Source organism: Selenomonas sp. CM52, assembly GCF_000292955.1.
In the GTDB taxonomy this organism is placed as follows: Bacteria; Bacillota; Negativicutes; order Selenomonadales; family Selenomonadaceae; genus Selenomonas.
Genome location: NZ_ALNM01000030.1, coordinates 1 through 115,343 on the forward strand (window position 1 = coordinate 1; position 115,343 = coordinate 115,343).

At 57.5% G+C, this 115,343-nt stretch carries 101 protein-coding genes, 1 tRNA gene, 2 pseudogenes, 2 riboswitches and 1 other annotated feature (1 of these 107 running past the window's edge); of the genes and pseudogenes, 94 read left to right on the top strand and 10 right to left on the bottom strand.

The window, feature by feature from the left end:
• The first annotated feature begins 45 nt into the window (after positions 1-45).
• From HMPREF1153_RS12925 to HMPREF1153_RS07690, 21 genes are all read left to right on the top strand, one after another.
• Complete coding sequence (locus HMPREF1153_RS12925) at positions 46-8,589, top strand: autotransporter outer membrane beta-barrel domain-containing protein (protein WP_232208246.1); 8,544 nt, start codon at positions 46-48, stop codon at positions 8,587-8,589.
• Between the two features lie 151 nt (positions 8,590-8,740).
• Positions 8,741-9,745 (top strand): phosphatase domain-containing putative toxin, encoded by a 1,005-nt coding sequence (locus HMPREF1153_RS07595; RefSeq protein ID WP_037370251.1) that lies wholly within the window; start codon positions 8,741-8,743, stop codon positions 9,743-9,745.
• A 172-nt stretch (positions 9,746-9,917) separates the two neighbouring features.
• On the top strand, positions 9,918-10,943 hold the full coding sequence (locus HMPREF1153_RS07600) for a branched-chain amino acid aminotransferase (RefSeq protein WP_037370333.1): 1,026 nt from the start codon (positions 9,918-9,920) through the stop codon (positions 10,941-10,943).
• Positions 10,944-11,021: 78 nt separating this feature from the next.
• Positions 11,022-11,957 carry a DUF1848 domain-containing protein gene (locus HMPREF1153_RS07605; protein WP_009646378.1) on the top strand — a complete coding sequence of 312 codons (936 nt, stop codon included), beginning with the start codon at positions 11,022-11,024 and terminating at the stop codon, positions 11,955-11,957.
• Positions 11,958-12,013: 56 nt separating this feature from the next.
• Complete coding sequence (locus HMPREF1153_RS07610) at positions 12,014-12,337, top strand: type II toxin-antitoxin system Phd/YefM family antitoxin (RefSeq protein ID WP_009646512.1); 324 nt, start codon at positions 12,014-12,016, stop codon at positions 12,335-12,337.
• Positions 12,338-12,412: 75 nt separating this feature from the next.
• Positions 12,413-12,679 (top strand): DUF4160 domain-containing protein, encoded by a 267-nt coding sequence (locus tag HMPREF1153_RS07615; RefSeq protein WP_037370255.1) that lies wholly within the window; start codon positions 12,413-12,415, stop codon positions 12,677-12,679.
• A gap of 10 nt (positions 12,680-12,689) precedes the next feature.
• Complete coding sequence (locus HMPREF1153_RS07620) at positions 12,690-12,983, top strand: DUF2442 domain-containing protein (RefSeq protein WP_009646409.1); 294 nt, start codon at positions 12,690-12,692, stop codon at positions 12,981-12,983.
• An 87-nt stretch (positions 12,984-13,070) separates the two neighbouring features.
• A complete protein-coding gene (locus HMPREF1153_RS07625; protein ID WP_009646477.1) occupies positions 13,071-13,793 on the top strand; it encodes an MBL fold metallo-hydrolase in 723 nt (240 codons plus the stop codon).
• Complete coding sequence (locus HMPREF1153_RS07630) at positions 13,790-14,368, top strand: peptidylprolyl isomerase (protein WP_009646385.1); 579 nt, start codon at positions 13,790-13,792, stop codon at positions 14,366-14,368. The genes HMPREF1153_RS07625 and HMPREF1153_RS07630 overlap by 4 nt, the downstream gene beginning before the upstream one ends.
• Positions 14,352-14,678: a GIY-YIG nuclease family protein gene (locus HMPREF1153_RS07635; RefSeq protein WP_037370260.1), complete on the top strand. Its 327-nt coding sequence runs from the start codon at positions 14,352-14,354 to the stop codon at positions 14,676-14,678. The genes HMPREF1153_RS07630 and HMPREF1153_RS07635 overlap by 17 nt, the downstream gene beginning before the upstream one ends.
• Positions 14,679-14,823: 145 nt before the next feature.
• The gene (greA, locus tag HMPREF1153_RS07640; RefSeq protein ID WP_006191814.1) at positions 14,824-15,294 is read left to right on the top strand and encodes a transcription elongation factor GreA; all 471 of its coding nucleotides are present in this window, start codon (positions 14,824-14,826) and stop codon (positions 15,292-15,294) included.
• 85 nt (positions 15,295-15,379) lie between these two features.
• Positions 15,380-16,861: a lysine--tRNA ligase gene (lysS, locus tag HMPREF1153_RS07645; protein WP_369791802.1), complete on the top strand. Its 1,482-nt coding sequence runs from the start codon at positions 15,380-15,382 to the stop codon at positions 16,859-16,861.
• 45 nt (positions 16,862-16,906) lie between these two features.
• Positions 16,907-17,146, top strand: coding sequence for a hypothetical protein (locus HMPREF1153_RS07650; protein WP_006191821.1), 240 nt, complete (start codon positions 16,907-16,909; stop codon positions 17,144-17,146).
• Between the two features lie 195 nt (positions 17,147-17,341).
• Complete coding sequence (gene ftsE, locus HMPREF1153_RS07655; RefSeq protein WP_009646406.1) at positions 17,342-18,028, top strand: cell division ATP-binding protein FtsE; 687 nt, start codon at positions 17,342-17,344, stop codon at positions 18,026-18,028.
• Positions 18,018-18,905 (top strand): permease-like cell division protein FtsX, encoded by an 888-nt coding sequence (gene ftsX / locus HMPREF1153_RS07660; protein ID WP_009646532.1) that lies wholly within the window; start codon positions 18,018-18,020, stop codon positions 18,903-18,905. The genes ftsE and ftsX overlap by 11 nt, the downstream gene beginning before the upstream one ends.
• A 12-nt stretch (positions 18,906-18,917) precedes the next feature.
• Positions 18,918-20,063: a murein hydrolase activator EnvC family protein gene (locus tag HMPREF1153_RS07665; protein WP_009646360.1), complete on the top strand. Its 1,146-nt coding sequence runs from the start codon at positions 18,918-18,920 to the stop codon at positions 20,061-20,063.
• 15 nt (positions 20,064-20,078) lie between these two features.
• A complete protein-coding gene (locus tag HMPREF1153_RS07670; RefSeq protein WP_369791801.1) occupies positions 20,079-21,248 on the top strand; it encodes a S41 family peptidase in 1,170 nt (389 codons plus the stop codon).
• Between the two features lie 23 nt (positions 21,249-21,271).
• A complete protein-coding gene (locus tag HMPREF1153_RS07675; protein WP_009646431.1) occupies positions 21,272-21,523 on the top strand; it encodes a type II toxin-antitoxin system RelB/DinJ family antitoxin in 252 nt (83 codons plus the stop codon).
• 2 nt (positions 21,524-21,525) lie between these two features.
• A complete protein-coding gene (locus tag HMPREF1153_RS07680; RefSeq protein ID WP_009646454.1) occupies positions 21,526-21,789 on the top strand; it encodes a Txe/YoeB family addiction module toxin in 264 nt (87 codons plus the stop codon).
• 209 nt (positions 21,790-21,998) lie between these two features.
• A complete protein-coding gene (locus HMPREF1153_RS07685; RefSeq protein ID WP_009646449.1) occupies positions 21,999-24,017 on the top strand; it encodes an OPT family oligopeptide transporter in 2,019 nt (672 codons plus the stop codon).
• Between the two features lie 152 nt (positions 24,018-24,169).
• Positions 24,170-24,388 (top strand): hypothetical protein, encoded by a 219-nt coding sequence (locus HMPREF1153_RS07690; protein ID WP_006192315.1) that lies wholly within the window; start codon positions 24,170-24,172, stop codon positions 24,386-24,388.
• A gap of 80 nt (positions 24,389-24,468) precedes the next feature.
• Here the strand turns inward: HMPREF1153_RS07690 and HMPREF1153_RS07695 are convergent, their stop codons facing one another.
• Positions 24,469-25,644: an aminotransferase class I/II-fold pyridoxal phosphate-dependent enzyme gene (locus HMPREF1153_RS07695; RefSeq protein WP_006191462.1), complete on the bottom strand. Its 1,176-nt coding sequence runs from the start codon at positions 25,642-25,644 to the stop codon at positions 24,469-24,471.
• A complete protein-coding gene (locus HMPREF1153_RS07700; RefSeq protein WP_009646370.1) occupies positions 25,641-26,120 on the bottom strand; it encodes an Lrp/AsnC family transcriptional regulator in 480 nt (159 codons plus the stop codon). Before HMPREF1153_RS07700 ends, HMPREF1153_RS07695 begins: the two co-directional genes overlap by 4 nt.
• 174 nt (positions 26,121-26,294) lie before the next feature.
• On the opposite strand from HMPREF1153_RS07700, the gene HMPREF1153_RS07705 reads away from it, so the two are divergent.
• From HMPREF1153_RS07705 to HMPREF1153_RS07770, 14 genes are all read left to right on the top strand, one after another.
• Entirely contained in the window at positions 26,295-26,777 is a 483-nt protein-coding gene (locus HMPREF1153_RS07705) for a YhcH/YjgK/YiaL family protein (RefSeq protein ID WP_009646435.1), read from the top strand.
• Positions 26,778-26,828: 51 nt separating this feature from the next.
• Positions 26,829-30,614, top strand: coding sequence for a phosphoribosylformylglycinamidine synthase (locus tag HMPREF1153_RS07710; RefSeq protein ID WP_037370265.1), 3,786 nt, complete (start codon positions 26,829-26,831; stop codon positions 30,612-30,614).
• 88 nt (positions 30,615-30,702) lie between these two features.
• Positions 30,703-31,236, top strand: coding sequence for an acyl-CoA thioesterase (locus HMPREF1153_RS07715; protein ID WP_009646479.1), 534 nt, complete (start codon positions 30,703-30,705; stop codon positions 31,234-31,236).
• 378 nt (positions 31,237-31,614) lie between these two features.
• Positions 31,615-32,520 carry a DUF2156 domain-containing protein gene (locus HMPREF1153_RS07720; RefSeq protein ID WP_009646363.1) on the top strand — a complete coding sequence of 302 codons (906 nt, stop codon included), beginning with the start codon at positions 31,615-31,617 and terminating at the stop codon, positions 32,518-32,520.
• Between the two features lie 40 nt (positions 32,521-32,560).
• Entirely contained in the window at positions 32,561-33,481 is a 921-nt protein-coding gene (locus HMPREF1153_RS07725; protein ID WP_009646483.1) for a DMT family transporter, read from the top strand.
• A gap of 110 nt (positions 33,482-33,591) precedes the next feature.
• On the top strand, positions 33,592-34,731 hold the full coding sequence (gene ftsZ / locus HMPREF1153_RS07730) for a cell division protein FtsZ (protein WP_009646421.1): 1,140 nt from the start codon (positions 33,592-33,594) through the stop codon (positions 34,729-34,731).
• Between the two features lie 69 nt (positions 34,732-34,800).
• Positions 34,801-35,541 (top strand): tRNA threonylcarbamoyladenosine dehydratase, encoded by a 741-nt coding sequence (locus HMPREF1153_RS07735; protein WP_009646487.1) that lies wholly within the window; start codon positions 34,801-34,803, stop codon positions 35,539-35,541.
• Between the two features lie 136 nt (positions 35,542-35,677).
• Positions 35,678-36,637 (top strand): TAXI family TRAP transporter solute-binding subunit, encoded by a 960-nt coding sequence (locus HMPREF1153_RS07740; RefSeq protein WP_009646419.1) that lies wholly within the window; start codon positions 35,678-35,680, stop codon positions 36,635-36,637.
• Positions 36,638-37,171, top strand: coding sequence for a DUF1850 domain-containing protein (locus HMPREF1153_RS07745; RefSeq protein ID WP_009646478.1), 534 nt, complete (start codon positions 36,638-36,640; stop codon positions 37,169-37,171).
• The gene (locus HMPREF1153_RS07750; protein WP_037370269.1) at positions 37,168-39,114 is read left to right on the top strand and encodes a TRAP transporter permease; all 1,947 of its coding nucleotides are present in this window, start codon (positions 37,168-37,170) and stop codon (positions 39,112-39,114) included. Before HMPREF1153_RS07745 ends, HMPREF1153_RS07750 begins: the two co-directional genes overlap by 4 nt.
• A 226-nt stretch (positions 39,115-39,340) precedes the next feature.
• Entirely contained in the window at positions 39,341-41,083 is a 1,743-nt protein-coding gene (locus HMPREF1153_RS07755) for a bifunctional diguanylate cyclase/phosphodiesterase (protein WP_009646356.1), read from the top strand.
• Positions 41,059-41,556, top strand: coding sequence for a preQ(1) synthase (gene queF / locus HMPREF1153_RS07760; RefSeq protein ID WP_009646470.1), 498 nt, complete (start codon positions 41,059-41,061; stop codon positions 41,554-41,556). The genes HMPREF1153_RS07755 and queF overlap by 25 nt, the downstream gene beginning before the upstream one ends.
• On the top strand, positions 41,553-42,125 hold the full coding sequence (locus HMPREF1153_RS07765; RefSeq protein WP_009646430.1) for a cob(I)yrinic acid a,c-diamide adenosyltransferase: 573 nt from the start codon (positions 41,553-41,555) through the stop codon (positions 42,123-42,125). The genes queF and HMPREF1153_RS07765 overlap by 4 nt, the downstream gene beginning before the upstream one ends.
• Positions 42,126-42,239: 114 nt before the next feature.
• Complete coding sequence (locus HMPREF1153_RS07770; RefSeq protein WP_232208247.1) at positions 42,240-44,285, top strand: ATP-binding protein; 2,046 nt, start codon at positions 42,240-42,242, stop codon at positions 44,283-44,285.
• A gap of 64 nt (positions 44,286-44,349) precedes the next feature.
• Here the strand turns inward: HMPREF1153_RS07770 and HMPREF1153_RS07775 are convergent, their stop codons facing one another.
• Positions 44,350-44,685, bottom strand: a complete 336-nt coding sequence (locus tag HMPREF1153_RS07775; protein WP_037370272.1) for a hypothetical protein — start codon at positions 44,683-44,685, stop codon at positions 44,350-44,352.
• Between the two features lie 184 nt (positions 44,686-44,869).
• On the opposite strand from HMPREF1153_RS07775, the gene HMPREF1153_RS07780 reads away from it, so the two are divergent.
• From HMPREF1153_RS07780 to HMPREF1153_RS07815, 8 genes are read left to right on the top strand one after another with little or no spacing between them, the layout of a single operon-like run.
• Positions 44,870-46,783 (top strand): sigma 54-interacting transcriptional regulator, encoded by a 1,914-nt coding sequence (locus HMPREF1153_RS07780; RefSeq protein ID WP_009646446.1) that lies wholly within the window; start codon positions 44,870-44,872, stop codon positions 46,781-46,783.
• A gap of 12 nt (positions 46,784-46,795) precedes the next feature.
• Positions 46,796-47,446 carry a tRNA (guanosine(46)-N7)-methyltransferase TrmB gene (gene trmB / locus HMPREF1153_RS07785; protein WP_009646401.1) on the top strand — a complete coding sequence of 217 codons (651 nt, stop codon included), beginning with the start codon at positions 46,796-46,798 and terminating at the stop codon, positions 47,444-47,446.
• A gap of 11 nt (positions 47,447-47,457) precedes the next feature.
• Positions 47,458-48,675: an FtsW/RodA/SpoVE family cell cycle protein gene (locus tag HMPREF1153_RS07790; RefSeq protein ID WP_009646368.1), complete on the top strand. Its 1,218-nt coding sequence runs from the start codon at positions 47,458-47,460 to the stop codon at positions 48,673-48,675.
• Between the two features lie 16 nt (positions 48,676-48,691).
• On the top strand, positions 48,692-49,327 hold the full coding sequence (locus HMPREF1153_RS07795) for a GTP pyrophosphokinase (RefSeq protein WP_009646526.1): 636 nt from the start codon (positions 48,692-48,694) through the stop codon (positions 49,325-49,327).
• A complete protein-coding gene (locus tag HMPREF1153_RS07800; protein WP_006191507.1) occupies positions 49,324-49,992 on the top strand; it encodes a response regulator transcription factor in 669 nt (222 codons plus the stop codon). The genes HMPREF1153_RS07795 and HMPREF1153_RS07800 overlap by 4 nt, the downstream gene beginning before the upstream one ends.
• A complete protein-coding gene (locus HMPREF1153_RS07805) occupies positions 49,993-51,231 on the top strand; it encodes a sensor histidine kinase (RefSeq protein ID WP_009646420.1) in 1,239 nt (412 codons plus the stop codon).
• Positions 51,232-51,243: 12 nt separating this feature from the next.
• The gene (locus HMPREF1153_RS07810; protein ID WP_009646530.1) at positions 51,244-52,266 is read left to right on the top strand and encodes a glycosyltransferase family 2 protein; all 1,023 of its coding nucleotides are present in this window, start codon (positions 51,244-51,246) and stop codon (positions 52,264-52,266) included.
• Entirely contained in the window at positions 52,235-53,173 is a 939-nt protein-coding gene (locus HMPREF1153_RS07815; RefSeq protein WP_009646413.1) for a YitT family protein, read from the top strand. The genes HMPREF1153_RS07810 and HMPREF1153_RS07815 overlap by 32 nt, the downstream gene beginning before the upstream one ends.
• A 409-nt stretch (positions 53,174-53,582) precedes the next feature.
• Here HMPREF1153_RS07815 and HMPREF1153_RS07820 read toward each other — a convergent pair whose 3' ends face one another.
• Both HMPREF1153_RS07820 and bioB read right to left on the bottom strand, forming a co-directional pair.
• Complete coding sequence (locus HMPREF1153_RS07820; protein WP_009646460.1) at positions 53,583-54,812, bottom strand: NAD(P)-dependent oxidoreductase; 1,230 nt, start codon at positions 54,810-54,812, stop codon at positions 53,583-53,585.
• 111 nt (positions 54,813-54,923) lie between these two features.
• The gene (gene bioB / locus HMPREF1153_RS07825) at positions 54,924-55,937 is read right to left on the bottom strand and encodes a biotin synthase BioB (protein WP_009646387.1); all 1,014 of its coding nucleotides are present in this window, start codon (positions 55,935-55,937) and stop codon (positions 54,924-54,926) included.
• Positions 55,938-56,069: 132 nt separating this feature from the next.
• Here bioB and HMPREF1153_RS07830 point away from each other — a divergent pair, with 132 nt between their 5' ends.
• From HMPREF1153_RS07830 to HMPREF1153_RS07870, 9 genes and pseudogenes are all read left to right on the top strand, one after another.
• Positions 56,070-57,164, top strand: a complete 1,095-nt coding sequence (locus tag HMPREF1153_RS07830; RefSeq protein ID WP_009646428.1) for a PhoH family protein — start codon at positions 56,070-56,072, stop codon at positions 57,162-57,164.
• Positions 57,161-57,619: pseudogene (ybeY, locus tag HMPREF1153_RS07835) on the top strand (rRNA maturation RNase YbeY); the annotation flags it as partial. The gene HMPREF1153_RS07830 and the pseudogene ybeY, both read left to right, overlap by 4 nt.
• Positions 57,620-57,680: 61 nt before the next feature.
• Positions 57,681-58,574 carry a GTPase Era gene (era, locus tag HMPREF1153_RS07840; RefSeq protein ID WP_009646396.1) on the top strand — a complete coding sequence of 298 codons (894 nt, stop codon included), beginning with the start codon at positions 57,681-57,683 and terminating at the stop codon, positions 58,572-58,574.
• Positions 58,575-58,602: 28 nt separating this feature from the next.
• Positions 58,603-59,304, top strand: a complete 702-nt coding sequence (locus tag HMPREF1153_RS07845) for a DUF502 domain-containing protein (protein ID WP_009646411.1) — start codon at positions 58,603-58,605, stop codon at positions 59,302-59,304.
• Positions 59,285-60,058, top strand: a complete 774-nt coding sequence (gene recO, locus HMPREF1153_RS07850; protein WP_009646384.1) for a DNA repair protein RecO — start codon at positions 59,285-59,287, stop codon at positions 60,056-60,058. The genes HMPREF1153_RS07845 and recO overlap by 20 nt, the downstream gene beginning before the upstream one ends.
• Before the next feature lie 138 nt (positions 60,059-60,196).
• Positions 60,197-60,442 (top strand): annotated as a pseudogene (locus HMPREF1153_RS07855) (UDP-glucose 4-epimerase); the annotation flags it as partial.
• Positions 60,443-60,528: 86 nt separating this feature from the next.
• Complete coding sequence (locus HMPREF1153_RS07860; RefSeq protein ID WP_009646371.1) at positions 60,529-61,545, top strand: nuclease; 1,017 nt, start codon at positions 60,529-60,531, stop codon at positions 61,543-61,545.
• Positions 61,546-61,791: 246 nt separating this feature from the next.
• A complete protein-coding gene (locus HMPREF1153_RS07865) occupies positions 61,792-62,349 on the top strand; it encodes a gamma carbonic anhydrase family protein (protein WP_006191537.1) in 558 nt (185 codons plus the stop codon).
• Positions 62,350-62,447: 98 nt separating this feature from the next.
• Complete coding sequence (locus HMPREF1153_RS07870; RefSeq protein ID WP_009646517.1) at positions 62,448-63,803, top strand: sodium-dependent transporter; 1,356 nt, start codon at positions 62,448-62,450, stop codon at positions 63,801-63,803.
• Between the two features lie 103 nt (positions 63,804-63,906).
• On the opposite strand, the gene uraA is transcribed toward HMPREF1153_RS07870, so the two are convergent.
• The gene (gene uraA / locus HMPREF1153_RS07875) at positions 63,907-65,166 is read right to left on the bottom strand and encodes a uracil permease (RefSeq protein ID WP_009646377.1); all 1,260 of its coding nucleotides are present in this window, start codon (positions 65,164-65,166) and stop codon (positions 63,907-63,909) included.
• Between the two features lie 189 nt (positions 65,167-65,355).
• Between uraA and HMPREF1153_RS07880 the strand changes: the two genes are divergently transcribed.
• The 3 genes from HMPREF1153_RS07880 (at position 65,356) to HMPREF1153_RS07890 (ending at position 68,771) form a co-directional block, all read left to right on the top strand.
• Positions 65,356-67,014: a DUF4153 domain-containing protein gene (locus HMPREF1153_RS07880; protein WP_009646461.1), complete on the top strand. Its 1,659-nt coding sequence runs from the start codon at positions 65,356-65,358 to the stop codon at positions 67,012-67,014.
• A gap of 55 nt (positions 67,015-67,069) precedes the next feature.
• Complete coding sequence (locus HMPREF1153_RS07885) at positions 67,070-67,282, top strand: type II toxin-antitoxin system RelB/DinJ family antitoxin (protein ID WP_009646361.1); 213 nt, start codon at positions 67,070-67,072, stop codon at positions 67,280-67,282.
• A 160-nt stretch (positions 67,283-67,442) separates the two neighbouring features.
• Positions 67,443-68,771 (top strand): MATE family efflux transporter, encoded by a 1,329-nt coding sequence (locus HMPREF1153_RS07890; RefSeq protein ID WP_037370281.1) that lies wholly within the window; start codon positions 67,443-67,445, stop codon positions 68,769-68,771.
• A gap of 93 nt (positions 68,772-68,864) precedes the next feature.
• Here HMPREF1153_RS07890 and HMPREF1153_RS07895 read toward each other — a convergent pair whose 3' ends face one another.
• A complete protein-coding gene (locus HMPREF1153_RS07895; protein WP_009646443.1) occupies positions 68,865-70,817 on the bottom strand; it encodes a methyl-accepting chemotaxis protein in 1,953 nt (650 codons plus the stop codon).
• Between the two features lie 503 nt (positions 70,818-71,320).
• Here HMPREF1153_RS07895 and ileS point away from each other — a divergent pair.
• From ileS to thiC, 5 genes are all read left to right on the top strand, one after another.
• Positions 71,321-74,437, top strand: a complete 3,117-nt coding sequence (gene ileS / locus HMPREF1153_RS07900) for an isoleucine--tRNA ligase (RefSeq protein ID WP_037370347.1) — start codon at positions 71,321-71,323, stop codon at positions 74,435-74,437.
• Between the two features lie 19 nt (positions 74,438-74,456).
• Positions 74,457-74,873, top strand: coding sequence for a tRNA (N6-threonylcarbamoyladenosine(37)-N6)-methyltransferase TrmO (tsaA, locus tag HMPREF1153_RS07905; RefSeq protein ID WP_009646389.1), 417 nt, complete (start codon positions 74,457-74,459; stop codon positions 74,871-74,873).
• 52 nt (positions 74,874-74,925) lie between these two features.
• Positions 74,926-75,276 carry a histidine kinase gene (locus tag HMPREF1153_RS07910; RefSeq protein WP_009646441.1) on the top strand — a complete coding sequence of 117 codons (351 nt, stop codon included), beginning with the start codon at positions 74,926-74,928 and terminating at the stop codon, positions 75,274-75,276.
• A 331-nt stretch (positions 75,277-75,607) separates the two neighbouring features.
• On the top strand, positions 75,608-76,669 hold the full coding sequence (locus HMPREF1153_RS07915) for an HD-GYP domain-containing protein (RefSeq protein WP_009646510.1): 1,062 nt from the start codon (positions 75,608-75,610) through the stop codon (positions 76,667-76,669).
• Between the two features lie 17 nt (positions 76,670-76,686).
• Positions 76,687-76,790, top strand: a riboswitch (TPP riboswitch).
• 107 nt (positions 76,791-76,897) lie between these two features.
• On the top strand, positions 76,898-78,205 hold the full coding sequence (thiC, locus tag HMPREF1153_RS07920) for a phosphomethylpyrimidine synthase ThiC (RefSeq protein WP_009646418.1): 1,308 nt from the start codon (positions 76,898-76,900) through the stop codon (positions 78,203-78,205).
• Positions 78,206-78,261: 56 nt separating this feature from the next.
• On the opposite strand, the gene HMPREF1153_RS07925 is transcribed toward thiC, so the two are convergent.
• A complete protein-coding gene (locus tag HMPREF1153_RS07925; protein WP_009646525.1) occupies positions 78,262-79,293 on the bottom strand; it encodes an AI-2E family transporter in 1,032 nt (343 codons plus the stop codon).
• A gap of 244 nt (positions 79,294-79,537) precedes the next feature.
• Between HMPREF1153_RS07925 and rny the strand changes: the two genes are divergently transcribed.
• The 6 genes from rny (at position 79,538) to HMPREF1153_RS07955 (ending at position 84,856) form a co-directional block, all read left to right on the top strand.
• Entirely contained in the window at positions 79,538-81,082 is a 1,545-nt protein-coding gene (rny, locus tag HMPREF1153_RS07930; protein ID WP_037370285.1) for a ribonuclease Y, read from the top strand.
• Positions 81,083-81,208: 126 nt separating this feature from the next.
• Entirely contained in the window at positions 81,209-81,718 is a 510-nt protein-coding gene (locus HMPREF1153_RS07935; protein ID WP_006191972.1) for a hypothetical protein, read from the top strand.
• Between the two features lie 139 nt (positions 81,719-81,857).
• Complete coding sequence (locus HMPREF1153_RS07940) at positions 81,858-82,634, top strand: TIGR00282 family metallophosphoesterase (protein WP_198003332.1); 777 nt, start codon at positions 81,858-81,860, stop codon at positions 82,632-82,634.
• A 178-nt stretch (positions 82,635-82,812) separates the two neighbouring features.
• A complete protein-coding gene (locus HMPREF1153_RS07945; RefSeq protein WP_009646475.1) occupies positions 82,813-83,073 on the top strand; it encodes a stage V sporulation protein S in 261 nt (86 codons plus the stop codon).
• A 37-nt stretch (positions 83,074-83,110) separates the two neighbouring features.
• Positions 83,111-83,941, top strand: a complete 831-nt coding sequence (locus tag HMPREF1153_RS07950) for a PHP domain-containing protein (RefSeq protein WP_009646380.1) — start codon at positions 83,111-83,113, stop codon at positions 83,939-83,941.
• Positions 83,942-84,022: 81 nt separating this feature from the next.
• Positions 84,023-84,856 carry an Asp23/Gls24 family envelope stress response protein gene (locus HMPREF1153_RS07955; protein WP_009646453.1) on the top strand — a complete coding sequence of 278 codons (834 nt, stop codon included), beginning with the start codon at positions 84,023-84,025 and terminating at the stop codon, positions 84,854-84,856.
• 77 nt (positions 84,857-84,933) lie between these two features.
• Here the strand turns inward: HMPREF1153_RS07955 and HMPREF1153_RS07960 are convergent, their stop codons facing one another.
• Positions 84,934-85,449, bottom strand: coding sequence for a DNA-deoxyinosine glycosylase (locus HMPREF1153_RS07960; protein ID WP_009646375.1), 516 nt, complete (start codon positions 85,447-85,449; stop codon positions 84,934-84,936).
• A gap of 653 nt (positions 85,450-86,102) precedes the next feature.
• A riboswitch (cobalamin riboswitch) is annotated at positions 86,103-86,280 on the top strand.
• Between the two features lie 181 nt (positions 86,281-86,461).
• Here HMPREF1153_RS07960 and HMPREF1153_RS07975 point away from each other — a divergent pair.
• The 23 genes from HMPREF1153_RS07975 (at position 86,462) to HMPREF1153_RS08085 (ending at position 110,658) form a co-directional block, all read left to right on the top strand.
• Positions 86,462-87,445 (top strand): ABC transporter substrate-binding protein, encoded by a 984-nt coding sequence (locus HMPREF1153_RS07975; protein ID WP_009646358.1) that lies wholly within the window; start codon positions 86,462-86,464, stop codon positions 87,443-87,445.
• 35 nt (positions 87,446-87,480) lie between these two features.
• Complete coding sequence (locus HMPREF1153_RS07980) at positions 87,481-89,418, top strand: TonB-dependent receptor plug domain-containing protein (RefSeq protein ID WP_071530769.1); 1,938 nt, start codon at positions 87,481-87,483, stop codon at positions 89,416-89,418.
• Positions 89,419-89,531: 113 nt separating this feature from the next.
• Entirely contained in the window at positions 89,532-90,170 is a 639-nt protein-coding gene (locus tag HMPREF1153_RS07985; RefSeq protein WP_009646522.1) for a MotA/TolQ/ExbB proton channel family protein, read from the top strand.
• Positions 90,167-90,580 carry an ExbD/TolR family protein gene (locus HMPREF1153_RS07990; RefSeq protein ID WP_009646437.1) on the top strand — a complete coding sequence of 138 codons (414 nt, stop codon included), beginning with the start codon at positions 90,167-90,169 and terminating at the stop codon, positions 90,578-90,580. Before HMPREF1153_RS07985 ends, HMPREF1153_RS07990 begins: the two co-directional genes overlap by 4 nt.
• Before the next feature lie 3 nt (positions 90,581-90,583).
• A complete protein-coding gene (locus HMPREF1153_RS07995) occupies positions 90,584-91,318 on the top strand; it encodes a TonB family protein (protein ID WP_009646520.1) in 735 nt (244 codons plus the stop codon).
• 4 nt (positions 91,319-91,322) lie between these two features.
• Positions 91,323-93,365: a TonB-dependent receptor plug domain-containing protein gene (locus HMPREF1153_RS08000; protein ID WP_009646485.1), complete on the top strand. Its 2,043-nt coding sequence runs from the start codon at positions 91,323-91,325 to the stop codon at positions 93,363-93,365.
• 69 nt (positions 93,366-93,434) lie between these two features.
• The gene (locus tag HMPREF1153_RS08005) at positions 93,435-94,415 is read left to right on the top strand and encodes a sugar phosphate isomerase/epimerase family protein (RefSeq protein WP_009646497.1); all 981 of its coding nucleotides are present in this window, start codon (positions 93,435-93,437) and stop codon (positions 94,413-94,415) included.
• A 47-nt stretch (positions 94,416-94,462) separates the two neighbouring features.
• Positions 94,463-94,969 carry a hypothetical protein gene (locus tag HMPREF1153_RS08010; protein ID WP_009646426.1) on the top strand — a complete coding sequence of 169 codons (507 nt, stop codon included), beginning with the start codon at positions 94,463-94,465 and terminating at the stop codon, positions 94,967-94,969.
• A 3-nt stretch (positions 94,970-94,972) separates the two neighbouring features.
• Positions 94,973-95,731 carry an ABC transporter ATP-binding protein gene (locus HMPREF1153_RS08015; protein ID WP_009646365.1) on the top strand — a complete coding sequence of 253 codons (759 nt, stop codon included), beginning with the start codon at positions 94,973-94,975 and terminating at the stop codon, positions 95,729-95,731.
• A gap of 49 nt (positions 95,732-95,780) precedes the next feature.
• Entirely contained in the window at positions 95,781-96,083 is a 303-nt protein-coding gene (locus tag HMPREF1153_RS08020) for a hypothetical protein (RefSeq protein WP_009646452.1), read from the top strand.
• Between the two features lies 1 nt (position 96,084).
• The gene (locus HMPREF1153_RS08025) at positions 96,085-96,888 is read left to right on the top strand and encodes a HesA/MoeB/ThiF family protein (protein WP_009646458.1); all 804 of its coding nucleotides are present in this window, start codon (positions 96,085-96,087) and stop codon (positions 96,886-96,888) included.
• Positions 96,889-96,940: 52 nt separating this feature from the next.
• Positions 96,941-99,184, top strand: coding sequence for a TonB-dependent receptor plug domain-containing protein (locus HMPREF1153_RS08030; protein WP_009646374.1), 2,244 nt, complete (start codon positions 96,941-96,943; stop codon positions 99,182-99,184).
• A gap of 125 nt (positions 99,185-99,309) precedes the next feature.
• Complete coding sequence (locus HMPREF1153_RS08035) at positions 99,310-100,191, top strand: ABC transporter substrate-binding protein (RefSeq protein WP_198003333.1); 882 nt, start codon at positions 99,310-99,312, stop codon at positions 100,189-100,191.
• Positions 100,188-101,237, top strand: a complete 1,050-nt coding sequence (locus tag HMPREF1153_RS08040; protein ID WP_009646509.1) for a FecCD family ABC transporter permease — start codon at positions 100,188-100,190, stop codon at positions 101,235-101,237. The genes HMPREF1153_RS08035 and HMPREF1153_RS08040 overlap by 4 nt, the downstream gene beginning before the upstream one ends.
• Positions 101,238-101,430: 193 nt before the next feature.
• Positions 101,431-102,522, top strand: a complete 1,092-nt coding sequence (gene trpS, locus HMPREF1153_RS08045) for a tryptophan--tRNA ligase (protein WP_009646442.1) — start codon at positions 101,431-101,433, stop codon at positions 102,520-102,522.
• A gap of 10 nt (positions 102,523-102,532) precedes the next feature.
• Positions 102,533-102,922 (top strand): PBECR2 nuclease fold domain-containing protein, encoded by a 390-nt coding sequence (locus HMPREF1153_RS08050; protein WP_009646366.1) that lies wholly within the window; start codon positions 102,533-102,535, stop codon positions 102,920-102,922.
• A 219-nt stretch (positions 102,923-103,141) separates the two neighbouring features.
• Positions 103,142-103,379, top strand: a binding site (T-box leader).
• Between the two features lie 47 nt (positions 103,380-103,426).
• A complete protein-coding gene (locus HMPREF1153_RS08055) occupies positions 103,427-105,097 on the top strand; it encodes a 2-isopropylmalate synthase (RefSeq protein WP_009646393.1) in 1,671 nt (556 codons plus the stop codon).
• A complete protein-coding gene (locus tag HMPREF1153_RS08060) occupies positions 105,094-106,050 on the top strand; it encodes an alpha/beta hydrolase (protein ID WP_009646448.1) in 957 nt (318 codons plus the stop codon). Before HMPREF1153_RS08055 ends, HMPREF1153_RS08060 begins: the two co-directional genes overlap by 4 nt.
• A gap of 86 nt (positions 106,051-106,136) precedes the next feature.
• A complete protein-coding gene (gene dtd, locus HMPREF1153_RS08065) occupies positions 106,137-106,574 on the top strand; it encodes a D-aminoacyl-tRNA deacylase (protein ID WP_009646503.1) in 438 nt (145 codons plus the stop codon).
• 260 nt (positions 106,575-106,834) lie between these two features.
• Positions 106,835-107,599, top strand: coding sequence for a dihydroorotate dehydrogenase electron transfer subunit (locus HMPREF1153_RS08070; protein ID WP_009646481.1), 765 nt, complete (start codon positions 106,835-106,837; stop codon positions 107,597-107,599).
• Positions 107,596-108,510, top strand: a complete 915-nt coding sequence (locus HMPREF1153_RS08075) for a dihydroorotate dehydrogenase (RefSeq protein WP_009646527.1) — start codon at positions 107,596-107,598, stop codon at positions 108,508-108,510. Before HMPREF1153_RS08070 ends, HMPREF1153_RS08075 begins: the two co-directional genes overlap by 4 nt.
• 20 nt (positions 108,511-108,530) lie before the next feature.
• Positions 108,531-109,325, top strand: a complete 795-nt coding sequence (locus HMPREF1153_RS08080) for a hypothetical protein (protein ID WP_009646472.1) — start codon at positions 108,531-108,533, stop codon at positions 109,323-109,325.
• 76 nt (positions 109,326-109,401) lie between these two features.
• A complete protein-coding gene (locus HMPREF1153_RS08085; protein WP_009646519.1) occupies positions 109,402-110,658 on the top strand; it encodes an aminopeptidase in 1,257 nt (418 codons plus the stop codon).
• A gap of 71 nt (positions 110,659-110,729) precedes the next feature.
• Here the strand turns inward: HMPREF1153_RS08085 and HMPREF1153_RS08090 are convergent.
• A tRNA-Leu gene (locus HMPREF1153_RS08090) sits at positions 110,730-110,814 on the bottom strand.
• A 184-nt stretch (positions 110,815-110,998) separates the two neighbouring features.
• Between HMPREF1153_RS08090 and HMPREF1153_RS08095 the strand changes: the two genes are divergently transcribed.
• From HMPREF1153_RS08095 to HMPREF1153_RS08115, 5 genes are all read left to right on the top strand, one after another.
• Positions 110,999-111,583, top strand: a complete 585-nt coding sequence (locus tag HMPREF1153_RS08095) for a ComEA family DNA-binding protein (protein ID WP_009646465.1) — start codon at positions 110,999-111,001, stop codon at positions 111,581-111,583.
• Positions 111,584-111,648: 65 nt separating this feature from the next.
• Positions 111,649-114,045, top strand: coding sequence for a DNA internalization-related competence protein ComEC/Rec2 (locus HMPREF1153_RS08100; protein ID WP_009646373.1), 2,397 nt, complete (start codon positions 111,649-111,651; stop codon positions 114,043-114,045).
• Between the two features lie 89 nt (positions 114,046-114,134).
• Positions 114,135-114,383 (top strand): type II toxin-antitoxin system Phd/YefM family antitoxin, encoded by a 249-nt coding sequence (locus HMPREF1153_RS08105; RefSeq protein ID WP_009646508.1) that lies wholly within the window; start codon positions 114,135-114,137, stop codon positions 114,381-114,383.
• A complete protein-coding gene (locus HMPREF1153_RS08110) occupies positions 114,380-114,646 on the top strand; it encodes a Txe/YoeB family addiction module toxin (protein ID WP_037370298.1) in 267 nt (88 codons plus the stop codon). The genes HMPREF1153_RS08105 and HMPREF1153_RS08110 overlap by 4 nt, the downstream gene beginning before the upstream one ends.
• Positions 114,647-114,817: 171 nt before the next feature.
• Positions 114,818-115,343: the 5' portion of a 5-bromo-4-chloroindolyl phosphate hydrolysis family protein gene (locus HMPREF1153_RS08115; RefSeq protein ID WP_009646504.1), read on the top strand. It continues 458 nt past the right edge of the window; the window shows 526 of its 984 coding nt (coding positions 1-526); the start codon lies at positions 114,818-114,820; the stop codon falls past the right edge of the window.

Genomic DNA, 115,343 nt, shown 5'->3' on the forward strand with positions numbered 1-115,343 from the left:
GGCGGATGGTCGGAAAAGAACAATGCGACGGGCAATACGGTCACGTTGACCGGAGCGGCTGGTGGAAATACGAACTATTATCTGAGCGTTTACGGAGGCGGCGGAACTGGCAGCGGCAAGGATCATGTGACGGGAAACCTCCTGCAGGTGAAGGGCAAGGGGAACGAGGTCTATAATGTCGGAAACTTTGAAAAGATGAAGTTCGTCCTTGATACTACCGTTGCAGCAGGAAATACGATGCTTCGCGGTATCAATACCGTCCAAGCATTTGATTGGGACAAGGTCAGCGTGGGCAATGCCTCGACATGGGGAACCGGCAGTGCGGGATCAAAACGCATCGTTCTTTATACGGGTTCCACACTCACTTTGAATAATTATGGAACGTCTTCCTCCAATGGAGTGAGCGGTAACTTCGAATACGGCATCACGACGAATACAAGTACGCCGGGAGCAGTGGGAACCGTCAATGCTACAGAGATTTATTTTGACCGAAATCAGTTTCAAAATGCAAAAGTGACGTATGATACGAAGCCGTCTTCGCCTGCATTGCCAGCGCCTAGCGTTTTGTATGGGGCTGGTATTTACGCGGGAACATCCACGCTTGGCAATACGACGAAAAATAACATCCTCACGGTGGATGGACGCAATATCAATGGGCGCACGTTGTATGGCGGTTATACACAGTCGACGAGCGGCGATTCGACAGGCAACGAAGTCATCCTGAAGGACACGATGGCGAACGGGTCTCATGCGACTATTTACGGCGGATGGTCGGAAAAGAACAATGCGACAGGCAATACGGTCACGTTGGCGGGAGCGGCTGGTGGAAGCGCGAACTATTTTCTGAGCGTTTACGGAGGCGGTGGAAACGGCAGCGGCAAGGATCATGTGACGGGGAATCTCCTGCAGGTGAAGGGCAAGGGGAACGAGGTCTATAATGTCAGGAACTTTGAAAAGATGAAGTTCGTCCTTGATTCTAATATTGCATCGGGAGATACGATGCTTCGCGGTATCAATACTACTCAGAATTTTGATTGGAACAAGATTGCTGTCAAAGGCATCACGTCGTGGGCGCCGGCTCTATCTGCTCATGGAGTCAACATTCCGACACTCACGCTCTATACGGGGGCAGGTTTCACACTGACCAACTATGCTCCGACCCTTGTCGGTACCGCAGGTGACTACGAATTTGGCAAGAAGGCGAATGTGACGGGTACGGGTACGGTGTCTGCTTCCGTCCTCACACTCGACGGCAACCGTTTCCAAAATGCCACGGAAACGCCGACAACGAGCAGTGCCACTGACATCCATGCGGGTATCTCTATCTATGGCAATACGACGAACCACAATACGCTGAACCTCAAAAAGAATGGTTCGACGCCTCTTTCTTTCACCACGGTGCGTGCCGGCTATACGAAGGCATTGAATGGCGGATCGGATTTCAATACGCTCAATCTCCTTGACGGCGCTTCTGTAACGACGGGCTATGCAGGCTATACCGAAGGTCGGAATCTGCTTCTTCATCCGACGGATGAAAATGATCCGACAGCTGTCGACACCACCAAGAACGCCGATGCAAAGAATAACACCGTCAATATCCAGGGCGGCACGCTCAATGCGGGCGGCAAGCTCTATGGCGGATACATTGCGACGAATGCCGCACTCACGCCGCCGAACAATGTGTCGGCGGGCAACGCTTCGGGCAATACGATCAACATCGAGAGCGGCACGTTCGGCGGCAGCAACGAAATCTACGGCGGCTACACGAACGGCACGGGCAAGGCGACGGGCAACACCATCAACCTCGGCAAGAGCGACGGATCTCTGACGTCGACCACCCTGAACAATGCCTTCCTCTACGGCGGCGCATCGAGCGGCTCGGCAAGCGACGTCATGACGGACAACACGCTCAATGTCAACACACAGAACATCACGGTGCGCGGCGTTCAGAACTTCGGCAAGACCAAGTTCAACCTCAACAGCACGACGACCGTTGGAAACACTTTGCTCACGGTGGGCGGCGGCGCAACGACCGGCTTGGACTGGGCGGGCGCCGAAGTCAACCCCGGCAGCTTCACCTTTACGCCGAGCACCTACAATGCGCGGCTCTTTACAGCGATGCACAATGCGGCGGGCATCAGCTTCAGTAACTACGCCCCTTATGGCGCAAAGGAGAAGATCGTCGGCGATCTCGAATACAGCCTCGACACAGACAACCATACAGGCAATGCCGCACAGGACGTCTTTATCAACGGCTTCCGGTTCCGCAATCATACGGCGACGTACAACGAAACACCCGCACACGATGAAGCATGGGCGGGACGTACGGCGAGCGGCCAGACCGTCACGGACAACAAGCTCATCGTCGCAGGCGGCACGCTCAATACGGCGGCTTACGGCGGCCTCGTCGAGAACAAGAAGCATAAGACCGACGGCACGTTCCAGGATGCGGGCGATGCCAAGAAGAACAAGCTTGAAGTCGCGGGCGGCATGGTTGCTAATGCCTATGGCGCAAAAGTCATGACGGCTGCCGGCGAGGCCGAGGAAAATAGTGTCAAGATCACGGGTGGCACGGTCAACAATGCCTATGGCGTCGATCTCGCCCAAGCGACGAATACGAAAAATGCGAGTAAGAACAAGGCCGAAGTCGCGAACGGCAGCTTGAGCGGCTCTCTTTATGGTGCCCATACGGCGGGAAGTGGCTCTCTTTCGGGCAGCGAAGTCAAGGTCTCGGGCGGTACGATTGCAGGCTCTGTCTACGGCAGCGATGTCGCGGCGGGTGCGGGAAGCGCCACGGGCAGCAAGATCACGCTGACGGGCGGCACGATTACAGGCTCCGTCTACGGCGGCAAGACTGCCGGCACGGGCGCGGCGACGGGTCATACGCTGAGCCTCAACGGCGGCACCGTTGGCGGCAATGTCTATGGCGGCTTCACGGCGTCGGGCGCTACGACGGACAACACCGTCAACCTCGGCAGCGGCACGACGAACGCTGTCACCACCATCACCGGCACAATCTATGGCGGCAGCGGGGCGACGGATACGGACAACGTCCTCAACGTCAATACCAATGCACAGGCGGGTAACATCGCCAATTTCAGCATGGTCAACTTCAACTTCAACGCGACCTTTAACCAGGCGAACCCCATGCTGAACCTTGTCGGCGGTTCGGTGACGAACTTCGACTGGAGCAAGTTCAAGCATACGGGCAACGCGCCGAGCGGGCAGTCCGTCCTCCTGCAGAACATGACGGGCATTAGCGTCGGCCACTACACGGGTGCGAAAGAAATCTCCTCGACCGGCACGCACGAATACACCATCGATACCGACACCAACACGGCGACGGCGAAGCAGATCCTCTACGGCGGCTACCAGTTCAAGGACGCCAATACGACGCCGACGACAGGAAATGCTCTGGCAGACATCTGGGCAGGCCGCTCCGTCATCGGCAACACGACGACGAATAACGTGCTGACGATCAACGGCACGACGCATCGCGACGCCTACGGCGGCTGGACGGCGGGCCGAGGCACGACGGCTGCGGCGAAGAACGACAGTACGAACAACACCGTCAACCTCAAGGCAGGCACGGTGCGCACCATCTACGGCGGCTTCACCTCCGTGCTGACGGGCAGCGCCACGGGCAACGAAGTCAACATCTCGGGCGGCTCTGTCACGGGCGCAGGCTACGGCAAGGTCTATGGCGGCTATCTTTCCCATACCTCGGCGACGGGCAATGCCACGAGCAACACCGTGACGATTACGGGCGGCTCGATGACCGACGTTTACGGCGGCTTCACGGCAGGCACAGGCGCGACCACGGGCAACACCGTCAAACTCGGCGACGGCGAGCACAGCCTCGCCGCAGGCACGAACATCACCGGCACGATCCATGGTGGCAACAAGGCGGATGCGACGGATAACACCCTGAACATCAACACCAACGCACAGGCTGGCAACATCAAGAACTTTGATCATCTGAACTTCAACCTTAACAGCCATGCGCTCACGCAGAGTATGCCCGTACTGCGTCTCAATTCGGGTGCGACAGGGAACCTCGACTGGAGGAAGCTCGACGTCAACGCCGAGAAGTTCAACGCGCCGATCAAGACATACGAAGCATACAATCTCGTCCTCATGGAGAATGCGAACGGCATCAGCTTCCAGCAGGGTGCGACGAACACCTATACGGCGGCGGGTGGTGTCAAGAGCACGACGAGCGGCGATTTCGAGTTCACGATCGACACGGCGAACCATACGGCATCGTCGACGCAGGTCACGGCCGCGGGCTTCAAGTTCAAGAACCATGCGGCGACGTACAACGAAATTTCCGCGCACAATGAAGCCTGGGCGGGACGCACGAACATTGGCAACAAGGTCGAGAAGAACACGCTCACCGTCTCGGGCGGCACGATCACGACGGCAGCCTACGGCGGCCTCGTCATCAACAATAAGCCCGCCGCTACGACGGGAGACGCCGAGAAGAACGCCGTCAACATCACGGGCGGCACCGTCGCCAACGCCTACGGCGCCCAGGTGCGCACGAAGGCAGGAAGCGCCTCGGAGAACAGCGCCAAGATTTCGGGCGGCACGGTCAGCCATGTCTACGGTGCGTCGCTTACGGTTGCAGGTGCGACGGGAAGCGTCACAAAGAACCGGGTCGATGTCACGGGCGGCGCGGTCACGGGAGACGTCTACGGCGGTCAGATCGTCGACACAGGCGCGACGGGAAGCGTCACGGAAAGCCGGGTCGACATCACGGGCGGCAGCGTGGGCGGCAGCGTCTACGGCGGCCGCACGAACGGCAGCGGCTTCGCCAAGGACAACACCGTCAACATCACGGGCGGCACGCTCCATGACGTCTACGGCAGCTTCGCGCAGGCAGGAAAGGCCACGGGCAACACCGTCAACCTCGGCACGGCGACGAACGCCGTCGCCGCAGGCACGAGCGTCGGCACGATCTGGGGCAGTAACAGCGGCTCTGCAGGCAACACCCTGAACGTCAACAGCCGCCAGGCAAATGCCGCAGACGTCAAGAATTTCGAGAACGTCAATTTCGATGCCGCGCACAACGTCAGCCACGGCGATACCCTGCTGAGGCTGACGAATGGAGCGAACACATCGATCGACTGGTCGAAGATGAAGCTCAAGAACATCGACGCCGTCACGGCAAGCCCCACGACGAACCATATCCTGACGCTCGCCGACAGTGTGAACGATATCACATTCACGAACTATGATGCAGCGCGTGCCAGGGAGACCAAGAGGGACGGCGATTACGAATACGTCCTCAACACCGACAATGAGACGGCGACGGCGAAAAAGGTCGAAGTCATCGGCTACCGCTTCGCCAACAACCATCCCGTTTACAGCACGGGTGCGAATACGGAAGCATGGGGCGGCCGCACGAAGGTCGGCAACAAAGTCGAGAAGAACTCGCTCAAGGTCATGGGCGGCAGCCTTACGACGGCAGCCTACGGCGGCCTCGTGCAGAACCTTGAAGCCGGAAGCGGCGCAGGCGGCTACAAGACCAACGGCGATGCAGCAGAAAACACGCTCGAACTTCATGCCGGCGCGACCATAGCTGACGGCTACGGTGCAGATGTCCGCACACAGGCGGGCAACGCTACGGGCAACACCGTCGACCTCAAGGGCGCGGCCGTCACAGGAAACCTCTACGCAGGTGCACTCACGCACGCCTCGGCAAGCGGTGCTGCCACGGGCAACAAGGTCAACCTCTACAGCGGCACGGTCGCAGGCGACGTCTATGCAGGATTCGCCGCTGGCTCCGGCACGACCACGGGCAACACCGTCACCATTGGTGACGGCACGCACGATGCTCTCGTCCACGTTACGGGCAAGCTCTACGGCGGCAATAAGTCGGCGGCGGACAACGCCCTCGACATCAAGAGCAAGGGCGCCGCAGTTGGCAGCCTCGCCGGCTTCTCCAAGATTAAGTTCAACCTTGGTTCGAGCGTTGCCGACGGCGATACCGTGTTGACGCTCAACGAGAATACGACGCTTGACTACAGCACCGTTGAGAAGCCGACCGGCGGCAGTGTATCCGCATGGCTCGGCAACGTCATGCAGAAGAAGGCACACCTCTTCCAGATGGCAGCAGGCAAGACGCTCACCCTGAACGGCTATGCGCCGGCTACGGGCAGCGAGCGTGCAGGCGATGTCGAATACAGCCTCGTCACCGACAACAACGCTGCGGCCACCACGAGCGGCAGCCTTGACCTCTCGGCCTACAAATGGCAGAATGCCGACGTGAAGATCACGAGTGCCGTCCCCGATGCCTTCGGCGGAAAGACCGTCTATGGCACGAGCGGCGAGACCAAGAACAACAAGCTCACCCTCAAAACAGGAGCCGCCGTCACGAACGCCATCGCGGGCGACACGCAGACAGCGAACGGCACGGCGGAAGGGAACAGCCTAACCGTCGAAGCCGGGACCGCGACGAACGCCCTCGGCGCGAAGACGAAGGCAGGCAAGGCCGTCAAGAACAAGGCCGTCCTCCAGGGCGGTTCCGTCACGAACCTCAAGGGTGCTGAGAGCACGAACGGAGAAGCGGAAGAGAATACCGCCATCCTCCAGGGCGGCACAGCAGCCGATATCGTCGGCGCACAAGCCGCAGGCGACGCGACGATGAACAAGGCCGTCATCAAGGCGGGCACCGTCACAGGCAGCCTCAAGGGCGCGAAGAGCTCCGCCAAGGCGAACAAGAATACCGTCGAGATTGAGGGTGGCAACGTCAGCGGCGTCAAGATCATGGGCGCAGAAGCCAAGGGCGCGGCCGAAGAGAACGTCGTCACCATCAAGGCGGCGGCCTCCTCGAATGCCTCGACCGAGATCACGGGCGCACATTCCACGCACGGCAATGCCGCGAAGAATATTGTCAACGTGAATGCAGCCGTCTCCGGATCGCTCGTCGGTGGTTCTGCCGGAGTGGGCGACGCTACGGACAACGTCCTCAACATCAACGCGAACGTCACCGGTGACGTCTACGGTGCGCGTGCACATCACGCTTCTCTCAGGAATACCGTCAACATTAAGGACGGCGTCACCGTCACAGGAAACGTCACGGGAGGCGCTTGCCTCAACGCCAATGAGAACACCATCAACATTGGCAGGGGTTCGACCGTCACCGGCAACGTCATCGGCGGAAACGGCTCCGTCGAAAATAAGAACAACATCATCAACCTCAAGGGAGGCACCGTCACCGGCGACATCATCGGCGGCGCAGGAGCATCCGCCGATAACAATACGCTCGCCGTCTATCACGACGAAGCGAACACCAGCCAGGCGCATGACTTCGACAAGATCAAGAACCTCCACTTCTACCTCGGTGAGAGCATCGCCAACGAGAACCCGACGCTCCTGCAGCTCGGCGTTGCAAACAAAGACATCCGCGGCGTTGATGTCGGTGTCGGTGTGATGGGACTTGCGCATGGCCTCAAGGTCAACGACGTCATCAGCCTCATGAAGGTCAACGGCGGAACGCTTACGACCGATGCGGACGGCGTCGTGCCGCCTGCGCCTGCGACGCTCATCAATCACGTCGAAGCCATGCATGGCGTATCGCTCCTCTACGGCTTCGACCTCATGAAGCGCGGCTCGGGCGAACTCATCGCCACCGTCACCAAGGCGGCCATCAGCGATCAGGCGAAATCCTTCGTCGAGACGAGGGCCGGCATGACCGACTTCATCAATCGCGGTGCGGATCTTTTGACCACGAGCGGCATGAGCGCCATCCGGCAAGGAGCTGAAAGCGACAAGGAAAAGGGCAAGTACGACCTCTGGGCCGTCATGAGCCGCAGCAGCATGAGCGTCGAAAGCGGCTCGCAGATCGATACCACGGGCTGGAACCTCAGCCTCGGCTGGGCGAAGGAACTCCGAAAGAAGGACGCGGCGATCGTCGTCAGCCCCTTCATCGAATACGGCAAGGGCAGCTACGACTCCCATCTCGACGACGGCACGCACGGCAGCGGCAAACTCAGCTACCTCGGTGCGGGAGTCCTCGCAAGGATGGAGAAGGAAGACGGCCTCTGGCTGCAGGGAGCGCTCCATGCAGGACGCGCGAAGAGCGACTACACGGGTAGCATCTCCGCCGGCACCGTATCGAACTACGACAGCTCCGATACCTACGTTGCAGCCGAGCTGAGCGTCGGCAAGACGATGAAGCTCAAGGGAGGCGACAAGCTCGACACCTCGCTGCGCTATCTGTGGTCGTACCAGAGCGGCGGTGATGTCGCCATCAAGACGGGCAAGTACAACGACGTCTATGACTTCGCGGCGGTCAACTCGCACCGCCTGCGCCTCGGCACGAGGTACAGCCACAAGGAAAGCGAGGGCAACGAACTCTACGCCGGACTCTACTGGGAGTACGAATTCAGCGGCAAGGCGTGCGCGAGCTTCATGGGCTACGAAGCGCCCAGTCCGAGCCTCAGGGGCGGTAGCGCCCTTCTGGAACTCGGCTGGAGGTTCCAGCCAAAGGATTCGCGCGTCAGCTACGATCTGAACCTTTCCGGTTGGCAGGGCAAGCGCGAAGGCGTCACGGGGAGCGCCCATGTGAACTGGGCGTTCTGAGGAATGGGAATAGAATAGAAGAATGAGGCGGGGCGGCTGCAAGGCCGCTCTGCTTTTTCATGCGGGCATTGTGCGCCGCACTTCGGTGACGGGGAGAGGGTTTGCACGTATGGTATAATAGGAACATGGAAAAGAAGGGAGATATGAAGAAATGCAGAGGAAAATGTGGATGAGTCTTTGCGCCGCAGCGCTTCTTGTCTTGGGAGCAATGCTTGGCGCGGCAAATGTTGTTTCAGCGGCGGATGCGCCGCCGCGTATGCGCAATCTTGGCTATATCTGGCGCATCGACGCCGATGATGTGCGAGGGCTGCCGCGCAACTTCCGTACGATGGAGGATGAGTTCCATGCTCCTTACAAGAAGGACATGGACGATTCCTATGTGCCGACGCGCGAGGGGCTTGAGCGCCTTCATGCATCGGGCAGCGGGGAGTTTTCTGCGAGCGGCTTGCAGTCCTTGCTGGAAGCGCTTGCCGAGAAGACGCAGATGCCGATCTGCATCGTCGACCTGCGTGAGGAGTCGCACGGCTTCTTCGACGGAATAGCGGTCAGCTGGTACGGCGAGCACGATTGGGGCAATGTGGGCTTGACGCAGGAAGAGGCGCTCGCCGATGAGGCGGAGCGCATCCATGGTGCGGCAGGGCAGATGACGGCGGTTGCGCACCTCGGTGGGGAGAAGAATCCCCTCGATGAGCACGAGATCTTCGTGGAAGAGGCGCAGACGGAGAAGGAGCTTGTCGAGGCCGCAGGGCTTCGCTACAAGCGCATTGCGGCGACCGATCATATATGGCCATCGCCTGCTGCTGTCGATGAGTTTGTACAGTTTTACAAGAGCTTGCCCGAGAACATTTGGCTGCATTTTCATTGCCAGGCGGGCGAGGGACGCACGACGGAATTTCTCGCGATGTACGATATCTTGAAGAATCCTGCGGTGCCCTTGCAGGACATCCTTTATCGTCAATGTCTGCTCGGCGGTAGCTATGTCGCGCATGTAGAGCCTGAGGATTCAACGTATTGGAAAGTGCCGTATTATGCGGAAAAGGCGAAGCACATCGCACTTTTTTATCGCTATGTGCAGGAGAATGAGTCGGCGGGCTTCGCTGTTTCATGGTCGGATTGGCTTGCGGCGCACGAGTCGGATGACGATGCCGATGAATAACTTTTGAAAAAGGGATTGACGGCGCAAAGAGTTCGATGTAGTATATATTTCACAGGATTACAGAAGGATGGCTGTGACAGTGGATGGAGATTCCTCCCGAGGAAACAGATGTCTTTTTGCTGATTCGGAAATGTATGCCTTTTCTTGTGGCATGAACTTGGGAGGAATCATCATGGAGAAGAAGAATATCGATTGGAGCAGCTTGGACTTTTCCTATCATGTGACGGAACAGCGCTACGTTGCCAATTATAAGAATGGCGCTTGGGATGAGGGCGGACTCACGGGCGACGACAAGATCGTATTGAGCGAGGATGCGGGCGTCCTGCAGTATTCGCAGTCGGTTTTCGAGGGACTCAAGGCGTACACGACGGAGGACGGCAGGACGGTCTGCTTCCGTCCCGATCTCAACGCGCACCGTATGTACGAGTCCGCGCAGTATCTTGAGATGCCGCCGTTCCCCGAGGACAGATTCCTCGATGCCGTGCGTCAGGTCGTCAAGGCGAACGAGGCTTGGGTGCCGCCCTACGGCAGCGGCGCGACGCTCTACATCCGTCCCTACATGTTCGGCTCAAGCCCCGTCATCGGCGTTGCGCCGGCAGACGAGTACCAGTTCCGCATTTTTGTCACGCCCGTCGGCCCGTACTTCAAGGGCGGAGCGAAACCCATTACGGTCAAGGTCAGTGACTTCGACCGCGCTGCGCCGCACGGCACGGGCCACATCAAGGCGGGACTCAACTATGCGATGAGCCTGCACGCTATCATGACGGCGCACCGCGAGGGCTTTGCCGAGAACATCTACCTCGATGCGGCGACGCGCACGAAGGTCGAGGAGACGGGCGGCGCGAACATCATCTTCGTCGATGCGGATGGCAATCTCGTCGTGCCGAAGTCGCCGAGCATCCTGCCGTCGATTACGCGCCGTTCCATTACCTATGTCGCCGAGCATTATCTCGGTCTCAAGGTGGATGAACGCGAAGTGCTGTTTTCCGAGGTGCCGAACTTCAAGGAATGCGGCCTCTGCGGTACGGCGGCCGTCATCTCGCCCGTTGGCAAGATCAACGACCACGGCAAGGAGATCTGCTTCGCAAGTGGCATGGAGAAGATGGGGCCCATCACTCAGAAGCTTTATGATACCTTGACGGGCATTCAGATGGGTCATATCGAAGCGCCCGAGGGTTGGATTTACGAGATCAAATAAGCCTTGCGCGAGGGGCGTATACGAGAAGCCGGGCGGGAGTTTTCCCCGTCCGGCTTCTTTGCGGGAAGGGGGAGAGCCATGATCTTGAATACGGGAAGCCGCACGGACATCCCTGCCTTTTATGCCGAGTGGTTCGTGCGGCGCCTGCACGAAGGATTCGTCATGGCGCGAAGCCCCTATGATCCGCAGCGCATCACGCGCTATGTTCTCGATCCCGCCGTCGTCGATCTCATCGTTTTCTGCACGAAGAATCCCGCGCCGCTTCTCGCGTACAGGGACGCACTCGCATCCTTTCGCCAATTCTGGGGCGTGACGATCACGCCCTACGGAAAGGATGTCGAGCCGGAGACGCCGCCCGTCGAGGCGGCGATCGCGAGCCTTGCCGCCTTGTCGCGCATTGTCGGCAGACGCGCCGTGCATTGGCGCTATGATCCCGTATTCATCACAGAGAAGTACACGCTCGACTTTCACAGACAGGCGTTTCGCCGCATGGCGGAGAAACTGTCGGGAGCGACAGAGAACTGCGTCGTGAGTTTCGTTGACCTCTACAAGAAGACGCAGCGCAATTTTCCCGCTTTGCGCGAGGTCAGCGCAGAAGAGCGTCTCGCGCTCGGCAAGACGTTCGCGGCAGTTGGGCGGGAGTTCGGCATCAAGGTGCGCACCTGCCTCGAAGGAGACGATCTCGCGCCCTTCGGCATCGACACACAGGGCTGCATGACGCAGGCTGTCCTCGAAGAAGCCGTCGGCTGCCGCTTCCATATTCCGCGTACCTCGGCAGCTAGAAAAGGCTGTGCGTGCCTTCTTGGCAACGACATCGGCGTTTACAATACCTGCGCCCACTTCTGCCGCTACTGTTACGCAAATGCGAGCGTCGCCGCCGTCAGAAAGAACCGCACCCGCCACGACCCCGCCTCGCCGCTCCTCATCGGTCATGTGGAGCCGGGCGACATCGTGCAGGATGCAAGGCAGGTTTCGTATGTGGCGAAGAATGAGCAGCTGGGATTATTCGAGTGAGACGTGCGTTGCATGGGCGAAAATATGGTATAATCATGGGGGAAGGAAGTGAGTGTATGCCGAAGATTGTTCCAATTCATGATCTCAAAGATACCAACGCGATTTCAAAAATGTGTGCGGAATCAAGCGAACCGATTTATGTTACAAAAAATGGCTATGGTGATATGGTCATTATGAGTATGAAAACTTATGATGAATATATGCTCAGGCAGGAGATTTACCAAAAACTTTCTGTTGCGGAAGAAGATTTTCATAGTGGAAATGTGATGGATGCAGAGGAGTCTTTGCAAAAACTGAGGCAGAAGTATCCTCATGCTAATACCAATCTCTCGAAGCCTTTAACGGCAAAGAAGAGATCGCACCGCTCAAGCTTTTCTTGAAAGCGGAGTTTGTCAAGACATGGGATCGTCCGCGATTTTTGCGCCATGCGTGGGAAGCAAAGGGGGACAAGTGATATGCCTGAACTAAGTCGGTTTGGCGGCATGGTTATTTACATGTTGTTTCGAGACATCGGACAACACCATAAACCGCATGTACATGTGTATTTCGGAGAGCATGAAGCCGTCGTTGGTATTGATGGTGAATTGTTGGCAGGATCTCTGCCGCGGAAGCAATTGAAGATTATTGCAGGCTGGCTTGCTTTTTATGAAGAAGAGGCCTATAAGGCATGGAATCTGGCTGTTCGGGGCGAACATTTTGAGAAGATTCCACCGATGAATTGAGGTGAGTACCGTGTATATAAAGGACGACATTTGTTATGCCGGGGAATTACAGGAAAATATCAAGGTAACGGAAGCAAAACCGTTGCGCGGCGGTATGATGCTTATTACCTTTTCTACGGGAGAAAAGAGATTGTTCGATACAACGATGCTCATCGGTGAGGCATTCAAGCCGCTTGCGGAGGAGAAAATATTTCGCAGTCCCGTGTTGACTCACGGTGTGATCACATGGAATCAGGGAGAGATTGATATCGCACCGGAATTTGTTTATAAGAACAGCTATGCCTATGACAGCATGGCGATATAAGATGGGCATCTCCGGAAGAGTAAAAATTTGTCTTTTCCCGTATTCTTCTGCTATAATGATACAGGCACTTCTGGAAGGAGGCAGCTTTTGGAGATTGCATATTTATTGAACAGCGGCTTTGCCGTGCGGCTTTCGCGCACTTTGCTCGTCTTTGACGACTACCTCGACCCCGCGCAGGCGGTTGAGAGTCTCTTAGCGGGGGCGGAGCGCGTGTATTTCTTTGTGTCGCACGCGCATTTTGATCACTTCGACGCGCATATTCTCGACTATGCGCCCTCGGTCACGCGCTACGTCATGGCGGCGGAGATTCGGCGCACGAAGCGCGGCAAGCGGTTTCCCGCAGAAAAGACGGTCTATCTTGAAAACTACAGCCACTATGAGGAAGCGGGTCTTCGCGTCGATACGTTTGACTCGACGGACACGGGCACGTCGTTTCTCGTGGAGGTCGAGGGCGTGCGCATCTTCCATGCGGGGGACTTCAACTGGTGGCATTGGAAGGGCGATACGGAGGAGAACAACAAGTTTGCGCGAAACGGCTTCATGAAACAGATGAAGAAGCTTGACGGGCTGACTGCCGATGTCGCATTTTTCCCTGTCGATGGGCGGCTTGAAGAATTCGCCGACATCGGCGCGAAGGAGTTCTGTGCGCGCACGAACATCAAGGCTCTCGTGACGATGCACAGCGTCGGCTATCCGGCATGGCGGCCGGCGGCGGACTTCTTCGCTGAAGGGCGTGCCGTGCCGTATTGGACGCCGCTCGAAGCGGGGGAGAGGCGGCGCTGGACGGCGGAAGGAGGATTCACACGATGAAGAAGGCTCTCGTTTTTTTGCTGGCGACGTTCGTCCTCTTTACGACGGGCTGCTCGGCGGCAGGTATGAATGACAAGGATAAAGGAGCGAAAAAAATGGCAAATCCCATTGCAGTTTTTGAGACGAATCATGGCACGTTTGAAATCGAGCTTTTCGAGGACAAGGCGCCGATCACCGTGAAGAATTTCATCGACCTTGCAGAGAAGGGCTTCTACGACGGCTTGATTTTCCACCGTGTGATCGATGGGTTCATGATCCAAGGCGGCGATCCGAACGGTACGGGCACGGGCGGTCCTGGCTACGTGATTCCCGATGAGTTCCATAAGGATCTGAAGCATGACAGCGAGGGCGTGCTGTCGATGGCGAACGCAGGGCCGAACACGGGTGGCTCGCAGTTCTTCATTACGCTCGCGGCGACGCCGTGGCTCGACGGGCATCATTCGGTCTTTGGCAAGGTCGTCAAGGGCATGGATGTCGTGCGCGAGATCGGCAAGGTTGACACGGATTTCCAAGACAAGCCGCTCGCGAAGGTCGTCATGGAAAAGGTCACGATTCGCCGTGAGGGAAAAGAGTGAGGTGAAGGCGTTCACTTACATCCTCGTCTGTGCAGACGGTACGCTCTACACGGGATGGACGAACGACTTGGAGAAGCGCCTTGCCGCGCACAATGCGGGCAGGGGCGCGAAGTATACGAGGAGCCGCCGTCCCGTGCGGCTCTTTTACTATGAGGAGTTCGCGGAAAAGTGCGAGGCGCAGCGCCGCGAGTGCGAGATCAAGCGACTGCCGCGTGAAAAGAAGATCGCGCTTGCCGCACATTTGACGCAGGCGGGGCTTGGCGTCGCGCTTTCGGCTGAAGCGGGGATTTTTAGCCGCAGCCTTCATTGACAAGGCGCGGCTTGCTACCTATAATGATAGGATATACGGGGCAGTATCAGACGGCGCTTCTTCCTGCGGGGCGGCCGGGCGCAGAGCGTGCCTGGCGAGGTTGCTTGCGGGAGGAGCGTCAAGTGCCGGGAAAAGGGGAATTTTGATGGCAGAAAAGCGTGTAATGCTGACGGAAGAGGGCTACAAGAAGCTGCAGGAGAAGCTCGACTATTTGAAGAGCGTGCGGCGCATCGAGGTATCGGAGCGACTCAAGGCGGCGATCGCGCTCGGCGATCTCTCGGAAAACTCGGAGTACGACGACGCGAAGAACGAGCAGGCGTTCCTTGAGGGCGAGATCCTCGATCTTGAGGCGAAGATAAGAAACAGCGACATCATCCAGGGCGGCGCATCTTCCGACACCGTGCAGATGGGAAGCACCGTCGTCGTCAAGGATGTCGAGTTCGATGAGCAGGAGACGTATACGCTCGTCGGCTCGGCAGAGGCAGATCCGACGGAGTTTAAGATCTCGAACGAGTCGCCCGTGGGCGCAGCAATCATCGGCAAGAAGGTCGGCGACCGCGTTGACGTTCATGCGCCGGCCGGAATCATTCAGTACGAGGTCGTAGAAATCAAGTAAGCAAGCGATATATGAGTGAGGAGAGGAAATATTGGCTGAGAACAAGCAGCAGAATGCGGTGCAGAAGGAAGATCTGAACGATCTTATGCGCGTGCGCCGCGAGAAGATGGAGAAGTTCCGCGAGATGGGCGTTGCGCCCTTTGGGCATCGCTACGAGGTCACGCGCCATGCGGACGAACTGCTCGCGGAATTCGCCTCGCTCGGCGAGGAGGCGGAGAGCGAGACGGAGGTCAGCATCGCCGGGCGTCTGATGGCGATCCGCGGTCATGGCAAGGCGAGTTTCGCCGTGCTCATGGATCTTTCGGGCAAGATTCAGATCTATTTCAAGCTCGACGTTCTGGGCGAGGAAAAGTACAAGGAGTTCAAGCTCTTGGACATCGGCGACATCATCGGCGTCCGAGGCGTCGTCTTCCGCACGCGGCGCGGCGAGCTCACGGTGCGCGTCGACGACTTCACGCTGCTTTCGAAGTCGCTGCGCCCGCTTCCCGAAAAGTTTCACGGGCTGAAGGATGTGGAAATGCGCTACCGCCAGCGCTATGTCGACCTCATCATGAATCCCGAGGTCAAGGACACGTTCATCGCGCGCACGAAGATCATCCAGTCGATCCGCCGCTACCTCGACGAGCGCGGCTTCCTTGAAGTGGAGACGCCCGTGATGTCGACGATTGCGGGCGGCGCGGCGGCGCGTCCCTTTGTGACGTATCACAACGCGCTCGACATGAAGCTCTACCTGCGCATTGCGACGGAGCTGAATCTCAAAAGGCTCATCGTCGGCGGTTTGGAACGCGTCTACGAAATCGGGCGCATCTTCCGCAACGAGGGCATCGATGTGCGCCACAACCCTGAGTTCACATCCATTGAGATTTATCAGGCGTATGCCGACTATAACGATCTCATGGACGTGACGGAGGGGATATGCTGCCAGGCCGCGAAGGACGTGCTCGGTACGACGGCGCTGACCTACGAGGGTACGGAGATCGACCTCTCGAAGATTCGCCGCGTCAGCATGAACGACGCAGTGAAAGAGGCGACGGGCAAGGACTTCATGAGCGCCAAAACCGTCGAAGAGGCGCGTGCCATGGCGGATGCAATCGGCGTCGCCTACGAGGAGAAGCACGGCATCGGCGGCATCTTGAACGAGGCGTTCGAGGCGAAGGTCGAAGAGTCCTTGATTCAGCCGACGTTCATCACGGGTCATCCGACGGAAATCTCGCCATTGGCGAAGCGCAATCCTGAAGATCCGCGCATCACTGACCGCTTCGAGTTCTACGTCTATGGGCGCGAGCTTGCGAACGGCTTCACGGAGCTCAACGATCCGATCGATCAGAAGGAGCGCTTCCTTGAGCAGGCGAAGCAGCGCGAAGCCGGCGACGACGAGGCGCATCCGATGGACAGCGACTACATCACGGCGATGGAGTACGGCCTGCCGCCGACGGGCGGACTTGGCATCGGCATCGACCGTCTCGTGATGCTCCTGACGGACAGCTCGTCGATCCGCGACGTGCTCTTCTTCCCGCATATGCGTCCTGAGGCCGCATCGCGTGCGCAGGAGAGTGCGGCGGAGTAACAGAGCGAAGTGCAGACGTTTTCACAAAGAAAGAAGGCTGATTGCATGAATATGAACGGAGTGCCGGAAGTCTCTTCGCGTCCGCTGAAGATGCGTTCGCAGGCGGAGGTCAAGGCGCAGTACGAGGTGAAGATCAAGAAGTACAACGAGCTGATGCAGGCACAGGGCGACCACCGCGAGCAGCGCATGGAGCTGTATGCGGAGATCAAGCTGCTCGGCTGGGTTCTCGGCAAGAAGGAAAAAGCGGTCATCGACGACCTCGGTTCGCATCACATCAATCGCTAGATAAGGGTGAAAGAACATAGGGAACTGCTGTACGAAGGCGTGCGGCAGTTCTTTTTGTGTGCAGTTGATATGAAAAAATGATTGGGAAATCGCCTTGTTTTCTGTGATATAATTAAGGGAGTGAAATTAGGAGAAGTGTGCTATAATAAGTAGGAATGCCAAAAATAGGCACTTGGTATGGGGGAATTCATTGCAATGATTTATATGAAGGATGTTTCCAAGGTTTACGACAACGGCACGGTGGCACTCGACCATGTGAATGTCAGAATCGAGAAGGGGGACTTCGTCTTTCTCGTGGGGGCGAGCGGCGCGGGAAAGTCGACCTTCGTGCGCATGCTGCTCCGGGAGATCCTGCCGACGAGCGGCAGCCTGCGCGTCAACGGGCACGATATGATGAAACTTCGCCCGAAGGATGTGCCATACATGCGACGCGGTCTCGGTGTGATCTTCCAGGACTATCGCCTTTTGCCTGACAAGACGGTCTATGAGAACGTCGCCTTTGCCATGGAGGTCATCGAAGCGCCGCGCCGCCTCATGCAGCGCAGCGTGAACGCTGTCCTCGACATCGTGGGGTTGCGCGAGAAGTGGAAGAATTTTCCGTCGCAGCTTTCGGGCGGCGAACAGCAGCGCGTGGCCATTGCGCGTGCCATCGTCAACGATCCCGCACTCATCATCGCCGATGAGCCGACGGGCAACCTCGATCCCGAGACGTCGTGGGAGATCATGGACATCTTCCGCCGTATCAACGATGCAGGCGCGACGATCGTCATGGCGACGCATGACAAGAATATCGTGGATACGATGAAGAAGCGCGTCATCGCGATCGAGGGCGGGCGCATCGTGCGCGATGAGGCGAAGGGGGGGTACGGCTATGAAGCTTAGGACGACGGAGTATTTCGTGCGCGAGGTCTGCATATCGATCAAGCGTAACAACTGGATGTCGTTCGCCTCCATCAGCACGGTCGCCGTATCGCTCTTCGTGCTCGGCATGTTCCTCATCATCGTGCTCAACATGAACCGCATGGCGTCGATGCTTGAATCACAGGTGCAGATCAACGTCTACTTGGACGACAAGCTCAAGGGATCGGAAATCGACGATCTCGAAGACGACTTGAAGAAGATGCAGGGCATTGAGAGCGTGCAGTATGTGAGCCGCGAGGATGCCATCGTGCGCCTGAGGGAAAGGCTCGGCGACCAGAAGTATTTGCTCGATGCGCTCGGCGACAAGAATCCGCTGCCGAATGCCTTCGAGGTCACGGTCAAGCAGCCGACGATGGTGGAGACGGCAGCGAAGGCAATCGAGAAGTTCGGCGGCGTCGAATCGGTGAAGTATGGGCAGGACGTCGTCGAGCACCTCTTCGACATGACGCGCCTCGTGCGTATCTTCGGCTTCACGCTCATGCTGCTCCTGGCGGGCGCGACGCTCTTCATCATCTCGAACACGATCCGCCTGACAGTCTTTGCGCGCCGCAAAGAAATCGCCATCATGAAATACGTCGGCGCGACGGATTGGTTCATCCGCTGGCCGTTCCTCTTGGAGGGCGTCGTGCTTGGCTTCTTCGGTGGCGTTCTCGCTTCCATCGCGCTTCGAAGCATTTACGGGCTGATCACGGCGAAGGTTTACAGCACGCTGGCGTTTCTGCCGCTCATACCGCAGTACCCGTTTGTCAACTTCATCAGCCTCGTGATGGTCTTGAGCGGCATGGGAATCGGCGCGTTGGGCAGCACGATTTCCTTGAAGCGATTCCTCAAGGTATAGGAGGCTTTTCTCATGGTTTTTTATCCCGTAGGAGGGAAAAAGGGGAAGAAAGCGGCGGCAGCGCTTCTTTCTGCCGTCTACTTGATGACGCTTGCGCCGCTCGCGCAGGCCGAGACCTTGGAGGAGCAGCGCGACGCGCATATCGAAAAGGCGGAGCAGGCGCAGAAGAAGAAGAACGAGATCGAGTCCAGGATCGAGGGGCTTTCCGAAGAGAAGCGTGTTGTCGATGAGGCGGCAGACGAGGCGACGAAAGCCTACAAGGACGTGAAGAAGGAACTTGACGCGACCGAGTCACGCATCGATGAGAATGAAGACAAGCTCAAGGTATTGAATAAGGACTTTGCCGTGAAGCGCGACCAGCTCGCCAAGCGCGTGCGCGACATCTACATCAACGGTCAGATCAACTATCTCGACGTCCTTTTCGGCGCGAAGGATTTTCAGGACTTCTTTACGCGCATGGATCTCTTGAAGCGCGTCATTCAGCAGGACTACGACCTCGTGCAGGTCGTGTTTGCGGAAAAGACTGCGATCGAGACGTCGCAGAAGGAATTGGAAAAGGACAAGGCGGCGAAAGAAAAGCTCGTCGTCTCCGCTGCTGGCCGTAAGAAAGAGGCGGAGAAGAAGCAGGCGGCAAAGCAGGCGATCATTGACAAGATGGAAACGGATCGCGCGACGCAGGAACGCATCATCAACGAGAATCTTGCGGCATCCAAGGAAGTCGAGCAGATGATCCGAAACAGCCGCTATCAGCCGGCGTCTCCCGCCCTTTCGGGCGGCGGAGCGCTCAACTGGCCGCTTGGCGGGCCGATCACCTCGCCCTTCGGCTGGCGCGTCCATCCGATCACGGGCGCGAGCCGCTTCCATTCGGGCATCGACATCGGCGGCGACTACGGCGATACGATTCATGCGGCCGGCGCGGGCATCGTCTCTTATGCCGGTTGGATTTCGGGCTATGGCTATGCCGTCATCATCGACCACGGCGGCGGCATATCGACGCTTTATGGGCACAACCAAGCGCTCCTCGTCAGCGAAGGGCAAAGCGTCTCGCAAGGACAGGCGATCGCCGAATGCGGCTCGACGGGGAATTCCACAGGGCCGCACTGCCACTTCGAGGTTCGTGTTGACGGCGAACCTGTCGACCCCATGGGGTATCTTTGATAGGTGGAGGATATTTTGAAAAAGAAAACGGTTTTCCTGCTCGTCGTCGCGACGGCTGTCGTGACGCTCAACGCGACGATCTTCGGATTCTACGCCTTGATGGGGTTCAATAATCAGAAGACGAAGGATATACTGCGCTTCTTCGGCGCTCTGCGCTTCATCGAGACGCAGTATGTGCGTGACGTCGACTATACGAAGCTCATCGACGGCGCCATCTCGGGCATGGTCAAGACGCTTGACGATCCCCATTCCATCTATCTCGATCCCAAGATGTACGAACTCATGCGCTCGCATACGGAGGGAAGCTTCGGCGGCGTCGGCATCGTCATGGGCTTCAAGGACAACAAGATCACGGTCATTTCCGTCATGGAGGGGACGCCGAGCGAGGCGGCGGGCATCAAGACGGGCGATGAGATCATCGCCGTCGACGGTGTGCCGACGAGCGAGATTGAGCCGGAAGAGGTCGTGCTGCACATTCGCGGCGAGATCGGCAGTGAAGTGACGCTCAGGGTTCGCCGCGCAGGCGAAGAGGACAAGGACTACGTCGTGCGTCGTGCGACGATCCAGGTGCATACGGTCGCAGGGCAAATGCTGCCCGACACGGACGGCATCGGCTACATCCGCATCGCTTCGTTCTCCGAGCATACGGCAGATGAGTTCAAAGATGCCTATCATGCGCTGGAAAATGAAGGCGTCAAGGGCATGATCATCGACTTGCGCGAGAACCCCGGCGGACTTGTGACGAGCTGTGTGGCGATCGCCAATATGGTTGTACCGAAGGGACCGGTCGTCTCCGTCGTGCAGAAGGACGGAAGACGCGAAGAATATGAATCGGAGCTCTCGGAAGAGAAATATCCGCTCGTCGTGCTCATCGATGGCAACAGCGCCTCGGCGAGCGAAATCCTCGCGGGCGCACTGCAGGATACGGGCGCGGCGACGATCGTCGGCCAGACGTCGTATGGCAAAGGCTCCGTGCAGGTCATCTTACCGCTCTACGATGATGATGCACTGAAGCTCACGATTGCCAAGTATTACACTCCGTCGGGCAGAAGCATCGACGGCACGGGCATTGAGCCAGACGTTCGCGTCGAGCCGCAGGCGGACGGTGCACAGGACGTGCAGCTCTTGAAGGCAATCGACGTCATGAAGGACAAGCTTGCCGGCATTGGTGCAAATGTAATATAATCAAGAAGAAGGGGGATGAGATTATGGCACAGATTTGTCTGAGCATTGATGATGATGTGAAGCGGGAGGCAGAACAGGTGTGTGAAGACATGGGGATGTCCATGTCTACTGCAGTCAACATCTACCTGAAAAGGCTCAGCAGAGAAAGGCGCATCCCTTTCGAAGTCATGGCAGAGCCGTTTTGGTCTTCAGAAAATGCGGCGATTCTGGATCGGAGGATTGCAGACATAAGAGCGGGAAGAAATGTGTCTGAGCATGAACTCATTGAGGTGTAGCGGTGCGAAAAATATGGCATGATGAGGCGTGGGCTGAATATATCGAATGGCAAACCAAGGATAAGAAAACACTGAAAAAGATCAATAATCTCATCAAGGACATCGATCGAAACGGGTATGACGGTATAGGAAAACCGGAGCCTTTGCGCGGCAACTGGAGCGGCTTTTACAGCGTGCGCATCGATGAGAAGAATCGGCTTGTCTTTCAAATATCCGATGGCGTGTTGGAGATTGCTCAATGCGGTTCTCACTATGGAGACAAATAAGAGCGGCATGTATGAGATACAGATGGATATTATGATGAATCGCTGCGCCAAATTGCGCAGCGATTTCTTATTTGGTACAAATGAGGAAAATGGATTCATTTTTACGATTTTTATATAAATTTTGCCATATGTTCTATAAATATGTGCTATAATAGACAGGCATCCATTCGCCTGCTTCATGGGCGCAAATTACTATAGGGAGCGATACTATGAAAAATGAACACAATGAGTTCATGCAGCATGAGCTGCGATTACCTGAGCTTACCGTGCGCGGCATGCTCTTGGGTGCCGTATTGACAGTGATCTTTACGGCATCGAACGTCTACCTGGGGCTGAAGGTCGGCCTGACGTTCTCGTCCGCCATTCCGGCAGCTGTCATTTCGATGGCCGTCCTCAAGATGGCGAAGGATTCCAATATCCTGGAAAACAACATGGTGCAGACGCAGGCCTCGGCGGCCGGCACCCTGTCCGCGATCATCTTCATCATTCCGGGCATGCTCATGATCGGCTACTGGCACGGCTTCGAGTTCACGCAGACGCTTCTCGTCGCGGCTTGCGGCGGCTGCTTGGGCGTGCTCTTTACGATCCCCTTGCGCCGCGCCATGGTCGTGCACAGTGATCTCGCTTATCCCGAGGGCGTTGCGGCGGCGGAGATCCTGAAGGTCAATGCGCATGATGAAGATGGCAAGGGCAAAGGCACAGGGCTCAAGGAAATTCTGTCGGGCAGTTTCGTCGCGGGTGTCATCGCGCTCTGCACGAGCGGCTTTCAAGTGCTGTCGGGTGCGCTTTCTGTCTGGATTCCCGTCGGGCGCGGTATGACGCAGTTCCCTATCGGCTATTCGTCGGCTCTCGTCGGTGCAGGCTACCTCATCGGCATAGCGAGCGGTCTTGCAATGCTCGTCGGCATCCTCATCGCTTGGGCGGGTTTCGTTCCCTTCTACACGATCACGAGTACGCCGCCCGACGGCGTGACGATGCAGAAGTTCGCTGCCGCCGTCTATCAGGAGCGCGTGCGCCTCATCGGCGCGGGCGCCATGGGCGTCGCCGCCATCTGGACGCTGATTACGCTCGCGCGTCCCGTCATCGACGGCATGAAGGAATCGCTTGCCGCCATGCGCATGCCCGAGACGATCAAGGACAGGCATCGCATGGACATCGACATGTCGATGAAGAGCATCGGATTCGTATTCCTGCTGACAGTCGTCGGCCTGCTCGCTGTATTCTACGCCTTTGTCAGTCCGGAGGGACTGCCAAGTGGTCAGGTGCTCGCCTTCACGCTCGTCGGCGTCGGCGTTGCCGTATTCATGGGCTTCTTCGTCGCCGCTGCCTGCGCCTACATGGCAGGCCTCGTCGGCACGTCGTCGAGTCCGATCTCGGGTATCGGCATCCTCGGCATCATCGTCGCCTCGCTCGTCATGTACGCGCTCTGCTCTTCGTTCGGCATCTTCGATTTGCCGGGCGGTGAGAAGTTCGCGACGGCGACGGCTATTTTCACGACGTCGATCATCCTCGCCATCGCCTGCATCTCGAACGACAATATGCAGGACCTCAAGACGGGTTGGCTCGTCGGTGCGACGCCGTGGCGTCAGCAGGTCGCGCTTCTTCTTGGCTGCGTCGTCGGCGCACTCGTCATTGCGCCCGTCCTGAACCTCCTCTATGAGGCGTACGGCTTCGTCGGCGCCTTGCCGCGTGAGGGCATGGATCCTTCGCAGGCGCTTGCCGCGCCGCAGGCGGTGCTCATGAAGACGATCGCCGAGGGAATCTTCTCGAACAACCTCGCATGGGAGTACATCTACATCGGTCTCGGACTCGGCGTCGTCATCGTGCTCGTCGATCTCTTCCTGCGCCGCACGACGAGGAATCTCATGCTGCCGCCTTTGGCCGTTGGCATGGGCATCTACCTGCCGCCGAGCATCCAGACTCCGCTCGTCATTGGCGCTGTCCTTGGCTATGTGCTCGACAAGGTGCTGAAAGATCGCGGGGCGGAAGAGGGCAAAGCGGCACGCCGCCGCGGTACGCTCTTCGCCTCGGGACTCATCGTCGGCGAATCCATCGTCGGCGTCGCGCTCGCCGGACTCATCGCCATATCCGTATCGAGCGGCGGCAGCGAAAGCCCGCTGGCGCTCGTCGGTGCCGATTTCGCCGACACGGCGGAAATGCTCGGCCTCGCCGTCTTCGCGCTCGTGGTCGTCATCCTGAGCCGCGTCGTGCTCGCGAAGGGAAAATAAAAGCAAACGAAAAAGCATAGAAAAGCTGCCACATTTCGTCGATGTGGCAGCTCTTCGTCTTTTCATCGGATGGCGTCTGTGATATAATGCAAGTAGAAAGAGGATTCAGAACCTTCGTTCATTCAGAACTTTCATGGAAGGAGGTTTTCCGAATGGATGTCCAGGTGGAACGGCTGCACCGTGTGAAGCCGCTTGCGCCGATTTCCTTTTTTGAAGAGACGGCGCGGCGCGAGAAGAAGCAGGAGACGCATGAGGCGAGGAAACCTCTGCGCGGTACGGAGTCGGACGCTTACAGCGTGGAGATTTCGGCAGCGGGCAGGCGTGCAGCAGCGCGCAGCGAGGCAGGGGGTATGATGGTGGAGGGTTTTTGATGATTTTGCGGGATAATGGGCAAAGCCCCGCTTGAGCGTCTCTCGAAAGAGAAGGCGCACAAGCGGGGCTTTTTTGTCTCCTATTTCCGATGATTCTTGAGGAAGTTGCCGATCCTTGCGAGAGCCTCGGAAATCTTGTCGATGGAGGTCGCGTAGGAACAGCGGATGTGTCCCTTGCCGCTTTCGCCGAAGGCGCTGCCGGGGACGAGGGCGACGTGCTCCTTGATGAGCAGGTTTTCGGCAAATTCTTCGTCCGTATAGCCGCTCGACGTGATGTTCGGGAAGATATAGAAGGCGCCTTTCGGCTCGAAGCACGAAAGACCGAGTTTCTGGAAACCGTCGTAGATGAGGCGGCGGCGGCGGTCGTATTCTGCGACCATCTTTTTCATGTACTTCTCGCCGCGGCGCAGAGCTTCGACGGCGGCGATTTGCGCCGTGATGGGGGCGCAGAGCATCGTGTACTGATGGATCTTCGTCATAGCGGCGATGAAGTCGGGGTTGCCGAGCGCATAGCCGATGCGCCAGCCCGTCATGGCGTAGGCCTTGGAGAAGCCGTTCAAGAGAATCGTGCGCTCCTTCATGCCGGGCAGCGAGGAGAACGCCGTGTGTTCCATGCCGCCGTAGGTGAGGTCGCCGTAGATTTCGTCGGAGACGACGATGAGATCGTGCTTTTCGGCGAAGGCGGCGATCTTCTGAAGGTCGTCCTTCGCCATGACGGCGCCCGTCGGGTTGTTTGGGTAGCCGATCAGAAGCGCCTTCGTTCGCTTCGTCACGTGCGGCTCAAGTTCTTCGGGTGTGATGCGGAAGTCGTTTTCGAGCTTTGCGGCGACGGGCACGGGCTTGCCGCCCGCAAAGGTCACGCAGGCTTGGTAGGAAACGTAGCAGGGCTCGGGAATCAAGACTTCATCGCCGGGCGAGAGTATGGCGCGCATGGCGATGTCGAGCGCCTCGCTGACGCCGACGGTGATGAGGATGTCTTTTGCCGGTTCATAGGAAATGCCGTAGCGGCTCGCGTAGTGCGCGGCAATTTCTTCACGCAGTTCGAGCATGCCGCGGTTTGCCGTGTAGGAGGTGTAGCCCTGCTCAAGCCCGTGGACACAGCTTTCGCGGATCGACCACGGCGTGATGAAGTCCGGTTCGCCGACGCCCAAGGATACGACGTCCTCCATCTCGGCGGCGATGTCGAAGTATTTTCTTATGCCTGAGGGCGGCACGGCATGGACGGCGGGTGAGATGCGCTCCTTCCAGTTCGTCATGGCGACACCACCAGTCGGCGATCCTTCTCCTTGTCGTCGATGATCGTGCCGTCCTTCTTGTACGCCTTGAGCATGAAGTGACTGCGCGTCTGCGTGACGCCATCGATCGTCGAGAGGCGCGTCGCGACGAAGTTGGCGACGTCCTGCAGCGATTTTCCCTCGATGATGACGAGGAGATCGAAGCTGCCGCTCATGAGGTAGACGGTGCGCACCTCTTCAAAGCGATAGATGCGCTCGGCGATGGCGTCGAAGCCGACTTCGCGCTCGGGCGTGAGGTTGACCTCGATGATCGCCGTGACCGTGTCGTCGCCAAATTTCTGCCAGTTGATCAAGGTGTTGTAGCTGAGGATGATCTTGTCCTGCTCCAGTCCCCGGATGTCCTTTTCCACCTCGTACTCGCTTTTCTTGAGCACGGCAGCGATTTCGCCGATGGGACGGCGGGCGTCGTGCTCCAAGAGTTCCAAGAGTTCGCGCATAGTCATTTCTCCTTCTCTGCCCCAATTCGCGCACTTGCGGATATTGGTCTTTCATCATATAATATAAAAGAAACGCTATAAAGGATAATAGCATAGAATAAATGGGGAAATCAATCGCTTTTTTGGGGAAGCGCTGAATTTGTCTGTGCTTCCTATAGCGAAGGAGGATTGCTTATGATGACGGGCATCATCGGGGTATCGAAGGATGAGCAGAAGGGATATTCGGCGGCTCTGATGAAAGCGCTTGCCTTCTTGCGCGCACAGGACTTCCGCAATATGCCAGAAGGGCGTCACGAGATTGACGGCGACAAGATCTTCGCGCTGCTTTCGCGCTATACGACGCGGCCGCAGGCAGAGTGCGCTCCCGAGGCGCATCGAAAATTCGTGGATGTTCAGTATGTCGCAGACGGCGAGGAGTTTCTCGGCTGGTGTCCGATGAGTCCCGACCTCGTGGAGATGGAGCCTTACGATGAGGCGCGGGACATCATCTTTTATCGCGCCCTGATTCCCGAGAGCAGCATCCTGCTCAAGGCGGGAAGCTATGCCGTGCTCTATCCGGAGGACGTGCATCGCCCGGGCGTTTCGGTGCTCGACGAGTATCCAGCGGACGTGACGAAGGTCGTCGTGAAGATTGATTTGGAGTTGATGAAGAACTGACAAGATGCAAGAAGAGATCAGGGAACTGACCAGAGAGGATGGTTTGTGGGCATGAGTGTAAGAAGACTTTTTGTAGAGAAGAGGCAGGGATATTTCGACATTCCCGCGCAGCAGCTTTGTGACGACCTGACGGAGACGTTCCGTTTGGCGACGGAGCTCAAGGCAGTGCGCATCTTCATTCGCTACGACATCGAGGGACTTTCAGACGAAGAATACAAGGCGGTGCGCGACATCGTCTTCGTTGAGCCGCCCGTCGATACGGTCTATGAGGAAAAACTGCCCGACTTTCCCGAGTCGAAGGCGTTCGCTGTTGAGTATCTGCCGGGGCAGTACGACCAGCGTGCTGATTCGGCGGCGCAGTGCGTGCAGCTTGTGACGCAGAAGGAGCGTCCGACAATTCGCACGGCGATCGTTTATGTGCTCGTCGGCACGATTTCGGCAGATCTTTTGGCAAAGATTAAGGCGTACTGCATCAACAAGGTCGAAAGCCGCGAGGCCGCTTTGCAGAAGCCGGCGACGCTCGCGGAGAAGATCGAAGAGCCTGCCGATGTGGAGACGCTTGCGGGATTCTGCCGCATGGATGTGGCGGCGCTCGGAAATTTGTTGAAAGAGCGCGGCTTTGCCATGAGTCTGGAGGATCTGCAGTTCTGCCAGAAGTATTTTGCCTCGGCGGAGAAGCGTGAGCCGACGATCACGGAGCTTCGCGTCATCGACACGTATTGGTCTGATCACTGCCGCCATACGACGTTTACGACGGTCATCGACAAGGTGGACTTCGGCAACGGCAAATACGCACCGATGCTTGCGCAGGCAGTGAAGCTCTACATGCTCGACCGCGAGAAGATTCATGCGGGAAAGCAGGCGGACGTATCCTTGATGGATCTTGCGTGCATCGGCATGAAGGCGCTGCGTCAGCAGGGGCTTTTGGAAGATCTCGATGCTTCCGATGAGGTCAACGCGTGCAGCATCGTCGTGCCTGTGGAGATTGACGGCAAGGAAGAAAATTGGCTCGTGATGTTCAAGAATGAGACGCACAACCATCCGACGGAAATTGAGCCGTTTGGCGGTGCGGCGACGTGCCTTGGCGGTGCGATCCGTGATCCCCTGTCGGGGCGTTCCTACGTCTATCAGGCGATGCGTGTGACTGGCGCCGCCGACCCGCGCGGCAAGATCGCCGATACATTGCCGGGCAAGCTGCCGCAAAAGAAGATTACGCAGGGGGCGGCGGCAGGCTTCAGCTCCTACGGCAACCAGATCGGTCTTGCGACGGGCGAGGTGCATGAGTTCTACCATGAAGGCTACATGGCGAAGCGCATGGAGATCGGCGCCGTCATCGGCGCTGTGCCGCAGGCGGACGTCGTGCGCCAGACGCCGGAGCCGGGCGACGTCGTCGTCTTGGTCGGCGGCCGCACGGGACGCGACGGCTGCGGCGGCGCGACCGGCTCGTCGAAGGTACACACGGAGGCTTCTTTGACAACGGCGGGCGCCGAGGTGCAGAAGGGAAATGCGCCGACGGAGCGCAAGCTTCAGCGCCTCTTCCGCCATCCCGAGGTCAGCCGTTTCATCAAGCGCTGCAACGACTTCGGTGCGGGCGGCGTCGCCGTCGCCGTCGGCGAACTTGCGCCGTCCTTGGCGATCGATCTCGATGCCGTGAAGAAAAAGTACGAGGGACTCGACGGCACGGAGCTTGCCATTTCGGAGTCGCAGGAGCGCATGGCTCTCGTCATGCGTCCCGAGGCTCTACCCGTTCTCACGGCGTTCGCTGATCGCGAAAATCTCGAGGCGACGCCGATCGCTCAGGTCACGGATACAGGCAGGCTTGAGATGGTCTGGCGCGGGCAGAAGATTGTGAGCCTTGCGCGTGTATTCCTCGATACGAACGGCGTCAAGCAGCATGCGCGCGTAACCTTGAAGTCACCCGACGTGGAGACAAACTATCTGCGCCAGCTGCCGCCTGCTGTCGTCAAGAACCAGCGCGACCTTACGGCGGCATGGCATGCAAACCTCGCCGATCTCAATGTTGCCAGTCAGAAGGGACTTGCTGAGCGCTTTGACTCTACGGTCGGCGCGGGCACGGTTCTGATGCCGTTTGGCGGTAAGGATCAGCTGTCGCCGCAGCAGGGCATGGTCGCGAAAATTCCCGTGAAGAAGGGCGAAACGGATACGGCGACGGCGATGACCTTCGGCTTCGACCCGTACTTGTCAGAGTGGAGTCCGTTCCACGGTGCGCTCTATGCCATCGTCGAGGCGGTTACGAAGATGGTGGCGCTCGGCGCGGATGCGGCGACGGTGCGCCTCTCCTTGCAGGAGTACTTCGAGAGCCTTGGCAAGGATCCTGAGAAGTGGGGCATGCCGTTTGCGGCGCTTTTGGGTGCACTATGGGCGCAGCATGAGCTTCGCGTGCCTGCCATCGGCGGCAAGGATTCGATGTCGGGCACGTTTGAAAACATCCATGTGCCGCCTACGGTCGTTGCCTTTGCCGTCAACGTCATGAAAGCGAGCGAGGCGATTTCCGCCGAATTCAAGTACGCGAACAGCAAGGTCTATGCTGTCGAAGTGCCGATTGATGCGAACGATCTGCCTGTTTTTGCCAACCTGCGCCGCAACTATGAGCGCGTGCACGCTCTGATGCAGAGCCGCCGCGTGTTCTCGGCATCGAGTGTCGGCAGGGGCGGCATCGCGGCTGCTCTGACGAAGATGTGCCTGGGCAACGGCCTCGGTTTCAAGGCGGCGCCCGGCGCGATCAAGTTCGAAGATCTCTTCCGTCCCGCCTACGGTACGATTCTCTTGGAGATGAGCGAGGCGGTCAACGTGACGGATGCGCTCGCCGGCGTCAAGTGGACGCTCCTCGGGCGCACGACGACGGTTGCGAGCATCGTTTGCAATGGTATGGTGCAGACGCTCGATGAGCTTCGCGAGTCTTATGTGGGAGCGCTTGACGGCATCTTCCCGGCGGCAGTCAGCAGCAAGGGCAGGACGGCCTCGGCAGCCGCGCCGTTCCGCCGCGGCGTGCGTCAGCGAGCCAGCGATCGCTATACGAAGCCACGCATCTTCATGCCTGTTTTCCCCGGCATCAACTGCGAGTACGAGACGCAGCGCGCCTTTGAGAAGGCGGGTGGCGAAGTCGATGCGCTCGTCATTCGCAATCTCACGCCGCAGACGGTCGAAGAATCGGTGCAGGCGATCACCTCGGGCATCAACAAGGCGCAGATCCTCATGCTGCCGGGCGGTTTCTCGGGTGGTGACGAGCCGGACGGCTCGGGCAAGTTCATCGCGGCGACGCTCAGAAATCCGCGCATCGCCGAGGCGATCATGGAACTTCTGCAGAAGCGAGAGGGGCTGATCCTCGGTATCTGCAACGGTTTCCAGGCGCTCGTCAAGCTCGGCCTCCTTCCTTACGGCAAGATCATGCCGCTTGATCCGGAGTCTCCGACGCTCACGCGCAATACGATCGGCAGACACGTCTCGTGCATGGTGCAGACACGCATCATGTCGAATCTATCGCCGTGGTTCAACAACGTCTCAGTCGGCGATATTCATACGATTCCTGTCTCGCACGGTGAAGGAAGGTTTGTCGCCGACAAGGAAGTCATCGCGAGGATGCGCATACGCGGGCAAATCGCGGCGCAGTATGTCGACGATGCAGGCGAGCCGACGATGGAATCGCCGTTCAATCCGAACGGTTCGATGGAAGCGATCGAGGCGATCACAAGCCCCAATGGCCGCATCCTCGGCAAGATGGGGCACTCCGAGCGCGTCGGCGACAACATCTCGAAGAACGTTCCGGGCAACAAGGATCAGGGACTCTTCGACGCGGGTGTGCGTTTCTTCCGCTGAGATGGTGTCGAAGCAAAGGTAATAAGGAAGATGAAACTGCCGCATGAGTTATTTTTGCTTGTGCGGCAGTTTTGATAGGAGGAAATACATGAAGCATTTCAGTATGCAGGAAAGCCGCATCGTCATCAGCGAGGTCATGATGCCGAGCCAGGCGAACCCCAACGGCAACGTCCACGGCGGCGAGATCATGAAGCTCATGGATTCGGCGGCTTACGCGGCGGCGCGGCGCTATGCGCGCTCGAACGTCGTGACGGCGCGCGTCGATGAACTGGAATTCCATCTGCCGATCCGCATCGGCGATCTCGTCGTTGTGACGGCGGACGTCGTCTACGTCGGGCACAGCTCTATGGAGATCGCCGTCAATGTTATCGTCGAAGATCTCGATGACGGCAGCGAGCCGCAGCTCGGCCTGTCGGCGTATTTCACAATGGTGGCGCTTGACCGCAACGCACGGCCGAAAGCCGTGCCGCCCCTGGAGCTTGATACCGAAGAGGCGCGCGTCGCTTTCGAGGAAGGAAAGCGACGCTATGAGGAGCACAAGGCGCGCAAGAAACGCAAAGTGGCAGTGCCGGCGGGAATTGTCAAGCGCGGTCAGGGGAAGTCTGAGGACAACGGGAAATAGACAAAAAAGAAGGGCAAGCCGCAAGGCGAGCCCTTCTTTTTCGGGATAGAGAAAGAATTAGATTTTCAAGCAGCAGGGAGGCACAGAAGTGTGGAAAGGGCCACCGTTGCCGCTGGCATCGAGCCGGCTGCTGGATTCCTGCTCGATACGGAAAGTATAGCATGGTAAGATTAAAGGAAAGGGGAAAGTGCAGTTAAAAAGCAATTAACAATTCCGACTGAAATAGAAGGGATTGTTAATTGCTTGACACAGTTGATATAATGATAGGACAACAGGGCAAGAAAATTGCTGAATCGTGAGGTTTTGCAGCGGGAGTTCATGCGAGAAAAAGGCGCACGCTTCTTGTTCGCAGAACCTTGGTGACTGAGCGAGAGAGGAATGAGCATCATAGATTTCAAGGTTTTGCAAAAAGAGGACAAGCCGCTGCTCGACTGTTTTTTTCGGGCGCGTTACTATGAGAATTCGCACTTCAATTTTACGAACCTCTACATGTGGCACGAACCGTACAAGATCATGTGGGTGAAGGAAGACGATGTGCTTTATATGAAGGCTGAGTGGGAGGGGCGAGAATTCGCCATGCAGCCTTTCGGCCCGGAGGAGAAGATGGCGGCTGCCGTCGGACGCTTCATCGACTACTTCAAGGCGCAGGGAAAGCCCGTGCGCTTTTCGGGCGTCGAGCGCTCCTTTGCGGACATCCTTGAAAATTACGAGGGCGCAGATTTCGCTGTCGAGTCTGACCGCAACAACTTTGACTATGTCTACCTCGCCGACGATCTGATAAAGCTGGCAGGGCGCAAGTTCCATTCGAAGAAGAACCATCTGAACAGCTTCCGCAAGAATTATCCCGAGGCCGAGTATCAGCCCATTACGGATGAGATCGTCACGCAATGCAAGCTGACGATCAACAGCTGGTACAAGCAGCATGCGCAGGAAGCTCCCGACGATCCGTTCATCGCGCTTGAGCGTCAGGCGATCATCGAGGTCTTGAACAACTTCGAGGATTTTCAGCTCAAGGGCGGTGCGATCCTCATCGGACAGCGCGTCGTCGCCTTCACCTTCGGCGAGCAGCTCAACGACGACACGGCGGTCATCCATGTGGAAAAGGCAGATCCCGAGGTGCGCGGCGCGTACCCCGCGATCAATCAGGCGTTCGTCGAGCACGCGTGGTCCGATATGACGTACATCAACCGCGAGGAGGACATGGGCATCGAGGGGCTTCGACAGGCGAAGGAGTCGTACAAGCCCGTTAAGCTCATTGAGAAGTTCAATGCTTGGATGAGATGAAGAAGCACTGAAATTGTCATGACTTCTCTAAGAAAGTGTGGTGAGATCTGTGCGTCTGCGCGGCAGTTTGGCACTCCTTGTCGCCGCCTTCATCTGGGGTACGACATTTGTCGCCCAGTCCGTCGGCATGGAGGGCATCGGCCCTTTCACATACGGTGCGGCACGCTATGTCGTCGCTGTCCCCGTCGTCTTTCTCCTGTGGCTCTTTTTCGCGCCCAAAAGACGCGCGGCGAAGGCGGCGGGTACGTATCGTCCGGGCTTTAAGGCGGGCGCTCTCGTGGGCGTGATCCTCTTCCTGGGGACGACATCGCAGCAGGTGGGCATGCAGTATACGACGGTGGGAAAGACGGCGTTCATCACATGCCTTTATCTCGTCCTCGTGCCGCTTGCCGCCGTATTTTTCGGCAGCCGCATCCGTCCGCTTCATTGGGGCGGCGCGGTTTTGGCGCTCAGCGGACTCTATCTGCTCTCGATGAAGGATGGCTTTTCCCTCTCTTACGGCGATGCGATCATGGTGGGAAGTTCGCTCCTCTGGACGATGCACATCCTCTGCGTCGGCCGCTTCGCGTCCTTCGTCGATGCGGTGGAGCTTTCCCTCGCGCAGCTCTTCGTCTGCGCCTGTGCGAGTCTGGCGCTCGCTTTTCTCTTCGAGCAGCCGACCGTCGCGGGCATCGAGGGCGCGGCGACGGCGATTCTCTATGCAGGGATCATGAGCTCGGGCGTCGCCTTTACGCTGCAGATCGTCGGACAGCAGTACGCTGAGCCTGCCTTGGCGGCCGTCATCATGAGCCTTGAGTCCGTGTTTGGCGCGCTTTCGGGCGCAATCCTCCTCGGCGAGTCGATGAGTGCCGCCGAGCTTTCAGGCTGCGCCTTGATGCTTGCGGGCATGCTCCTCGCGCAGCTTGCGGGAGTTTGGGGGATGAAACGTCCTCGAACGGAGGGGGAGAACGGGACGAATTAAGCATTTTCCCTCTTTTTGCAGGAATGGCGAGAAGAACGGCGAATAAAAGCAAGTGGATAATTGACAAAGAGGGATGGATCTGCGAGGCATAGAGAGGGGGAACCGCTTCCATGATAACGGATGATACGAAGATCAAGAGAGCGGTAGTCACGATAAAGATCATCGGCGTGGGCGGCGGTGGCAACAGCGTCATCGAGCGTATAGCCGAGGGAAACGAGCTTGATGTGGAGCTGATCGCGATCAATACGGATGCGAAGCAGCTTGCCTATATGGAAGAGGCGGGCATCAAGGCGCTCGCTATCGGACGAGAGCTGACGAAGGGGCTCGGCACGGGCGGCGTGGCGGATCTCGGGGAAGCAGCGGCGAAGGGCGACGAGGCGAAAATCAAGGAAGTTTTGAAGGGCGCCGACCTCGTATTCGTCACGGCGAGCATGGGCGGCGGCGCGGGCACGGGCGCGGCGCCCGTCGTCGCAAAAATTGCCAAGGACATGGGCATACTGACGGTCGGCGTCGTGACGGTGCCCTTTTCCTTTGAGGGCGCGCGCAAGAAGCGCGTCGCCAATGAGGGCATCGCGAAGATGCAGGGAAATCTTGACGCCTTGATCGTCGTACATAACGACAACCTCATGAAGCTTCCCGAGAACAAGCACATGACGCTCGTCAACGCGTTCAAGGCGGCGGACGACGTCCTCCGTCAGGCGATCAACTGCATCGCGGAATTGATTCTGACGACGGGCGAGATCAATGTCGATTTCGCCGATCTCACGTCGACCTTCCGGCAGAGCCAGAGCGGCGATGCGCTCCTCGGCATCGGCGAGAGCCAGAGGAGTGCGATCGAGGCCGTGCAGAAGGCGGTGGAAAGCCCGCTCGTCGAGAAATCCCTGACGGGTGCACGCGGCTTGATCCTGAACCTCAGTGGCAGCGAGCGCATGACGCTCGACGATGTGGGCGAGGCGACGAACTACATCCGGGAAAACACGCACCCCGATGTGAATATCATTCTTGGCACGATCATCGACTCTTCCATGGGACAGACGATCCGCGCGACGATCATCGCGACGGACTTCGTCGATGGCGTCGTCATGAAGGCGCAGCGCATGGAGGCGCCCGAAAGCAAGCTCAAGACGGAGAGCATCGCCTCCTTGGAACCGCCGTCTTTCATGAAGCAGCCGACGGAGAAGGTTCCGGCCTTCGCCTCGCGCAGCGATTTCGCTCTGCCGAAGTTCGATCCGTTCCATCCGAAGAAGTGAGCGGTGCGTCGATGCGTCATCATCCATGCAGCTGAGAAGCTACGTTTGCTTGGAGAGGAGCGAGTTTTTATGGAGGAACGCTTTTGCCGCACGGCGATGCTCATCGGTGAGGCAGGGCTTGTGCGACTCAAGGCGGCTCGTGTCGCTGTCTTTGGCATCGGCGGCGTTGGCTCGTTTGCGGCGGAGGCGCTCGCACGCGCGGGCGTAGGGCGTCTCGTGCTCATCGACAACGATGCGGTCGCCGCCTCGAATCTCAATCGTCAGCTTGCGGCGCTCTACAGCACGATCGGGCGCAGCAAGGCGGCGGTCATGAAGGCGCGCATCGAGGACATCAACCCTGCTGCTGAGGTCGAGATCGTTGAGGACTTCTTCCTGCCCGAGCGGGCAGGTCTTTTTTTTCACGGGTCTTATGATTACATCGTTGATGCCATCGACACCATCGCGGGTAAGATCGGGCTCGTCATGGAGGCGAAGAAACGGACGATCCCCATCGTGAGCAGCATGGGGGCGGGCAACAAGCTCGACCCGACGAAGTTCGAGGTCGCCGACATCTATGAAACGAGCGTGTGTCCTCTGGCGCGCGTCATGCGCCGCGAGCTGAAATCGCGCGGCGTGGAATCTCTGAAGGTCGTCTATTCCAAGGAAAAGCCGCGAAAGCCGCTCTTCGCGCTGCGAGAAGAAAGCGCAGAAAAAGGCGTGCAGGCTTTTTCCAAGCAGCCGCCGGGCAGCATCTCCTTCGTGCCATCCGTCGCCGGGCTCATACTCGCGAGCGTCGTCGTGCGCGAACTTGCGGGACTGGCATTGGAATGAGTGGTCATTTCGTGTGCGTGGTATCTGCAGGCAAGTAGATGCGTAATTTGTACGGAAAATTTGCATGGATATGCAAGATATGTTATAATAGCATACGTAGTATATAATAGAATTATATCTGTAGGAGGTATGAACCATGCATTTGGGCAAACTAGGGAGAATCCTCTCAGCGGCGGCGCTCCTGATTTTTGGCACATTGCTCCTCGTCGGCTGCGGTGGCTCAGGAAGCAACAAGTTCATCAACATCGCCACGGGCGGCACGGCGGGTACGTATTACCCGATCGGCGGCGCGATGGCGGAGATCCTGAACAAGGCGATTCCCGGCATGAATGCGAGTGCGCAGTCCACGGGTGCGACGGTCGCGAACATCAACATGCTGAAGGAAGGCTCGGTCGATCTCGCCATCGTGCAGAACGACATCACCTATTATGCCGTGAACGGCACGGAGATGTTCAAGGACAAGAAGGTCGAGAACCTGCGCGGCATCGCGGCGCTCTACCCCGAGACATGCCAGATCGTCACGCTTGAGTCGACGGGCATCAAGAGCATTGCCGACCTCAAGGGCAAGCGCGTCGCCGTCGGTGCGGCGGGCAGTGGTGCGGAGGCCAATGCGCGTCAGATTCTTGAGGCGTACGGCATCACGTATGATGATATCGATGAGCAGTTCCTGTCCTTCGGCGAGGCGGCAAGCGCCCTGAAGGACGGCAACGTCGACGCGGCTTTCGTCACGGCGGGATTCCCGACGGCGGCGGTGCAGGACATCACGTCGCAGAACAAGGTGCGTCTCCTGCCGATCGAGGCGGACAAGGCGGACGCCTTGATCGCAAAGTACCCGTTCTACACGAAGACGAAGATTCCGGCGGGCACCTATGCGGGCTTCGATGAAGAAGTCCCGGGAATTTCCGTCATGGCGATGCTCGTTGCGACAGACAAGGTGGACGAGAAGCTCGGCTACGACATCACGAAGGCGCTTTTCGACAATATTGAGAAGCTGCAGGCGGCGCATTCGGCGGCGAAGCAGATTACGAAGGAGAGCGCGAAGGACGGCATGTCCATTGAGTTGAATGCCGGCGCAGAGCGCTACTACAAGGAATAAATGAAGAAGCGGCTGGGTGTGAGGCTCTTCCTTGCGGCTCTCGTGCTCGCGGCGCTTGCAGATTTCTTGGCACGCCCCCTGCTCGTCGTGGAAAGCGAGCAGGGGGCGCTCCTTTATGCGGAAAAAGCGTACGCGGGGATGCCTGTCGTGATTCGCTTCATCCATTCGGTGCAGAAGACGCCCGTGGAGGAAGACCTGCGCGTGGATGACGAAGTTTCGGGCTTCGTGCTCGACAGGACGCGCTACCAATCGTTCGGCGTGGGGCTGCCGTTCCTCGCGAGCGAGGGCGAGTTCCGCGCGGAAGGCGACTTTTTCGTCATGGACGGCATGGAGCGCCGCTTCCCGCGTCTTTCTCTGCGCACGGGGGTGGGAACGGAATTGACGCTCGTGCTCGACGGCACGGAGGAGAAGCTTTTTGAAAAGCTTCCGGCAGGAAGCCGCGTCGACCTCACAGTCATCGCCCCGTGGCGCTGGGGCATGGAGAAGCTCTTCGGCAAGGAGCTTGGAGCCGCTGCTGCGGCAGGAAAGGAATGATGTTCATCATGCCGGACAAGAAGCATGAGGAACTTGCAAAAGAAGTTCTGAAAAAATACGATAAGGAATCCGACGTCATCGAGCACAAGGGCTTCATGGCGAAGGTCGTGGCGGTTCTCGCCATCGCGTTCTCCCTCTTTCAAATCTATACGGCGGTCTTCGGCGTGCTCGATGCACAGCTGCAGCGTGCCGTTCATCTGGGCTTCGGCCTGACGCTCGTCTATCTGCTCTTCCCCATGCGGCAGGCCTGGTCGCGCGAGAAGGTGCATGTCGTCGACGTCGTCCTCGCCATCTTGGGTGCGGGCGCTCCCGCCTACATCATCTTCGCCTATCGAAGCCTCGTGATGCGTGCGGGAACGGTCAATTCGCTTGATCTCGTCGTAGGTCTCATCGGCATCGTGCTCGTCATCGAGGCGACGCGCCGCGTCGTCGGCATGCCGATGGTCTGCGTCGTGCTCTTTTTCCTCGCCTATGCATTCGCAGGGCCGTACCTTCCGGGCGTTCTCGCACATCGCGGACTGAATCTCGACCAGCTCGTCTCGCATCTCTTCTTCACGACGGAGGGCGTGTTCGGCATACCGCTCGGCGTGTCCTCGACCTTCATTTTCCTTTTCATCCTTTTCGGTGCCTACCTGGAGTCGACGGGACTCGGCAAGTTCTTCATCGACCTTGCGAATGCCGTGGCGGGCTGGGCGCGCGGCGGCCCGGCGAAGGTCGCCGTGCTTTCGAGCGGCCTCATGGGTACAGTCTCGGGCAGCTCGGTCGCCAACGTCGCGGGTACGGGAGCCTTCACGATTCCCATGATGAAGAAGCTTGGCTATGAGCGCAACTTCGCGGGCGCGGTCGAAGCGGCGGCTTCGACGGGCGGACAGCTCATGCCGCCTGTCATGGGAGCGGCGGCGTTCCTCATGGCGGAGTTCGTCGGCGTGCCGTACTTCGACGTCGTCAAAGCGGCGACGATTCCTGCACTCCTCTACTTCCTCGGCATCTGGCTCGGCGTCCACTTTGAGGCGCGCCGCAGCAATCTCAAGGGCGTGCCGCGAAGCGAACTGCCCAAGCCGTGGGAGATTCTGAAGGAGCGTGGCCATCTCGCGATTCCTCTCATCGTCATCATCTATCTGCTCGTCTCGGGCTTCACGCCGATGCGTGCGGCTCTGTGGGCGATCGTGCTCGCCATCGCGGCCTCGTCTTTGCGCAAGTCGACGCGCATGAAGCCCGTAGAGATCGTGCGCGGTCTTGAAAACGGTGCGCGAAACGTCCTCGGCGTCCTCGTCGCCTGCGCTTCAGCGGGCATCATCATCGGCGTCGTGACGAAGACAGGCGTGGGCCTAAAGCTCGCGTCGGCTCTGCTCGATCTTTCGGGCGGCATGCTTTTGCCGACGATGTTCTTCACGATGATTACGTCGATCATCCTCGGCATGGGCGTGCCGACGACGGCGAACTACGTCATCACCTCGACGATTGCCGCTCCCGCGCTCGTCCAGATGGGCGTGCCCGTGCTCGCGGCGCACATGTTCGTATTCTACTTTGGTATCATCGCCGACGTGACGCCTCCCGTGGCTCTCGCCGCCTTCGCTGGGTCTGCCATCAGCGGCGGCAAGCCGCTGAAGACGGGCATCAATGCCTCGAAGCTCGCGATCGCCGCCTTCATCATTCCGTACATCTTCGTGCTGTCGCCCGTCGTCCTCATGATCGATGCGACACCCATATCGCTCATCACCGTGCTCGTGACCTCGGTCATCGGCATGGTCGGCTTGAGCGCATCGATGATCGGCTGCCTCGTGAAGCCGTTGAACGGACTTGAGCGCGTTATGTTGTTCGTCGGCGGTCTTTTGATGATCCAACCGGGACTTGTGACCGATCTCGTGGGATTCCTTCTCCTGGCGTCCGTGCTCTTCTTCCAGCAGAGGCGCAGCAAAGCGGAGGCGAGCAGTCTTGGCTGAGGGAAGGAATCATGAATAAGACGAAAAAGCGTTGATAAATGAGGTATGCACCTCGCAAGGCCTTCGATTGCCGCTGCGGCGTCGAAGGCTTTTTCTTTGGTCGGAAGAGGAATTTCTTCCATAAAATTTTATGGAGGAAATCTTTGTCAAGTCTTGCATTTAGGAAATTTGTCGGCTATTATATATTCATAAGATCATCGGGTACACCCGACAACAGGAGGTCGCCATGCGCCGAATCCCACGAACTGCTTTGAGTCCCTTGCTGAAGCGTCTGAAGATTTATTTTGATGTGCTGAAGAGGACGACGTCCGGCTATCTTTATGTGGTGGATCTGCAAAACAAAGTGGCGATGACGTCGCCGAACATCGTGCGGGATTTCGGCATACCTGCGGAAACGATGGGATTTTCTGCTTTTCGCCAGGCGTGGCAGGAGATCATGCATCCGACGGAGCGCGAAAACGTCACGAAGGTCTTTGACGATGTGCTGCAGGGGCACACGAGAGAGGGCTGTGTTGAGTTTCGCGCGAAGACGCGCAAGGATGACTACGAGTGGATCGAGTGCCGCTGCGCCGCTGCGCTCGACCATGAAGGAAAGAGGACGCTCTATGCGGGAATCTTCCGGTTCATGGGACAGCGCATCCGTGCGGACGCCGTCACAGGACTTTTGAACAAGTACCAGCTGGAGCAGCGCATGAAGGCGGCGCTTGACGAGGCGCGCGAGACGGGCAGGGGCGGCGCGTTGATGATTCTTGGCATCGACAATTTTAAGATCGTCAACGAAGCCTACAACCGTGCCTTTGGCGATCAGGTTCTACGCGAGGTTGCAAAGCGCATCAAGAAGATCCTCTCGACGGATTTCCGGCTCTATAAGCTCGACGGTGACGAGTTCGGCATCGTTTATCCGGGGGCGGATGAGGCGGATGTTGAAACTCTCTACCGGAGTATACAGACGGCTCTCTTGAAGCCGCAGCAGATCAATGAGCACAAGTATTTCTGCACGGTGTCGGGCGGCACGGTGTTCTTTCCGCAGTTCGGCAAGGATTATCTCGTGCTGCACAAGTATGCGGAAGCGGCGCTGAGCTTGGCGAAGCAGGGGGGCAAGAACAAGAACTGCATCTTCTCGAAGGAGCTTTACAACCGCTGGCTGCGCTCTTTGACGGCGCGCGAGGACATACGCCGCTCGGTGGAGGACGGCTGCCGCGGCTTCAGCCTGTGCTTTCAGCCGCAGGTGGGAGCGGACAGCCGGCGCATCATCGGTGCGGAAGCCCTGCTGCGCTGGCAGAATTCCAAGGGGCGCATGGTCGCGCCGATGGAGTTCATCCCTCTGCTGGAAGAGTCGCAGCTGATGATTCCCGTCGGCAAGTGGATCGCCGATACGGCGGTGCGCATCTGTCGTGAGTGGCAGAAGATTGTTCCCGATTTCTGCATGAGCATCAACCTTTCCTATGTGCAGCTGCGCGACCCGTCCTTCAAGGAGGCTGTCAGGGAATGTATTGAGCGCTATGGCGTAGATCCGGCGAGCATCGTTTTGGAGCTTACGGAGCACACGGTCATCTCGGACTGGGATTTCATCAATCGTCAGTTTGCCTCTCTGCGCGAGTATGGTCTGAAGATTGCCATGGACGATTTCGGCACGGGCTGCTCTTCCTTGGCGATGTTCAAGAACCTCTCGTGTGACATCGTGAAGATCGACAGGGCCTTCGTCAAGCAGATCTTGTGGTCGGACTTCGATCGCCGCATCGTGGACTACACGGTGGAGCTTTGCCACAGCATGGGCATGAAGGTCTGTATCGAGGGTGTGGAAACGCAGGAGGAGTATGATCTTCTGGCGAAGACGTGCAAGGTCGATTCCATTCAGGGATATCTCTTCGGACGGCCGGAAACAAAGGAAGGATTCGAGGAAAAGTTTTTGATGCGCCAAGAAGCGCACGGAGAGGAGCAGCCATGTCACGCACGAGCGATGAGATGAAGGGCGTCACGCATCTCGGCGAAAAGAATACGCAGTATGCGGCGGACTATGCGCCTGAGCTTTTGGAAACCTTCGAGAACAAGCATCCCGACAAGGATTATTGGGTCAAGTTCAACTGCCCCGAGTTCACGAGCCTCTGTCCGATTACGGGGCAGCCGGATTTCGCGACGATCACGATCTCCTACGTGCCCGAGCGGCGCATGGTCGAGAGCAAATCGCTGAAGCTCTATCTCTTCAGCTTCCGCAATCACGGCGACTTCCACGAGGATGTCGTGAACATCATCCTCAAGGATCTCGTGCGCCTCATGGAGCCGCGCTACATCGAGGTCTGGGGCAAATTTCTGCCGCGCGGCGGCATCTCCATCGATCCGTACACGAATTACGGCAAGCCGGGTACGAAGTATGAAGCGCTTGCCGAAAAACGCTTCGCCGAGCACGACCTCTACGCGATGGACAAGGTGGACAACCGATGATCGAGGTCTATACGGGTGCAGGCAAGGGCAAGACGACGGCGGCGATCGGTCTCGCCGTGCGCGCTTTGGGTGCAGGGCTTCGCGTCTACATCATGCAGTTCATGAAGAGCCTCGCCTACAGCGAGCAGAAAGTTCTGCAGGGATTCGCACCGCAGCTTGCGCTCTATACGACGGGCAAACCGTTCTTTATCGCGAAGGAAGGCATGCTGACAGAAGAGGAGCGTGCGGCATGGGGAGAAGACGTCGTCGTATTCCCTGAGGGTGAGCCGCCCGCCGACTACCTGCAGCTGATGCAGGACGGCTTCGCCAAGGCTGCCGCAGCCGCACACTCGGGCGCTTGGGACGTCGTCATCCTCGACGAGCTGAACGTGGCTCTCTTCTTCGAACTCATCTCGCGCGAGGCGGTCGAATCCCTGCTCGATGATCTGCCGCCCGAGCGGGAGATTGTCCTGACGGGCAGGAATGCGCCTGATTGGCTGATCGCGCGAGCCGACCTCGTCACGGAGATGCGGGAAGTGCGCCACTATTATGCGAAGGGCGTGGCGGCACGCAAGGGCATAGAGAATTGAAACGAGATGAAGCATGATGAGAGGGGGGGCGAGAGCCGCTCTCTTTTTTTGGACTTTCCTTGGAAAAACTGTTATACTATAGCGTAGAAAACGGATGGCAGAGAGGTGCTGAATGTGCAGGAAGAAATGACGGGGGTTCGCGGCGATTTCGTGGAGCAGATCGTGGCGGAGAGCGGATCTTTTTTGAATACGGCCGTGGCTTTTGCGAACGGACGAGGCGGACGCATCATTTTCTACGGTGAAAGCGGCAGGGGATTTTCAGCAGAAGCGGAGCTCATTCCGTGCATAGATGAGATTACGCAGAAGATTTTCGACAGCTGCGAACCGCGCATTTTCCCGCGCGTCGGTGTGGAACTGCAAGACGGACGGCAGGTCGTCGTCGTGGAGATTTTCCCTGGTATGGAAAAGCCGTATTTCGTCAAGGAATTGGGCATGATGGACGGCACCTATGTGCGCGTCGGCGGCGCGACGCGCCTCGCTGAGCCGTATCAGGTGCAGGAGCTTCTTCTTTCGGGCACGAACAGCAGCGCCGATCAGCTCGCGGCCGAGAGCACGGTCAGTGATGTGGAAATCGAGGAATTCTGCCGCATGATGTACGGCGAGGCGGAGAAACGCCGCGCTGATGATGATGTCGTGCGCCTGCAGAAGGAGGATCTCCTGGCATGGAAGCTTCTGCGTGAGGAGGAGGGCGAGTGCCGTGCGACGGGCGGCTGGCATCTGCTCGCAGGAACGGCGGAGGAACTTTTTCCCGAGGGCTTTATCCAGTGCGCCGAGTATCTTGATGCGACGCGCCTTGATTTCGTCGGCGGCGAAGAGTTTGCCGGTTCTCTGACGGAGCAGGTGGACGGTGCGGCGGACTATGTGCAGGAGCGTCTTTTGGCGCGGGGTGTCAAGGCGCGCGGCTTGGAGGAGCTTCCGGAAGATCTCATGCGCCGTCTGCTTGCTCGCGCTGTCTGCCAGAGGAACTATGCGGCGCCGGGACGCATCGCCCTCGTGCTTTACGAGGATCGCTTGGAAATCACCGTGCCGGGATTGCTGGAAGAGGACATGACGATCTGGAAGCTCAAGACGGGCTTCTCCAAGATACGCAACCGAGCGATTGCGGCGGCGTTCCTCTACATGGGCATGATGACGGGCTTCCAGAGCATTCTGCCTGAGCTTTACCGTGCGGCAAAGCGGGCGCGCCTGCCCGAGCCTGCCGTCATCACGCTCGGCGATTCCGTGCGCATCAATCTCTATTGCCGTGCCGAGGAAGAAGCACAGCAGCACGAAGGTGTTGTTGAGGAAACTGAACTTGTGCAGACTGCTGAGACCGCTGAGGAAGCTGAGCCTGTCCAAGAGCAGGAACTTGTCGGGGAAGCTGAACTCGTGCAGGATGTTGAACCTGTTGAGATCGTGGAGCCTGTTCAAGAGCAGGAGCCTGCCGAGGAAACGGAGCTTGCAGAGGAAGCTGAATCTGTGCAGGAAGTTGAGCCTATAGAAGAAGCTGAACCTGTGCAGGAAGTTGAGCATATAGAAGAAACTGAACCTGCGCAGGAAGTTGAGCATATAGAAGAAACTGAACCTGTAGGAGAAGCTGAATCTATCCGGGAAGAAGAGCCTTTACCGGAGGAAATAGAGGAAGAGCAGGCGCCGTTGCAGGAAGAAAGCGGCGCAGGCGATGTTTTGGCATCCGGGACTTCGCTGGAAGATGGACAAGATGCGAGCCTTGTTCAAGAAGTGGAAGCCGATCATGAGCCGGATTTTGAGCCTGCGCCCGAGCTGAAGCTTGAACTTGAATCCCTTGCGGATCTCAAGGCGGATGATGTCGCCCTTGAGGAAGAGCCGGCAGAGCCGCGGGAAGAAAAGGTGAGCGCGGGGCAGCAGGAGCTTTCTTTCGATGTGGAAGAGTCTGCAGAAGCGATTGCGGAGGAATCTGCCAAAGAAATCGTGAAAGAAGCTTTGGAAAAGCCTGTGGAGATTTCTTCAGAAGAATCTATGGAGGAAAGGCTTCTCCATGTGATTCGTGAGAATCCCAAGGTCACGCAGAAGGCCTTGAAGGAGGCGCTCGGCGTATCGATCGCCACGGTCAAGCGCATGACGACGGCACTGCACAAGGCGGGCGTCATCGAGCGCACGGGAACGAACCGCAGCGGCGAGTGGCATATCCTCAAGGATTGAGAAAGCGGAAAGCAAAGAGAAGCAAAGAACCCACCACGCCGAGCGGGCATGGTGGGTTTCTGTATCAGGCAAAGTATTGGAAGTAGCAGATGGCCGCGAAGAGGGCGAAGGAGAGGGCGATGAAGAACATACTGGCGCGCGTCATCCAGAGTTTTTCCTTCTCGCCGAAATTTCCCTGCTTGTAGCCGTAAATGAGGAGGAGGGAGGCGGCGAGGGAGCCGTACATCGAGCGGTTCAGCCACGTCATTTCCGACCAGCCGATGAACGCGATGAAGAACGTGAGCGCAATCATGATCAGGAGGAAGGTGTCCTTACCCTTTTTTTCAGGGCGCTTCTCCGTGTTCGTGCCGCCCGCCTGCGGCTTCAGATTCCGGCGGATCTTCTTCAGTTGTTTCGCCATATCGAATCCCTGCTTTCTATGCAATAATTTCTTTTTTCATATCTTTTCTATTATACATGGGATATGAGAACTTGGCAATGTGCTTGTCGCTCTTAACATTTCGTAGTAGAATGAGATAGTATGATACGGAGGGAAACGAGATTGTTCATTCATAGAATACATTTGTTTGGGACGGGGGAGAGATATGATACGGGAGCAGCGCAGCAGGGAGAAGCTTGAGGCGTATTACCAGAGGTTTCGCGACGAAGGAGAGATCGACGTCAACGTGCATCCGTGGGTGGCTGAGGCGTGGCGTGAGAGCAGGCGGCTCGACGTGCCATCGATGGGGACGGAGCCGAAGCGCGTGCTTTCTGCGGAGGATTTTTGTGCACTGCAGAAAAAGCATGCTCCTGCCATCGACTGCCTTCTGCAGCTGACGGAGGGCGTGCAGGAGTTCTTTGCGCGTTACGGCTTGAGTCTCTTGCTGCTCGACGCCGAGGCGCTCGTCTTGAAGAGCTGCACGCTGCCCTTCATGCGTCTGCCTCCCGGCAAGGTCGAAGGCTCGCGCCTTGGTATCGAAGAGATCGGCGCTTCGAGCATCAGCATAGCGAAGGAGAAGCGTGTGCCGTTTTGGGTCTTTGGGCCGGAGATTTGGCGCGAGGCGTCTCACGAAAGCGATGCCTGTACAGCGCCCGTCCTCGTCGGCGGCGAACTGCACTATCTCGTGAACATCGTCGTGGACGATCCGAAGCTCGTGCCGCAGGATGCCGTCATCGCTCAGCTTCTGCTCATCGCGCGTTCGCTTGAGGCCGCCTTGGCGCGCGACCTCAGACTGCAGGCGCAGGAGGCAATCTTGGATGCCGCGCCGTTCGCCGTCTATCATATCCTGCCGAGCGGCGAGGTCGCTTACGCGAACCGCTTGGGATTGGAGCGTCTCACGCGCATCGGAGCGCGCGATCAGGCGACGAGCCGTCTGTCGAACCTTAACGACATCGTTTTGAATTATCGTCACACGCCGATCTATCAGGGATTCAGCGGCACGCCCTGCTACAACAAGGAGGTCACATGGATCACGGAGGCGAAGACGTATGAGGATGTCACGACCGTCGTGCCGATCGAAAGCCCTGTGACGCGCGAGGTCAATGGCGTCGTGACCGTTTCCATGCCCATTGAGGATCTTAGAATGCTCGTCGCGCACACGGCGGGCTATACGGCGAAGTACAGCCTCGCCACGATGGCAGGCAAGGGACAGGCGTTCCAAGCGCTGCGTGAAAAAGCGCTGCGCGTGGCGAGGGGAAAGAATCATGTGCTGCTGCAGGGCGAGGGCGGCACGGGCAAGCAGCGTCTGGCGCACGGCATACATCAGGCGTCGGCGCGCGCGGCGGGGCCTTTGATTTCCTTCCGCTGCGGCGATGTGCAGCCGGAACTTCTGGACGAAGAGCTTTTCGGCGCGGCGGTTTCCCCCGATGTCAGCCGTCCCGGCAAATTGGAGCTTGCCTTTGGCGGCACGCTCTTTCTCGATGAGATCGAGAAGCTGCCGAAGAAGACCGCGGCCGCTCTCGCGGCGGCTCTGCGCGAGGGCAAGGCGCATCGTCTCGGCGAGACGGTCGTGCGCCCCATCGACGTGCGGATCATCGCCGACTGTGACGGCGATCTCAAGCGCTTGACGGAGCGAGGCCTCTTCGACCGAAGTCTCTACGACATCGTTTCGCGCAGTGTCATACGCATGCCGGCGCTGCGCAACCGACGCGAGGATATTCCCCTGCTCGCCGAGCAGATTATATGCGAGCTAGCCGAGCAGCACCGCATGGAGAGGAAGCGGCTTCTGCCGGAGACGCTGACGCTTCTTGAAGCGTACGATTGGCCAGGCAACATTAAGCAGATGCAGAGCATCTTGGAGCAGGCGTTCTTCCATACGGAGGGCATGGCAATTTCGCCCGAGAACATCAATCTCATGGGCGACGTCAAGCCCGATGATGACTGGAAGACGGATCGGGAAATATTCCTGCGTGCATGGAAGGCGGCGGGCGGCAACGTCAGCCGCTTGGCAAATCTTCTCGATGTCAGCCGCGTCACGCTGTATCGCTATTTGAAGAAGTTTCAGTTGGAAAAAGTGTAAGGAGGAAGTTCTGTGCGACTGCGCAGGAAGCCGTGGGTGGATGAGGCCATTCACGCATACGATGATTTTGTCTATCCGAAGGATCGCCCGGCGGGCGAGGCGGAAAGAGGACGTTGGAAGGAGATCTTCGGACGCGAGGCGCCGCTCTTTGTCGAACTTGGCACGGGCAAAGGCGATTTCATCCGTCAGATGGCGGAGCGCTCCCCTGAGGTGAACTTCATCGGCATCGAGAAGCAGCAGGATGTGCTCATCGCGGCGGCGAAGAAGGTGCGCGAGAAGGAGCTGAAGAATGTGCGTCTGCTCGTATTCGACATCGCCCAGCTTGAGAAAATTTTTGCGCAGGGGGAAGTCGATCGTTTCTTTGTGAACTTCTGCGATCCGTGGCCCAAGGCGCGTCATGCGAAGCGCCGCCTCACGCACCGCAGTTTTCTCGCTCGCTACAAGGAACTCCTCGTGCCCGGCGGCAAGCTTGTCTTTAAGACGGACAACCGCGCACTCTTTGATTTTTCGTTGGAGGAGTTTCGCGAGATGGGGCTTTCGCTGCACGACGTTTCCTATGATCTGCACAGCGAGGCACGTCCCGACAACGTGATGACGGAGTATGAAAAGAAATTCAGCGGCAAGGGTGAGAAGATCAACCGCTGCGAGGTCACGTTCGCGTGAAGGAGGGGACTATGGAAAGACAGGAAGCCGCAGAAGAAAAGGGCAAGAAGAGCTTCTGGGTCAGCGATATGGAGGCGGTGCTCGCCATCTTCATCGTGCTCCTCGTCTTCGGCAGCATCAACGTGTTCAGCTCAAGCTTCATCTTGGCGGAAACGACGTTCGGCACGCCGTACTTCTTCTTGCAGCGTCAGCTTTTCAACCTCGCGGCGGGCTTCTTCTGCTTCTTTCTTGGCTGCCGCGTGAATTACCATCGCTGGCGTGCGTGGATCGTGCCCGTCGTCATAATCACGATCCTCTCGCTCATCGCAGTTCTGCTCGTGGGCGCGGAGGTCAACGGTTCGAAGCGTTGGCTCGGCACGGCAGGCTTCCAGATCCAGCCGGCGGAAATTGCGAAGCTCGTTTCCCTGATGCTCATTTCTGCTTATGCGGCATACCGTGTGCGAAATGACAAGCCCATCGACATTCTCTTCCCGAATCCGCAGTATCTGCTCGTCCTCTTCATGGGATTGTTGATCGAGCTGGAGCCGGACGGCGGCACGATGTTCATCGTCATCTTCGTGCCCTTCATGCTCCTTTGCATTGCAGGGCTTCAAAAGACGAAAGTGCTGACGACAGTCGCCATCTTTGCGGCGGCGGGCACGGCACTGTCCATCCTGCAGCCGTACCGCCTTGCACGCCTCAAGGTTCTGCTCGATCCGTGGGCAGATTCGCAGGGCATCGGCTATCAGACGGTGCAGTCTCTGTCCGCCATCGGCTCGGGCGGCCTCACGGGCATGGGGCTTGGCATGGGCGTGAGCAAGTACAGCTACCTGCCCGAGGCGCATACGGATTTCGCCTTCGCCATCTTCAGCCAGGAGACAGGCTTTCTGGGCGTCATTCTCGTGCTCGTGCTCTACTCGGCGTTCACCGTCTACGGCGCGCGCATCGCAAATGCCGCCTCTGACGCTTACGGGCAGTTCCTCGCTACGGGCATCCTGCTGCTCATCAGTGGTCAGGCGGTCATCAACCTTTTGATGGTCGGCGGCCTCCTGCCTGTCATCGGCGTGCCGCTGCCTTTCATCAGCTACGGCGGCACATCGCTGATGATCAGCATGGCGAGCGTCGGCATCCTCTTGAACATTGGACAGCACGGCACGGGCGCGTCGAATCGCAGCAAGCTCCGGGAAGCCTTGGAGCGCGATGTGGCGAAGAAGAAAGCGGAGCGTCATCTGCGCCTCGTGAAGAAGTAGCAGGGGAGGGGTTCTCTTGGAAAGCATCTATGGCAAGCAGGGAGAGGCGCTCCCTGAGATTCTTGGCGCGTTTCGCACGCGCATCGAGGAGATCAGCGCACGCGTCAAGGAGCGCACAGGATCGGCGCCCTACGAGCATCTGATCTGCCGCGTCAAGTCGGACGAGAGCATGCGTGAGAAGTGCCGCCGCAAAGGACTGCCCGAGACGTCGCAGTCGGCTCTCTGCAAGGTGCATGATGCCATCGGCGTCCGCGTCGTCTGCCGCTTCATCGATGACGTCTACGTCGTCGTGCGTGCACTCAAAAATCTTTCGGGCGTGACGGTCTTCGAGGAGAAGGACTACATTCGCGACGTGAAGCCGAACGGCTATCGCAGTTACCACATGATCGTTTCGATCGAAGCGCCGTTCGAGGATGTGGCAGGGAGGAATCCCGGACATTTCTTTGTGGAATTGCAGCTTCGCACGCTCGCCATGGATTCCTGGGCGAGTTTGGAGCACGAGATGATGTACAAGCACACGGTCAAGAATCGCAAACTGTTGGCGGCGGAGCTCAAACGCTGCGCCGATGAGCTTGCCTCGTGCGACCTTTCGATGCAGACGATCCGCAACTTGATTCGAGAGACTGATGTGATGGGCGAGGTGATGGCATGAAGCTCCTGCTGGCGGAAGATGAAAAGGATATGGCGGCGGCGCTCGTCGCAGTTCTGGAGCATTCGGGCTACGAGGTCGATGCCGTTCGCGACGGCAGGGCGGCTCTGGCGCTCGCGCACAAAGGCACTTACGCCTGCATGGTCTTCGATGTGATGATGCCCGTGATGGATGGCGTGACGGCCTTGAAAGAACTGCGTGCGGCGGGCGATACGACGCCTGTCCTGCTGCTGACGGCGAAGGCGGAAGTCGGCGATCGCATCGAAGGGCTTGACGCGGGGGCGGACGACTACCTGCCCAAGCCTTTCGCGATGGGGGAGCTGCTCGCACGTCTGCGTTCCTTGACGCGCCGCGCCGAAGTCTATGCGCCAGCCGAGCTGTCGCTCGGCTCGGTCACGCTCGACGTTGGAAAGCAGGAACTGGCGGCGAAGAGCGCCGTGCGCCTTGCGAGCAAGGAGACGCAGCTCATGCAGCTCTTGATGATGAATGCGGGAAAGTGCGTCACGACGTCGGAGATTTACGAGCGCGTGTGGCAGGGAGCGGAAGAAGGCGCGGACATCGTCTGGGTCTACATCTCCTACCTGCGACAGAAACTCAAAGCGATTCATGGCGACGTTGCGATTCGCGGTGAGCAGGGGGGAAGCTACACGATCTGCGAGGTGGGCTAGATGGAAATGGTATCGCGGCTGCGGCGCAAGTTCATCGCCCTAGGCACGGCTGCCGTCGTCCTCATCGTCTTCGTCGTGCTCGCCGCCTTGAACCTCGCGAGTTTCTACGACGAGGGAAGCCGCATCGAGGCGGTGCTCTCTTACATCACGCGCCACGACGGCAAGCTGCCCGAAAAGCGCATCGTTGACGAGGGATTCGACTATACGCCGGAGTTCGCCTTTCAGACGCGCTACTACTGGGCGAAATTCAGTGAGGATGGTGCACTCCTTGCGGCGGATGCGAGCCACATCGCCGCCGTCACCGACGAGGAAGCCGAGGTGCTGGCGGCGCGTCTCGCTCATGGCGCCAGCCTGCGCGGCAACTACGAAGCCGACGGCGCCTACTACGCCTATCTCATCACGAAGCTTGAGGGGGGCGGCTCCTTCGTCGTCGTCATGGACTGTACGCGCGAGATGCAGATGGTCTGGAACGGCGTGCGCTTTTCCGTCCTCGTCGGCCTCCTCTGCGTGCTGCTCTACATCGCGCTCGTCGCGTGCTTCTCACGCTGCCTCGTCGCGCCCTTCGTGCGCAACTTGAAGAGCCAGCGACAATTCGTCACGAACGCGAGTCATGAGCTGAAGACGCCAATCGCCATCATCTCGGCGAATACGGAGGTGCTTGAGATCACGATGGGCAAAAACCAGTGGACGGAGACGATCTTGAAGCAGGTAAAGCGACTCTCAGGTCTCGTCAACGACATGGTCGCGCTCGCGAAGCTCGAAGAGCGCGTCTCGGAGCATTTCCACCCGATCGACGTCAACTGCGCGGAGACAGCGCGTGAGGTTGCCGCCTCCTTTGAACTTCCAGCAAAGGAGCAGGGAAAGCGGATCGTGACGGAAATCGAAGACGGCGTTCATGTGCTCGCCGACCAGCGCATCATTTACACATTGATGAACGTCCTCGTCGACAATGCCGTCAAATATGCAGACGACGGCGGCGACGTGCAGATCGCTCTCGCGAGCGGCAGGCGCGGGCGCGGCATGGTCTTTTCCGTGACGAATCCCTATGCGGCGGGCGAGGGCATAGACTATTCGCGCTTCTTCGAGCGTTTCTACCGCGAGGATGCGTCACATAACAGCGAGAAGGCCGGCTACGGCATCGGTCTGACGATCGCTGCTGAAATCGTCAGCTATCTCAAGGGAAAGCTCGCGGTTCGTTACAAGGATGGTGCGATCACTTTCGAGGCCGCACTGAAGTGAGGAGAAAAAAGATTGAAGCTCATTTCCATCGTTGTCCCCGTATTCAACGAGGAGGACAATCTCGAACATTTTTATCAGGCGATTTCTGAAGTCATGGCTGCGACGAAGTACGACTTCGAACTGATTTTTGTCGATGACGGCTCGTGTGACAAGAGCCGCGAGATCCTGCGCCGCTTGGAGGAAAAGGATGCACGCGTGCAGCCCATTTTCCTCTCGCGCAACTTCGGGCATCAGCTTGCCTTGACGTGCGGCCTCGACCACGCGGACGGTGCGGCTGTCATCACGATGGACGGCGACATGCAGCATCCGCCCGCGCTGATCCCGACGCTTCTTGCCAAGTGGGAAGAGGGATTCGATGTCGTGCAGACGATCCGTGAGACGACGGAGGGCGTCGGCTTCTTGAAGCGGGCGACATCGTATTGGTACTACAAGGCGCTCAACAAGATTTCGCGCGTCCACATCCAGGAGGGCGGCTCAGATTTTCGACTCATGGATCGCAAGGTCGTGCTGGAATTTCGCTGTTACCGTGAGCGTGCGCGCTTCATTCGCGGCATGATCGGTGCCATGGGCTACCGTCAGGTGCAGATCCGCTTCGTTGCGCCCAAGCGCTTTGCGGGCGTTTCCAAATTCTCGCCGCGAAAGATGCTGCACTTCGCGCTCGACGGCATCCTCGCCTATTCGACGGTGCCCCTGCGGCTGGGTCTTTACTCGGGGTTCATCTGCGGCATATTGAGTATCTTGCTGCTCCTCCATGTGCTTTACATCAAGTTCATCGAGGGGAGTGCCGTGCCCGGCTGGGCGACGATCACGGCCTGCGTGCTGCTCTTCGGTGGCCTGCAGCTCGTCGCGCTCGGCATTCTCGGCGAGTACATCGGGCGTATCTTTGAGGAGGTCAAGCGGCGGCCTCTCTACCTCGTCGCACGCGGCAAGCCCAAGGAAATCGCACGCATGGCGAGCGAGGACGCTGGGAGAGAGAAGGGAAGTCGTGAGGAGAGGGAAGGACATGACGATGAAGAAAAAGGAAATCATCCATGAGGTGCGCCGCTACTTTGTAATCCTTTTCGGCTGCGCCGTCTGCGGCGTCGGCATCAACCTCTTCATACTGCCGGCAAACTTGCTGACGAGCGGCCTCGGAGGCATCGCCATCCTCCTGCACTACTTCGTCGGCTGGCCTGTCGGCGCGCAGCTCCTCGTCTACAATCTGCCGATTCTCTACCTCGCGCATCGCTTCGTGGGAAAGCGCTACGCCGTCGATACGATTCTGGGCACGGTGCTCTTCTCCCTCGGCATCGACGCTTTCAGTTCGCTTTCGGCGCTGCATCCCGTGCACGACACAATGCTCAATGCCATCTTCGGTGGCGTCGTCTCGGGCATCGGCTACGGCATCATCTTCCGCTTCGGCTCGAATACGGGCGGCGTCGACGTGCTCGGCGCCATCTTGAAGAAGTATTGGTCGATTGACGTCGGCACGGGCGTATTCCTGCTCAACATGCTTGTCATCGCAGCGTCGGCGGCGCTCTTCGATCTGGAGACGGCGCTCTTCACGCTCGTCTGCATCTATGCGACGGCGGAGCTTACGAACCGCTGGGCGGCGGGATTCAATCGCGAGAAGGCGATCTTCATCATCTCGGAGGAAAGCGAGAAGATCGGCGACGCCATCATGGAAAGCCTGCACCGCGGCGTCACCTACCTCGAAGGCCGGGGCGGCTTTCTGCAGGAAAAGAAAGCCGTCGTCTTTGTCGTCGTCTCCCTGACGCAGCTCGCACGCGTCAAGGCAATCTGCGATCGATTGGACAAGAATGCGTTCCTCATCATTGCGAACGCTTCCGAAGTGCGCGGCAGAGGGTTTTCGCGCGAGCGCATCCTCTATCAGTTCGCGCAGCGCAAGGAGCTGATCGAGGCGCGGGAGAGGGAGAAGGGCGGGACGCGATTCAAAGGATGATTTCAGCAACGACAACAGGCAGAGCCGCATGGGATGGCGGCTCTGCCTGTTGTCGTTTTTGCTTACGGAATCACTGATAAATTCAGCCACCCATCTTCACACATCTGCGCTGTCCTCTCGTCGTCGACAAATCCTCGACGTAGCACCGCTACGCCTATGGTTTGTCTCCTTGCTGAGCCGTCCAAGAGTCAAGTCCGAAGGACGCAGGCGATTGGGAAACGGCTCGTATGCGAAAACGTCCCAAGAATGCAAGCGCGAAGCGCGCCGCATGATTGGTTGACGTTGACCGCTATAGATACAGCGCATCTGTGCAAATCTGGGTGACCTCATTTTATCAGCGCTTCCTTATATTTTTTTGCGGCGACACCGGCTCGATTTGTCCCGCTTCGGTCGTCTTGTCAGCGAAGCCTCATTTCGCGCCGCGCTTTTCGCGCAGGTAAGCGTCCATCGCTTCCGCCACATGTTTGGCGTCGTTGACGACTTGGACGACGTTGCACGGGCCGAGGACGACGTCACCGCCCGAGAAGACGCCGGGGCGGGTGGTGGCACCGGTTTCATCGACCTCGACCAAGCCTTTTTCGTTCGTCTCTATGCCCGTGGTCGTGCGCACGATCTTGTCTTTCGGATCTTGGCTGACTGCGATGACGGTGCTGTCGGCAGGACACAGGACAGGATCTCCTTCGCCCGTCAGTTTGCCTTCTTCGTCGAAGTGGCGATCGCGCATCAAAGGTCCGTCCTTCGTGATGGAATCGACGCCCTTGCAGAACTCGAATTCCACGCCGTCTGCCTGCGCGTACTCGAATTCGCGCACGCTGGCGGCGACCTTGTTGCTGCGCGAATAGATCGTGACGTAGCGGCAGCCCTTGCGGATCGCGGTGCGCGCGACATCCATGGCGGAGTTGCCCGAGCCGATGACGGCGACGCGGTCGCCGAGAGCGAAGGAGTCGGGGTTTTGCAGATAGTCGACGGCGAAGTGGCAGTTGCCGAGGCTTTCGCCCTTGACGCCGAGGCTGCGCGGTCGCCAGACGCCCGAACCGATGAAGATGGCGTCGTACCCGTCGGCAAAGAGCGTGTCGAGCGTCAGAAGGCCGCCGATCGTGCGGTTGGGTCGGATGCAGATGCCGAACTCACGCAGCTTTTTCTCATAGCGGTCGAGAATGCTCAGTGGCAGACGGAAGTCGGGGATGCCGTAGCGCATCATGCCGCCGATCTTGTCCATGCGCTCGAAAATCGTCACGTCGTAGCCCTTCTGCGCAAGCTTGATGGCAACGGTGATGCCGGCAGGACCCGAGCCGATGACGGCGACGGTCTGCCCCGTAGAAGGCGCACGCTCCAAGGCAACGCGGTCGAAGTAGGTATTCGAGATGTAGTGCTCGATGCTGGAAATCTGTATGGCGGATCCTTTGCGCAGTTGGATGCAGTTGCCCTCGCACTGCTTCTCATGGTCGCAGACGAGCGAGCAGATGATGCTCAGGGGATTGTTCTCGAAGAGCATAGCGCCCGCCTCGTTGATGCTGCCTTCGAGAAAGAGGCGGATCATCTCGGGGACGTTCGTCTGCACAGGACAGCCCTTGATGCGGCACAGGGGCTTTTTGCACTGGAGGCAGCGCCGCGCCTCGTCAATGACATGGATTGCCATGAAGATCACCTATCCTTTGTTGAATTGAAATATATTCCACCCTTCAGTCTACTTCAACGCGGGGATATTGTCTGTTGCTATTATCACATTTTCCTTAGAAAAGATAAACCTTCACCCGTTGGCTGTATGTGCGGCGTCCTGCCTCGTGCCCGCCGTTTCGTTGGAGAGGCCGAGCCGCTGCAGAAGAGCCATGTCCTCGGCAATGGTCGTGCCCGAGGTCGTGAGCATGTTGCCCGTGATGGAGGCCGATGCGCCGTAGAGGAAGGCGGGCGTGCCGTTGTCCTTGATGAGCTTGCGTCCCGCGCCGAGGCGGATGTTTGCCGTCGGGTTGATGAAGCGGAAGAAGGTGATGGTACGCAGGATCTCATCGCTCGTCAAGGGCGTTCTGCCCTCAAGCGGCGTGCCGGGAATCGCCATGAGGGAGTTGATGGGAATGGATTCGATGTCGAGTTCGGCAAGGCTCACCGCCATGTCGAGACGGTCTTCCCACGTCTCGCCCATGCCGATGATGCCGCCCGAACAGACGTTAAGCCCTTCGCCCTGTGCAAGGCGGATCGTGCGGATGCGGTCGTCGTAAGTGTGCGAGGTGCAGATCTCGGGAAAGAAGCGGCGCGACGTCTCGATGTTGTGATGGTAGCTTGTGACGCCCGCGGCGCGAAGCGCACGGAACTGTTCACGCGTCAAAATGCCGTGCGAGGCGCAGAGATCGATATGGAGCTTCTTGCGCATGGCGCGGTAGCAGTCGAGCGCGGCGTCGAACTCCTTGCCCGCGAGCGCTCTGCCCGAGGTCACGATGGAGAAGCGGTTGACGCCCGCCTCCTCGTTGGCGCGTGCGTTGGCGATGATCTCTTCCTGTGCGAGAAATGCGTATTCCTCGACGCCCGTCCTGTGGTGCGCGGACTGGGCGCAGTACTTGCAGTCCTCGCTGCAGTGACCGCTGCGCGCGTTGATGATCGTACAGAGGTCGATGTGCTTGCCGCAGAACTGTCGCTGCAGCTCGTGTGCGCCCTCCTGCAGCGCTTCGAGCGGCGCATCAAGGAAGATGGAGAGGTCGTCCTCGCGCTTGATGCGGCGGCCGCAGAGAATTTCTTTCGTGAGTTTTTTGACGGCGTTTTCCTTTGTCATGGCAGAGCCTCATTTCTTTCAAGAAGTTTGCATTTCCTCTCATTATATTTCAGACGGCGCATATAGTCAACTGATATGGAAATCTGGGTTAACCTTGGACTACTATTGCTTCCTCGACGGCTGCAAGGTATAATGGGAACGATGAATTTAGAAGAGAGGAGTCTTTCTTTGCAAAAGGTTTTGGAGGAGAAGATCGCCTTTGCCGATCAGCGCGAGGCGACGGCGCTTCTCGGCGAGCACGACGAGTACCTGCAGGTGCTCATGGACAATTTCGACTGCCGCTTCATAAGCCGCGGCGAGGAGCTTGCGATCGACGGCGAGGCGCAGATTGTGCGGGCGGCGGCGCAGGTCGTGCGCGAGCTGCAGTACCTGCACCGGCAGGGCACGACACTCACGATGCACGAGGTGCGCTACAGTGTGGGACTCGTCAAGCGCGGCAAGGGTGAGGCGCTGCATAGCCTTTTCAGCGACACGATCCTCGTGACGAGCCGTGGCCGTCATGTGCGCCCGAAAACGCTCGGCCAGCGCATCTACCTCGACGCCATCCGCAAGAACTCCATCACGTTCGGCATTGGACCTGCAGGCACGGGAAAGACGTACCTCGCCGTCGTCATGGCGGTGGCGGCGCTTCGTGCGAGGCTGGTGGAAAAGATCGTGCTCACGCGCCCCGCTGTCGAGGCGGGCGAGCGGCTGGGCTTTCTGCCCGGCGATCTGCAGGAGAAGGTCGATCCGTACCTGCGCCCGCTCTACGATGCGCTGCACGACATCCTCGGCTTTGACACCTACCAGAAGCTTCTTGCCAAAGGCGTCATCGAGATTGCGCCGCTCGCCTACATGCGCGGACGCACGCTGGAGGACGCCTTTGTGATTCTCGACGAGGCGCAGAATACGACGCCGAGCCAGATGAAGATGTTCTTGACGCGCCTGGGCTTCGGCTCGCGCATGGTCGTGACGGGCGACTTGAGCCAGGTCGACTTGCCGCGCGGCGTGTTTTCGGGACTTTCTGAGGCGAGCCGCATCCTGAGCGATGTGCGCGGCGTGGGCGTCGTCCGTCTGGAAGCACTCGACGTCATCCGTCACGACGTCGTCGCACGCATCGTCGAGGCGTATGACCGCGCGGACAAGGCGCGTCGGGATTCTGAGAAAAAGTCGGCAGAGCTGCAGGAGAGAAAGACAGCAGCGCTGGAAAAGGCTGCGGCATCGGAGAGAGGGGAGGCGGACGCATGAACATCCTGCTCAGTCACGAGGTGGAAGACCTGCCTCTTGACGCGGTCATGGAGGCGGAGATTCGGCGCGCTGTGGAAAAAGTCGGCGAGATTTACGATGTGGCGGACGCCGAGGTCAGCATCACCTTGACGGACGATGCGCACATCCATGTGCTGAACCGCGAGTACCGCAGGGTCGATCGTCCGACGGACGTGATTTCCTTTGCGCTCAATGAGAGCGAGGAGCCGGCGATCGCGGGCGGGCCTGCCGTCAACGTCCTCGGCGACATCGTCCTATCGATTGAGCGCGCCGCGGCGCAGGCGGCGGACTACGGGCACAGCCTGCGCCGCGAAATCGTCTTCTTGACGGTGCACGGCATGCTGCATCTCCTCGGCTACGACCATGTAGAAGAGGCGGAGCGGCAGGAGATGGAGGAGGAGCAGCGCCATGTGATGGCGGCTCTCGGCGTGACGCGCGAGGAAGCGGCGGAAGGCTCTGCAGAATGCACGGAGCAAGTGACAGCGAAAGGGGAGAACGATGGAAAAGGCAAAGCATAGATCGGGCTTCATCGCTGTCGTCGGGCGGCCAAACGTCGGCAAGTCGACGCTCATCAACAGCCTCATCGGGCAGAAGATCGCCATCATGAGCGACAAGCCGCAGACGACGCGCACGCGCATCCTCTGTATCCTGACGGAGCCAGACGCGCAGATCGTCTTCCTCGACACGCCGGGCATCCACAAGCCGCGCCACAAGCTCGGTGAATACATGGTGCGCGCAGCGGAAAGCACCTTGAAGGAGGTCGACGCCGTCTTCTTCGTCGTCGATGCGACGGAGAAGATGGGACCAGGCGAGCGCTATATCGTAGAGCGCCTGCAGGCGACGAAGTGCCCGTGCATCCTCGTCGTCAACAAGCTCGACCTCATCGAGAAGCCCGCCGTGCTGCCGATCCTCGAAAGCTACATGAAGGTATATCCGTTTGCAGGCGCCGTGCCCATATCGGCGAAGGAAGAGGTGAACCTCGACTCGCTTCTTGCGGAAGTCAAGAAGTATCTGCCCGAAGGTCCTGCCTATTATCCGGAAGACATGGTGACGGATCAGCCCGAGAGACTCATTGTGGCGGAGCTCGTGCGCGAGAAGGCGCTTCTTGCGACGCGCGACGAACTGCCCCATGCCATCGCCGTCGATCTCGACGAGATGAAGGAGCGCCCCAAGGGGGGCTTCTACATCCGCGCGACGATCTACGTGGAGCGCGAGTCGCAGAAGGGCATCGTCATCGGCGCAAAGGGCGCTCTTCTGCGCGAGATCGGCGCACAGGCGAGAAAGGACATCGAGATGCTTCTCGGCGCGAAGGTCTTCCTCGACCTCTGGGTCAAGGTGAAGAAGGATTGGCGCAACCGCGAGGGCGTTCTGCACAACTTCGGTTTTGAATGAGAGGAAATAGGGAAAGGGCGGCAGCAGGATGAACAAGGTATCGAAGCGCTTTATTAACGGTCTTATCCTTCTCGTGCCGCTGGCCATCACGGTTTTCGTCGTGACAGAGGTGCTGAACTTCACGGAGATCGTGCTCGGCAAGCATTTTCCCGTCTATTATCCGGGCATGGGTATCGTGACGGTGCTGCTCGTCATTTATCTCGTGGGCTGGCTCTCGTCGTACTGGTTTATGAAGCGCGTGATTTCCTATGGCGAATGGCTGCTCGGCAAGATTCCCGTCGTGAAGTTCATTTACAACAGTGTCAAGCACCTTTCGACCGCCGTTTTTGAGTCGAACAACATGTTTGACCACGTCGTGCTCGTGCCGTTTCATCAGTCGCGGGCGCTCGGCTTCGTCATGGCAGAGGTGCCGGCAGTCTTGCGCGAAAAGCTCGGCGACGACTACGTCTGCGTCTTCGTGCCGTGGAGCCTCAACATGACCTCGGGTACGAACCTCTTCGTCAAGAAGAGTGATGTCATCTATCTCGACATCAGCAACGAGTCGGCGCTGCAGTACATGCTGACGGCGGGCGCCGTCATGCCGCAGCGGCAGATGTCGACGAAATCGCAGGAGGCGGGCAGTGCGACGAGGCTGGCGGACGAGGTCGTGGCGGCGTCGAAGACGCAGTCTGCGCGTGCAGCCGGGGAAGCGTGCGAGGAGGCCGAACCGCATGGCACGCCGCAGCGCTGAGGCGCTCGTGCTCGCCACGAGGAATTGGGGCGAGGCGGACAAGATGGCGTCGCTCTTGACGCGCGAGTGCGGGCGCGTCGAGGCGGCGGCATTCGGCTGCCGCCGCCCGAAGAGCGCACTCGCGGCAGGGATGCAGATGTTCAGCCACCTCGATGTGGAGCTTACGGAAGGTGGCAGGGTCTGGACGGTGCGGCAGTGTTCGCTCAAGGGGCGGTTTCGCCGCCTCTCGGAAGATCTCTCGGCCATGGCATACGGCTCCTTCGTGGCAGAACTGGCGCTTGAGCTTTTTCCCGAGCACGAGCCTGCGCCCGACACTTTCGACCGTCTGCTGCAGATTTTTTGCGCCTTTGAGGAGCGCAATCCGCGTCTCGTGGCGCTGGCAGCGGCGTATCAGCTCCTCGCGCTCGCAGGCCTTTCGCTTCATCTTGCAAGCTGCGTCCACTGTGGTGCGCCCTTCGAAGAGCCGATGTCCGTCGACATCGGCGAGGGCGGCGCATTGTGCGCGGATTGCCGCACGGAGGATATGCCACTCTTTTCTGCCGAATTGAAGGCGTTCATCGAGAAGCTGACCGCTCTCGATTGGCAGGCGTTTCTCTCGCCGCAGAAGGCGTCAGACGTGCGCTCTCCGGCGCCGTTTTCCGTCAGAAAGCAGGAACTTCTGGCAGCGGAAAGCCTGCTGCTCGCTTACCTGCGTGCGCTTTTCGGCAAACCGCTGCGCTCGCTCGCCTTCATCGCACAGATCGGCGGCGCTTGAAGCGTTTGCTGTGCGCTTGTGGCGAAGGCATGAGGTGCGTTCTGCGATAGTTTTTAGCAATATGTTTGGAGGGGGCCGTGGCAATTCTGGTTTGCGGCGGCGCCGGCTACATCGGCTCTCATGCCGTTCATCAGCTCATTCAACCTCGGCAATGGACAGGGCTTCTCGGTCAAGGAAATGATCGCTGCCACAGAGAAGGCGACGGGCAAGAAGATCGCGGCAGAAATCGGCGCACGCCGTGCAGGCGACCCTGCGCAGCTCATCGCTTCCAGCGACAAGGTACGCCGCATCCTCGACTGGCAGCCGCGCTTCACCGACGTGGAAGAAATCATCGCGACGGCATGGCGGTGGCACGAGAAGCATCCGAATGGGTATGGAGAGTAACTTTCTGGCTAAAGTGCGTAATCGGTGCTATAATGATAATAGAAGGTGGAAGAGAAACAGTTCTCATACAACAAGGAGAAATCTTAATGGCAGAGAGTGTAGGAGATTCCTATCAAGATCCGACATACGATCAACATGCCAAACGTTTGCTTTCACAAAGAGCGATCATGGCACGTCTCTTGAAGCGAACTGTGCCAGAGTTTAAGGATGTTGCAATCTCTGACATCGCAGAAAAATATATCGAGGGCACGCCACAGATCAGTGAGATTCCCGTGGATAGGGATAAGACGAATACCGTAAGAAACAGGAAAGATTCGCCGAAAGAATTCCTCGGTGATGCCACGGAAAATGTCGGCATCACGGAAGGCTGGGTTCGCTTCGATATACTTTTCCACGCGAGAGTTCCCCAATCGGGTGAACGCATTACCTTGATTATCAATGTTGAGGCACAGCGGACACAGAAAAGAGCGAAGCTGGGCTATGCACTCCTGCGGCGAGCCGTCTACTATGCGGGTCGCTTGATTTCTTCGCAGAAAGAAACTGAATTTACAGGATCATCCTACGATGAAATCAAGAAAGTCTACAGTATTTGGCTTTGCATGGACTCCCCAGACGGCAGGAGCGCCATCAATCGTTATGATCTTGCCGAACATCATATTCTGCACCATCATAAAGAAAAGCGTGCTGACTATGATTTGATGAGTATCATCACGATCTATCTTGGAAATGAACGACAGCAGGACGAGGATTGGCTCATTCGATTCCTGCAGATCTTGTTCAGAGACACGGAAATATCTCCGGCAGCGAAGAAGCAGCTTTTAAAAAATGAGTTCGATATGGATATAAGTGCAGATATAGAAGAGGAGATGAGGACAATGTGCAATCTGAGTACAGGCATCTATGAACAAGGCATGGAGCGCGGTATGGAGCGTGGCATGGAGCGTGGCATGGAGCGCGGCATGGAACGTGGGCGGGAGGAAGGAAAGGTTGATATTGTTCTGGAAATGCTGCGAAATAAGCTGCCGCTCGAAATGATCGCAAGCATGTCGAAGTTTTCCTTGGAAAAAGTGAAAGAGCTTGGCAAGATGCACAGCTTGCTTTAATTCATGGAATTTTCGTGTTCTGCTGAAATTGGTTTTGATACGTATAAAACCGCTCCTCTACTGCTCGGACGAGTAAGGAAAGGGGCGGTTTTATGTGTTTGATACAGAAGTATCTTTCGCCATTGTTCTCTTCTATGGGAGATCTTGCTGTGTCTGCATTTGGGTACGATATATTCCCTTTCCGCCTCAATCGTTGTATAATAGTACGCAGCAAGCAAATTCAATCGGAGAAAAGGAGAGAGTCTTATGTATACGCTTTCCAGCACGGAATTTCATGGCATCAAGCCGCAGATTGACGAGGAGGCATTCGTCGCACCGCAGGTGTTCCTTTCGGGCGATGTGCGCGTCGCGAAGTATGCGAGCCTTTGGCCGGGCGTCGTTGCGCGCGGCGATGTGAATTACATCTCTGTTGGCGAGTGCTCGAATGTACAGGATCTCGTCTGCCTTCATGTGGCGGACGATAATCCGTGCATCATCGGCGATTATGTGACGATCGGCCACAGCGCCGTCGTGCACGGCGCGGAGATTGGCAACCATGTCCTCATCGGCATGAACGCGACGGTTCTGACGGGCGCAAAGGTCGGCGAAGGCTCGATTATTGCTGCAGGGGCACTCGTGCGCGAGAACGAGGTCATTCCGCCGAATTCCCTCGTCGTCGGCATGCCAGGCAAGGTCGTGCGCACGATTGACCGCATCAAGACGATTCATGCGCAGGCGATCAAGTACAAGTGCGAGTGGGCGATTGAGTACGGCGTATATCCCGAGATCGGCGGCGAGAAGTACCACGGCGAGCACATTATCTGACGTTTGCCGCTTTACAGCTTTGCACCTTATGATATAATGAAAGGCACAGCCTTCGTTTTGGCTGTGCCTTTCATTATATTTTTCAGGAGGTTTGATTCATGGCGCGAGAAACGCTGAAGAGCCGCTTCGGCTTCATTCTCCTCAGTGCCGGCTGTGCGATCGGCATCGGCAATGTCTGGAAGTTCCCTTATCTTGTCGGGCAGAACGGAGGCGGGGCGTTCGTTCTTATCTATCTTTTCTTCCTCATCGTGCTCGGTATCCCTGTCATGACGATGGAATTTTCCCTTGGCCGCGCGGCAAGGCGCAGTCCCGTGCGCATGTACCAGAGACTGACGCCCGAAAAGTGGGGCTGGCATTGGCATGGCTACGCATGCTGGTTCGGCTGCATCATGCTCATGATGTTCTATACGACGGTCGCGGGCTGGATGCTGCTTTACTTCTATCAGACAGCATGCGGCGCGTTTGCGGGACTTTCTCCGAAGGAGATCGGTGCGGCCTTTGGCTCGATGCTCGGCGATCCTATCTTGCAGGTCGTGCCGATGGTGATCGTCGTCATCAGCGGTTTCCTTATCTGCTCGCACGGCTTGCAGTCGGGGTTGGAGCGTGTGACGAAGGGAATGATGGTGCTCCTGCTCCTCATCATGGTCGTGCTCGCCGTGAACAGCGTTTTTCTTGACGGCGCGTCTGAGGGCATTTCCTTCTACCTGCGCCCTGACATCGCGAAGATGGAGGAGATCGGCTTTACGAACGTCATTGTCGCGGCGATGAATCAGGCGTTCTTCACGCTGAGCCTCGGCATCGGCGCGATGGCGATCTTCGGCAGTTACATCCCGAAGGATCACGCACTTCTCGGTGAGTCGGTCAACGTCGCCATCCTTGATACGCTCGTTGCCATCACGTCGGGACTCATCGTCATCCCCGCGTGCTTCGCTTACGGTGTTGAGCCGGACAGCGGGCCGGGACTTATCTTCATCACATTGCCGAACATCTTCAACCACATGGCGGGTGGCATCCTCTGGGGCAGTCTCTTTTTCCTCTTCATGACGTTTGCGGCTTTTTCGACGGTGCTCGCTGTCTTTGAAAACATCATGGCCTGCACGATGGATCTGACAGGGTGGAGCCGCAAGAAGACGGGACTCGTGAACTGCGCGGCAATCCTCGTGCTTTCTTTGCCCTGCGCCTTGGGATTCAACCTCCTCGCGGGCATTCACCCGATGGGCGGCGAGAGCAGTTTCCTCGATATCGAGGATTTCATCGTGAGCAACATCCTCTTGCCCGGCGGGTCGCTCATCTTTGTGCTCTACACGATGCATCGTTTCGGCTGGGGCTGGCAGAAGTTCTATGAAGAGGCGAATACGGGAAGCGGCTGGAAACTTCCTCGATGGGCGCGCGGCTATTTCGCCTACGTCCTGCCCCTTGTCGTCGGCGCGATTCTCGTGCTGGGATTGATGTGAGCTGCATGCACAAATTTCTGTGAATGCTTATGCCACTCTTGTGAAAGCGAAAGAAAAGAACCCGACGCACGGCAAACGTCGGGTTCTTTTCTTTCAATATTGCCTATTCGCTTGCTACGCTCTTTTCGCGGCGCAGCCGAAAGATGAGGCGGAAGGACAGCGAGAGGATGATGGCGATGACGGTCGCGAGCGACATGCCCCTGAGCGTCACCGTGCCGAGCGTGAGGCTTGCCGTCGATACGCCGACGCCCATGACGATAGAGGTCAGCAGGAGATTCGTGGGCTTGCCATAGTCCACCTTGGATTCGACGAGGATGCGGATGCCCGAGGCGGCGATGACGCCGAAGAGCAGCATGGAGACGCCGCCCATGACGGGCGTCGGGATGCTCTGGATGAGTGCGGCGAGCTTGCCGAGGCATGAGAGCGCGACGGCGAAGACAGCGGCGCCGCCGATAACCCATGTCGAATAGACCTTTGTGATGGCAAGGACGCCGATGTTCTCGCCGTACGTCGTGTTCGGCGTTGAGCCGAAGAGGCCCGAGAAGATCGTCGATATGCCGTTGCCGAGAAGCGAGCGGTCGAGTCCCGGATCCTTCGTGAGGTTGCGCCCGACGATGTTGTTCGTAACGATGAGGTGACCGATGTGTTCGACGATGACGACGATGGAGGCAGGCAGGAGGATGAGGATCGCGCCCGGCTCGAACTTCGGCGTGTAAATGGTCGGGATGGCGAACCAGGGGGCGTTTTCGACGGCGGAGAGGTCGACGATGCCCGCTGCATAGGCGATGACGTAACCCGAAACGACGCCGATGAGGATGGGGATGATGGCGAGGAAGCCGCGAAACGCGATGGAGGCGAAGACCGTGACGGCAAGCGTGGCGATGGAGACGAAGACGACGGTCGGATCCGCCTCGGCATCGGTCAGACCTGCCATCTTCGCCGCCGTCGGCATGAGCTCAAGTCCGATGACGGCGACGATCGCGCCCATGGAGGCGGGCGGGAAGATCACGTCGATCCAGCCCGTGCCGATGGCATGGATGATGAAGCTCACGAGGCAGAAGACGACGCCTACGACGATGAAGCCGCCGAGCGCCGCCTCGTAGCTGTAGTCGGCGAGCACGAGGAATACGGGCGAGAGAAAGGCGAAGCTTGAGCCGAGATAGGCGGGGATCTTGCCCTTGCAGAGGATCAGATAGAAGAGCGTGCCGATGCCGTTGAAGAGCAGCACGGTCGCGGGGTTGACATGGAAGAGGATCGGCACGAGCACCGTTGAGCCGAACATCGCGAAGAGGTGCTGCAGGGAAAGCGGAATCGTCTGGAGGAGCGGCAGCCGCTCCTCGGGGGCAATGGTTCTTTGTGTCATGAAAATGCTCCTTTGGAAGATAGTTATACCAAAGAAGAATTTAGCACAGAATGAGCGCTTTGTCTAATGGATTATTTGACGATGCGGATGCTTTTGGAATCCAAGTATAATGTGTGTGCAGCAGGAAAGAATGAAACGGAAGGCGAATAGGCAAAGAAGGGATAGGGCGGTGATGGTGGAGGTGCAAGTATGGGCGTAAAGGACATGGGTCAGAGACTTTGTCGGTCCGTGCAGGGCGGCTATCAGCGCTTTCGCACGGCGATGATTCTTGATGTTGTACTGTTTGTTTGCGTGGGCGTGCTTACGTACTGCCATGTGTATGAGATGCAAGATTGGTATACGGAGGAGATTGGCTGCGCGGCGGCAGCGGCGGTGATCGGCTGCATCTTCGCTGTCGCCCTGCGGTTATTCTTGGAGAGGCGCGGACAGGAGCGGCATGGCTTCGAGGCACTGCTGACGGTTGTCGTATTTGTGTTTTTCTTCATTCTTGTGCAGGGACATGATTGGACGAATTCCTATATTTTGCTCAAGACGGCAGGGCCGGCGCTTGTTTTTGCGTCTGTCGGTCTTTATTGTCTTGAGCCGCAGAACGAAGGCGAGAATCCGCCACTTGCCGTGTTTTTTGCAATCTCTAAGGCATGGCTTGTCGGCACACTTTTGCTCATATCTCTGGGTATCTGCTTGACAGCATTCGATTCGCTGATTTTTTCTTTGGAATTTCGACTGCAAGCGATGCTGCATTTCCTCATGGTGGAATTTTCCTATCTTTTCATCGCGGTGCAGATCTTTCTCGCTAGCCTGCCTGATCGGGGGAAGACGACGGAGACTCCCGTGCTCTTTCGTGCGCTTCTCGTGCGCGTGCTTTGGCCGGTCTATCTGCTCTTGCTCGCTATTCTCTATCTCTATGTGGCAAAGATCATCTATGCATGGGAGATGCCCGTCGGCATGATGAATTGGTTTGCCTCGTTGGCTCTTCTAGCCTTCAGCGTGTTTTTCTTCTGCTTTGCGAATGATGCGCGCTATTCGCTGCTGCAGCGTTTCCTGCGCTGGGGTCTTTTGCTCTTTCTGCCGATCTTGGCGGTGCAGACTGTCGCTGTTTGGCAGCGAGTCGAGCCGTACGGCCTGACGGTGCTGCGCTATACGTCGATCCTCTGCACGATTTTTGGTATCTTTTTGCTCGTGCTTGCTTTCCTGCGCAGCTCGCCGCGTCCTGCGTTTCTCGTCTTGGCACTCATGATTGCCGCATGCACGCTGACGCCGCTCAATATCGTCGATGTGCCGCTTCGCACGCAGGAAGCGCGTCTTTGGGGCGTGCTTGAGGAAAACAGCATGCTGCAGGATGGCGAGGTCGTGGAGAATCCTGCACTCTCTGAGGGGGCGCGTGACAGACTCTTGAGCGCTTCGGAGTATCTGATCGATCAGAAGAAGATGTCGTTTCTCGAAACGCCGGGCATGCGTGAGACGCTTGCGAAATTGCGTGGGATGCAGAAAAGGGAAAAAACTACCGAATGGTTCGAATTCCAAGCGGAAAATCCTGTCTACATTCCTGTAGAGGGTTGGAAGAAAGCTTATCGGATTGACAATCCTGCTGTGGAGGATGGCGTGATTTTCGTGGACAAGGGGGACGGAACAAAGGAACGATTCGATGTTTCTGTGTATTTCAAGGAGCTTTTGGCATACGCGCACAAGGAGGATGCGAGAGGAACGGGAAAATTCACGCGGGAGCTTAGAATAGATATAGATGAAAACACTTGTCTTTGGCTGTATGATGTCGGCTTGTCCGTCCGCAGCCATAAGGGCAGAGAGAATATAACGGCACAAATCAAGGGCGTGCTTTTGAAGCGCTAAATGGTTAACGATGTTTGTGTTTTGTTGTATAATTGTAATGAAAGGAGTTGATTATATGGCAGCAAATGCTACGTTTACTGTTCGTATGAATTCGGAACTTAAAAAGCAGGCGGAACTTGTCTGTGAGGAAATGGGCTTGACCATGTCATCTGCCATGACGATTTTTCTCAAGCGTTTGGTCAAAGACCGTGCCATACCTTTTCGCGTATCGGCAGGCGACCATTTTTACCATGAAACCCCAAGAAGTCAAGCCGAAGGCGCAGACTGATTGGCTAGGTTTCTGTAAGGGCGGCGCACAATGTCCACGAAGTGGACGTTTGTGCGTGTAGTTTACAGTGAGGAGAATAAGGAACACTATGATGATTGACGGAGAAGTTTGAAGGGAAGAAGGAAGTTTTTTGCTGGGGATTCATCGAAGAGAAATCAATATGCTTGAAGGTTCGCTGTGGGACAAGATTATCGTCTTTGCCCTGCCCATCGCTTTGACGGGCATTTTGGAGCAGATGTTCAATGCGGCGGACGTCGCGGTGCTCGGGCGCTTCGTTGGGACGGAGGCGATGGCGGCAGTCGGCAACAACGTGCCCATTGTCGGACTCATTGTGACGCTCTTCCTCGGACTTTCGCTCGGCGCCAATGTCGTTATCGCGCAGTACATCGGCGCACGTCGCCTCAAGGAGGCGAGCCGTGCCGTCCATACGGCTCTTGCTCTTTCGATCCTTGCAGGTATAGGCGTGGCCTTGCTGGGCGAGCTTTTCGCTGCGCCATTGCTTTCCTTGCTTGACGTGCCCGATGCCGTCATGCCGCTGGCGGAGCTTTACCTGCGCGTATTTCTTATGGGGATGCCCTTTATGAGCGTCTATAATTTTGCCTCGGCGATTCTCCGAAGTCATGGAGATACGGGCACGCCGCTCATTGCGCTCCTGGCGGCGAGCGCTCTCAATGTCGTCCTTGACTTGGGCTTCGTGCTCGTCCTGGGGTTGAGTGCTGACGGCGTGGCGTGGGGCACGGTGCTCTCGTATCTCGTGGCAGCTTCCCTGCTCATCCGCGCCCTGCGCCGTGAAGAGGGTGTCCTGCGGCTCGACTTCCGGCTCCTGCGCGTGCGCCGTCACCATGCGAAGCGCATCTTCGTCATCGGTATGCCTGCTGCCGTGCAGGGCATGGTCTTTTGCTTTGCGAATCTCGTCATTCAGGCGGCTTTGAACAGTCTCGGCGCGGAGGTCATGGCGGCGTCTGCGGCGGCATTCACGATCGAGATCAACATGTACTGCGTGATTGCGGCCTTTCAGCAGGCGTGCACGACGTTTGTCGGCCAGAACTACGGTGCGGGAAATCTGCCGCGCTGCCGCGAGGTCACGCGCTGGAGTCTTCGCCTGAATATCGTCGCCATGCTCGTTCTCGGCGCAATCATCCTTCTCTTCATGCGCCCGCTGCTGCGCATCTTTAACGGCGATCCTGCCGTCGTCGAGATCGGCGTCATACGCATCATCTACGTCGTCGTGCCCGAGATCTTTTCCGTATTCATCGACATCTTCTCCGGCTCGATGCGCGGCTACGGCTACTCGTTGATGCCGGCTCTTGTCACGCTCGTTTGCATCTGCGGTGTGCGTCTCTCGTGGGTCTGGCTCGTATTCCCACATCATCCAACATTTGAGACGCTCATGATCATCTATCCGATCAGTTGGATGGTGACGTCGCTGTTTCTCTATCTTTTGTACCGTTTCTACTTGAAGCATCTGAAGGTGATGCGCCTGACGTAGAGAAAGAAAACATGATCCCCTGCACAAAAAAACTCGGTCGAAGGCGAAATTCGACCGAGTTTTTTCGCGTTTTTCGTTTTGTCGGAAACAACGTCAGACGTGGAAGCGACCGACGGTCTCCTTCAGCTCGTGGGCGAGCTGCGACAGTGTCTGGCTCGCTGCAGCGATTTCCTGCGTTGATGCGGCCTGCTCCTCAGAGACAGCAGAGACATTCTCGGCCTCCTTGCGCACATCGTTCGAGGCGTTCTTGATTTCCTGTACGGAGGAGACGGTCTGTGCGCTGCCCTGGCGCACGCGCTGCGCCAACGTCTCGATGCTCGTGACGCGCTCGGACAGTTCTTGTACGAGTTCGGCGATGCGGTCAAACTTCTTGCCCGCTTCATTGACTTGCGTTACGCCCTCGCCGACGCGCTCCTTTTGCTGCTGCATGATGGAGAAGGTGCGCTCGATCTGAGAGGAGTTTTCCGTGATGAGCGTCGTGATTTGCTGCGCTGCCGTTTCCGACTGCTCGGCGAGCTTTCGCACCTCTTCAGCGACGACGGCGAAACCCTTGCCCGACTCGCCGGCGCGTGCAGCTTCGATGGCAGCGTTTAGGGCGAGGAGGTTCGTCTGGCTGGCAATTTGGGTGATCATCTCGACGATCTCGGATATGCGCTTCGAGCCTTCATAGAGAGAGTTGACAGCATCGGCAACCTCTTTCGTGCTGCCGTTGATGGTCTCCATGCCCTCGACGGCGACATGAAGGCCGCTCTGGCCTTCCGTCGTAGCCTTGTGCGTCTCGGCGGCGGAGGCGGCGACATCGTGAATGACATTGACGACCTTGCCCATTTCATCGGACATTGTGTTAACAGAGTCGATGGAGCGGTCGACGATGTCATTTTGCTGCTGTGCGCTCTGGGCGATGTGGGTTACAGCTTCCGCCGCGCTCTGCGAAGCGTTGGCGGATTGGCCAGCCGATGAGGTCAATTCTTCGGAGGATACGGCGAGCTGATCGGCAGCTTTGAGGGAGCGCTGCACGAGGTCGTGCAGGTTCTTGGACATCTTGGCGAAGCTCTGATGCAGTCGTCCGATCTCATCCTGACGATCGGTGTCGCTGAACTTGTGCGACAGATTGCCTTCTGCCACCTGTTCGGCGATCTTGCCGAGTTCCGTGATTGGTGTTGCAATCGAGCGCGTGATGTAGAGGATGATGGCGATGAGCATGGCGATCGAAAGGAGGATGACGACGGCGACGATCGCGCCCATCTTCATGATCGGAGCGAGGATTTCCGACTTCGGCACTTCGAGCACGAGCACCCAGCCCGTATCGCCGACCGGAGCGGAAGCGAAGAGCATCGTCGTGCCGTCCTCGCTCCATGAGGCGATGGTCGGTTTGCCTTTGAAGAAGGCTTTGATCGCGTCAGCGTGTTCCTTCTGATCGAGAATCGTGTCGTCGATTGTCTTCGACTTGTGCGAGATGAAGTTGCCGTCCTCGTTGAGGAGGAAGGCGCCGCCCGTTTCTCCGACCTTGATGGCGGAGACGAAATCTTTCACGGCCTCGAGCGATAGGTCGAAGCCCGCGACGCCTGCGACCTGACCGTTTTGGCGAAACGCCGAGCTGAAGCTCACGACGGGCTTGTGATCGGTCTTGGTCAGGTAGATCTTCGAGATCATGACGTCCTGAGAGCCTGCTGCATCCTTGTACCAGGCGCGTCCCGTCGCATCGAAGGTGGGATCCGATGTCTTGTCCGCGCCGTCAATGAAGGGCTGGTTTGGAAAGCCGATGAAGAAATCCCCGATGCCGTTTTTGTTGGCAAAATAGTTCGCCGTCGTCTGCATGTCCTCGTATGAGGGAAGCTTCGCATCCCAAGCGCGCGTCACGGCGGCGAGCATTTCTTTCTTGCCGATTAGCTTGCCGTTGATGTCGCTCGCGTGATGGGTTGCCATTTCTGTCATTTCCTGTTCCATGGAATCCATGAGGATCTCATAGACGATGCCGGCCATGACGATGAAGACCAAGAGGACAGGCGTGCCAATCAGGGCGATCATCCTTGTTTTCAAATTCATGATAGTGACTCCTTTCTTTTCCTTTGCTGCGTCTTGGATATCGGCAAAAGGATTATCTTTCGTTCGACTTTCCAAGTGTTCATGGCAGACTCGTCATGATGAATACGATAGAATATAAGGAAATTGACTCGTATTCTCTTGTATCCTTATTACGAGATTAGATTCTGTTTTCCTGCCGACGATATATAAAATACGAGGAATCTCCCATAGAAAGAATTTGTTGGGTTTTTTGGCAAAAAGAAGGAGGAAAAATTACCATCAAGTCGATAAGTCAAGTCGAAGGTATGACGGATGGCTTGGGTTTCTATATGACCAGCCACAATATTCTTAAAGCGGACATTTGTGTGCGCAGCTTTCTTGGAAGATTACACTTGGCTTTTTTGCTGTTTTGCGTTATCATTAGGGTTGGAAAAAGGATATGAAATGCTGAAAGAAAGCTGGCAGGAAAGTACGCCTTCATCCTGTTTCGGGATGGAGGCTTTTTTATAGGAGGGAAAATCTTGCTGTACAAGAAGGTAGACACGACATTGAATTTTGTTGAGCGCGAGAAGGAGGTCGAAGACTTCTGGAAATCGCACGACATCGCCCAGAAGGCGATTGACCAGCGCGCAGGCAAGGAGAACTTCACGTTCTACGATGGGCCGCCGACGGCGAACGGCAAGCCGCACATTGGTCATGTGCTGACGCGCGTCATCAAGGACATGCTGCCGCGCTACCAGTCGATGAAAGGAAAACGCGTCCTTAGAAAAGCGGGCTGGGACACGCATGGCCTGCCTGTGGAGCTTGAGGTGGAGAAGGCGCTCGGACTCGACGGCAAGGATCAGATCGAGAAGTACGGCATGGAGCCTTTCATCAAGAAATGCCGCGAATCCGTCTGGAAGTACAAGGGCATGTGGGAGGAGTTCTCCGATGTCGTCGGCTTCTGGGCCGATATGGAGCATCCGTACATCACCTATGAGAACGATTTCATCGAGTCGGAGTGGTGGGCGCTCAAGGAGATTTGGAAGCGAGGCCTGCTCTACAAGGGCTACAAGGTCGTGCCGTACTGCCCGCGCTGCGGCACGCCGCTTTCCTCGCACGAGGTCGCGCAGGGCTATAAGGACGTCAAGGAGCGCTCCGCCATGGTCAAGTTCAAGGCGAAGGGGGAGGACGCGTACTTCCTCGCTTGGACGACGACGCCGTGGACGCTGCCGTCGAACCTCGGCCTCTGCGTCAATCCTGATGTGACCTATGTGAAGCTGCGCGTCGGCGATACTGTCTACTATCTCGCGGAAGCGCTCGTCGATGCGGTCTTCGAGGGCGTCGAGGGCGAGCGCGAGGTTCTCGCGCGCATGAAGGGCAAGGAGCTTGAGCATCGCGACTATGAGCCGCTCTATCCGTATGCGCAAGGAAAGATCAAGAAGAAGGCGTTCTTCGTCATATGCGACGACTATGTCACGACGTCCGACGGCACGGGCATCGTCCATACGGCGCCGGCGTTCGGCGAGGACGACAACCGCGTGTGCCGCAAGTACGACATGCCCTTCGTGCAGTTCGTTGACGCAAAGGGCGAGATGACGGCGGACACGGACTGGCCGGGCGTCTTCGTCAAGGACGCCGATCCGCTGATCTTGCAGGACTTGAAAGAAAAGGGGCTTCTCTTCAAGGCGCCCGTTTTCGAGCACAGCTATCCGCATTGCTGGCGCTGCGACACGCCGCTCGTCTACTACGCGCGCGAGTCGTGGTTCATCAAGATGACGGCGGTGCGCGACGAACTCATTGCGAACAACGACACGGTCAACTGGATCCCTGAGAGCATCGGCAAGGGACGCTTCGGTGACTGGCTTGAGCATGTGCAGGACTGGGGCATCAGCCGCAACCGCTACTGGGGTACGCCGCTCAACATCTGGGAGTGCAACTGCGGACACCAGCATTCGATCGGCTCGATCGAAGAGCTGAAGTCCTTGTCGGACAACTGCCCGGAGGAGCTTGAGCTGCATCGCCCCTACGTCGACGCCGTGACGATCCGCTGCTCCGAGTGCGGCGAGGAGATGCACCGCGTGCCCGAGGTCATCGACTGCTGGTTCGATTCCGGCTCGATGCCCTTTGCACAGTGGCACTACCCGTTCGAGAACAAGGAGATATTCGAGCGCCGCTTCCCGGCGGACTTCATCTCCGAGGCCGTCGATCAGACGCGCGGCTGGTTCTATTCGCTCATCGCCATCTCGACGCTGCTCTTTCACAAGGCGCCGTACAAGAACGTCATCGTCCTCGGCCATGTGCAGGACGAGAACGGCCGCAAGATGTCGAAGTCGAAGGGCAACGCCGTCGATCCGATGGATGCGCTGAGGAAGCACGGTGCGGATGCGATCCGCTGGTACTTCTATGAGAACAGCGCACCGTGGCTGCCGAACCGCTACCACGACGGTGCCGTGCAGGAAGGGCAGCGAAAGTTCATGGGCACGCTGTGGAATACCTATGCCTTCTATGTGCTCTATGCCAATATCGACAATTTCAATCCGCTCGATCATGCACTCGACTACGAGAAGCTCGCCGTCATGGACAAATGGATTCTGTCGCGCCTCAACACGATGGTCAAGGCGGTCGACGAAAATCTCGCCGCCTACAAGGTCACGGAAGCGGCGAAGGCCCTGCAGAGCTTCGTCGATGAACTGAGCAACTGGTATGTGCGCCGCAGCCGCGAGCGCTTCTGGGCGAAGGGCGAGGGCGAGGATAAGGTCAATGCCTACATGACGCTCTATACGGCGCTCGTGACGACGGCGAAGGCCGCCGCGCCGATGATCCCTTTCATGACGGAGGCCATTTATCAGAACATCGTCTGCAGCATCGACAAGGAGGCGCCCGAGAGCATCCATCTTTGCGATTTCCCTGCCGTGCATGAAGAGTATATCGACGCATCGCTGGAAGACAACATGGAGATCGTCCTTGAGATCGTCGTCTTGGGGCGTGCAGCGCGAAACGCTGCAAACATCAAGAACCGCCAGCCCATCGGCAGGATGTTCGTCAAGGCGGCGCACGCGCTCGACGATTTCTTCCGCGAGATCGTCGAGAACGAGCTGAACGTCAAGGAAGTCGTCTTCAAGGACGACATGGAAGAGTTCCTAAGCTACAGCTTCAAACCGCAGTTCAAGGTCTTGGGGCCGAAGGTCGGCAAGAGGATCGGCGAGGTCAAGGCGGCTCTCGCAAAAGTCAATGGGCACGAGGCGAAGGACGAGCTTGACCGCACGGGCAAGCTGAAGCTCGCGCTCCCCTCGGGTGAAGTCACGCTGGAGGCAGAAGATGTCGAGGTGTCGATGGCGCAGACGGAAGGCTTCGTCACGGAACGCTACGGCGCGGTCACGATCGCCCTGGAGACGACCTTGAGCCCTGCGCTCATCGAGGAGGGCTTCGTGCGCGAGATCGTCAGCAAGGTACAGACGATGCGCAAGGAGAACGGCTTCGAAGTCACCGACCACATCAAGATCACGGCGGGAGGCAACGAGAAGATCGCAGCGCTCATGGCGAAGAACGAGGAGTACATCAAGCGAATCACGCTCGCCGACGCAATCTCCTATGAAAAGGAGCCGGAGGGCAAGGCGTGGAACATCAACGGCGAGAAACTGACGCTCAAGGTCGAGTGAAGCGAGGGGAGGCAGCTGGATGGAATTGCAGCGCATCGGCGCGGTGCACAGTCCCTACAAGAGCTTGCAGCAGATACCGCGCCAGGGATTTTTCAGCGAGGAGGAGTCTGTCATCGAGATTGACGAGGCGTATGCGCCCGCCTTGGAGCATGTCGAAGAGAGCGAATGGCTCACGGTACTCTACTGGGCGCACCTCGCCGAGCGCGACCGCCTAGTGACGACGCCGCCGAGCGGCACGCGTTCCTGCGGCGTATTCGCATGCCGCTCGCCGCATCGCCCGAATCCCCTGTCGCTTTGCGCCGTGAAACTTCTGCGGCGCGAGGGAAGGAGGCTCTTCGTGTGCCATCTCGACGCCTTGGACGGCAGCGCTGTCGTCGACATCAAGCCGTATGTCGATGCGGTTGGTCTGGCAAGTGGCAAAAGCGGCGGCATGTGACTTGGACGCGCGGAATAGTTGGTTGGAAGCGTTGGCGAAAGGAGGATGTTTCTTGAAAGAAGAGACGTGCAGGGCGGCGGGCATCGACTATGCCAAAGGTTTGGAGCGTTTCATGGGAAACGAGGCGCTTTATCTTGAATTTCTGTCGAAGTTCCTCTATGACGGCTCTTTTCAGGAATTCTGGGCAGGTATCGAAATGGGCGACATCTCCATGGCGGAGAAGGCCATCGATACGTTGAAGGGAACGGCAGCGAATCTCAGTCTCGTCAAACTCTCGGCGCTGGCGGATGCGATCGGAAAAGAGCTTCGCTCGGGCAGGGATGTGGAGGAAATCCGGCCTTTGATTTACGAGGTGCGTGAAATCCACGAAAAGGTGTGCGACGCGATTCGGCAGAATGGGTAAAAAGTCGGTTCTTACAAAAAGGAAAGAATTTCCCAGTACGATAAAGGATTTCCGACTTTTGTAGAGAATTAAGCATAGAGAAAGTATTCGGATGAATTCCGAATCGATTCATGTACGGAAGAAGCGCGACTATGGGAATCACGGATAAATTCAGCTGTCCATCTTCATACATCTGTGCTGTCCTCTCGTCGTCGACAAATCCTCAACGTAGCTGTTGCTACGCCTGCGGTTTGTCTCCTAGACAGAACGAGCACATCTGTGTAAATCTGGACGACTTCATTTTATCAGCGCTTCCCATGATATATGCCGTTTCCCAAAGGAGGAGTTTGCTTTGAAAGCCGTATCCATCGAGGATCTGCATCCTGGAATGACCTTGGCGCGCACCATCGTCAACGACAACATGATCGTCGTGCTCTCGGAGAACACCGTTCTGACGAAGGCGCATATCACGCGTTTGGGATTCTTGAATATACCGGCCGTCTATGTCAAAGATGATTTCGAACTGACGACGACGCCTGTTGTCGGTGAGCCGCTGACGCGCAGCCATGCTTTCGTCGCTGAATACAAGGAAGTTGTCTCCGAAGCGCAGGACATTTTCAAATCTGTCGCCAAGGACAACGAGGTGCCCGTCGAGCGCACGACGGCGATGGTGCAGCGAGATCTCGCGCCCATGTCGAAGCAGAGCGGCGCCATCGACTATTTGTATGAACTCAACCATCTCGCGAGCGACGTCTACAATCATTCGCTGCGCGTCTCCATCCTCGCAGGCGTCATCGCCAAGTGGATGCGCATTCCGCAGAAGAAGACGCATGACATCATCATGGCGGGCTTCATGCACGACATCGGCAAGACGAAGTTTACGGAGCGCCTTTTGGAAAAGAACATTCAGACGCTCAAGGGCGAAGACCTCGAAGCGTACCGCAATCATGCGCGCGACGGCTTCAATATCCTCAGTGCCAACAAGGACGTTTCCGAGGGCGTGCGTCTCGCTGCGCTGCAGCATCACGAGCGCATGGACGGATCGGGCTTCCCGTCGGGACTTACGGGTAAGGACATCCATGAGTATGCGCGCATCATTGCCGTCGCGGACATCTACGACAACATCACGACGGAGCGCGAAGGCTATGTGAAGCAGACGCCGTTTAGTGCCATCGCGCAGATTTCCGAGGACATGTTCAGTAAGCTCGATCCCGCTGTCTGCATGCCGTTTCTCAACAACATCAAGCATGTGTTCCTCGGCTCGACCGTCACCTTGAGCAACGGTCTCCAAGGCATCCTCGTCGGCTATCCCGAGGACTTTGCGGCGCATCCGCTCATTCGCATCACGCAGGATCAGGTCGTCGATTTGAACGAGCATAAGAATATCAAGATCATCGAGTACAATCCGAAATAAGAAAAATAAAGAGAATATGAATCCACTGGGGGAGCATTTGCTGAGAGACTCGCGCATGACGGAGTCGACCCTTGGAACCTGTTGGGGTAATACCTGCGTAGGGAAGTGGTGGTTTTCCGGGAATTTTGAAGGAGCTGCCGCACTTTGCGGGCAGCTCCTTTTTGCTGTTGCTCTGCTGTGGATTCGCCGAGAGAAAATAGTTTTGTGCAATTTGCAAGGAGGAATATTATGGCAACGCAGATGCAGTATGCAAGAGAGGGCAAGATCACCGATGCCATGCGGCAGGTGGCGGAGGCGGAGCAGCTGACGGCGGAGACGATTCGCGAGCGCGTGGCAAGAGGAGCGGTCGCCATCTGTGCCAACGTCAATCACGCGGGACTGAAGCCGGCGGGCGTTGGTGAGGGACTGCGCACGAAGGTCAATGCGAACATCGGCACATCGAGCACGTTCCCTGACATTGAGCCGGAATTGGAAAAGCTTGATGAAGCTGTGCGTTCGGGAGCGGATGCTGTCATGGATCTCTCGACGGGCAACAATATCGATGAGTCGAGGCGGCGCATCATTGCGCATTCGCCCGTCATGGTCGGCACGGTGCCGCTCTACGAGGCGACGGTCACGGCGATCAAGCGGCACGGCGCCGTGGTTGAGATGACGGCGGATGACATCCTGCAAACGATCGAGCAGCAGGCGAAGGATGGAGCGGACTTCATGACGCTGCATTGCGGTCTGACACTTGAAGCCGTGCGCAATTTGCGCGAAGAGGGGCGTGTCATGGACGTCGTGAGCCGCGGCGGCTCCTTCATCACGGGATGGATGCTCTACAATGAGAAGGAAAATCCTCTCTACACGCATTTCGATGATATCCTCGACATCTGTGAAACGTACGATTCGACGATCAGTCTGGGCGATGGTCTGCGTCCCGGCTGCCTTGCCGATGCGACGGATCGTGCACAGATTACGGAACTCGTCAACCTCGGCGCACTCGTTGACCGCGCGTGGAAGCGCGGCGTCCAGGTCATGGTGGAAGGACCGGGGCACATGCCGTTCGATCAGATCGCAGCGAACATGAAGCTCGAAAAGAGATTGTGCCACAATGCGCCGTTTTATGTTCTCGGCCCCTTGGTGACGGACGTCGCTCCGGGCTATGACCACATCACGGCGGCGATCGGCGGCACGCTCGCCGCCGTGAGCGGCGCTGACTTTCTCTGCTACGTGACTCCCGCCGAGCACCTTTGCCTGCCGACGTTGGAGGACGTACACGACGGCGTGATCGCAAGCCGCATCGCCGCGCACGCAGCCGACATCGTCAAGGGCGTACCAGGGGCAGTGGAGTGGGATCGGAAGATGGCGGAGGCGCGAAAGACGCTCGACTGGGAGGCGCAGCTCGCGCTCGCCATCGATCCGGCGCGCGCGCGGTCGCGCCGCGAGGCGAGAAACGACGCGGATGAAGGTGCCTGCTCCATGTGCGGCGACTACTGCGCGGTGGAGATCATCCAGAAGTATTTTGACAAGCCTGCCGGAGGCTGCTGCGATTGAGAATAAGACAATAGCCTGCCGTGTTTTGCGGCAGGCTATTTTCCTATATAGTCGAATTACGCCATTTCTTCCTCACGCTGCCGGCCAGATTCCTGCTGATCGCGATAGATGTCGGCGATTACGAGCTTTACGATGACGATGAAGGGGACGGCGAGGAACATGCCGGCGGGTCCGAGGATTTCACCGCCGAAGATGACGCCTAGGATGATGGCGACAGGATGGAGATTTAGGGATTTGCCAATGAGAAGAGGGTAGACAAAGTTGTGGTTGATCTGCGTGAGCACGATGTAAAATAGGACGGTCTGCAGCACGAGGGCGCTCGACTCGGTAGCGGTCAAGAAGACGCCGAACGCTGAGGCGGCAGTCGGGCCGAGTACGGGGATGAACTCGCCCGCCCCGGAGAGGAACGCGAAGACAGAGGCGTAGGGAAGGCCGGCGAACTCGAAGTAGAGGAAGACGACTGTGCCCGTGATGGCACACATGACAATCTGGCTGAAGATATAGACGCGCAATGCGCGAAGGATGTCATTAAAGAGGTTCAGTACGCGTCTTCTTGAGGCTTGCGGGAAGAGTCCTGCAAGCCAGATTTTTATGCTCTTGCCGTCCTTAAGAAGATAGAAGGTCACGAAGATGATGATGACGAACGCCATGAACTTGCCGAAGATTTCCAAGAGGAAGGACAGGGAGGATTTCAGCAGATCCGTGCTCAGGCTGCGAAGATTGGCGAGAACGTCGCTGAGTTCGCTGCGCAGGAATTCGGACTCCGATACGAAAGGAATGTTCTGCAGACTCAGGGTGATGGTTGGCAAGTCGGCGACAAAGTTGCGGAAGGTAGGAACGAAGGAGAGCGAGAGCAGGACGATCATTCCTGTGAGAAGTGCGATGAAGGCAATGACGACAAGGCCGGCCGCAAGAGTGCGCGGTACTCTCTTGCGCTGCAGGAAATCGACGGGTGGCTGCAGGAGGAGCTGCAGGAGGAGCGAGAGGAAGATGATGAAGGCGAGATCGGGGAAAAACCAGAAGGCGGAGAGCAGAAGCGTAAAGGTGACGCCTAGGATGATGGATGTGCGGTAGTTTGCGAGATGCATGGGGAAGCCTCCTTTTCCATTTATATATTATAGAGAATGGAGAATTTTCCTGCACGAGGAGATGGGACGGGAAATTTTTTGTCGTCGTTCCCTAGGCCTTTAGGGGGGCTTTGGAGGATAATTCTTGACAGGACATGGGAAACAGCATACAATAGGAAAGTATAGTTTTTAGCCACATACGAAAAACATATCATAGAAGGAAGAGTCGAAGAAGAGTTTTGGCGAATCCTGAACGACCTAGGAGGTGTTAGTTATCATTGAGATAGTTTTGGCGGTCATTCTCTCGTTGGTCGCCGGCGTGGGCGGCGGTTATCTGCTGCGCAAGAGAGCTGCGGAGGCGCAGATCGGCTCTGCCGAAGATGAGGCGAGGCGGATCGTTGCCGAGGCGGAGGCCAAGGGCGAGTCCAAGAAGAAAGAGGCTTTGCTTGAGGCGAAGGAGGATATTCATCGGCTCCGTCAGGAGCTTGATCGCGATACAAAGGAGCGGCGCAGTGAGCTGCAGCGGCAGGAACGCCGCATCGTGCAGAAGGAAGAGAATCTCGACCGCAAGCTCGATTCCTTGGAGAAGAAGGAAGAAGTCCTCTTGAGCAAGGAAGCGAAGATCGACCGCACGCGGGCATCCATCAATGAACTTCGCGACAAGCAGAAGGAAGAGTTGGAGCGCATTTCTAGCCTGACGGCGGAGGAAGCGCGCACGATGCTCCTGACGGAGGCGGAAGAAGAGCTCAAGCACGAGAAGGCTCTGATGATCAAGGATTATGAGCAGCAGGCGAAAGATGAGGCGGACAAGCGTGCGCGTGACATCGTTTCGCTCGCCATCCAGCGCTGTGCTGCCGATCAGGTGGCGGAGACGACGGTTTCCGTCGTCTCACTGCCGAACGATGAGATGAAGGGCCGCATCATCGGGCGCGAGGGGCGCAACATCCGCACGCTTGAGACACTGACGGGCATCGACTTCATCATCGACGATACGCCCGAGGCTGTCATCCTTTCGGGCTTCGATCCGGTGCGCCGCGAAGTGGCTCGCATCGCACTGGAGAAGCTCGTGACGGATGGGCGCATCCATCCGGCGCGCATCGAGGAGATGGTCGAGAAGGCAAAGCGCGAGGTTGACCAGCGCATCAAGGAAGCGGGCGAGCAGGCGACGTTTGAAACGGGCGTACATGGGCTTCATCCCGAGCTTGTTAAACTCCTCGGACGTCTGCGCTATCGCACGAGCTACGGACAGAACGTGCTCAACCACTCGATCGAGGTCGCTCATCTCGCTGGCGTCATGGCATCGGAGATCGGCGCTGACGTGATGCTCGCAAAGCGCAGCGGTCTGCTGCACGATGTGGGCAAGGCGGTTGATCACGAGGTCGAGGGGTCGCATGTGACGATCGGTGCCGATCTTGCGAAGAAGTACCGCGAGCACAAGGACGTGATCAACGCCATCCATGCACATCACGGCGATGTGGAGCCGACGACGGTCGAAGCCGTGCTTGTCGCGGCGGCGGACGCCGTGTCGGCGGCAAGGCCGGGCGCGCGCCGCGAGAGTCTGGAAGCGTATCTGAAGCGCCTGACACGTCTCGAAGAGATCGCCGAGTCGTTCGATGGCGTCGACAGTTGCTTCGCCATCCAGGCGGGGCGCGAAGTGCGTGTGATGGTCAAGCCCGAGAAGGTCGACGATACGGCATCGGTAGCGCTCGCGCACGACATCGTGAAGAAGATCGAGTCGGAGCTTGAATATCCGGGTCAGATCAAGGCGACGATCATTCGCGAAACGCGCGTTGTTGATTACGCCAAATAGTTGTATAATAGGGGTGTTGGGAGGATGCTTCTCAGCACCCTTGGTTTTTAGAAAGAGCGGCGCAAGGCGTACCGCGAGTATTCTGGCTGTGATTAGGGAAACGAGGTGTTTGCTTTGGGCAGATTCATGACAAGTGCGAAGAAGCCGAACAAGGATGGGATCAATCTGTTGGTGTCCATTCTCGTCTGTTATCCGGAGATCGGCATGGTGAGCTATGAACCGGAAAAGGAGGCTCTGTACTTCTCCTTCACCCTGACGAAGGTTCCTCCTCGGCAGGAATTCGAGGAGACGGCGGCGTTTCTTGAGGAAAGTATTCTCACATACCACGACCTTGAAGGGTTGATTCCGGGGGAGATTGATTTTTCTCTCGAAGGACAGGGGAATACGGCGTTCTTTCGTGTCCTGCGCGATGTCCGCACGCTTTCCCGTGGCGAGATCGCCCTTCTGGCAGACCTCATGTACGAACGCTTCGGCGACGCACTCGTTTCCGATGAGACGCGCGACGGCTACGAGGAGGACAATTTCCTGCGTGAGGAGGCGATCGACCACATCATCGGCAGCCTCAAGGGCAGCCGCATGTCTGATCGCATGATCGGCATCCGTGAGGAAGGCCGCGTCATGGTGTTCAATAAGTAAGCCGTCCGGCAAAAAGAAAATATGACGCAAGCGGCAGGAGTGCCGCTTGTCGTTTGTTGAAGGCGCGTGAGTACGAGAACGTGTCCACAAGATTCGTGCCCGTGGGGAAGACCTCGGGCGCACGAGAGGTGGTTATGTTTTGAGAGTCATGCTGGTTGGAGATGTTTGCGGCAGAGCGGGCAGGGAGGCGTTCAGTCGCTTCACACCGGGAATCCGCAAGGAAAAGGCGGTGGACATCGTCATCGTCAACGGGGAAAATTCTGCGGGGGGCAAGGGGTTTACGCGCAAGTCGCTCGATGCGCTCTACCATGGGGGCGCCGACGTCGTGACGTCGGGCAATCATGTCTGGGACAAGAAGGACGTTTTGGAGTTCATCGACGACGAGCCTTTTCTCATCCGACCCGCCAATTACCCAGACGGAGCGCCGGGGAAAGGCTATTGCATCTATCCTCATCGCGCGAAGAACATCGCCGTCATCAATATGTCCGGCCGCGTCTTCATGCCCGATATGGATTGTCCGTTTCAAAAGATCGAGAGAATCCTGCGCGAGATTCGTGACGAGGCGGACGTCATCTTTCTCGATTTCCATGCGGAGGCGACTTCGGAGAAGGCTGCGATGGGCTGGTATCTCGACGGACGCGTCAATGCCGTCGTCGGCACACATACGCATGTGCAGACGGCGGACGAGCGCCTTCTGCCGGGCGGTACCGCCTATATCACGGATCTCGGCATGACGGGGCCGTGGGACTCGGTGCTCGGCGTGCGCGTCGACCGCGTGCTGGAGAAGTTTACGACGTGCCGCCCCGTGCGCTTTGAGGTGGCGGAAGGCCCTGTCGTCTACAGTGCCGTGATCGTCGAGGTGGACGATGCGACGAATCGGACGCTCTCCATCGAGCGCATCATGAAGAAGGGCTAGAAGAGCGCGGATAAAATGAAAATGGACGGCTGAATTTATCCGTGCTTCCTTGGCAGCAGGATTTTTCTTTTTTGTATAGAATACATGGAGAGATAAGGTGTACGGTTCTTCTGATAATGAATGAAAAATCTGAATCGGCAGAAAGACGCTGCAGGGATTTTTGGGAGGGAAGGCGATCATGGAAGTCTTGAAGGTTTCAGCGAGGTCGAATCCGAACGCTGTCGCGGGGGCTTTGGCCGGAGTCATTCGGGAATCAGGCGCGGCCGAGATGCAGGCGGTCGGCGCAGGCGCCCTGAATCAGGCCGTCAAGGCAATCGCCATTGCGCGCGGCTTTGTCGCGCCGCACGGCATCGATCTTGTCTGCGTTCCTGCTTTCGCCGATATCGAGATCGACGGCGAGGAGCGCACGGCGATCAAACTCATCGTAGAGCCGCGTTGAGGGCTTTGCATGGGTTCAGCAAGGGAGTGAGGTTCCAGTGTCCAGCGATCTGCATACGCATACGTCATATTCCGACGGAAAGATGACGCCCGAGGAGCTTGTGGCGGCGGCGAAGGAAGCGGGGCTTCGCTACATCGCAATCACGGATCATGATACCGTGGACGGCGTCACGCATCTTTATGAGGAAGGGCTTTTGCCTGCGAAGGGCATCGGCATCATACCGGGCATTGAGTTCAGCGCCCATCATGAAAAGCGGGAAATCCATATCCTCGGCTACAATGTCGACATCTATCGCCGCGATCTCCTCGACCGCCTGAACGATGTGGGAGAGGCGCGTTGGAGTCGCTTCGCTGAGATGGTGGAGAAGCTGCAGGAGCTTGGCTACGGCATTACGGAAACGGATGTGCTGAAGGTAGCAGGCACGAGCAAATCCATCAGCCGCTCGCACATCGGACGGGCTCTCGTGCTCAAAGGCTGTTTTTCCAGCGTGCGCGAGGCGTTCGATGCTGTGCTTTCCAAAGGCCGTCCCGCTTATGTTTCACACTATCGCCTAGAGCCGGAAGAAATCGTCGCGCTGATCAAGAATGCGGGCGGTACGCCCGTCCTCGCTCATCCGAAGCTTGTCGGTGACGACGCGCTCGTCGAGCATGTGCTCGACCTCGGCATCGAGGGCATTGAGGCGTTTTATCCGCAGCACGATACGGTCGATACGCAGCGCTATCTCGGTATGGCGGAGCGCCGCCATCTGCTCGTGACGGGCGGCTCGGACTTCCACGGCTTTGCTTCGCGCTATCCGCAGGAACTTGGCATCTTCACGGTGGAGGATTCATTCGCGGAGAAGCTGTATAAGCCGAGAATGAATCTTTAGAGAGACCGACTGTCCTTTTTGCAAGGATTTCGCAGGAAAATTCCCTCGCTTTAGTTTCTTAAAGAAGCAGGAGAGAAAGATATGGACGTCATAGCATTCGTAGGTCCGAGCGGCACAGGCAAGAGTCACCGCGCCTTGCTCGTGGCGCATCAGCATCAGGCGGACGCCATCATTGATGACGGCATCCTGATCAAGGACGGCAAGATCGTCGCCGGTTCTTCCGCCAAGATGGAGAAGAGCAAAATCATGGCGGTGCGCCGCGCCATTTTCGTTCTGCCCGGACATGCGGAAGAAGTGCGTTCTGCTATCGCTGAGTGCAGGCCGCATCGCATCCTCATCCTTGGGACTTCCGAGAACATGGTCTATAAGATCGTGCGCATACTGAAACTGCCGACGATCGAACAGATCATCCACATCGAAGACATCGCGACGCAGCGTGAGATGCAAAAAGCGCGGGACAGCCGACTGAAGCAGGGCAAGCACATCATACCCGTTCCGACGATCGAGCTGAAGCCTCATGCTTCGGGCTTCCTCATCGATCCCATCCAGTCCTTTTTCCGCCGCAACCGCACGCGTCGCCGCAAACTCGGCGAGAAGTCCATCGTGCGCCCGGTGTTCAGCTATTATGGCAAGCTCATCATCGACGATCTGGCAATTCGCGAGATGGTCGTGCGCATCGTGCATGAGAAGGAATACATCTCGAAGGTCGGTTCTGTGCGCGTGCGCCACGTCTGGAAAGGCGACGAGGATCGCGGCCTTGAGATTTCCTGTTCCGTCGTGCTGACCTACGGCAGCCATATTCCGACACTCATCAAGGAGACGCAGCAGCGCGTGAGAACGAAGGTCGAATACATGACGGGACTTTTCGTGCGCGAGGTCGACATCATGGTGCAGGCGCTTTATATCGAAGCGTAAGCTGTACGCACAACATTCAACATTCGTTTTGTGGACGCTGTGCGCCGCCTGCTCATCGAGAAGAAAAGGCGCTCCCCTTACTCTTCGAGGGGGAGCGCCTTTTTCCATGCTTTTGCGAGATCGTCGAAGCGCCAGCGCGCGTTGGCGGCGCTCGTCGAGGGCAGTGCATGAAAGGTGAGATCGTCGCGTTTTAGAAGTGGCTTGTTGGCACGGCGGAAAGTATCGGCCGATTTGCCGCCGTTCAGGCAGAAGGTGGAGAGGCGCGGATAATGCGCGAGGAGTGCGGTGAAGTCGTTGGGCTTTGCCGCGCGAATCGCTGAGTCCAAGCTGCCTTCGCGCTCGCACGAGGCGATGGAGTCCCAAAGCGCGATATGGTGGCGGAGCAGCATCTGGAGCCGCGCCGCATAGTCCTGCGGCGGCTCACCGCCCTCCAACAGATACGCCATGAGCCGCCAGAAGCGATTCTGCGGGTAGGCGTAGTATTGCTGCGCCCTGAGCGACGCCGCGCCCGGCATCGAGCCGAGAATGATATGCGTGCAGTTTGCGTCGATGCTCGGAGGAAAGCCGACGCAGGTGAAGGGAGAAGCGGGCATGAGCAGGACTCCTTTGCAGTGGAATTTGACGAATCTGCTTTTACGTCGTATAATAAGCGTGGAAAGGGTGCTACTGGTAACGGTCAGCCCCGCTAGAGAAATTTGGGTTAAGAAAGCCCGCCTCTTCCGGCAAAGACTAGGCGGGTTTTCTTATGCTTTCAGAACGATGAGGATGAAAAGCGTTACCAAGAGCAACGCAATCAAATCATTAATCGTCATAAGCAACGCCCTGCTGAGCCGTCCAAGAAGCAAGCTCAAAGGGCGCGGCTGATTGGCAAACGGCTCGTATGCGAAAACGTCCCAAGAATGCAAGCGCAAAGCGCGCCGCATGATTGGCTGACGTTGACCGCCAAGGAGGGCTAAGAATCGACCGCCACCGTTGTAGTAGCACCGTCTATATTATAGCACACTTCCAATCTTCATGGGAAGATTCCCGAAAAGGAAGCGCCTTCATGGTGCTGCGAGCGGAGCGAGCGCAGCGATGCTTCTGCAGTCGTTGGGCTGAGCATAGCTTTCATAGGAGACGAAGGGAAGGGGCTGCCTTTTGGCAGCCCCTTGTCGTTCTTCTTAAAGTGCATTGACAAGCCGAGAGTTTTGCGGTAGCATAGGGTCTGGATTAAGTCTAGTTATAATTTCATAAGTTACAGCGGAGAAAATCACGCTGTGGAGCAGGTACCCGCAAGGGTCTAAGAGAAAATCCGGTTATGCCGGAGCGGTCCCGCCACTGTGAGGGGAGCGAAGCTGCAAGGATGTCACTGGGGTACTTCCCTGGGAAGGCGCAGCCGAGCGATGAACCGAGCCAGGAGAACTGCCTGCTTGACGATCACCGTTTGACCTGCGAGCGATGGGAAGGGGATTCTTCTTTGCATCCGTGCGCCTTTGCGCTGCTGCATAAGGGAGCCTTTCTCTTCGAGGGGGAAAGGCTCTTTTTTATGGATGCTTTTCTCGCAGAAAGTTGGACTTCACTGCTATCTAAGCTTTGTCGCAGGAGGCGGTAAAGGGAGGAAAAAGTTTGAAGAAAAGTTTCTTTGCCATAGTCCTAGTCGTCGTCTGCCTGCTGCTGACGGCGTGCCGTATCGCGCCGGAGGCGGCGCAGGGCGGCGCAGGAAGCTATACGGTCACGGACAGCCAAGGTACGGTCGTCACCGTGCCTGCGAAACCACATCGCATTGTCACGCTTTCGATGAGCACGGACGAGGTCATGCTTGGTCTTGTGCCGCCCGAAGATATGGCAGCGGTAAACAGCCTCCTTGACGATCCTGTAAGCTCGAATGTTGTGGATCTTGCGAAGAAGGTGGAAAAGCGCGTCGGCAATCCGACGGTCGAAGAGCTCGTCGCGCTTTCGCCTGATCTCGTCATCGTGCCTGACTGGGGTGACCTCGCCATTGTACCGTCGCTTCGTGAAGCGGGACTTACCGTCGTCGTCTGCAAGGGCGCGAGGAATCTCGCTGAGATTAAGGAGACGATCGCGCTTCTCGCGCAGGCGGCAGGCGTGCCCGAACGCGGGGAAAAGCTCCTCGCGATGATGGACGAGCATCTTAAAGGCATAGAGAAGAAGGTCAGCGCCATCCCCGAGAGCGAGCGCAAGACAGTCGTCTTGATCTCCCTGATGTCGGGTTATGGCGGCATCGGCTCCAGCTTTGACGACGCCTGCCGCTATGCGGGCGTGAAGAACGGCAGGTCGGCGCTCGGCATCCGCGACGGCCAGGCCATGACGAAGGAGCAGCTCGTCGAGATCAATCCAGACATCCTCTTCGTGCCGACGTACAACGACCATGGGAAATTCGACGTCGACAAGTTCCGCAAGGAATACTTCGACGATCCGTCCCTGCAGACGGTCAAGGCCATCCGCGAGCATCGCCTCGAAGAACCGACGGAAGCCTATATCTACAACTGCTCGCAGGACTTCGTACTTGGCGTGCAGGAAATCGCCTATCGCGCATACGGAGACGCTTTCGCCCAAGGACGCGAAGAGCATCTCTCGGCGGTGGAATAAGGATTCATTAAAATCATCAAGGAGGAGAAATGAGCATGAAGAGCAAGAAAATCTACGGCAAGGATGGTTTGACAAGGAAGGTGTTGGCGGCTTTTTTTGCGTCGAGTCTCTGTTGCGCACCGGTGTTCGCGGCAGAAAACGATGCGGCTGACGAAGCGACAGAGAATGCAGTGAACGACCTCGGCGCGACCGTCGTGACGGCGGAGCGCATCCCGACAGAGCGCATGGACACTCCAGCCAACGTCACAGTCATCACGGCGAAGGAAATCGCTGCGAATCACTATGCAACGGTTGGCGAGGCTGTTGAGCATGTAAACGGAGTGACTGTCACGCGCATGGGCGGGCAGCAGCAGGAGATCGTTCGTCTCAATGGAGATGAACGCGTGATCGTCCTTGTCGACGGGGAGCGAGTCAACAATGATCAAGGCGCATCTTCTGGTCGTTCCAGTGCAGATCTTAATATGATTCCTTCGATGAAGAACATCCAGCGCATCGAGATTGTCAAGGGTGGCGGCTCGGCTCTCTACGGCAGCGATGCTGTGGGCGGCGTCATCAACATTATCACGAAGAAGGGCGTGAAGAATGAAACGACCGTCGACCTCAGCACGGGTTCGTGGAAGACGCACAGCCTTGAGCTGACAAACCAGGGCACGGATGGCAACTACAGCTGGTTCGTGACGGGTGCCATGACGAACGGAGGCAACTTCGATTACAACTACAAGGGTACAGGCTATAAGATGGATAGCAGCGATTATCGCAATCGCAGTTTCTCCCTGCGCCTCGATGACAAGATCGACGATCGCAGCTCAGCGCATATCTATTACGGGCATCGCTCCGTCAATGCCGCGCAGTATGATTGTCGAGGTGCCTCGGTTGTGCCGCCGTTTTCCGGCAACAAGATGACGGAGGTGTTCAACAACGTCAGTGCTTCCTATCGATTCAAGGAAGGCACGGCGGCGCCGGGATTCCTGCGTGTATTCAATAATTACAAGACGGTGACGTATGGGACGGAGTTCAACACGCTTCTATGGGGGGTTGACTATCAGAATGGTTGGAAGCTCGACGAGAATAACACGTTGATTGCCGGTGCGGAGTGGCATCGTAGCAATTCTTCGAATGAAGGGAGCGGTTACTATAAGGATAAGAAGATTACGAACAAGGCGCTCTACGTGCAGGACACGATGAAACTTGGCAAGCTGTCGTTCGTGCCTGGCGTGCGCATCGACCATCACAGCATGTTCGGTACGCATTGGACTCCGAAGGCAGCGCTGAATTATCGACCCGATGAAGCGACGCAGTTCTACGCTTCGTGGGGCAGGGTGTTCAAGGCGCCGACAGCGGATGATCTCTATTGGAACGATCCATGGATGAAAGGCAATCCGAACCTCGATCCGGAAACGGGTTGGACGGCAACGCTCGGTGTGAATCATAAGTTCAATGACAAGACGAGCATGGGCGTCAGCTATTTTGAAAGTCGCCTTGATGATGCCATTCGTTGGGCAAACAGTCCTTCTGGATGGACTCCTTCGAACATCAACAAGGAAAAGAAGCGCGGCATAGAACTGTCTTTCCGTCAGCGGCTTGATGACGCATGGAGTTATGATTTAGGCTATTCCTATATTCGCACGGAATTGGATAATGGTGCGGGTGTTGGCTATGTCTGGGAGAACGGCAACAGTCAGCCGAACGGCTATCGCATCGGTCTGCACTACGTGAAGGGACCTTGGAAGGCGAACGTCCTCGGACGCATCGGCTCGGGGCTTGATGAGGCCGTCTATCTTGATCACAGTTATGCCATTTGGGATTTCAATGTCAGCTATGATATTAAGGAGAACTTGACAGCGTACTTCCGCATCAACAATCTTACGGATGAGGAATACTATACGCGCAAGTTGTCTTCTGGCTGGTTAGGAAATTCCTATTATCCCGGCACAGGTCGTTTTTACCAAATCGGCCTTACCTGCTCGTTTTGATGCTTGCATGATGAATGGCGCCTTCTGCCCGCATTTTGGCAGGAGACGCTTTTCTCATACGGTTCGGTTGTTGTCGATGCCATCATTGTATGTAATTTCAGGAGGATTTTTTCATGGACGCAATTCTAACAGGCATAGAGTTTTTCCACAAGGGTGGCGCCATCATGTATGTGCTGCTCCTTTGCTCGATCTTCGTCGTGACGATCGGCATCGAGCGTGCGATGTACTTTTCACGCATGGACACGGGACGCGCCTTTACGCGAGAGTTTTATCAGTGCATGGCGAACGATGATTTTGCGGGGGCGAGGAAACTTGCCGAAGATCATCGCGGCGCACTCGCCAACATCCTTTTCGGGGCGATGAAGCTCGTAAAGAAGGATTCATCGCGCGTCTCCTCTTACATGGAGATTCAGTCGGGCATCGCGCTGTCGAAGCTCCGAAAGCGCCTCTACTACTTGAGCGTCATCGTGACGATGGCGCCGCTTCTGGGTCTTCTCGGCACGATCAGTGGCATGATCTCGGCATTTTCCGTGTTCAACCTTCAGTCGGGGCAGGCGACGGCGATCACGGGCGGCGTCGGAGAGGCCCTGATCGCGACCGCCATGGGGCTTTGTGTCGCCATCATCGCCCTTGCCGTGCATGCGTACTTCACGCAGCGCATCGAAAGTATCGTGACGGACATGGAGCAGTGCTTCTCGCTCGTCGAGGGTGCGAAGGACGCGCTTTCTTCCTATGAGGGGGCAGCGCGATGAGGCTCAGGGACAGGAAGGGTTTCGACAAGCCCGAGATCATTATCATCCCGATGATCGACATCATGTTCTTCCTGCTCGTCTTCTTTATGCTCAGCACGCTCTACATGGTGAATCTCAAGACGGTCGACGTCAATATGCCGAAGGCGGCAAATGTGGAAACACAGATGCGCGTGACTTATGTTGTCACGATGAAGAAGGACGGCAGCCTTTTCCTTGAGGATCAGCCCATCGCGGAAAAGACGCTTCTTGAGCGCGCCAAGGCGGAGAATGCGAGGAACGGCAACTTCTCCCTCGTGCTGCGCGCTGACCAGGACATCGACTATGGCATGGTCTATGCGCTCCTCGATAAGTTCAAGGGTGCGGGCATCACGCGCTTCGGCCTTGCCGGCGAAAGCGCAGGGGGCAAGTGACGTATGGAGAATACGAGGGATAAATACAAAGCTCTCCTCGCGTCTCTCGGTGTGCATCTCATCATCTTCTTCATCGCGGCAGCTGTCGGCGTCTTTTCCGTGGCGACGATGAAAGAGAAGAACGATAACGTCGAGGTCGTCATTTACGACGAGGCACAGGATGAGGGAAGCGAAGGCGGCGGCTCACCGCCGCAGGTGGAAGCGACTCCGGCTGTCGACGAGGTTGTGATACCCGACAAGACATTGCCTCCGATCGAGCAGACGCCTCCCGAGGAGCCGGATAAGCCGAGTCAGAAGCGCGAGGCGCATGCGGGCAATCCCCTGGGACAAGGTGGTGAAGGAAAGGGCGTCGGCACGGGTGTCGGTGACGGTAAGGGACCGGGCACGGGCGGCAAAGGTACGGGAGTCAGCCAGTCTGAGCCACCGCCTCCTCCACCTCCACCACCCCCCCCACCGCCTCCGCCGCCACCCAAGGAGCGCATCGAAGCGAGCCTTCGCTCAGAAGCGCGCCCTGACTATCCAGCCGACCTCATTGAGGAGGACGTCGAGGGCAGCGTCACGATCAAGATCTTCGTCGCTTCCGATGGCTCGATCGAAGATGTCGCCGTCATCTCGTCCTCGGGCTACGCCGCGATGGACAGTGCGGCGGTGGCTGCAGGCTATCGCTTCACGTTCAACCCCGGCGACGGCGGTGCACGCGGCGTCTGGACAAAGACGTTTCACTTCCGCCTGAACTGAATTTATGGAAGAAGGATATATTTTGCAAAGCAAGAAAAAGAAGATGCTCACTCTCGCCATCGCGACTGCATTTATGGCGACATCCATCCCCGCTTGGGCGGCGCAAATGCCAGAGCAGACGGGGAAGGCAGCAAAGGAAGAGTCTTCTGCTGTGCCTGTGGCAGCGGCAGAAGACGATCATGCGCTTGAAGATACCGTCGTGACAGCGACGCGCCGCGAGAAGCGCGACATCGACGTGCCGGCGGCGACCATGGTCATCACAGGTGAGGCCATCAAGGAGAGCGGCGCCGCCGATGCGGCAGATGCGCTCGCCAAGGTCAACGGCTTCACTTACAAATCCTTCGGCCCTTCCGGCGCCTCGATGGGAACGATGAACAACGAGCTGAACGTGCGCGGCTTCAAGAGCGGCACGCTCGTGCTCATGAACGGCAGCCCTATCTCATGGCGCGGCAAGTACAACCTCGACCAGATCCCTGCCGATCAGATCGAGCGCATCGAGGTCGTCAAAGGCTCGGGATCCGTCCTCTACGGCAGCGAGGCGATGAGCGGCATCGTGAACATCATCACGAAGAAGGGCGCGAGCAACGCGGCGCATGTTGGCTTCGGCAACTTCGGACAGCGCCAGTACGGCGTGAGCGCAGGTGACGATCGCTTCGGCGTCTACTACAATTACGACAAGTGGGGGCATCTGAACGGTCTTGCCGAGACGGATGTCATATCTACGAAGTTCAAAGGCTCGACGCGCACCGACTTGCGCGATGTGGAGAAGATGAGCGCGGGATTGACATATCATATCAATCCGCAGCTTGATTTTCTCTTCGGCTATTACAAGACGGAGGCGACCTATCTGCGCTTCGTCGACCGTGTGGATCGCACGTCCTCGGGCGTGCGCCTCGGTGATCCGTTCCATGCGCGCACTTACACGACGGAGCAGTACGTGAGCCAGCTCAATTATCACGATCATGCGTGGAAAGGAAGCCTCTACTTCAATACAGGGACGGTGGAAGCGAAGGGGCCGACAGAGATTTCGCGCACGGGTGCGAAGACGCCCGGCGATTGGTACAACACGCGTGAGCGCAATACGACGTACGGCGTCGATCTGCAGCGCACATGGAAGATCGATCCGAAGGCGACCGCCGTACTCGGCTTCAGCTTGGAGCATGAACTCTACGAAGCTCTGCCTGCTCGCTCGACGGCGAATCCCACGAGCTACATGCGCAACAACTGGGGCGTGTTCGGTCAATGGGAGCAGAAGTTCACCGAGCGCGATACAGGCATCTTTGGCATGCGTGAGACGTGGACGACAGCGGCGATGCGCGATGAGAACTATCATAATTTCAGCGCCTCGGGTCAGTGGCTGCACAAGCTCGATCACGAAAACAGCCTCTATCTTTCCGTCAGCCAGTCCTTCATCATGCCGAAGTTCGCCCAGATGTACGGTGCGAGCAGCCGCCTCGTGCCTGCACCGGATTTGAAGCCTCAGACGGGCGTTACCTATGAGATTGGCTGGAAGGCGAAGCATGCAGGACATACGTGGAAGGCGGCGCTCTTTCACATGGATGTGAAGGACAACATCACGGCGACTTGGAAACCGCGGGAGGACAGGTACCAGTACACGAACGAAGATTTTCGCAACACGGGACTGGAACTTTCGTGTGAGACGCAAGGAAAGCACGGCTTTTCGTGGAACTGGGGCGTCACATGGCAGAATCCCGAGACGAAGGGCAGCAAGGGCACGGACTGGGAGCGCACCTTCGGCAAGCTGCAGCTTACGGGCGGCGTTCTCTACAAGAAGGGCAAGTGGAGCTCGTCGCTTACAGGCTCCTACCTTGCAGGCCGCGTGCAGTCGCCGTCGAGCGAGCCCGCCTATGCGTGCAAGCCGTACTTCCTCACGAGTTGGAGTACGGCCTACCATCCCGACGAAAGAAGCGAGATTCGCCTGACCGTGGAAAACGTGCTCGACCGTGCGGATGTGACGTCGCATACGGGCGCGAACTACCGCGTTGCGCCGACGAACTTCATGTTGAGCTGCAACTATACGTTTTGAGAAATTAACGATAAGAGGGCGGCACGGAGCATCCTCATTCTTCGACGCTTTCGGACAAGGGGGAGAGATGTGCAGGAGCTTTTGAATATCTCGGATCATGCGTGCGATACGCTGGGGGTCCTCGACGGTGATCCGTCGCGCCTTGCTGCACTTTTGCAGCAGGGCGACCTTTCCGGCATCGAGCTGATGGTCACGGGCTATGGCGATCCGGCTTTCTTTCCGACGGAAGCGATTCAAGGCGTGCATCTGCGCTTCTGGCCGAACTGGCTCGATTTCTGGCTGGGCAACGAAGAGGAACTGCAAAAGGAGTTTGGCAGCAGAGAGAACGTCGCTGCCGTCTTCGGGGAGAATCGCGCAGAGTGGCTCGCGCTTTGGCGCGAGAACATGCGCACGGCGGCGCGTGTCGGGGCACGCTATGTCGTCTTTCATGTAGCGAATGCGCGCAGCTGGGAGATGAAGTGCCGCCATTTCGCTTATGGATCGGTGCAGGTCATTGACGCTGCAGCGGAAGTGGTGAACGTCATCTCGGATGTTCTGCCCGACGATTGCCTGCTGCTCTATGAAAACCTCTGGTGGCCGGGATTGACGCTGACCGAGCCTAAGCTCGCCGCGCGTCTGCTCGAAAAGACGCATCATGAACGCACAGGCTTCGTGCTCGACACGGGCCACATGATGAATACGAATACGAGTCTGACGAATGAGGATGAAGCTGTCCGATATATTCTGCAAAAGGTGGAAAATCTTGGCTCTTTGCGAAAGAGGATCTTCGCCATGCATCTGCACCGATCACTTTCGGGCGATTTCGTGCAAAGGAGCATGGCTGAGGCGCAGAAGGAGGAGATGCGGACGCTGTCCTTTGAGGAGGGGTATCGTTACGTCTCGGCAGTTGATCGCCACGAGCCATTCGAGACTGCAGCTGTGCGCCGCCTGGTCGAGGCAGTCGCGCCCGAGTTCCTCGTGCATGAGTTTCTGATTTCCTCGTGGGAGGAGTGGCAGAAGAAGGTGAAGAAGCAGAGAAACAGTCTTTGGGGAGGTGAGGCATCGGAATAAAAAGAGATGTAAGTTTGCTGTTTATCTAGGAGAAGGAGTGCATTTTCATGAAGTTGAAGAAAATTGCTGCAAGCCTGCTGCTGGGCGCAACTCTCGCCGCGGGAAGTGCCGTCTGCGGCGCGGAGGGTCTCGACTGGATCACGCCGCAGGATATGTCGCTTGGCGGCGTGGAGCCGGGAATGTCGCTTGACTATGTGGAGAGCATCTACGGACCGATGAAAGATGTGCAGTCGCATTACGTCGAGCATCTCTTCGGCTACGGCGACACCGTGAAGATCGTGCCATCGGCAGACGGCATGAGCGTGAAGTCCGTCCTCGTCAAGGGAAACAACGGCTGGGCGACGCCTGCAGGTGTGACCGTCGGTATGGATGCTTCGATCCTGCAAAAAATCTATGGCACGGGTGCAGTTGACTCGACGAAGCATAAGAAACACCGTATGCCGGGCTACGACTACTACACGTATTGGCAGACAGACAATCCGTTTCACTATCTGACCTTCGGTGTCAAGAACGGCAAGATCGCCTTCATCAAGGTCGGTTTGATGCAGAAATAAGATATGGAGCTTCGCGTAGAAAATCTGGAGAAATCGCTCGATGGTCGCAAGATCATCGAGCGCATCAATCTCGCAGTCAAGGATAAAGAAACCGTCGGCATCATCGGACCGAACGGCAGTGGCAAGAGCACGCTCTTGAAATGCATCTACCGCGTGCTGGAGCCGGAATTGGGCAAGGTCTTTCTCGGTGGCGATGAACTGCGTGATCTCTCCGTGCGTGAATCGGCGATGCGTCAGGCCGTACTCGCGCAGCATCACAGCACAGGATTTGATTTTACGGTGCTCGAAGTGGTGCTTATGGGCAGAAGCCCCTACAAGGGCATATTGGAGCGATACAACGAGGAGGACTTCGCCCTTGCGCACAAGTACCTCGCTTTCACGGGCATGGAGAGGTTCGCCAAGAACTCCTTTGCGACGCTCTCGGGTGGCGAGCAGCAGCGCGTAATGCTCGCGCGTGCGCTCACGCAGTCGACGCCGTGTCTCATCCTCGATGAGCCGACGAATCATTTGGACATCCGCTATCAGCTGCAGGTCATGGAAAACGTGCGGCAGATGAACCTCACGGTCATCGCTGCCATCCACGACCTCAATATTGCCGCTGCTTATTGCGATCGTTTGATTGCCATGCGGCGCGGTCATATCATTCGTGAGGGAACGCCGAGAGAGCTATTGAATGAGGAGTTCATTTATGAGCTTTACGAGGTTCATGCACGCGTCGTAGAGCTTGATGATGGCACGGTCGTGATATCGTATCGTTTGTAGAGGAATCGCTGAGTTTATCAGTGCTTCCTCAGGGGAGGAGGAATCCATCATGATGGAAAAAGAGTGGCTGCTGAACAATCCGCATCTGACGGCGGAAAAGATGAGTCCGATCGAGGAGCGCATCCCTGCGGCTCGCGCGGAGGTGCATGAAGGACTTTCGCGTGCGAAGGGCATCCTCGGGGAAGAGAGCTACAAGAAGTACCTCGCGCCGCTGCAGAATCTCGCGAAGAGTGGCACGACACTCCTTGTCACGGTGCGCACGGCACGTGAGCGCACGATGCTCGTGAAGGAGTGCCTGCCCGCCTTGAAGGAAGCCTTCGGTGCGAACGTCGTCAAGGTCGTTGCCGTCTGATATGGGCGATGAGGGAGTGCGCACGCAGCAGTTGACGCAGGAAGAGCGTGAGCGGTATTCGCGTCAGATGCTGCTTGCAGGCGTTGGCGAGGCGGGGCAGCAGAAGCTTCTCGCCTCGAAGGTTTTGATTGTAGGAGCGGGCGGACTTGGCTCGCCTGCGGCGATGTATCTCGCGGCATCAGGTGTCGGCGAGGTCGGCATCGTCGACGATGATGTTGTTGACCTCTCCAATTTGCAGCGCCAGATAGCGCATCGGTCAGCGGATGTTGGCAGGAAGAAGGCAGATTCGATGGCGAGGACGCTCGCCACTCTTAATCCCGCTGTGCGCGTTAACGTCTATCGAGAGAGAATCTCGGAGGACAATGCCGAGGATATTCTCTGTGACCGCAGCTATGACTTCGTTCTCGACTGCACAGATAATTTCCCCGCGAAGTTTCTCATCAATGATGCCTGCGTGCGTCTGAGAAAGCCTTTTTCCCATGCGGGAATCACGGGATTCAGCGGTCAGATCATGACCGTCCTGCCAGGAGAAAGCCCGTGTTATCGCTGTATTTTCGAGGATGTGCCCAAAGAGGGGACAGTGCCGACGAGTCGTGAAATCGGCGTTCTGGGCGCAGCGGTAGGCGTCATGGGATCTTTGCAGGCAGTCGAGGCTGTCAAGTATATTCTGGGCATCGGGGATCTTCTTGTCGGGCGATTGCTGATTTACGACGCGCTGACGATGAAATTTCGTGAGGTGGAGTTGCCAAAGCGGAATGAATCGTGTGCCGTTTGCAATGAGGAGGTGATGGCGCAAGAGTTTTGATGCAATGCGTATACGGTGAAATCATATTTCAAGGAAAGGAATCAAAATCAAGATGTACAAAAGGATTAAGAAGAACAAGGAGAAGTTTTTGGCATTTGCCGTTTCCTGTATGGTACTCGGCATGCCGCAGGCATTTGCAGCAGAAAATACAGGGGGGGGTATCTCTGGGGCTGAGGAAAATGTGAATGCGCCGATCGATTCGCAAGAGGCGGCATCGGCGAAGGATTACGACCTTGGCGGCACAGTCATCTCGGCGGATCGTCGCAAAATCAAGAATCCCTATACGACGGGCGGCGATGTCAACGTCATCACGCGCACGGATATTGAGAAGCACAATTATTCGACGATACAGGATGCCTTGAAAAACGTTCCCGGCGTGCGTATTTCTACACCAGGCTATCGCGGCGGTGAATATGGCTACGAGGCGTTCAATACGGAGTTTACCATCAATGGTGAGGGAAGCATCGTCGTTCTCGTTGATGGCAGTCGCATCGATAATGACGCGAATGCTTTTGCGGGAAATAAATCGCGCGTCAATCTCAGCACACTGCCCGGCATTGACAATGTAGAACAGATCGAAGTCATCAAAGGCAGTGGTGCTGCCATCTATGGTGCGGATGCTGCAGGTGGCGTCATTTCCATCACGACGCGCCGCGGCACGTCGAAGCCGCGCACGACGCTGAATCTTTCGACAGGTTCTTGGGGACATCATCGCTATGCACTCACGCATACAGGTTCGGAAGATGAAGGCACGATCAAGTATGCTCTTTCTGTCAGCCGTGAGATGAGCGGTGACACGAAATACAAGGATGTCTATACGGGAAAGTCGGAGCGCTTCAATAATACGCATTACAAGAGCGACAACGCTGCATTCAATATCAGGAAAGATTTTGATGCAACCCACAGTCTGTCGCTCAATTATTACTATGCCAATGAGATGGCGTATTATCCCATCACGGCGCCGGATTACCGCAACATGGAATCTTTTTACAATGGCACGATGGCACCTGTTGATCCTGTAAAGCATCGCTACATCGGGCTGAACAGTAGGATTCCCGGCTATCGCAACATCTTCCTCTATGATGCATGGCTGGGTTCGCACGATGAGACGTTGACAAACAACGTGTCGCTTAAGTATGTCTTTGATAAGACGGATGAAGGGGCGGAAAGCTTCGTGCGCGTGTTCCGCAACTACACTCGCTACAACATGGCGGATTATGCGGGCATATGGAATGTTCCGTATCCGTACATTTCAGATTTCTGGGAGAATGCGAAAGCGAACCCTGGAATCCACAAGGACGTCGAGCAATCGACAGGCGCATCTGTGCAGTTGGCAAAGCATATTGACCGACATAGCCTAACGGGGGGCATCGACTATCGCAAAAGCGAATATGAGGGCTGGACTTCACGAGGGACAAGCGATACGAGCCGCACGCTTTGGGATCTTTATTTGCAGGACAAGATACGTCTCAGCGACAAGTTTGCCTTGACGCCGGGACTTATTTACACGCATTACGGAAGCGGGAAATATAAGAAGACGAATTTCGAGTCTTCGCAAAAGTTGAGTTTCTCCCTTTACGGCAGTTACGATTTCGACAAGCAGTCCAATGCATATTTTTCTGCTGTACAGATTTTTAAGCCTGTGACAGGATTGGATCGCTCGCGTCAGTTCGCTAGTGATGTCTTACAAGACGAAAAGGGTTGGAGCTATACGCTGGGGGCGAGCCGGCACTTTACGGAGCGTGATACAGCGGAAATCAACTACGGCGTTACCGATATGAGCAATGCCATTGGCCGTTACAGCATCCATGATGGTTCGGATTGGGTACGTTATTCGGTTAATGCCAAGCGTAAGAAACAGGCTTTGAACTTGGCGTATACGCATCGCTTTGACAAAGCGTGGTCACTCGGTTTGTCCTATAGTTGGGTAAATGAGACGTTTTCGACGAAAAACGTACGCCGCAATCCAGATGGGACGAATCCGGATGATTTCATCAACGCCTACCGTCCGCGCAACATTTATCGCACGCATTTGATGTACGATCGGGATCGTTGGTTTGCCGATCTTTCCTATACCGTTTATTCGGGCAACGATACGAGATTCTTCTCAGACTCACATTTTGATCTGCTTGATCTCTCCGTGAATTATCGAGTGGCCGAAGATTGGCAGTTGTATCTGAACGTCTACAATATCTTGAATACGACATATGAGACTCGGGCTTTGGCAGTCTATGGCCCCGGCGCTTTGCCAGAAGCGGGACGGAGTTTCATGCTCGGTGCGAAGTATACGTTCTGATGGAGACAGGTTTGATGAGAAGATGCGGTTTTCTAGGAGCGGTTGCTCTCGTTTGCCTCGTTTCCTCGGGCTGCCTTTTTGGCGGCGAAATGCCTCCTTCCGTTGAGGAAGGGGGCGTTTCTGTCGTGAATTACGATTCGGCGGGCAGTGAGATTACAGAAGTCTTTACACATCCACCGGAACGCGTTGTTGCCATTTGGCAAAATGATGTAGAAACCATTATTGCACTGGGCGCGGGAGATACGCTTGTCGCTGCTGTCGGCGTGCCATATGTCGAGTGTTTGCTGCCCGAATATCGTGAGGCGTATGAAAAAATTCCTTTGCGTCAGATGGTGATGCCAAGCGTGGAAGAAATTTTGATGCTGAAGCCTGATCTTATCATAGGATGGTATTCTACGTTTTCGGAGCATGTGACAAAATCAACTTCATTTTGGCACGAGCGTGGCATCCATACCTACATGCCGGCATCTTCCATGGGGAGGCCGAGCGGCAATACCGTCGAGGGCGAATGTGAATACATCCGCGACCTCGGGCGCATCTTTGAGCGCGAAGAACGCGCGGAGAAATTGGTTTGTCAGATGCAGGAGGAGATTCGCTATGTGCAGGAAAATACGCGAGGGAAAGAACGACCGCGCACGCTCATCATAGAGCGCATGGGCAACCAGTTCATGAGTTATGGCAAGGATACGCTGGCTGCTGACATTCTGCGTCATGTGAATGGCGAGCCGTTGTCTTATGAGCGTTATATCGGCTTTGAACAGGTCGTCGATGCGAATCCCGAGGTGGTTTTCCTCATCGTGAGTGAAGATCGCTACAGAGAAGCGGAGACGATCAAGACGGAGTTCATGGACGATCCTGCTTTCCAAGATATTCAAGCCGTGCAAAACAACAGAGTCTATGTCTTGCCGCTTTATATGGTCTATGCGAGCGCGACGCGCACGTATGATGGTATTCATGCCATGGCGCACGGGTTGCATCCGGAACTTTACGAGGAGGTGGGGAAGTGAATAAGAAATGGAAAGGACGAACCTTGTTTTTTCTGCTGCTTGCGGTGCTCGTCGCGGAGCTTTTCCTTTGTCTGGGCATCGGTTCGGTGCATCTAAGCTATGATGCGATTTATGCAGCTGTTAAGGAGGGAATCTTCGGGCCGATTCCCGTGATGGCGCCCAAGCAGGGTCCTGTGCATGACATCATATGGATGCTGCGCATGCCGCGTCTCCTACTTGCGGCATGCACGGGGGCGGGGCTTGCGGCGTGCGGCGTCGTCATGCAGGCGATCGTCAAGAATCCGCTGGCCGATCCGTATATCCTTGGCGTATCGTCGGGGGCGTCCCTTGGCGCTGCGGCGGCAATCCTTTTGGGACTAGGCACGTGGCTTGGCACGAACTTCGTCGGCGTTGCGGCCTTTTTTGGTGCTTTCGGTGTCTCGCTGCTTGTGCTTATTGTGGCGAATATCCGCGGTACAGCTGACCCTGTGCGGCTCTTGCTCGCGGGCATGGCGCTTTCTACGGCGTGCTCGGCCATATCGAGTTTCATCATCTACTTTGCCAACGATAAGAGCGGTGTTCAGTCTGTGATTTTTTGGCTCATGGGCAGTTTTGCGGGTGCACGCTGGGAGATGATGGCGGCAATCATGCTCGTTACGTTGCTCGGCGTGGTGTTCTTTTGGACGCAGAGCTCGGTTCTCGACCTCATGCTTCTTGGGGATGCCGAAGCGGTGACGCTCGGCAGGAATCTCAAGCGATACCGCGAAGTTTATCTTGTGCTCAGTTCGCTCGTCATAGGATTTCTCGTCTATGCGGCAGGCATGATTGGCTTCGTTGGCCTCATTGTGCCGCACGCCGTGCGCTTCTTTACAGGGGCAGGACATCGTGCGCTCTTGCCTTTGGCGAGCGTCACTGGCTCCATCCTCATGGTCGGTGCTGACGCACTTGCACGCAGTCTGATTCCGCGTACGGAAATCCCCGTCGGGTTGATTATTGCTCTGATTGGTGCGCCGGTCTTTGTCTATCTGATTGTCAAGCGCAATTACAGTTTCGGCAGCAGAGAATAAGGCCTGAAAGTTTGAAAATGATTCGGGCAGTCGCGTTGATACGGTGCGCGTCTGCTCGAATTTTTTATGTGCGCTTATGGTCGAATTTTCATCGGTTGAGGAAATGACGTTCATCGTGTAGAATAAGGAGTAGGTTTGGAAGTGTGTATACATTCGACACTTCCTTGCAAATCAAAGGAAAAGAGGCTTTATCGTGAAGAAAATCATATTGACAGGCGACCGTCCTACGGGGCGGCTTCATCTCGGACATTACGTCGGCTCACTCAAGCGGCGCGTTGAGCTGCAGAATTCGGGCGAGTACGATGAAATATACATCATGATCGCCGATGCACAGGCACTGACCGACAATATGGACAATCCTGAGAAGATTCGTCAGAACATCATCGAGGTCGCACTCGACTACATGTCGTGCGGACTTGATCCGACGAAGACCGTGATGTTCGTGCAGTCTGAGGTGCCGCAGCTCTTCGAGATGACGGCTTACTATATGAACCTCGTGACGGTTTCGCGCCTGCAACGCAATCCGACGGTCAAGGCGGAGATTCAGATGCGCAACTTTGAGACGAGCATCCCCGTGGGATTCTTCACCTATCCGATCAGCCAGGCGGCGGACATCACGGCGTTTCAGGCGACGACCGTCCCCGTGGGCGAGGATCAGGAGCCGATGCTCGAGCAGACGCGCGAGATCGTGCGCAAGTTCAACGAGGTCTACGGCGAGACGCTCGTCGAGCCGCAGAGTCTGCTCGCCTCGCAGAAGGCGGCTATGCGTCTTCCCGGCACGGACGGCAAGGCGAAGATGTCGAAATCCCTTGGCAACGGTATCTACATCTCCGATTCGGCGGCGGAGGTGAAGAAGAAGGTCATGTCGATGTACACCGATCCCAACCATATCCGCGTCGAAGATCCCGGCAAGATCGAGGGCAATACGGTCTTCACCTATCTCGACGTCTTTTCGCGTCCCGAGCATTTCGAGAAGTTCCTGCCCGAATACGAGAATCTCGATGCCTTGAAGGCGCACTACAGCCGCGGCGGCCTCGGCGACGTCAAGGTCAAGAAGTTCCTCATCGCGGTATTGGAGGATGAGCTGGCACCGATCCGCGCACGCCGCAAGGAGCTTGAAAAAGACATCCGCTCTGTCTACGCCGTGCTCGCTGAAGGCAGTGAAAAAGCGCGCAAAAAAGCTGCCGCAACGCTCGAAGCGATGAAGGCGGCGATGAAGATCAACTATTTCCAAGACGAGGAATTGATCGCTGAGCAGGTAAAGCGGTTTACAAGCGAGGCGTAGGGGCTGCTTGATGATCCATCACGTTTGCAATCTGGATAAATCTCTGTTTTCTCTCGTTGAGGCGAATATACAGTCAGATGAAGTGGTATTTACTGAAGAGCGGATGACACATGTTCGGATTCAGCATGGGGATGATTTCCTCCTATTCAAGGAACGCTTGGCAGAAGCGATTATGAATCCAGACTATATATTGGCATCTGCTTTTCCGCATACGGCAATGATTTTGAAGGAATTTCATAGCGATGGAAAACGTTTGAATCTCATTTTGCGATTAGCCGTGGTGAGCGATAATTCGAAGAGGAAGAACTCGATTATTACTTATCATGTATTAAGTGGCAAGAAATGGGAGAAATATTTGCGAAATAAAAAAATCCTTTACAGAAAGGAGAGTATCATATAAGATAAAAGCAGAGAAGAAGACATCTGAGGTGGTAAATTTCGTGTCGACCACACGCCGATGGCATGACAGGGGAAACCCGAGAGATGCAGGGGCATGGCACGCCTGCCGGATGTTTTCTTGGCTCGGTTGCCGCTCAGAAATGGGCGGCTTTTGTTTTAGGAAATTTTTCCTTGCACAGTGACAACATATATGCTATCCTATAGAACATAACTTCAAATTGTAAATGCGTTGCAGAGGAATAGTAGGCGTCGTGGAATGGATAGAGAGCCGCTGGCTGGTGGAAAGCGGAGAGGAAGCGCCGTCGAACTCGCCTTGAAGCAGCTCGCTGAAACAGACATGGAGTAGGCGGAGCCGGTGCCTGACCGTTAGAGCAGGAGGATATGATGGTATCCGTTAAAGTGCGCGCTTCGGCGCGAAATTGAGTGGTAACACGTAAGCATTGCCTTTCGTCTCTTTGGGGATGAAAGGCTTTTTTTATGAAAAGGCATGTAGGAGGCGTTATTTATGAAGAATTTCACAAAGTACGAGAAGCAGTATTTTCTGCCGCCTGAGATAGATTTGAGCTGGCTCAAGAAGGAGCATCCGACGAAGGCGCCGACGTGGTGCAGCGTCGATCTGCGCGACGGCAATCAGGCGCTGATCATCCCGATGAGTTTGGAGGAGAAGCTGGAATTTTACAAGATGCTCGTGAAGATCGGTTTCAAGGAGATCGAGGTGGGCTTTCCCGCAGCATCCGATACGGAGTTCGCGTTCCTGCGCCGCCTCGTAGAGGACGATCTGATTCCCGACGATGTGACGGTGCAGGTCTTGATGCAGGCGCGTGAGCATATCATCAAGAAGACGTTCGAAGCGCTCGACGGCGTGAAGAACGCCATCGTCCACGTCTACAATTCGACATCGGTGCCGCAGCGCGAGCAGGTGTTTCACAAGTCAAAAGAAGAGGTCAAGAAGATTGCCGTCGAGGGAGCGAATCTCCTCGCGGAGCTTACGGCGAAGGCAGGTGCCGACTATCGTTTCGAGTATACGCCCGAGAGCTTCACGGGCACGGAGCCGGAGTATGCGCTTGAAGTTTGCAACGCCGTGCTCGACGTCTGGCAGCCGAAAGCGGAGAAGCCTGCCATCATCAACATCCCCGTGACGGTGCAGCTTTCGATGCCGCACGTCTACGGTATGCAGGTCGCCTATATTTCGCAGAATCTCAAGTACCGCGACGCCGTCCGGCTGTCCCTGCATCCGCACAACGACCGCGGCTGCGGCGTGGCGGATTCGGAGCTGGGCATCTTGGCGGGCGCGGAGCGCATCGAGGGCACGCTCTTCGGCAACGGTGAGCGCACGGGCAACGCGGACATCGTGACGCTTGCCATGAACCTCTTCGCGCTCGGCGTCGATCCCGAGCTGGACTTTTCCAACATGCCCGAGCTTGTCGAGCTTTACGAGCGCGTGACGCGCATGAGCGTCCACGCGCGTCAGCCGTATGCGGGCGAGCTGGTCTTCGCCGCTTTCTCCGGCTCGCATCAGGACGCGATTGCCAAGGGCATGAAGTGGCGCGAGGAGAAGCAGCCGAAGTTTTGGAATGTGCCGTACCTTTATATCGATCCGAAAGACGTCGGGCGCGAATACGACGGCGACGTCATCCGCATCAACAGCCAGTCGGGCAAGGGCGGCGTCGGCTATCTCTTGGAGCAGAAATTCGGGCTTGATTTGCCGAAGAAGATGCGCGAAGATCTCAGCTACTTCGTCAAGGGCGTTTCTGATCGCGGACACAAGGAGCTTCTGCCCGAAGAGGTGCATGAGCTTTTCCAGAAGGAGTACGTCAATGTCGATGCGCCTGTGCGGCTCGTTGATTTCCTGCTGCGCAAGGCGCCGGACGGCGTACGCGCGGGCGAGGTGCACATGGAAATCGAGGGCAAGCCCGTGACGTACCAGGCGCGCGGCAACGGCCGCCTCGATGCCATCAGCAACGCTTTGCAGGAAAATCTCGGCATTTCCTATAAAAATCTGACGTACAGCGAGCACGCGCTCGAAATCGGCTCAACTTCGCGCGCTATGGCGTACATCGGCATTACGGCGGAGAACGGCAAGGTCACATGGGGGGCAGGAATGGATACGGACATCATCACGGCATCGGCGATGGCGCTCGTCAGCGCCATCAATCGCATGAAAGCGGGCAAATGAGGACGCTGACGACCATCGTCCTCACGAGTATCGTGACGACGCTTTTGCTCGCGGCGCTCTCTGCAGGCGCTTTTGTCTATGTTGTCGACGGCTACTTCGTTGACCTCGCCTTGGAGCGCGGCAGCGGCGGCGATCCGCTGGCGCCGCCCGTCATCGCCGCGAGTCTTTCCGACCCCAATGTCCATCTGCCGGAGAAGCCTGAGGCGAAGAGCGAGGATTGGACGCTTCGCTCCTTCGACGGACTGCATCTTGCGGCGACACACTTTTCGCCCGCTGCACCGAGTCATCGCTGGGTCGTGCTGCTGCACGGATACGGGCGCAGTCAGGCAGATGCGTGGGATTATGCCGAAGCGTACATCGAGCACGGCTATCATGTCCTGACGCCGGATTTGCGAGCTTCGGGCAAGAGCGAAGGCAAATATGTGACTATGGGGACGTTCGAAAGCCGTGATGTTGCCGCATGGGTTTCGCGCATCGCCGAGGTTGACCCTGCAGCGCGTGTCGTGCTGCACGGCGTTTCCATGGGAGGGGCGACGGCGCTTCTCGCGGCAGGGCGGGACGATGTGCCGCAGAACCTTGTCGCTGTTATTGAGGACTCGGGCTATACGAGCGCTGAAGATATGTTCGTGCGGAAGATGGAGAGCTTCAACCTGCCGGCATCCGTCATCATGCGCGGTATGGATTACATGAGCCGCAAGAAGACGGGTGCTGCGCTCTCTGACGCCTCGGCGCTCGACGCTGTGCGCCGCATGAAGGCGCCGACGCTCTTCATCCACGGCACGTCCGACCTGCTCGTACCTTACAGCATGATGCAGGAGTTGGCGGCGGCGTCGAGCGCGCCGCAGAAGGAAGTGCTGACGGTCGAGGGCGCGTGGCACGCGGCGGCGAAGGCGAAGGATCCGGAGAATTACTACCGCCATGTATTCGCTTTTGCCGATCGCTGGACGAACTGAGGCTTGGACGGAGGGCGCTGCTTAGACTTTCGGGTTTGCGGGTGTTTTTCTGTTGGCGCGGTTTTGCTGTAGGAAGGAATGAGTTTATGCGGGCAGTCGTGACGAGGGTGAAGGAGGCCGCCGTCTCCATTGACGGCGCAGTGACGGGCGAGATCGGAGAGGGCTTTCTCGTCCTTCTGGGCGTGGGGCCGGCAGATGGGGAAGAAGAGGCGAAGCGCCTCGCAGAGAAAATCTGTCGTACGCGCGTCTTTTCCGACGCGGCTGGCAAGATGAATCTCGCGCTCGAAGATGTCGGCGGCGCGCTCCTCGTCGTCTCGCAGTTCACGCTCTACGCCGACCTTTCGAGCCGCCGCCCGGGCTTTTCCAAGGCCGCGAAGCCCGCGATTGCCGAGCCGCTCTACGAGAGTTTCATGGCACATTGCCGCGCTCTGGGCTTTCGCGTTGAGCACGGCAGTTTCGGCGCAGATATGCAGGTTACATCGGTCAATGACGGGCCTGTGACGCTGCTTTTTGATACGGAGTGAGAGAATCCCCGCCCAATGTGGATTGCTCACTGCTAAGCGGACAAGAAAGTAAGCCAATGTCGTAGAATTACGCTGATTTATGCAGTCTTGCTCCATATTTCGTATGGAGCAAGACTGCTTTTCTGTTGTATGCGCTTATGGTTACAAAAGTGTACATATTGATCTGCAGGCGGGGTATTTTTATTGTGAAGAAGGGGATTTCATCCAATAGTGTGCTATAATACAGAAAGACATAAGAATCAGGACAGGAGGACGATTCCTTGAAAAAAACTTTGGAGGATGCCGTTGTCGTTTTGAACCGCGCCATATTGCCCGACATCTGGCAGATGGAACTTCTCTCGCCGAAGATTGCGGCGGGGGCAGAGCCGGGGCAGTTCGTCATGGTGAAGAAGCCGAAGAGCGCGCATCTTCTGCGCCGCCCGTTCGGCGTGGCGGACATCGACGACGAGAAGGGGACGATCACGCTCTTTTACCGCATCTTGGGCGAGGGGACGGCGGAGCTTTCCACGCTGCGGCCGGGCGAAACTCTGAGCGTCGAGGGCGCACTCGGCACGGGCTTTACGCTCACGGACGAGCCTGCGCTTCTCGTCGGCGGCGGCTTGGGGCTTGCGCCGCTCCTCTTGCTCGCGCGTCGCCTGCGCGAAAAGCCCGTCGTCATCGTCGCCGCCCGCACGGAGGCGGAGACGTTCTGGACGCGCTTCTTCACGCCGCATGCGAAGGCGGTCTACATCGCGACGGACGATGGCTCAAGCGGCTTCCACGGCTATCCGCTTCACTTGATGCCGCTCGTCCTCTGCGAGAATGAAGTGCATGCTGTCAAGGTCTGCGGCCCTGACCCGATGATGGACGGCATCGCGCGTCTGGCGCGGAGCGCGGGGCTTTCCTGCGAGGTATCGTTGGAAAAGCGCATGGCGTGCGGCTTCGGCGTCTGTCTGGGCTGCACCTTCGAGGGAAAGGCGACGGGCAGGAGGCGCAAAGTTTGCACGGAAGGGCCGGTCTTTGCGGCGGAGGAGGTTTTTGAATGAACAGGGAAAGGCTTGCCGTCGAGGTCGCGGGCATCCGCATGGCGACGCCGATCATGGGCGCGTCGGGCACGTTCGGCTTCGGCATGGAGTATGAAGATTTCCTCGACCTCGCGGACGTCGGCGCCGTCGTCTCGAAGGGCATCACGCCGAAGCCGCGTGCGGGAAACGGCGGCGTGCGCATCGCTGAGACGCCCGCCGGCATGCTCAATTCCATCGGTTTGGAGAATCCCGGCGTCGAGGCGTTCTGCCGCGACATCCTGCCCGAGACGGCAAAACTGCCGACGTCGTTTATCGTCAACATCAGCGCGGGCACGGCGGAGGAATACGGCGAGATGGCGCAAATGCTCGACGTCGAGGGCGTCGATGGCATCGAGGTCAATATCTCATGCCCGAACGTCAAGGAAGGCGGCATCGTCTTCGGCACTGACCCTGTGCAGGCGGCGCGTGTGACGCAGGAGGTCAAAAAGCATACGAAGAAGCCCGTCATTGTAAAACTTTCGCCGAACGTCACCGACATCACGCAGATGGCGCGCGCCGTCGAGGAAGCAGGTGCGGACGCCGTATCGCTCATCAACACGCTGACGGGCATGGCGATCGATGTCGAAAAGCGTCAGCCGCTCCTCGGCAACATCACGGGAGGCCTTTCCGGCCCTGCTGTCAAGCCCATCGCCCTGCGCATGGTCTATCAGGCGGCGCAGTCGGTCTCTATTCCCGTCATCGGCATGGGCGGCATACAGACGGGCGAGGATGTCGCGGCGTTCCTGCTCGCTGGTGCGAGCGCCGTCGAGATCGGCGCGGAGAATTTCGCGAATCCGCGTGCCGTCGTCGAAGCGGCCGAAGGACTCGATGCGTATTTGGAGCGCCAGGGCATTGAGCATGCGCGGGATTTGATAGGAGCGTTGGAACTTTGAGGCCAGGGAAAAGGCGCAGGATGCGTTTCGCCTTCCTCTTTGCGCTGTTCTTCCTGCTCGCGCTCTCTGCCGGCTGCGGCGGAAGGAGCGCCGTCTACCGCGAGCCTCCGCACCATCCCGAGTTCGTCGAGGGCGCGAAGTTCTCGGAGAATCCTGCGAAGTTCAAGGGCAAGGAAGTGCAGTTCGTCGCGCGTGTCGTTGATATCGACGGCGCGGCGATGCAGGCGGAGATGCATGAGGGCGGACCGCGCCTCCTCGTCGAGGGCAAGGGCGTCAGCGCCGCCGAGCCGCGCCCGTCGCGCGGCGACTATGTGCGTCTCTATGGCAAGGTGGCGGAAGACGACAGGGCGGGCTATGTCGCCGTCATCGACTCCTACAAGGTCACGGTGCCGCGCTGGAGCGAACTCATGCGCACGTCGAGGAGTCTTAGAAGCGACGATGGTCATGTCGAGGTACAGATTCTCTCGGCTGTGGCGGCACGCAATTCGCTCGAAGTCAAGGAGGGAAATATCTCCCTGATGCCCGAGAGCGCGGCGACGAGGCTTTCGGACATCGCTTTCATCGGCATGACGCTGAAGATTCGCGGCGAGATCGACGACGACGGCGAGGGTGATTTCGACTACCTCGAGCGCAGCGGTCAAAGGATGCGCTCAGGCTTCACGCTCGACTTGGACGGCGATGGCACGGCAACTTTCAAGACGGAGGCGCTTTCCGTGCCGATGGAGTACAAGGAGGCACTGAAGGCGGTCGGCGCGTCGGGCGACGGTAGCGTCGCCCTGCCTGAAGGAAAGACATATCGTCTGCGCTATCGCTGACGTTGGCACTGACAGAAAGCCCCTGTATCGCGCAGGGGCAGTGGATAGTCTACGGTTTTTGGAAAGGAAGCAAGGCATGGAAGGTATGGACGAAAAGAGCCGAGAGGAACTTCTCGAAGAATATGCGCGGCTCATTGTGCGCATGGGCGTCAATCTGCAGACGGATCAGCCGCTCGTCATCAACGCGCCGCTCGCGTGCGCCGACTTCGCGCGCCGCGTTGCGGGCGCAGCGTACGATGCGGGTGCGCACGATGTGACAGTCGCGTGGAACGATGAACGGCTCGCGCGTCTGCGCTACGACAAGGCGAAGAAGAGCGTCTTCACGGAGTTTCCCGAATGGCGTCGCCGCCTTTACGAGGACAGTGCGGCAGAGGGCGCGGCCTTCGTCACGATCCATGCCGCTGATCCCGAAATCTTCAGCGGCGTCGAGCCGGAGCGTCTGACGCTCGCGCAGCAGGCGGCAGGTGCGGCGCTCCTCGAATACCGCCAGCGCTTGATGAGCAACAAGAATGCTTGGTGCGTCGTCTCGATTCCGACGGAAAGCTGGGCGAGCAAGGTCTTTCCCGAGGATGCACCTGACGTTGCCGTTGAAAATCTCTGGCAGGCGATCTTCGCTGCCGTGCGTCTAGCGCCAGGCGAGGATGCGGCTGTGCGCTGGCAGAAGCACATCGAATTTTTGGCGCGTGCGGCGAAGTTCATGAACGACCATGCTTTCTCGCGCTTGGAGTACAAGAACGCTCTCGGCACGAACCTCTCCATCGAACTGCCCGAGGGACATATCTGGATGGGCGGCGCGGAAAAGACGCAGGATGGCGTGACCTTCGTCGCCAATATGCCGACGGAGGAAATCTACACGCTTCCCAAGCGTGACGGCGTAAATGGCACGGTCAAAGCGACGCGCCCGCTGAATGTCAACGGCAATCTCGTCGAGGGATTTTCGCTGACCTTCAAAGATGGCAAGGTGGTCGACTACAAGGCGGAGCGCGGTGCAGAAATCCTCAAGGAACTTTTCTCGACCGACGAAGGTGCGAGCTATCTCGGTGAAGTCGCGCTCGTGCCCTACGATTCGCCAATCTCGAAGAGCGGCGTGCTCTTCTTCAACACACTCTTCGACGAAAATGCCGCGTGCCACCTTGCCTTCGGCAAAGCCTACCCGACGTGCATCGAGGGCGGCGAGGCGATGACCAGCGTCGAGCTTTTGCAGCGCGGCGTCAACGATTCGCTCGTGCACGAGGACTTTATGGTAGGCTCAAGAGATCTCGCCATCGACGGAATCGAGGCGGACGGCACGCGCGTCCCTGTGTTCCGCGAGGGGAATTTCGCCTTTGTTTGAGGACGGCAGACTTCAAGTGCGTCGTATCAATAGAAAAAGCCCGGATTTTCCGGGCTTTTGTTCATCATCGTTGGTGCGGACGAGAGGGTTCGAACCTCCATGCCTTGCGGCACTGGATCCTAAGTCCAGCGCGTCTGCCAGTTCCGCCACGTCCGCATTGTACATTTGACGGTTCTTATTCTAGCATGACGGCAGAAGGCTGTCAAACATTGGGAATCACAATCATATATTTGCCGAAATGGCAGGAGAAATATAAAACTTTATAGAATATTCCATATATGGAAGAATAAATGCGAAATCGTCTTGTTAGAGGTGCAGTTCTGCTTAGGAGGCTGAAGCCATGCCGATGTTCAAGAAGTCGATGCTTGTTCTCCTGGCCGTCGTCGCCCTTGCGGCGGGCGGGGCTTTCTATGCGGGGATTCATGGGCAGGAGGAGGCCGTCACGCTCGATGCGGGAGCGGCGCCCGTGCAAGAAGCACAGGCGAAAGAGATCGTCGTCTATGTCGCGGGCGCGGTCAACCGCCCGGGCGTCGTGCAGCTCGCCGAGGGGGCACGCGCGAAAGATGCGGTCGATGCCTGCGGCGGCTTTTTGCCGACGGCGGATACGAACGGCGTAAACCTCGCGCAGAAGCTCAAGGACGGCATGCAGGTCACTGTGCCGGAGAAAATGACTGCAGCTGCACAAGGCGTGACGGGAGGCGCACAGGCGGGGGCGACGAAGCCCCTGCCCGAAGGCATGGTGAACATCAACACGGCGGATGAGAAGGAGCTTGATAAGTTGCCGGGCATCGGCCCTGCCATGGCGAAGCGCATCGTCGAGTACCGCACGGAGAACGGCGCGTTCCAATCGCCCGAGGAGATCAAGCGCGTCAAGGGCATCGGCGATGCGAAGTATGAGAAGATGAAGGACAAGATTGCATTGTGAAGAGAGCGATGGCGCTTCTTCGAGGAATGTGATGCGTATAAGGAACCTGAGGGGCAGGGTTTGCCATGCGATACGGACAGCAGCAGCTTGTTTTTCTCAATGGGCTTTTCCTTGTGCTTTTGCTTGGCATCTACGGCGAGGATTTGCTGCATGTCTCGCTTGGCGCTCTCGCCCTCGGCATGGCGGGGTTCTTCTTCTTGTCGCTTTTTCTTCTCGTGCGCGAGAGCAGCAGGACGTGGCTGGCGTTCTTGCTGCTCTTTCTTTTTTTCGGCGCGTGGCGTTTCGCTTGGGGCGAGGCTCTGCCTGCCGATGATGTTTCGCATTTAATTGGCCGTGAGGCGGCGGTCAAGGGCGTGCTCGTCGAGGCGCCGCATGTGCGGCGGACGGCGCAGGGGACGTTCGTGCGCTATACGGTGGAGGCAAAGCGCGTGCGCCAGCGCGGCGAGGAGCAGGCGGCGTCGGGAGCAATCTATGTCTCGGAGATGCGCGAAGATGTCGGAAACTTGCCCGAGATTGGCGCGGAAATCACGGCTTTGGGGAAGGTCAAGGGCATCTACGGCTACGGTAATCCCGGGCGCATTGATGTGGAGCGCGCGGCGGCGGTCAAGGGCGTGCGCGCGCGTCTTTCGGCGAAGAAGCCGGGTGTAGCATGGGAAGCGGGAGAGTCGCATCCCGTGCTGCGCTGGAGTGAACGGGTGCGTTCGGCATACCGCGCTTCGATGGAAAGTGTGATGCCCAAGGAAGATGCAGCGGCGATCTTTGCCATGCTCTTTGGCGGCTACGAGGGTATAAAGCCCGAGCTTGTCGAGGCGTTCACGGCGACAGGCATCGTGCACATCCTTTCGGTGTCTGGCTCACATATCACGCTGTTGGCGGCAGTCATGGCTTGGCTCGGCGCACTCCTGCGCCTGCGTCCCGTCGTGACGGCTGTTTTTGTCACCGTCGTCATCGTGCTGTACTGCGTGCTCGCGGGTTGCGTGCCGCCGGCAGTGCGTGCGGGTGCGATGGGATTGCTCGCATTTTTCGCACTCGCCTTGGAGCGCGAGAACGATGCGCGGCGGCTTTTGGCTCTCGTTGGCATGGTGCTGCTCTTCTTCGAGCCGCTTCTGGCGTTTGATGTCAGCTTCCAGCTATCGTTCGCGGCGACGGCGGGGCTTCTCTACCTCGCGCCGCCTTTTGCCGAGCGCCTTTCGACCTTGCGCTTTCTGCCGCGCTTCGTCGTGCTGAGTCTTGCCGTCACGCTCGGGGCGCAGCTCGCGACCTTGCCGCTCCTCGCATGGTACTTCCACCGGTTGTCGCTTTCGTCTCTTATCGCCAATATCCTCGTCGTGCCCGTCGTGGAACTCGTCATCGTCGTGGGGCTTTTCGCGGGGCTTGCATCCTTCGTGCTGCCGTTCTTGGCGAAGGCCGTCTTTCTTGCGGACAGTCTGCTCTTGGGGGTTGTTTATGAGTGCACGCGCCTTCTGGCGAATATGCCGGGCGGTGAGGTATATCTGCCGACGCTTTCCGTGCCGCTTACGCTCGTCTATTTCGCCGTGCTCGTCGTTTTCGCACAGCCCGAGGAGCGGCGAGAGGCTGTCTTCTCTTGGTGCAGCGAGCGTCGCAAGGCGCTCTTTACCGCAGTTCTGCTCGTTGTTGCCGCTGTCGCCTTATGGCAGTTTTCACGCCCACAGGAGATGGCGGTGCACTTCATCGACGTGGGACAGGGAGATGCGGCTCTTGTCGTGACGCCGCACGGCAGAGCCTTGATGATCGATACGGGCGGTACGCGCGACGGCGGTTATGACATCGGCTCGCGCGTCGATGTGCCGTACCTTTCGCATTACGGCGTGCGAAGGCTCGACTATATCATCCTCACGCATGTGCACGAGGATCATGCGGGCGGTGTGGGCGGCATCGTGCGGCACATGCCCGTCGGCATGGTTTTGACGGCGCATGAGCCGCGCAGCGAGTATGCACGCGTGCTCGGCTGCTCTCTCGATGCGTCTGAGATGCAGCATCTAGCCCCTGCGGAGGCGGGCGAGCATATCGATCTCGACGGCGTGGCGGTCGACATCCTCTACGCGCCTCGGATGGAGGGCGGTGCAGCGGAGGGCGCTACGGGAAACGAGTATTCGAACGTCATCCGCGTGCGATACGGTGCGGCCGCGTTCCTCTTCACGGGCGATCTTGTCGCGGAGCAGGAAAAGGCCATGCTCGCGGAGGGGAGAAATCCTCAATGCACCGTCCTGAAGGTCGCGCACCACGGCTCGAAGACATCATCGACGGAGGCTTTCCTGGCTGCCGCACAGCCGCGCCTAGCCGTCATCAGCGTCGGCAGGGACAACAACTTCGGACATCCCGCCCCCGAGGTCATCGAGCGTCTGCAGAAAAGCGGCATGAAAATCTACCGCACCGATGAGAATGGTGCGGTCGTATGCAGGACGGATGGGAAGACGCTGCGGGTAGAGACGTTTCGCTGATATAGGTGCAATGAGGTTCATTTTGGCGTGGAAAAGATTGCGCTTCACAATGGTGTACGTTATAATGTACGTAAAGGAGGGAGGCTATCATGCAGGTGATGAATGCGACGACATTTCGACAGAATTTGTTTCAAACGCTTGAGCAGACTGTACGCTATAATGAGCCTGTCCATATCACAGGAAAGGAAGGGGCAGCGGTGCTCATGAGTGCCACGGATTACAACGATTTAATGGCGACGATCGAGCTTTGTGCCGTTCCTGGTATGCAGAAGAAAATCGTCGATGGGCTGAATACTTCGACGGAAGAATGCCTGTCTGCGGATAAGGTGACGTGGTGAGCTGGCGAATCGTATATACGAAAGCAGCGGCGGCGGATGTGCCGAAACTCAAGGCAGCACATTTGGCGGAAAAAGCGCAGGCGCTTATCAAGATTCTGGGGGAGAATCCATTTCAGAACCCACCGCCTTATGAGAAGCTGCGAGGCAGTCTACAAGGTGCATATTCCAGGCGGCTGAATATTCAGCATCGTTTGGTGTACGAAGTTTTGGGGGAAGAAAATACTGTTAAGATCATCAGCATGTGGACGCATTACGAGTTTTAAGGAAGAGCTGATAAAATGAGGTCAAGCCAAGGGTACAGACAGACTGGGCATCATGTTATCCATGATTTCTTGAGAAATATGCTATGGATATGAGTTTGCTTCAATGATATAATGGAGCACATAAGAAGTTCTTTTTCGCAATCGACAGTTGTCATAGGAGGGAGCGAGCGTATGCGCTATCTGTGGCTGATTTTCGCAATCGCCGCTTTGGGCGGCGGCGCTTGGCTCGGCTATGAGGGGGAGTGGTGGAAGGCCGGCGTGATGGTTTTTCTCGGCGGCTTTACACTTTTTCAGGCGAGGGGACTGCGCGGCGGAAAGCAGAGGCTGAAGCTCAAGAGGGCGCAGCTGCAGGGGCTGCCCGATGCGCGAGCGGAGCTTCTGGAAGCGAGTTTTGCCAAGGCGGCAGGCGACTACGATGTCCTGCAGGATTTGCGGCAAAAGGTGAAGGATCGCGAGATGTCGCAGGAGCTTGTCACCCTGCAGCATGTTGCGGGCAATATGCTGCGCTATCTGGAGCGCAATCCCGAACGCATCGCGGCAGCGGAGGATTTCATCGAGATATATCAGGAGAAGGCGGTCGTCATGCTGCGCCAGTATGTCGAGCTTGAGGAAACGCAGCTCGCCTCCGAAGAGGTGGTGCAGGCGAAGCGGCGTGTCAAGGAGATGCTTTCTTCCCTGCGCACGACGTATGAGGAGG

Coding starts and splice junctions, on each gene's coding strand:
- HMPREF1153_RS07595 (WP_037370251.1), top strand. CDS start 8,741: ATGCAGAGGAAAATGTGGATGAGTCTTTGCGCCGCAGCGCTTCTTGTC.
- HMPREF1153_RS07600 (WP_037370333.1), top strand. CDS start 9,918: ATGGAGAAGAAGAATATCGATTGGAGCAGCTTGGACTTTTCCTATCAT.
- HMPREF1153_RS07605 (WP_009646378.1), top strand. CDS start 11,022: ATGATCTTGAATACGGGAAGCCGCACGGACATCCCTGCCTTTTATGCC.
- HMPREF1153_RS07610 (WP_009646512.1), top strand. CDS start 12,014: ATGCCGAAGATTGTTCCAATTCATGATCTCAAAGATACCAACGCGATT.
- HMPREF1153_RS07615 (WP_037370255.1), top strand. CDS start 12,413: ATGCCTGAACTAAGTCGGTTTGGCGGCATGGTTATTTACATGTTGTTT.
- HMPREF1153_RS07630 (WP_009646385.1), top strand. CDS start 13,790: ATGAAGAAGGCTCTCGTTTTTTTGCTGGCGACGTTCGTCCTCTTTACG.
- greA (WP_006191814.1), top strand. CDS start 14,824: ATGGCAGAAAAGCGTGTAATGCTGACGGAAGAGGGCTACAAGAAGCTG.
- lysS (WP_369791802.1), top strand. CDS start 15,380: ATGCGCGTGCGCCGCGAGAAGATGGAGAAGTTCCGCGAGATGGGCGTT.
- HMPREF1153_RS07650 (WP_006191821.1), top strand. CDS start 16,907: ATGAATATGAACGGAGTGCCGGAAGTCTCTTCGCGTCCGCTGAAGATG.
- ftsE (WP_009646406.1), top strand. CDS start 17,342: ATGATTTATATGAAGGATGTTTCCAAGGTTTACGACAACGGCACGGTG.
- ftsX (WP_009646532.1), top strand. CDS start 18,018: ATGAAGCTTAGGACGACGGAGTATTTCGTGCGCGAGGTCTGCATATCG.
- HMPREF1153_RS07665 (WP_009646360.1), top strand. CDS start 18,918: ATGGTTTTTTATCCCGTAGGAGGGAAAAAGGGGAAGAAAGCGGCGGCA.
- HMPREF1153_RS07675 (WP_009646431.1), top strand. CDS start 21,272: ATGGCACAGATTTGTCTGAGCATTGATGATGATGTGAAGCGGGAGGCA.
- HMPREF1153_RS07685 (WP_009646449.1), top strand. CDS start 21,999: ATGAAAAATGAACACAATGAGTTCATGCAGCATGAGCTGCGATTACCT.
- HMPREF1153_RS07690 (WP_006192315.1), top strand. CDS start 24,170: ATGGATGTCCAGGTGGAACGGCTGCACCGTGTGAAGCCGCTTGCGCCG.
- HMPREF1153_RS07695 (WP_006191462.1), bottom strand. CDS start 25,644: ATGACGAACTGGAAGGAGCGCATCTCACCCGCCGTCCATGCCGTGCCG.
- HMPREF1153_RS07700 (WP_009646370.1), bottom strand. CDS start 26,120: ATGCGCGAACTCTTGGAACTCTTGGAGCACGACGCCCGCCGTCCCATC.
- HMPREF1153_RS07705 (WP_009646435.1), top strand. CDS start 26,295: ATGATGACGGGCATCATCGGGGTATCGAAGGATGAGCAGAAGGGATAT.
- HMPREF1153_RS07710 (WP_037370265.1), top strand. CDS start 26,829: ATGAGTGTAAGAAGACTTTTTGTAGAGAAGAGGCAGGGATATTTCGAC.
- HMPREF1153_RS07715 (WP_009646479.1), top strand. CDS start 30,703: ATGAAGCATTTCAGTATGCAGGAAAGCCGCATCGTCATCAGCGAGGTC.
- HMPREF1153_RS07720 (WP_009646363.1), top strand. CDS start 31,615: ATGAGCATCATAGATTTCAAGGTTTTGCAAAAAGAGGACAAGCCGCTG.
- ftsZ (WP_009646421.1), top strand. CDS start 33,592: ATGATAACGGATGATACGAAGATCAAGAGAGCGGTAGTCACGATAAAG.
- HMPREF1153_RS07735 (WP_009646487.1), top strand. CDS start 34,801: ATGGAGGAACGCTTTTGCCGCACGGCGATGCTCATCGGTGAGGCAGGG.
- HMPREF1153_RS07740 (WP_009646419.1), top strand. CDS start 35,678: ATGCATTTGGGCAAACTAGGGAGAATCCTCTCAGCGGCGGCGCTCCTG.
- HMPREF1153_RS07745 (WP_009646478.1), top strand. CDS start 36,638: ATGAAGAAGCGGCTGGGTGTGAGGCTCTTCCTTGCGGCTCTCGTGCTC.
- HMPREF1153_RS07750 (WP_037370269.1), top strand. CDS start 37,168: ATGATGTTCATCATGCCGGACAAGAAGCATGAGGAACTTGCAAAAGAA.
- HMPREF1153_RS07755 (WP_009646356.1), top strand. CDS start 39,341: ATGCGCCGAATCCCACGAACTGCTTTGAGTCCCTTGCTGAAGCGTCTG.
- queF (WP_009646470.1), top strand. CDS start 41,059: ATGTCACGCACGAGCGATGAGATGAAGGGCGTCACGCATCTCGGCGAA.
- HMPREF1153_RS07765 (WP_009646430.1), top strand. CDS start 41,553: ATGATCGAGGTCTATACGGGTGCAGGCAAGGGCAAGACGACGGCGGCG.
- HMPREF1153_RS07775 (WP_037370272.1), bottom strand. CDS start 44,685: ATGGCGAAACAACTGAAGAAGATCCGCCGGAATCTGAAGCCGCAGGCG.
- HMPREF1153_RS07780 (WP_009646446.1), top strand. CDS start 44,870: ATGATACGGGAGCAGCGCAGCAGGGAGAAGCTTGAGGCGTATTACCAG.
- HMPREF1153_RS07790 (WP_009646368.1), top strand. CDS start 47,458: ATGGAAAGACAGGAAGCCGCAGAAGAAAAGGGCAAGAAGAGCTTCTGG.
- HMPREF1153_RS07800 (WP_006191507.1), top strand. CDS start 49,324: ATGAAGCTCCTGCTGGCGGAAGATGAAAAGGATATGGCGGCGGCGCTC.
- HMPREF1153_RS07805 (WP_009646420.1), top strand. CDS start 49,993: ATGGAAATGGTATCGCGGCTGCGGCGCAAGTTCATCGCCCTAGGCACG.
- HMPREF1153_RS07815 (WP_009646413.1), top strand. CDS start 52,235: ATGACGATGAAGAAAAAGGAAATCATCCATGAGGTGCGCCGCTACTTT.
- HMPREF1153_RS07820 (WP_009646460.1), bottom strand. CDS start 54,812: ATGGCAATCCATGTCATTGACGAGGCGCGGCGCTGCCTCCAGTGCAAA.
- bioB (WP_009646387.1), bottom strand. CDS start 55,937: ATGACAAAGGAAAACGCCGTCAAAAAACTCACGAAAGAAATTCTCTGC.
- HMPREF1153_RS07830 (WP_009646428.1), top strand. CDS start 56,070: ATGGGAACGATGAATTTAGAAGAGAGGAGTCTTTCTTTGCAAAAGGTT.
- era (WP_009646396.1), top strand. CDS start 57,681: ATGGAAAAGGCAAAGCATAGATCGGGCTTCATCGCTGTCGTCGGGCGG.
- HMPREF1153_RS07845 (WP_009646411.1), top strand. CDS start 58,603: ATGAACAAGGTATCGAAGCGCTTTATTAACGGTCTTATCCTTCTCGTG.
- recO (WP_009646384.1), top strand. CDS start 59,285: ATGGCACGCCGCAGCGCTGAGGCGCTCGTGCTCGCCACGAGGAATTGG.
- HMPREF1153_RS07860 (WP_009646371.1), top strand. CDS start 60,529: ATGGCAGAGAGTGTAGGAGATTCCTATCAAGATCCGACATACGATCAA.
- HMPREF1153_RS07865 (WP_006191537.1), top strand. CDS start 61,792: ATGTATACGCTTTCCAGCACGGAATTTCATGGCATCAAGCCGCAGATT.
- HMPREF1153_RS07870 (WP_009646517.1), top strand. CDS start 62,448: ATGGCGCGAGAAACGCTGAAGAGCCGCTTCGGCTTCATTCTCCTCAGT.
- uraA (WP_009646377.1), bottom strand. CDS start 65,166: ATGACACAAAGAACCATTGCCCCCGAGGAGCGGCTGCCGCTCCTCCAG.
- HMPREF1153_RS07880 (WP_009646461.1), top strand. CDS start 65,356: ATGGGCGTAAAGGACATGGGTCAGAGACTTTGTCGGTCCGTGCAGGGC.
- HMPREF1153_RS07885 (WP_009646361.1), top strand. CDS start 67,070: ATGGCAGCAAATGCTACGTTTACTGTTCGTATGAATTCGGAACTTAAA.
- HMPREF1153_RS07890 (WP_037370281.1), top strand. CDS start 67,443: ATGCTTGAAGGTTCGCTGTGGGACAAGATTATCGTCTTTGCCCTGCCC.
- HMPREF1153_RS07895 (WP_009646443.1), bottom strand. CDS start 70,817: ATGAATTTGAAAACAAGGATGATCGCCCTGATTGGCACGCCTGTCCTC.
- tsaA (WP_009646389.1), top strand. CDS start 74,457: ATGGAATTGCAGCGCATCGGCGCGGTGCACAGTCCCTACAAGAGCTTG.
- thiC (WP_009646418.1), top strand. CDS start 76,898: ATGGCAACGCAGATGCAGTATGCAAGAGAGGGCAAGATCACCGATGCC.
- HMPREF1153_RS07925 (WP_009646525.1), bottom strand. CDS start 79,293: ATGCATCTCGCAAACTACCGCACATCCATCATCCTAGGCGTCACCTTT.
- HMPREF1153_RS07935 (WP_006191972.1), top strand. CDS start 81,209: ATGACAAGTGCGAAGAAGCCGAACAAGGATGGGATCAATCTGTTGGTG.
- HMPREF1153_RS07945 (WP_009646475.1), top strand. CDS start 82,813: ATGGAAGTCTTGAAGGTTTCAGCGAGGTCGAATCCGAACGCTGTCGCG.
- HMPREF1153_RS07955 (WP_009646453.1), top strand. CDS start 84,023: ATGGACGTCATAGCATTCGTAGGTCCGAGCGGCACAGGCAAGAGTCAC.
- HMPREF1153_RS07960 (WP_009646375.1), bottom strand. CDS start 85,449: ATGCCCGCTTCTCCCTTCACCTGCGTCGGCTTTCCTCCGAGCATCGAC.
- HMPREF1153_RS07980 (WP_071530769.1), top strand. CDS start 87,481: ATGAAGAGCAAGAAAATCTACGGCAAGGATGGTTTGACAAGGAAGGTG.
- HMPREF1153_RS07985 (WP_009646522.1), top strand. CDS start 89,532: ATGGACGCAATTCTAACAGGCATAGAGTTTTTCCACAAGGGTGGCGCC.
- HMPREF1153_RS07990 (WP_009646437.1), top strand. CDS start 90,167: ATGAGGCTCAGGGACAGGAAGGGTTTCGACAAGCCCGAGATCATTATC.
- HMPREF1153_RS07995 (WP_009646520.1), top strand. CDS start 90,584: ATGGAGAATACGAGGGATAAATACAAAGCTCTCCTCGCGTCTCTCGGT.
- HMPREF1153_RS08000 (WP_009646485.1), top strand. CDS start 91,323: ATGGAAGAAGGATATATTTTGCAAAGCAAGAAAAAGAAGATGCTCACT.
- HMPREF1153_RS08010 (WP_009646426.1), top strand. CDS start 94,463: ATGAAGTTGAAGAAAATTGCTGCAAGCCTGCTGCTGGGCGCAACTCTC.
- HMPREF1153_RS08015 (WP_009646365.1), top strand. CDS start 94,973: ATGGAGCTTCGCGTAGAAAATCTGGAGAAATCGCTCGATGGTCGCAAG.
- HMPREF1153_RS08020 (WP_009646452.1), top strand. CDS start 95,781: ATGATGGAAAAAGAGTGGCTGCTGAACAATCCGCATCTGACGGCGGAA.
- HMPREF1153_RS08025 (WP_009646458.1), top strand. CDS start 96,085: ATGGGCGATGAGGGAGTGCGCACGCAGCAGTTGACGCAGGAAGAGCGT.
- HMPREF1153_RS08030 (WP_009646374.1), top strand. CDS start 96,941: ATGTACAAAAGGATTAAGAAGAACAAGGAGAAGTTTTTGGCATTTGCC.
- HMPREF1153_RS08050 (WP_009646366.1), top strand. CDS start 102,533: ATGATCCATCACGTTTGCAATCTGGATAAATCTCTGTTTTCTCTCGTT.
- HMPREF1153_RS08055 (WP_009646393.1), top strand. CDS start 103,427: ATGAAGAATTTCACAAAGTACGAGAAGCAGTATTTTCTGCCGCCTGAG.
- HMPREF1153_RS08060 (WP_009646448.1), top strand. CDS start 105,094: ATGAGGACGCTGACGACCATCGTCCTCACGAGTATCGTGACGACGCTT.
- dtd (WP_009646503.1), top strand. CDS start 106,137: ATGCGGGCAGTCGTGACGAGGGTGAAGGAGGCCGCCGTCTCCATTGAC.
- HMPREF1153_RS08075 (WP_009646527.1), top strand. CDS start 107,596: ATGAACAGGGAAAGGCTTGCCGTCGAGGTCGCGGGCATCCGCATGGCG.
- HMPREF1153_RS08080 (WP_009646472.1), top strand. CDS start 108,531: ATGCGTTTCGCCTTCCTCTTTGCGCTGTTCTTCCTGCTCGCGCTCTCT.
- HMPREF1153_RS08085 (WP_009646519.1), top strand. CDS start 109,402: ATGGAAGGTATGGACGAAAAGAGCCGAGAGGAACTTCTCGAAGAATAT.
- HMPREF1153_RS08095 (WP_009646465.1), top strand. CDS start 110,999: ATGCCGATGTTCAAGAAGTCGATGCTTGTTCTCCTGGCCGTCGTCGCC.
- HMPREF1153_RS08100 (WP_009646373.1), top strand. CDS start 111,649: ATGCGATACGGACAGCAGCAGCTTGTTTTTCTCAATGGGCTTTTCCTT.
- HMPREF1153_RS08105 (WP_009646508.1), top strand. CDS start 114,135: ATGCAGGTGATGAATGCGACGACATTTCGACAGAATTTGTTTCAAACG.